The sequence below is a fragment of the Nonomuraea monospora genome (assembly GCF_039531895.1).
In the GTDB taxonomy this organism is placed as follows: Bacteria; Actinomycetota; Actinomycetes; order Streptosporangiales; family Streptosporangiaceae; genus Nonomuraea; species Nonomuraea monospora.
This window is the reverse complement of the sequence record NZ_BAAAQX010000021.1, coordinates 1-113,284: the sequence shown is the minus strand read 5'-3', so window position 1 is coordinate 113,284 and position 113,284 is coordinate 1. Positions and strand designations below refer to the sequence as shown.

Annotated in this window: 102 protein-coding genes and 1 riboswitch; of the genes, 58 read left to right on the top strand and 44 right to left on the bottom strand. The window is 72.6% G+C overall.

Translation table 11 applies throughout. The features are described from left to right. Window positions 1-38 precede the first annotated feature (38 nt). The 4 genes from mctP to ABD331_RS34605 all read right to left on the bottom strand — a co-directional run bounded on the left by mctP (window position 39) and on the right by ABD331_RS34605 (window position 3,260). Window positions 39-1,646, bottom strand: a complete 1,608-nt coding sequence (mctP, locus tag ABD331_RS34620) for a monocarboxylate uptake permease MctP (protein WP_344484281.1) — start codon at window positions 1,644-1,646, stop codon at window positions 39-41. Then, a complete protein-coding gene (locus ABD331_RS34615; RefSeq protein ID WP_344484278.1) occupies window positions 1,643-1,852 on the bottom strand; it encodes a DUF3311 domain-containing protein in 210 nt (69 codons plus the stop codon). The genes mctP and ABD331_RS34615 overlap by 4 nt, the downstream gene beginning before the upstream one ends. Window positions 1,853-2,082: 230 nt before the next feature. Continuing rightward, window positions 2,083-2,712 carry a carboxymuconolactone decarboxylase family protein gene (locus ABD331_RS34610; protein ID WP_344484275.1) on the bottom strand — a complete coding sequence of 210 codons (630 nt, stop codon included), beginning with the start codon at window positions 2,710-2,712 and terminating at the stop codon, window positions 2,083-2,085. Next, window positions 2,712-3,260 (bottom strand): VOC family protein, encoded by a 549-nt coding sequence (locus ABD331_RS34605; protein WP_148432134.1) that lies wholly within the window; start codon window positions 3,258-3,260, stop codon window positions 2,712-2,714. Before ABD331_RS34605 ends, ABD331_RS34610 begins: the two co-directional genes overlap by 1 nt. Before the next feature lie 78 nt (window positions 3,261-3,338). On the opposite strand from ABD331_RS34605, the gene ABD331_RS34600 reads away from it, so the two are divergent. After that, on the top strand, window positions 3,339-4,229 hold the full coding sequence (locus ABD331_RS34600) for an SDR family oxidoreductase (protein ID WP_344484271.1): 891 nt from the start codon (window positions 3,339-3,341) through the stop codon (window positions 4,227-4,229). Here the strand turns inward: ABD331_RS34600 and ABD331_RS34595 are convergent, their stop codons facing one another. From ABD331_RS34595 to ABD331_RS34570, 6 genes are all read right to left on the bottom strand, one after another. Next, entirely contained in the window at window positions 4,230-5,174 is a 945-nt protein-coding gene (locus tag ABD331_RS34595) for a helix-turn-helix transcriptional regulator (RefSeq protein ID WP_344484268.1), read from the bottom strand. Then, window positions 5,156-6,736 carry a CocE/NonD family hydrolase gene (locus tag ABD331_RS34590; protein WP_344484265.1) on the bottom strand — a complete coding sequence of 527 codons (1,581 nt, stop codon included), beginning with the start codon at window positions 6,734-6,736 and terminating at the stop codon, window positions 5,156-5,158. The genes ABD331_RS34595 and ABD331_RS34590 overlap by 19 nt, the downstream gene beginning before the upstream one ends. 59 nt (window positions 6,737-6,795) lie before the next feature. Further along, window positions 6,796-7,659, bottom strand: a complete 864-nt coding sequence (locus ABD331_RS34585; RefSeq protein WP_344484262.1) for a DUF4394 domain-containing protein — start codon at window positions 7,657-7,659, stop codon at window positions 6,796-6,798. A 102-nt stretch (window positions 7,660-7,761) separates the two neighbouring features. Further along, window positions 7,762-11,253 (bottom strand): S8 family serine peptidase, encoded by a 3,492-nt coding sequence (locus tag ABD331_RS34580; RefSeq protein WP_344484259.1) that lies wholly within the window; start codon window positions 11,251-11,253, stop codon window positions 7,762-7,764. Between the two features lie 96 nt (window positions 11,254-11,349). Beyond that, window positions 11,350-11,982 carry a TetR/AcrR family transcriptional regulator gene (locus ABD331_RS34575; RefSeq protein ID WP_344484256.1) on the bottom strand — a complete coding sequence of 211 codons (633 nt, stop codon included), beginning with the start codon at window positions 11,980-11,982 and terminating at the stop codon, window positions 11,350-11,352. Next, complete coding sequence (locus ABD331_RS34570) at window positions 11,979-13,169, bottom strand: cytochrome P450 (protein ID WP_344484253.1); 1,191 nt, start codon at window positions 13,167-13,169, stop codon at window positions 11,979-11,981. Before ABD331_RS34570 ends, ABD331_RS34575 begins: the two co-directional genes overlap by 4 nt. Before the next feature lie 259 nt (window positions 13,170-13,428). Here ABD331_RS34570 and ABD331_RS34565 point away from each other — a divergent pair, with 259 nt between their 5' ends. From ABD331_RS34565 to thyX, 4 genes are all read left to right on the top strand, one after another. Beyond that, complete coding sequence (locus tag ABD331_RS34565; protein ID WP_344484250.1) at window positions 13,429-15,555, top strand: anthranilate synthase component I; 2,127 nt, start codon at window positions 13,429-13,431, stop codon at window positions 15,553-15,555. 45 nt (window positions 15,556-15,600) lie between these two features. After that, window positions 15,601-17,160, top strand: coding sequence for an amidohydrolase (locus tag ABD331_RS34560; RefSeq protein WP_344484246.1), 1,560 nt, complete (start codon window positions 15,601-15,603; stop codon window positions 17,158-17,160). 116 nt (window positions 17,161-17,276) lie between these two features. Beyond that, window positions 17,277-19,955 (top strand): M4 family metallopeptidase, encoded by a 2,679-nt coding sequence (locus ABD331_RS34555; RefSeq protein ID WP_344484244.1) that lies wholly within the window; start codon window positions 17,277-17,279, stop codon window positions 19,953-19,955. Window positions 19,956-20,105: 150 nt separating this feature from the next. Further along, window positions 20,106-20,888: an FAD-dependent thymidylate synthase gene (thyX, locus tag ABD331_RS34550; RefSeq protein WP_344484241.1), complete on the top strand. Its 783-nt coding sequence runs from the start codon at window positions 20,106-20,108 to the stop codon at window positions 20,886-20,888. A 162-nt stretch (window positions 20,889-21,050) separates the two neighbouring features. Here thyX and ABD331_RS34545 read toward each other — a convergent pair whose 3' ends face one another. Continuing rightward, on the bottom strand, window positions 21,051-21,362 hold the full coding sequence (locus tag ABD331_RS34545) for a ubiquitin family protein (RefSeq protein WP_344484239.1): 312 nt from the start codon (window positions 21,360-21,362) through the stop codon (window positions 21,051-21,053). 3 nt (window positions 21,363-21,365) lie between these two features. Continuing rightward, window positions 21,366-22,445 (bottom strand): WD40/YVTN/BNR-like repeat-containing protein, encoded by a 1,080-nt coding sequence (locus ABD331_RS34540; protein WP_344484237.1) that lies wholly within the window; start codon window positions 22,443-22,445, stop codon window positions 21,366-21,368. A 254-nt stretch (window positions 22,446-22,699) separates the two neighbouring features. Between ABD331_RS34540 and ABD331_RS34535 the strand changes: the two genes are divergently transcribed. Further along, window positions 22,700-23,497, top strand: coding sequence for a helix-turn-helix domain-containing protein (locus ABD331_RS34535; protein ID WP_344484234.1), 798 nt, complete (start codon window positions 22,700-22,702; stop codon window positions 23,495-23,497). A 354-nt stretch (window positions 23,498-23,851) separates the two neighbouring features. Here ABD331_RS34535 and ABD331_RS34530 read toward each other — a convergent pair whose 3' ends face one another. Both ABD331_RS34530 and ABD331_RS34525 read right to left on the bottom strand, forming a co-directional pair. Continuing rightward, complete coding sequence (locus ABD331_RS34530) at window positions 23,852-25,258, bottom strand: sialidase family protein (protein ID WP_344484231.1); 1,407 nt, start codon at window positions 25,256-25,258, stop codon at window positions 23,852-23,854. Between the two features lie 132 nt (window positions 25,259-25,390). After that, window positions 25,391-26,509 (bottom strand): globin domain-containing protein, encoded by a 1,119-nt coding sequence (locus ABD331_RS34525; protein WP_344484228.1) that lies wholly within the window; start codon window positions 26,507-26,509, stop codon window positions 25,391-25,393. Between the two features lie 431 nt (window positions 26,510-26,940). Here ABD331_RS34525 and ABD331_RS34520 point away from each other — a divergent pair, with 431 nt between their 5' ends. From ABD331_RS34520 to ABD331_RS34510, 3 genes are read left to right on the top strand one after another with little or no spacing between them, the layout of a single operon-like run. After that, window positions 26,941-27,627, top strand: coding sequence for a gamma-glutamyl-gamma-aminobutyrate hydrolase family protein (locus ABD331_RS34520; protein WP_344484225.1), 687 nt, complete (start codon window positions 26,941-26,943; stop codon window positions 27,625-27,627). Between the two features lie 9 nt (window positions 27,628-27,636). After that, window positions 27,637-28,551: an alpha/beta hydrolase gene (locus tag ABD331_RS34515; RefSeq protein ID WP_344484222.1), complete on the top strand. Its 915-nt coding sequence runs from the start codon at window positions 27,637-27,639 to the stop codon at window positions 28,549-28,551. Next, the gene (locus tag ABD331_RS34510) at window positions 28,551-29,333 is read left to right on the top strand and encodes an enoyl-CoA hydratase/isomerase family protein (protein ID WP_344484219.1); all 783 of its coding nucleotides are present in this window, start codon (window positions 28,551-28,553) and stop codon (window positions 29,331-29,333) included. The genes ABD331_RS34515 and ABD331_RS34510 overlap by 1 nt, the downstream gene beginning before the upstream one ends. Before the next feature lie 268 nt (window positions 29,334-29,601). On the opposite strand, the gene ABD331_RS34505 is transcribed toward ABD331_RS34510, so the two are convergent. After that, on the bottom strand, window positions 29,602-30,189 hold the full coding sequence (locus ABD331_RS34505) for a class I SAM-dependent methyltransferase (protein ID WP_344484216.1): 588 nt from the start codon (window positions 30,187-30,189) through the stop codon (window positions 29,602-29,604). 129 nt (window positions 30,190-30,318) lie between these two features. Between ABD331_RS34505 and ABD331_RS34500 the strand changes: the two genes are divergently transcribed. From ABD331_RS34500 to ABD331_RS34440, 13 genes are all read left to right on the top strand, one after another. Next, complete coding sequence (locus ABD331_RS34500) at window positions 30,319-31,929, top strand: sensor histidine kinase (RefSeq protein ID WP_344484213.1); 1,611 nt, start codon at window positions 30,319-30,321, stop codon at window positions 31,927-31,929. Further along, window positions 31,926-32,603: a response regulator gene (locus ABD331_RS34495; protein WP_148432152.1), complete on the top strand. Its 678-nt coding sequence runs from the start codon at window positions 31,926-31,928 to the stop codon at window positions 32,601-32,603. The genes ABD331_RS34500 and ABD331_RS34495 overlap by 4 nt, the downstream gene beginning before the upstream one ends. 141 nt (window positions 32,604-32,744) lie before the next feature. Continuing rightward, the gene (locus tag ABD331_RS34490; protein ID WP_344484210.1) at window positions 32,745-33,158 is read left to right on the top strand and encodes a hypothetical protein; all 414 of its coding nucleotides are present in this window, start codon (window positions 32,745-32,747) and stop codon (window positions 33,156-33,158) included. Window positions 33,159-33,168: 10 nt separating this feature from the next. Continuing rightward, window positions 33,169-33,756: a phosphoribosylanthranilate isomerase gene (locus ABD331_RS34485; protein WP_344484207.1), complete on the top strand. Its 588-nt coding sequence runs from the start codon at window positions 33,169-33,171 to the stop codon at window positions 33,754-33,756. Next, window positions 33,749-34,870, top strand: a complete 1,122-nt coding sequence (locus ABD331_RS34480; protein ID WP_344484204.1) for a GNAT family N-acetyltransferase — start codon at window positions 33,749-33,751, stop codon at window positions 34,868-34,870. Before ABD331_RS34485 ends, ABD331_RS34480 begins: the two co-directional genes overlap by 8 nt. 466 nt (window positions 34,871-35,336) lie before the next feature. Continuing rightward, window positions 35,337-35,918 (top strand): cardiolipin synthase ClsA, encoded by a 582-nt coding sequence (gene clsA, locus ABD331_RS34475; protein ID WP_148432155.1) that lies wholly within the window; start codon window positions 35,337-35,339, stop codon window positions 35,916-35,918. A gap of 4 nt (window positions 35,919-35,922) precedes the next feature. Further along, on the top strand, window positions 35,923-38,439 hold the full coding sequence (locus tag ABD331_RS34470; protein ID WP_344484201.1) for a sugar phosphate nucleotidyltransferase: 2,517 nt from the start codon (window positions 35,923-35,925) through the stop codon (window positions 38,437-38,439). A gap of 267 nt (window positions 38,440-38,706) precedes the next feature. After that, complete coding sequence (locus ABD331_RS34465) at window positions 38,707-39,219, top strand: FHA domain-containing protein (RefSeq protein WP_148432157.1); 513 nt, start codon at window positions 38,707-38,709, stop codon at window positions 39,217-39,219. A 52-nt stretch (window positions 39,220-39,271) separates the two neighbouring features. Continuing rightward, window positions 39,272-39,925 (top strand): transcriptional regulator FtsR, encoded by a 654-nt coding sequence (gene ftsR, locus ABD331_RS34460; RefSeq protein WP_222871055.1) that lies wholly within the window; start codon window positions 39,272-39,274, stop codon window positions 39,923-39,925. 132 nt (window positions 39,926-40,057) lie between these two features. Continuing rightward, the gene (locus ABD331_RS34455) at window positions 40,058-40,528 is read left to right on the top strand and encodes a bifunctional nuclease family protein (RefSeq protein ID WP_090771501.1); all 471 of its coding nucleotides are present in this window, start codon (window positions 40,058-40,060) and stop codon (window positions 40,526-40,528) included. A 147-nt stretch (window positions 40,529-40,675) separates the two neighbouring features. Then, a complete protein-coding gene (locus ABD331_RS34450) occupies window positions 40,676-41,296 on the top strand; it encodes a MerR family transcriptional regulator (RefSeq protein ID WP_148432158.1) in 621 nt (206 codons plus the stop codon). 112 nt (window positions 41,297-41,408) lie between these two features. After that, window positions 41,409-41,505: riboswitch (glycine riboswitch) on the top strand. A gap of 182 nt (window positions 41,506-41,687) precedes the next feature. Then, window positions 41,688-44,516, top strand: coding sequence for an aminomethyl-transferring glycine dehydrogenase (gene gcvP, locus ABD331_RS34445; RefSeq protein WP_344484180.1), 2,829 nt, complete (start codon window positions 41,688-41,690; stop codon window positions 44,514-44,516). Window positions 44,517-44,755: 239 nt separating this feature from the next. Then, entirely contained in the window at window positions 44,756-45,565 is an 810-nt protein-coding gene (locus ABD331_RS34440) for a tetratricopeptide repeat protein (protein ID WP_344484177.1), read from the top strand. Window positions 45,566-45,592: 27 nt separating this feature from the next. On the opposite strand, the gene ABD331_RS34435 is transcribed toward ABD331_RS34440, so the two are convergent. Next, entirely contained in the window at window positions 45,593-45,934 is a 342-nt protein-coding gene (locus tag ABD331_RS34435; RefSeq protein ID WP_344484174.1) for a hypothetical protein, read from the bottom strand. A gap of 81 nt (window positions 45,935-46,015) precedes the next feature. Between ABD331_RS34435 and ABD331_RS34430 the strand changes: the two genes are divergently transcribed. After that, window positions 46,016-46,606: an alpha/beta hydrolase family protein gene (locus tag ABD331_RS34430; protein WP_344484172.1), complete on the top strand. Its 591-nt coding sequence runs from the start codon at window positions 46,016-46,018 to the stop codon at window positions 46,604-46,606. A gap of 311 nt (window positions 46,607-46,917) precedes the next feature. Here ABD331_RS34430 and ABD331_RS34425 read toward each other — a convergent pair whose 3' ends face one another. Further along, window positions 46,918-47,109 (bottom strand): DUF5999 family protein, encoded by a 192-nt coding sequence (locus tag ABD331_RS34425; RefSeq protein WP_090931239.1) that lies wholly within the window; start codon window positions 47,107-47,109, stop codon window positions 46,918-46,920. Between the two features lie 201 nt (window positions 47,110-47,310). Further along, window positions 47,311-47,871 carry a TetR/AcrR family transcriptional regulator C-terminal domain-containing protein gene (locus tag ABD331_RS34420; RefSeq protein ID WP_344484162.1) on the bottom strand — a complete coding sequence of 187 codons (561 nt, stop codon included), beginning with the start codon at window positions 47,869-47,871 and terminating at the stop codon, window positions 47,311-47,313. 137 nt (window positions 47,872-48,008) lie between these two features. On the opposite strand from ABD331_RS34420, the gene ABD331_RS34415 reads away from it, so the two are divergent. Further along, window positions 48,009-48,386 carry a hypothetical protein gene (locus ABD331_RS34415; RefSeq protein WP_344484159.1) on the top strand — a complete coding sequence of 126 codons (378 nt, stop codon included), beginning with the start codon at window positions 48,009-48,011 and terminating at the stop codon, window positions 48,384-48,386. A 78-nt stretch (window positions 48,387-48,464) separates the two neighbouring features. Here the strand turns inward: ABD331_RS34415 and ABD331_RS34410 are convergent, their stop codons facing one another. The 3 genes from ABD331_RS34410 to ABD331_RS34400 all read right to left on the bottom strand — a co-directional run bounded on the left by ABD331_RS34410 (window position 48,465) and on the right by ABD331_RS34400 (window position 51,549). Continuing rightward, window positions 48,465-49,826, bottom strand: coding sequence for an RNA polymerase sigma factor (locus tag ABD331_RS34410; RefSeq protein ID WP_344484156.1), 1,362 nt, complete (start codon window positions 49,824-49,826; stop codon window positions 48,465-48,467). A gap of 177 nt (window positions 49,827-50,003) precedes the next feature. After that, on the bottom strand, window positions 50,004-50,357 hold the full coding sequence (locus tag ABD331_RS34405; RefSeq protein WP_344484153.1) for a hypothetical protein: 354 nt from the start codon (window positions 50,355-50,357) through the stop codon (window positions 50,004-50,006). Window positions 50,358-50,400: 43 nt separating this feature from the next. Beyond that, window positions 50,401-51,549 (bottom strand): AMP-binding protein, encoded by a 1,149-nt coding sequence (locus tag ABD331_RS34400; protein ID WP_344484150.1) that lies wholly within the window; start codon window positions 51,547-51,549, stop codon window positions 50,401-50,403. A 91-nt stretch (window positions 51,550-51,640) separates the two neighbouring features. On the opposite strand from ABD331_RS34400, the gene ABD331_RS34395 reads away from it, so the two are divergent. Together ABD331_RS34395 and menD are read left to right on the top strand one after the other, a co-directional pair. Further along, window positions 51,641-52,534, top strand: coding sequence for an o-succinylbenzoate synthase (locus tag ABD331_RS34395; RefSeq protein ID WP_425566103.1), 894 nt, complete (start codon window positions 51,641-51,643; stop codon window positions 52,532-52,534). Beyond that, the gene (gene menD, locus ABD331_RS34390) at window positions 52,531-54,192 is read left to right on the top strand and encodes a 2-succinyl-5-enolpyruvyl-6-hydroxy-3-cyclohexene-1-carboxylic-acid synthase (RefSeq protein ID WP_344484147.1); all 1,662 of its coding nucleotides are present in this window, start codon (window positions 52,531-52,533) and stop codon (window positions 54,190-54,192) included. The genes ABD331_RS34395 and menD overlap by 4 nt, the downstream gene beginning before the upstream one ends. A gap of 261 nt (window positions 54,193-54,453) precedes the next feature. Here the strand turns inward: menD and ABD331_RS34385 are convergent, their stop codons facing one another. Together ABD331_RS34385 and ABD331_RS34380 are read right to left on the bottom strand one after the other, a co-directional pair. Continuing rightward, the gene (locus ABD331_RS34385) at window positions 54,454-55,350 is read right to left on the bottom strand and encodes a 5'-3' exonuclease (RefSeq protein WP_344484557.1); all 897 of its coding nucleotides are present in this window, start codon (window positions 55,348-55,350) and stop codon (window positions 54,454-54,456) included. 48 nt (window positions 55,351-55,398) lie between these two features. Then, window positions 55,399-56,604 (bottom strand): PP2C family protein-serine/threonine phosphatase, encoded by a 1,206-nt coding sequence (locus tag ABD331_RS34380; protein ID WP_344484144.1) that lies wholly within the window; start codon window positions 56,602-56,604, stop codon window positions 55,399-55,401. 156 nt (window positions 56,605-56,760) lie between these two features. On the opposite strand from ABD331_RS34380, the gene ABD331_RS34375 reads away from it, so the two are divergent. The 6 genes from ABD331_RS34375 to ABD331_RS34350 all read left to right on the top strand — a co-directional run bounded on the left by ABD331_RS34375 (window position 56,761) and on the right by ABD331_RS34350 (window position 64,321). Further along, window positions 56,761-57,870, top strand: coding sequence for a M24 family metallopeptidase (locus tag ABD331_RS34375; protein ID WP_344484141.1), 1,110 nt, complete (start codon window positions 56,761-56,763; stop codon window positions 57,868-57,870). A 61-nt stretch (window positions 57,871-57,931) separates the two neighbouring features. Beyond that, complete coding sequence (locus ABD331_RS34370; protein WP_344484139.1) at window positions 57,932-58,693, top strand: protein phosphatase 2C domain-containing protein; 762 nt, start codon at window positions 57,932-57,934, stop codon at window positions 58,691-58,693. A 140-nt stretch (window positions 58,694-58,833) separates the two neighbouring features. After that, window positions 58,834-61,968: a helix-turn-helix transcriptional regulator gene (locus ABD331_RS34365; protein ID WP_344484136.1), complete on the top strand. Its 3,135-nt coding sequence runs from the start codon at window positions 58,834-58,836 to the stop codon at window positions 61,966-61,968. 122 nt (window positions 61,969-62,090) lie between these two features. Then, a complete protein-coding gene (locus ABD331_RS34360; protein ID WP_344484133.1) occupies window positions 62,091-62,957 on the top strand; it encodes a terpene synthase family protein in 867 nt (288 codons plus the stop codon). Between the two features lie 258 nt (window positions 62,958-63,215). Further along, window positions 63,216-63,809 carry a GTP-binding protein gene (locus tag ABD331_RS34355; protein ID WP_344484130.1) on the top strand — a complete coding sequence of 198 codons (594 nt, stop codon included), beginning with the start codon at window positions 63,216-63,218 and terminating at the stop codon, window positions 63,807-63,809. A 23-nt stretch (window positions 63,810-63,832) separates the two neighbouring features. Then, window positions 63,833-64,321, top strand: a complete 489-nt coding sequence (locus tag ABD331_RS34350; RefSeq protein WP_344484127.1) for an Lrp/AsnC family transcriptional regulator — start codon at window positions 63,833-63,835, stop codon at window positions 64,319-64,321. An 18-nt stretch (window positions 64,322-64,339) separates the two neighbouring features. Here the strand turns inward: ABD331_RS34350 and ABD331_RS34345 are convergent, their stop codons facing one another. The 3 genes from ABD331_RS34345 to ABD331_RS34335 are packed head-to-tail and all read right to left on the bottom strand — an operon-like array spanning window position 64,340 to window position 67,786. Beyond that, the gene (locus ABD331_RS34345) at window positions 64,340-65,314 is read right to left on the bottom strand and encodes an N-acetylglucosamine kinase (protein ID WP_344484124.1); all 975 of its coding nucleotides are present in this window, start codon (window positions 65,312-65,314) and stop codon (window positions 64,340-64,342) included. Continuing rightward, window positions 65,314-66,573: a 6-phospho-beta-glucosidase gene (locus ABD331_RS34340; protein WP_344484121.1), complete on the bottom strand. Its 1,260-nt coding sequence runs from the start codon at window positions 66,571-66,573 to the stop codon at window positions 65,314-65,316. The genes ABD331_RS34345 and ABD331_RS34340 overlap by 1 nt, the downstream gene beginning before the upstream one ends. 16 nt (window positions 66,574-66,589) lie before the next feature. Beyond that, window positions 66,590-67,786, bottom strand: a complete 1,197-nt coding sequence (locus ABD331_RS34335) for an ROK family transcriptional regulator (protein ID WP_344484118.1) — start codon at window positions 67,784-67,786, stop codon at window positions 66,590-66,592. 308 nt (window positions 67,787-68,094) lie between these two features. Between ABD331_RS34335 and ABD331_RS34330 the strand changes: the two genes are divergently transcribed. The 7 genes from ABD331_RS34330 (at window position 68,095) to ABD331_RS34300 (ending at window position 77,097) form a co-directional block, all read left to right on the top strand. After that, a complete protein-coding gene (locus ABD331_RS34330; protein ID WP_344484116.1) occupies window positions 68,095-70,287 on the top strand; it encodes a HelD family protein in 2,193 nt (730 codons plus the stop codon). A 692-nt stretch (window positions 70,288-70,979) separates the two neighbouring features. Beyond that, window positions 70,980-72,611, top strand: a complete 1,632-nt coding sequence (gene lnt, locus ABD331_RS34325) for an apolipoprotein N-acyltransferase (protein ID WP_344484113.1) — start codon at window positions 70,980-70,982, stop codon at window positions 72,609-72,611. A gap of 22 nt (window positions 72,612-72,633) precedes the next feature. After that, window positions 72,634-73,383, top strand: coding sequence for a polyprenol monophosphomannose synthase (locus ABD331_RS34320; RefSeq protein WP_344484110.1), 750 nt, complete (start codon window positions 72,634-72,636; stop codon window positions 73,381-73,383). A 103-nt stretch (window positions 73,384-73,486) separates the two neighbouring features. Then, window positions 73,487-73,987, top strand: a complete 501-nt coding sequence (locus ABD331_RS34315) for an FxsA family protein (RefSeq protein ID WP_344484107.1) — start codon at window positions 73,487-73,489, stop codon at window positions 73,985-73,987. 67 nt (window positions 73,988-74,054) lie between these two features. Then, entirely contained in the window at window positions 74,055-74,522 is a 468-nt protein-coding gene (locus ABD331_RS34310; protein ID WP_344484569.1) for a molybdopterin-dependent oxidoreductase, read from the top strand. After that, window positions 74,495-76,618, top strand: coding sequence for a molybdopterin oxidoreductase family protein (locus ABD331_RS34305; RefSeq protein ID WP_344484554.1), 2,124 nt, complete (start codon window positions 74,495-74,497; stop codon window positions 76,616-76,618). The genes ABD331_RS34310 and ABD331_RS34305 overlap by 28 nt, the downstream gene beginning before the upstream one ends. After that, a complete protein-coding gene (locus tag ABD331_RS34300) occupies window positions 76,615-77,097 on the top strand; it encodes a hypothetical protein (protein ID WP_344484104.1) in 483 nt (160 codons plus the stop codon). The genes ABD331_RS34305 and ABD331_RS34300 overlap by 4 nt, the downstream gene beginning before the upstream one ends. Before the next feature lie 69 nt (window positions 77,098-77,166). Here ABD331_RS34300 and ABD331_RS34295 read toward each other — a convergent pair whose 3' ends face one another. The 5 genes from ABD331_RS34295 to ABD331_RS34275 form a co-directional block, all read right to left on the bottom strand. Next, on the bottom strand, window positions 77,167-77,511 hold the full coding sequence (locus ABD331_RS34295) for an RNA polymerase-binding protein RbpA (RefSeq protein WP_043625492.1): 345 nt from the start codon (window positions 77,509-77,511) through the stop codon (window positions 77,167-77,169). A 243-nt stretch (window positions 77,512-77,754) separates the two neighbouring features. Beyond that, on the bottom strand, window positions 77,755-78,147 hold the full coding sequence (locus ABD331_RS34290) for a VOC family protein (protein WP_344484084.1): 393 nt from the start codon (window positions 78,145-78,147) through the stop codon (window positions 77,755-77,757). Further along, a complete protein-coding gene (locus ABD331_RS34285; protein ID WP_344484081.1) occupies window positions 78,144-79,088 on the bottom strand; it encodes an arsenate reductase/protein-tyrosine-phosphatase family protein in 945 nt (314 codons plus the stop codon). Before ABD331_RS34285 ends, ABD331_RS34290 begins: the two co-directional genes overlap by 4 nt. 34 nt (window positions 79,089-79,122) lie before the next feature. Further along, on the bottom strand, window positions 79,123-79,785 hold the full coding sequence (locus ABD331_RS34280) for a response regulator (RefSeq protein WP_344484078.1): 663 nt from the start codon (window positions 79,783-79,785) through the stop codon (window positions 79,123-79,125). Window positions 79,786-79,879: 94 nt separating this feature from the next. Further along, window positions 79,880-81,007 carry a sensor histidine kinase gene (locus tag ABD331_RS34275; RefSeq protein WP_344484075.1) on the bottom strand — a complete coding sequence of 376 codons (1,128 nt, stop codon included), beginning with the start codon at window positions 81,005-81,007 and terminating at the stop codon, window positions 79,880-79,882. A gap of 217 nt (window positions 81,008-81,224) precedes the next feature. Here ABD331_RS34275 and ABD331_RS34270 point away from each other — a divergent pair, with 217 nt between their 5' ends. Further along, window positions 81,225-81,608 (top strand): DUF6223 family protein, encoded by a 384-nt coding sequence (locus tag ABD331_RS34270; RefSeq protein WP_344484072.1) that lies wholly within the window; start codon window positions 81,225-81,227, stop codon window positions 81,606-81,608. 185 nt (window positions 81,609-81,793) lie between these two features. Here ABD331_RS34270 and ABD331_RS34265 read toward each other — a convergent pair whose 3' ends face one another. After that, complete coding sequence (locus ABD331_RS34265; RefSeq protein WP_344484069.1) at window positions 81,794-82,864, bottom strand: LacI family DNA-binding transcriptional regulator; 1,071 nt, start codon at window positions 82,862-82,864, stop codon at window positions 81,794-81,796. Window positions 82,865-82,903: 39 nt separating this feature from the next. After that, the gene (locus ABD331_RS34260; protein WP_344484066.1) at window positions 82,904-84,247 is read right to left on the bottom strand and encodes a DUF1996 domain-containing protein; all 1,344 of its coding nucleotides are present in this window, start codon (window positions 84,245-84,247) and stop codon (window positions 82,904-82,906) included. Window positions 84,248-84,466: 219 nt separating this feature from the next. Between ABD331_RS34260 and ABD331_RS34255 the strand changes: the two genes are divergently transcribed. From ABD331_RS34255 to ABD331_RS34225, 7 genes are all read left to right on the top strand, one after another. After that, entirely contained in the window at window positions 84,467-85,072 is a 606-nt protein-coding gene (locus tag ABD331_RS34255; protein ID WP_344484063.1) for a discoidin domain-containing protein, read from the top strand. Then, complete coding sequence (locus ABD331_RS34250; protein ID WP_344484551.1) at window positions 85,069-87,405, top strand: discoidin domain-containing protein; 2,337 nt, start codon at window positions 85,069-85,071, stop codon at window positions 87,403-87,405. The genes ABD331_RS34255 and ABD331_RS34250 overlap by 4 nt, the downstream gene beginning before the upstream one ends. A gap of 27 nt (window positions 87,406-87,432) precedes the next feature. After that, window positions 87,433-89,163 carry an ATP-binding cassette domain-containing protein gene (locus tag ABD331_RS34245; RefSeq protein ID WP_344484060.1) on the top strand — a complete coding sequence of 577 codons (1,731 nt, stop codon included), beginning with the start codon at window positions 87,433-87,435 and terminating at the stop codon, window positions 89,161-89,163. Between the two features lie 34 nt (window positions 89,164-89,197). Continuing rightward, window positions 89,198-90,955: an ABC transporter ATP-binding protein gene (locus ABD331_RS34240; protein ID WP_344484057.1), complete on the top strand. Its 1,758-nt coding sequence runs from the start codon at window positions 89,198-89,200 to the stop codon at window positions 90,953-90,955. 138 nt (window positions 90,956-91,093) lie between these two features. Further along, window positions 91,094-91,624 (top strand): hypothetical protein, encoded by a 531-nt coding sequence (locus ABD331_RS34235; RefSeq protein WP_344484054.1) that lies wholly within the window; start codon window positions 91,094-91,096, stop codon window positions 91,622-91,624. A 2-nt stretch (window positions 91,625-91,626) separates the two neighbouring features. Next, window positions 91,627-92,043 (top strand): hypothetical protein, encoded by a 417-nt coding sequence (locus ABD331_RS34230; protein WP_344484051.1) that lies wholly within the window; start codon window positions 91,627-91,629, stop codon window positions 92,041-92,043. Between the two features lie 113 nt (window positions 92,044-92,156). Then, on the top strand, window positions 92,157-93,425 hold the full coding sequence (locus ABD331_RS34225) for a serine hydrolase domain-containing protein (protein WP_344484049.1): 1,269 nt from the start codon (window positions 92,157-92,159) through the stop codon (window positions 93,423-93,425). Here the strand turns inward: ABD331_RS34225 and ABD331_RS34220 are convergent, their stop codons facing one another. Then, a complete protein-coding gene (locus ABD331_RS34220; protein ID WP_344484047.1) occupies window positions 93,426-93,803 on the bottom strand; it encodes a winged helix-turn-helix transcriptional regulator in 378 nt (125 codons plus the stop codon). A gap of 117 nt (window positions 93,804-93,920) precedes the next feature. On the opposite strand from ABD331_RS34220, the gene ABD331_RS34215 reads away from it, so the two are divergent. Next, a complete protein-coding gene (locus ABD331_RS34215; RefSeq protein ID WP_344484045.1) occupies window positions 93,921-94,883 on the top strand; it encodes an NADP-dependent oxidoreductase in 963 nt (320 codons plus the stop codon). Window positions 94,884-95,013: 130 nt separating this feature from the next. Here the strand turns inward: ABD331_RS34215 and ABD331_RS34210 are convergent, their stop codons facing one another. The 8 genes from ABD331_RS34210 to ABD331_RS34175 form a co-directional block, all read right to left on the bottom strand. Then, window positions 95,014-95,661, bottom strand: coding sequence for a hypothetical protein (locus ABD331_RS34210; RefSeq protein WP_344484044.1), 648 nt, complete (start codon window positions 95,659-95,661; stop codon window positions 95,014-95,016). A 100-nt stretch (window positions 95,662-95,761) separates the two neighbouring features. Continuing rightward, complete coding sequence (locus ABD331_RS34205; RefSeq protein ID WP_344484042.1) at window positions 95,762-97,195, bottom strand: MFS transporter; 1,434 nt, start codon at window positions 97,193-97,195, stop codon at window positions 95,762-95,764. Window positions 97,196-97,231: 36 nt separating this feature from the next. Further along, window positions 97,232-98,032, bottom strand: a complete 801-nt coding sequence (locus ABD331_RS34200) for a glycerophosphodiester phosphodiesterase family protein (protein ID WP_425566100.1) — start codon at window positions 98,030-98,032, stop codon at window positions 97,232-97,234. 36 nt (window positions 98,033-98,068) lie between these two features. After that, a complete protein-coding gene (locus tag ABD331_RS34195) occupies window positions 98,069-98,608 on the bottom strand; it encodes a TrmH family RNA methyltransferase (RefSeq protein ID WP_148432201.1) in 540 nt (179 codons plus the stop codon). Continuing rightward, window positions 98,605-99,195, bottom strand: a complete 591-nt coding sequence (locus ABD331_RS34190) for a class I SAM-dependent methyltransferase (RefSeq protein ID WP_344484033.1) — start codon at window positions 99,193-99,195, stop codon at window positions 98,605-98,607. Before ABD331_RS34190 ends, ABD331_RS34195 begins: the two co-directional genes overlap by 4 nt. A gap of 11 nt (window positions 99,196-99,206) precedes the next feature. After that, window positions 99,207-100,154, bottom strand: a complete 948-nt coding sequence (locus ABD331_RS34185; RefSeq protein ID WP_344484031.1) for a VWA domain-containing protein — start codon at window positions 100,152-100,154, stop codon at window positions 99,207-99,209. After that, the gene (locus ABD331_RS34180; protein WP_344484029.1) at window positions 100,151-101,092 is read right to left on the bottom strand and encodes a DUF58 domain-containing protein; all 942 of its coding nucleotides are present in this window, start codon (window positions 101,090-101,092) and stop codon (window positions 100,151-100,153) included. Before ABD331_RS34180 ends, ABD331_RS34185 begins: the two co-directional genes overlap by 4 nt. Beyond that, window positions 101,089-102,090 (bottom strand): AAA family ATPase, encoded by a 1,002-nt coding sequence (locus ABD331_RS34175; RefSeq protein WP_344484027.1) that lies wholly within the window; start codon window positions 102,088-102,090, stop codon window positions 101,089-101,091. Before ABD331_RS34175 ends, ABD331_RS34180 begins: the two co-directional genes overlap by 4 nt. 55 nt (window positions 102,091-102,145) lie before the next feature. Here ABD331_RS34175 and ABD331_RS34170 point away from each other — a divergent pair, with 55 nt between their 5' ends. The 10 genes from ABD331_RS34170 to ABD331_RS34125 all read left to right on the top strand — a co-directional run bounded on the left by ABD331_RS34170 (window position 102,146) and on the right by ABD331_RS34125 (window position 111,161). Further along, window positions 102,146-102,919 carry a hypothetical protein gene (locus tag ABD331_RS34170; protein WP_344484025.1) on the top strand — a complete coding sequence of 258 codons (774 nt, stop codon included), beginning with the start codon at window positions 102,146-102,148 and terminating at the stop codon, window positions 102,917-102,919. A gap of 50 nt (window positions 102,920-102,969) precedes the next feature. Next, window positions 102,970-103,833, top strand: a complete 864-nt coding sequence (locus tag ABD331_RS34165; protein ID WP_344484022.1) for a DUF2268 domain-containing putative Zn-dependent protease — start codon at window positions 102,970-102,972, stop codon at window positions 103,831-103,833. A 129-nt stretch (window positions 103,834-103,962) separates the two neighbouring features. Next, window positions 103,963-104,952: an Lrp/AsnC family transcriptional regulator gene (locus ABD331_RS34160; RefSeq protein WP_344484019.1), complete on the top strand. Its 990-nt coding sequence runs from the start codon at window positions 103,963-103,965 to the stop codon at window positions 104,950-104,952. 14 nt (window positions 104,953-104,966) lie between these two features. Continuing rightward, a complete protein-coding gene (locus ABD331_RS34155) occupies window positions 104,967-105,860 on the top strand; it encodes a polysaccharide deacetylase family protein (protein WP_344484016.1) in 894 nt (297 codons plus the stop codon). Then, the gene (locus tag ABD331_RS34150) at window positions 105,857-107,146 is read left to right on the top strand and encodes an MFS transporter (RefSeq protein ID WP_344484013.1); all 1,290 of its coding nucleotides are present in this window, start codon (window positions 105,857-105,859) and stop codon (window positions 107,144-107,146) included. Before ABD331_RS34155 ends, ABD331_RS34150 begins: the two co-directional genes overlap by 4 nt. After that, a complete protein-coding gene (locus ABD331_RS34145) occupies window positions 107,143-107,889 on the top strand; it encodes an SDR family NAD(P)-dependent oxidoreductase (protein WP_344484010.1) in 747 nt (248 codons plus the stop codon). The genes ABD331_RS34150 and ABD331_RS34145 overlap by 4 nt, the downstream gene beginning before the upstream one ends. A 67-nt stretch (window positions 107,890-107,956) precedes the next feature. After that, the gene (locus ABD331_RS34140) at window positions 107,957-108,955 is read left to right on the top strand and encodes a ketopantoate reductase family protein (protein WP_344484007.1); all 999 of its coding nucleotides are present in this window, start codon (window positions 107,957-107,959) and stop codon (window positions 108,953-108,955) included. 83 nt (window positions 108,956-109,038) lie between these two features. Further along, window positions 109,039-110,046 (top strand): helix-turn-helix transcriptional regulator, encoded by a 1,008-nt coding sequence (locus ABD331_RS34135; protein WP_344484004.1) that lies wholly within the window; start codon window positions 109,039-109,041, stop codon window positions 110,044-110,046. Between the two features lie 164 nt (window positions 110,047-110,210). Continuing rightward, complete coding sequence (locus tag ABD331_RS34130) at window positions 110,211-110,579, top strand: STAS domain-containing protein (RefSeq protein ID WP_344483998.1); 369 nt, start codon at window positions 110,211-110,213, stop codon at window positions 110,577-110,579. 75 nt (window positions 110,580-110,654) lie between these two features. After that, complete coding sequence (locus ABD331_RS34125; RefSeq protein ID WP_344483995.1) at window positions 110,655-111,161, top strand: hypothetical protein; 507 nt, start codon at window positions 110,655-110,657, stop codon at window positions 111,159-111,161. Here ABD331_RS34125 and ABD331_RS34120 read toward each other — a convergent pair. Beyond that, window positions 111,139-112,557: an MFS transporter gene (locus ABD331_RS34120; protein ID WP_344483992.1), complete on the bottom strand. Its 1,419-nt coding sequence runs from the start codon at window positions 112,555-112,557 to the stop codon at window positions 111,139-111,141. The two genes, ABD331_RS34125 and ABD331_RS34120, sit on opposite strands and share 23 nt — an antisense overlap. A gap of 88 nt (window positions 112,558-112,645) precedes the next feature. Then, entirely contained in the window at window positions 112,646-113,092 is a 447-nt protein-coding gene (locus ABD331_RS34115; RefSeq protein ID WP_344483989.1) for an Rrf2 family transcriptional regulator, read from the bottom strand. Window positions 113,093-113,284: the final 192 nt, after the last annotated feature.

The following is a 113,284-nucleotide window of genomic DNA, read 5'->3' as shown; positions in this document are numbered from 1 at the left end:
CCCGACCCCGGCAGGGGACGGGCCGCGCGGGCCAGAGGTCAGTGCGACCCGGTGAGGTCCAGGTCCTTGACCTTGGGGTCGCCCTCGTCGGCGAAGTAGTCGTCCTGGGCGGTGGCGTCCTCGCCGTCCGCCACCTTGGCGGCCTTAAAGATCACCGTGCCGACGACGGCCACGATCAGGTTGACGGCCAGCGCCAGGAACCCGGCGTAGATCGTCATCTTGGTGTCGAAGCCGAAGTTCGACAGCGCGAACGCCGAGCCGCCGAAGTGCTGCTTGCCGCTGGCCGGGTTCGGGATGAGGTAGAGCATCCACATGCCGGCCGCCAGGCCGAGCGCCCAGCCCGCGATCAGGCCGCCCTTGTGGAACCAGCGCGTGTACAGGCCCAGCGCCACCGACGGCAGCGTCTGCAGGATGATCACGCCGCCGATGAGCTGCAGGTCGATCGAGAACTGCGGGTCGAGCAGCAGGATGCACGCCACCGCGCCCACCTTGACCAGCAGCGAGACGATCTTGGAGACGCCGGCCTCCTGGGCGTCGGTGGCGTGCTTGTTGATGTACTCGCGGTAGATGTTGCGGGTGAACAGGTTCGCCGCGGCGATCGACATGATCGCCGCCGGGACGAGCGCGCCGATGCCGACGGCCGCGTACGCCACACCGGTGAACCAGTCCGGGAACATCTTGTCGAACAGCAGCGGCACGACCGTGTTGTTGTCGACCTTGCCGTCCGTCACGATCGGCTTCACGCCCGCGGAGATGGCCATGAAGCCCAGGAGCGCGATCAGGCCCAGCACCAGGCTGTAGGCGGGCAGCGCCGACATGTTCCGCTTGATCACGTTGCGGTTCTTGGAGGCCAGCACGCCGGTGAGGCTGTGCGGGTACAGGAACAGCGCCAGCGCCGAGCCGAAGGCCAGCGTCACGTACTGGAGCTGGTTGTTGGCGTTGAGGAGGATGCCGTCGCCGGCGTTGGGGGTGGCCGCGAACTTGTCCTGGGCCGCCTGGAAGATCGAGTCCCAGCCGCCCAGCTTGGCCGGGATGTAGATGACCGCCGCCAGGATCACGATGTAGATCAGCGTGTCCTTGACGAACGCGATCAGCGCGGGCGCGCGCAGGCCGGACTGGTAGGTGTAGGCCGCCAGGATCGCGAAGGCGATGATGATCGGCAGGTGCCCGGTGATGCCCATCGCCTTGAGCACGGCCTCGATGCCGATGAGCTGCAGCGCGATGTACGGCATCGTGGCGACCAGACCGGTGATCGCGATGACCAGGGCCAGCGTCGGCGACCCGAACCGGGCCCTGACGAAGTCGGCCGGCGTGACGAACCCGTGCACGTGCGACACCGACCACATGCGGGCCAGCACCAGGAACACCAGCGGATACACCACGACGGTGTACGGCAGCGCGTAGAAACCGAGCGCGCCGGAGCTGAACACCAGCGCGGGCACCGCGACGAAGGTGTAGGCGGTGTAGAGGTCGCCGCCGACCAGGAACCAGGTGATCCAGGAGCCGAAGCTGCGCCCTCCCAGCCCCCACTCGTTGAGGCTGGCCAGGTCGTCGGGCCGCCGCCAGCGCGCGGCGACGAAGCCCATGCCGCTGACGATCGCGAAGAGCAGGATGAAGACGACCAGCTCGGTCGTGTGCCCGCTCACTTCGTCATCCTGTAGACGACGGTGGTGCACACGACGCCGACCGCCACGAAGGCGATCTGCAGCCAGTAGAAGAGCGGGAAGCCCAGCAGGCGCGGCTCGTCGGCGTTGAACAGGAACGTCAGCAACGGCAGCACGATAGGCACGACGAGCAGCCAGTTCCAGGGGCTGCGGTCGGTGCGTGGCTGCCCGGGTTCCCCGGTAGTCATCGTCCCTCCGATGAACGGATCAGGACCCGGCTGTTGACCGGGTCCTGACGTGTGTGTCAATGGAGGGAGGTTAGCTTTTCGGGGATATTAAACCCAATGTCCGCCGTGTTACGGTTTGGCCTAAATGTCGAGATGAAATCTCGGCATGTGAGACGGCCTGCCGGGGCGGTCCACGGAAACCCTAACGACGGGCGCGCGGTGAGCGGGATCGCCGATCGGCGAGCGGTCACTTACTCGCGTTGAGCGGTCAGGTCCTCGGCGATGTCCCGGGCGCCGTACCCGTCGGGCGCCGCCACCTCCACGATCGCCTCCGGCCGGTCGTCGAACTCCAGCCGCAGCGCCCGCACCATGGTGGCGTGCATCTCGTACAGGCACGTCACGTACGTCAGCTCCAGGATCTGCTCGTCCGGCAGATGCCGCTTGAGCACGGCGAACACCTCGTCGTGCACCCGGCCGCCGTCCAGCACCAGCGCGTCGGCGTAGGCCAGCACGGCCCGCTCCAGCTCGTCGAACAGGTCGCTGACCGCCCAGTGCGCGACCGCCCGCACCTTCTCCTCCGGCACGCCGAGCGCCCGCAGCTGCTTGCAGTGCTGGGAGTAGACGAACTGGCTCTGCCGCGCCCACCCGGCCCTGACCTGGCCCAGCTCGCGCAGCACCGGGTCCAGCGCGGTGCCCCGGTACAGCTCGAAGCCCTTGACGCAGTGCCGGAAGATCTTCGGGTCGAGCGCGAACACCTCCCACCAGTCGCCGGGCGAGCCGGTGGCTGTGCCCGAGCCGCCGGGCAGGATCAGGCGGTCGTGGAAGAACTGGACGACGGGGTCGGTCATCTCCTCGCGCGGCACCCGCCGCAGGCGCGGCATCAGAGCGTCCGGTCCGCCGCGGTGCGGGGCTCGTGCCGTACGTCGCCTGGCTGGCCCACCTGCCGGGTCCAGGCGGCGAACTCGACCAGGACCCCGTCGGGGTCCTTGAAGTAGATCGACCTGACGAACACGCCCTCGTGCATCTCCGGCGCCACGCCGAACTCGCTGTCGTCGTGGTTGAGCAGCACGCCCACGTCGATGCCCTTGGCGACCAGCCGGTCGCGGTACTCCTCGATCCGCTCGGGCGGCACGTCGAAGGCGATGTGGTTCATCGAGCCGACGGCCGACAGCAGCTCGCCGCGGTCGGGCAGGTTCTTCGGCGCCGAGACGCCCGGCACGCCGTCGGGCGCGTCGGGGAACCAGAAGAAGGCCAGCGCGTTGCCGCCGCCGCAGTCGAAGAAGAAGTGCTGCCCCCAGCCCATCGGCAGCTCGATGGTCTTGATCAGCGGCATGCCCAGCACGCCGGAGTAGAAGTCGACGGTCTGCTTCATGTCCGAGCAGACCAGCGCGACGTGATTGACCCCGCGGAGCTCGAATTCGCTGTTCATGGTAACTCCCTACTTATCACAGGGCTTTGCCGAAAAACATGACATGAGGTGTCGGCTTTTCCGGACACGATGAGCCACATGATCGTCGTAGTTGCGGGCGCGACCCGCGGAACGGGACGGGGCATCGCGGTGGCGCTGGGCGCGGCCGGAGCCACCGTCTACTGCACAGGCCGCAGCACCCGGGAGGGGCGCTCGGAGCTGAACAGGCCGGAGACCATCGAGGAGACGGCCGAGCTGGTCACCGCGGCCGGCGGCACCGGCATCCCGGTGCGCGCCGACTTCCTGGAGCAGGACCAGGTCGCCGCGCTGGCCGCGCGCGTCCGCGCCGAGCAGGGGCGGCTGGACGTGCTGATCAACGACGTGTGGGGCGGCGACCACCTCTGGGAGTGGGACACGCCGGTCTGGAAGCACGACCAGGACAAGGGCCTGCGGCTGCTCAGACTGGCCATCGACACCCACCTCATCAGCAGCCGCCACCTGCTGCCCCTGATGGTCGAGAACGAGGGCGGCCTGGTTGTCGAGGTCACCGACGGCACCTGGGAGTTCAACCAGACCCGCTACCGGGAGAACGTCTACTACGACCTGGCCAAGGTGTCGGTCAACCGGCTCGGCTTCGCCTGGTCGAACGAGCTGCGCCCGTACGGCGGCACCGGGCTGGCCGTGACGCCCGGCTTCCTGCGCTCGGAGGCCATGCTGGAGAACTTCGGCGTCACCGAGGACGACTGGCGCCAAGCCGAGGCGGACCCGGCCTGGATGGTCTCCGAGACCCCCGCCTACCTCGGCAGGGGCGTGGCCGCCCTGGCCCGGGACCCCGACCGGCGGCGCTGGTCCGGCAGGTCGGTGACCAGCGAGGAGCTGGCGGCGGCCTACGACGTGACCGACGTGGACGGCAGCCGCCCCCGCGTGTGGAGCTACATCACCGAGGTGCTGGAGAAGAAGGGCGAGACCGGCTGGCAGGCCTACCGCTAGCTAGCTCTCGTACAGCCGCGCCGTGCGGGCGGCGGCCTCGGCGACCATCGCCCGCAGCTCCGGCGGGTCCAGCACCTCCGCCTCCGGCCCGAACCGCAGCACCTGCGAGAACGCCACCGGCACCGACTCCACCGGCAGCCGCACCGTCCCGTCCGGCTGGAGCGAGGCCAGCGCCTCCTCCAGCCCGGCCGCGTCGGCGACGTGCCGCAACATGCGCCGCCCCCGCTCGCTCAGCCGCAGCGTCACCACCTCCCGCAGCAGCGACCGGGCGAACTGCGCGGCCTGCCCGGCCCAGAACGCCGCCAGGTCGAAGCCGGGATCCCGGTCGAACTGCTCCTCCAGCACCGAGATCTCACCGAACCGGTGCACCCGGAAGATCAGGAACCGGGTCCGGTGCCGCGCCGCGAGGTACCAGACGCCCGCCTTGAGCACGAGCCCGTACGGCTCCAGCACGCGCGGGGTGTCCTTGTAGACGGCCGAGACGCGCCGGTCCCGCCACACGGCCCTGGCCAGCGGCGCCAGCGCGGCCGGCGGCGGTTCGTCGCCCGCCCACCAGCCGGGCGCGTCGAGGTGGAAGCGCTGCGCGGCGGCGGCGGGGGCGTCGCGCAGCGCGGGGGACAGCGCGGCGGCGGCCTTCAGCCGGGCCGTGGCCGCCACGTCCTGCAACCCCATCTCGCGCAGCGCCGCCGGCACCCCCGACAGGAACAGCGCCTCGGCCTCGGCCCGATCCAGCCCGGTCAGCCGGGTGCGGTAGCCGTCGAGCAGCCGGTAGCCGCCGCCCCGCCCCCGGTCGGCGTAGACGGGCACGCCGGCCTCCGCCAGTGCCAGCACGTCGCGGTGCACCGTGCGCTCGGACACCTCCAGCTCCCTGGCCAGCTCGGCCGCCGTCATCCCGCCCCGGCCCTGCAGCAGCAGGACCAGCGACATCAGGCGTGCGGCGCGCACAGCGGCAGCACCACGGCGGAGGGGCGGTCGGGGGAGTGGAAGACCTCGACGTCGGCGGGCACCATCGTGCCGGCCGCGCCGAGCAGGTCGCCGGTGCCGTGGTTGCGGGCGATCGTCGGGTACGCCCCCGCCGCCACGTGCACCCTGATCCGGTGGCCGCGCCGGAACCGGTGGGCCATCGGCCACAGCTCGACGTGCACCGGACGCACCTCACCCACCCCGCCCCCGAGTCGGCGCACGCCTTCGCACACGTTCATCGAGCGCCCGTCCGGATGCACGTCGCACACCCGCACCACCACGTCGGTGGACGGGGTGCTGGAACGCACGAACAGCTCAGCGTGCACCGGGCCGATCATCTCCACGTCCGTCTCCAGCGCCGCCGAGCTGTAGACCAGCACGTCGCGGCGCTGCTCCAGCCGCCGCTGGTCGCGCGGCCGGGAGTCGCCCAGCAGGACGGGCCCGCCGATCGACGGCGTCGGATGGGCCGGGTGGTAGCGGAAGCGGTCGGGCTCCGCCTCCAGCGGCCCCTCGACGCCGAGCCCGGCCCCGCGCTGCAGGTGCCAGCGCTGCTCCCGCATGCCGGGCACCGGCCAGTCGGGCTCGTCGCGCCACTCCTCGGCGCCCGTCACGTAGATGCGCACCGGGTCGGGCCGCAGCAGGGAGCGGTCGCCGAGCAGGTGCGCGCGGAACCAGGCCGACGCCTCGGCCATCGTGGGCCGGCCGTGCCTGGCGTCGATGTGGTACCAGGGCCCGATCGTCAGGTACGGCCGCCGGCCCGCCGCCCGCAGCGCCGCGTAGTCCTTGAGCTGCCACGGCAGGAACACGTCGTACCAGCCGCCCAGCATGGTGACCGCCGCGTCCACCTCGCCCACCTTGGCGGAGAAGTCGCGCTTGGCCCAGTAGGGGACGGCCGGGTCGGCGTGGTGCGCGAGCAGGTCCTGGAAGAACGGCAGCGGATGCCCCGCCGAGGCCAGGTCCAGCTCCGCCATGGGACGGCCCGACAGGACCGCCCTGCGGGTGAGCCGGGGCGCGGTCAGCACCGAGGTGCTGCCGCCGAAGCGGCGGGACATGCCGTCGGTGAGCGTCGTCCAGCTCAGCGCCGACTCCAGCGCGAACGCGCCGCCCACGTACGCCGCGTCCCTGAACTGGGAGGCGGTGATCTGCAGGGCCATGGCCTTGAGCTCCGATCCGGCGTAGGGCGCGACGGCCCACTGGGTGTAGCCGAGATAGGAGGGGCCGAACATCGCGAACGAGCCACCGTACCAGGGCTGCTCGCGCAGCCAGGAAACGGTGGCCAGGCCGTCCTCGTGCTCGTCGCCGAGCGGGTCGAGCAGGCCGCCCGAGCCGAACCCGCCCCGGCAGCTCTGGATGACGACGTGGAAGCCCTGCCGGGCGAAGCCGCGGCCGTAGTACCAGCCGAACAGGCCGCGCCGGCCGTAGGGGGAGCGCATCAGGATGACGGGGGCCCGCTCCCCTCCCGCGGGGGCGTAGTGGTCGGCCACCAGTGTCACGCCGTCGGGCATCGGCACCGGTAGATCACGCTGGAGCCGTACGCGTCTCATATACCAACCAGTAACATAGCCGCCCCGGTGTGCGGTAGCCCGGGGCGATGGTTGCGCAATCAGCCGAGCTGGACCGCGATGTCGCTGACCTGACGGCCGGCCGGGAACGTTCCAACCACGGTCGCGGCGCCGGTCAGCACGTTCACGGCGTAGAAGCGGTAGGCGCCGTCCACCTTGAGCGTGGCGTAGCCGGAGTTCGCCACCGTCACGCCCTTCTTGAGCTGGCTGTAGACGTCGAAGCCGGCATCAGCCGCGGCGTCCACACCCAGCTTGCCCGTGGGCGCCAGGCTGCCCGCGTTGGCGGGCGACTGCGCCGAGACCTGGTCGGCCGTCGTGTCCACGTCGAACAGCGTGGTCGCGGTGGAGGCGTCGAGGTCGTTGTTGGTGTAACCGGCCCCGGTCACGCCCAGCGCGGTCGCGCCGGCGGTCGCGGGCGGCACGGGCGGGTTGGTGAGCGTGCCGTCGCTGGCGGTCTGGCCCGCGGCGGGCGCGCCGTTCGGGTCGTCCAGGTTGTGCCGCAGGTTCTGGCCGGTGTCGCTGATGACGCGCAGCCGGTTGGCGGCGGGGTTGAAGTCGACGCCGAAGTTCTGGCCGTTCAGCGCCACGCTGAGCTGCGACACCTTGGTGGCCTTGGCCTTGCCGTCCACGGTGTAGACGCCGCCCTTGTCGCCCACCGCGTACAGCTTGCCGTTCTGCACCCGGTAGTCGATGCCGACGACCTTCATGTCGCCCTTGAGTCCACTGATCTTGCCCACCCGGTTCACGCTCTTCGGGTTGCCCGCGTCGAAGGTGACCAGCTCGCCCATGGTGGTCAGGCCGGTGACCCGGGGGCCGTCGTCGCGGGTGTGCGCCTGCGCGGGCGAGGCCGCCAGTACCGCGCCCGCGCCGAGCACCGTAACGGCGAGCGCCAGTTGCTTACGCATGGGATCTCTCCTTTGAAGGGTGTTGCTTGCCTCCTTCTTCGCTCGAGTGGCGCTCCTGGATGTCGCGGGCCCACCTCTCAGGGGTGGGCCCGCGACAGGTTCCTACGGGGTCGCCTTGTCAGGGCGCTCCGAGATGCGCAGCCCGTTCACGATCGTCGCGCCCTGCCGGGTCGCGAAGCGCACGTTGAGCTGCCCGTCGGTCACCTTCACCGTGTACTGCCTGCTCACCGCCGTGTACGTGCCCGACTCCAGGGCCAGGTCGAGCGCCGGGATCGCGAGCTGGCCCTCGACCAGGACGTCGAACACGCGCTGGCCCATCCGCATGTTCCTGATCTCGGCGAAGTCCAGCTCCACCGTGTACGTCCCGGCGGGGACGTTGTCGAACCGGTACTCCAGCATCGACTCCCTGGCCGTCCTGAACAGCGCCTGGTCCGTCGTCCCGGCTATGGTCCTGGACGTGCTCTGCGTCCTGTTCTGGTTGGTCAGGTAGCCGTAGCCGCCGGTGGCGTACTTCTTGTCGGGCGTCCAGGTGTCGCCGGCGGCGTCCACGTAGTTGCGCGTGGCGCCGGTGTCGATGGCCACCTGGTGCCTGGGCACCACGACCGTCACCTTGACCTCGATGGTGGGCTGCCTGCCGCTGGCCGACTTGACCAGCAGCCTGCCCTCCTTGAACGTGCCGGGCGCCACCCCGGCGCTGGAGACCGCCACCTGGAGGGTGACCGCCTGCCCCTTGGCCAGCTCGCCCGCCGCCGGCGTCACCGTGAACCACGGCTCGCCCGTCACCGTGTACGGCGTCGGCGACCCCAGGTTCGTCAGCTCCACCGTCCGCGTCCGGCTCGACTCGGCCGGCATCACCACGGTCAGCTCCGCCACCGACGCGCTCACCCGGCCCGTGACCAGCGCCGTGTCGATGCGCGTCACCGTCGTCGCCGCCACCGTGACCGGCTGGGTGAACGTGCCGTAGTGCTCCTTGGACACCACGACCTCGTAGTCGCCGGCCAGCACCTGCCCGTAGAACGAGCCGTCCGCGCCGGTCGTGAACGTGGCCACGTCGCCCACCTCCACCGTCGCCCCGGCGATCGGGTCGCCGTCGTTGGCGTCGGTGACCTTGCCGGTGACCAGGCCGTGCCTGCTGGCCGTGAACGTCAGGCCCTGCCCGGTCGCCACCACCGGCTCCTCGTAGGAGTACAGCAGCGCGTCGTTGCCGGCCGCGTTCTCGATGCCGATCGTGGCGCTGGTGCCCCGGTCGCGCTCGCTCTCGATGTCCTTGTACCGGAAGGCGATCGAGCCGTCCTCGCCCAGCAGCGCCGCGAACGACACCCGCTGCGCGCCCTCGTTGTAGAAGGTGACGTTGCGCCACTCCACCACGAACGTCCGGTGCGGCGCCGTGCCCGACACCGCCGTGTAGATCCCGCCCTGGGCGTCCACGATGAGGTCGTCCCAGTAGGGGTAGACGGCGTTGTTGGGCGTCCCCGACGTCGGCAGGCGGCCGTTGCTGCCGGTCGTGACCCGGTCGGCGGCGAACGTGACGAACCCGTTCGTGCCGATCCACGCCTTGCTGTAACCCGTGCCGTAGAACGGGACCGGGAACGGCAACGTCACCTGCTGCGCCTCGTCGTCGCCCGTCAGCGCCAGCTTCTCGGCGCCCGCCGCGTACGGCTGCGCGCCGCTGCGGCAGGTGTAGCCGAAGTTGTCGCCGCGCAGCGGCAGCTCGACGTCCTTCGTCAGGTCACCGGCCACCGTCACCGCCGCCGTCGCGGCGCTGGAGCAGCGGGAGGACGGGGTGACGCGCAGCTCGTACGTGCCGTGCGGCAGCGTCATCGAGTAACGGCCCGAGGCGTCGGTCACCGCGCTCACCGGCGTGCCGGCGGCCGTCACCGTCGCGGCAGGCTCCGGCGTGCCGGCCGTGGTGACCGTGCCCGACACGACGCCCGTCGGCAGCGAGGTGAGCGGCACGTCCGCCGTCGCGGCCTGCTCGGCGGTGATCGTGACGGTGGTGGTGGCGGTGGCGTAGCCGAACTTCTCGGCGCTCAGCTCGTACGAGCCGGCCAGCAGGCGCGGGATGGCGTAGGCGCCGTCGGCGCCGGTGACGATGGTGCGCGTCATCGGGCCGGTCACCGTCACGGTCACGCCTGACAGCGGCTGGCCGCCCTCCGTCACCGTGCCGGACAGGTCGCCCAGGCCCTCGTCGGGCGCGGCCAGCACGGCGGCGTAGGTGTCCAGCCTGCCCTCGCCCCAGATGTTGTTGTCGGCAGCGGTGCCGCCGCAGGAGGTGTCGGCGACGTCCACGGCGGTGCCGTCCAGCAGCGGCCGGGTGGCGGCCACGTTCCCCTGCAGACCGGGCGAGCCCGACCAGATGAGCGCCACCGTGGCCGCCACGTGCGGGGAGGCCATCGACGTGCCGGTGAAGCTGTCGTAGCCGCCCGGGATCGAGGAGCGCACGTTCACGCCGGGGGCGGCGATGTTCGGCTTGATCTCGCCGTTCTCGCCCTCGCCCTTGCTGGAGCGCGCGTAGAGCGCGTTGTTGACGTCGAAGGCGCCCGCGCTGTACGCGCTCTGGTACTGGCCGGGCGAGCCGCTGCTGTCGCAGGCCGGGCCCTCGTTGCCGTTGGAGAAGGCGGGGAAGATGCCCGCCGCCAGCCACGAGTCCACGACCTCCTTGTAGAACGGGTCGAAGCCGGCGCCGCCCCAGGAGTTGTTGACGATGTCCGGCGCCAGGTCGGGCCGCGGGTTCTGGCCGTTGAGGTCGGTGGGCCGCACGACCCACTCGCCCGCCGCCAGCAGGGACGCGTCGGTGCAGGTGTTGACCTCGCAGCCCTTGACGGCGATCCACTTGGCGCCGGGCGCGACGCCCAGGCCGTTCGCGCCGACCATGGTGCCCATCACGTGCGTGCCGTGGTCGTTGTTGTCGCAGGGCGCCGCCGTCGGGCAGACGCCCGCCGGGTCGAACCAGTTGTAGTCGTGGGTGTAGGTGCCGTCCGGGTTCCTGCCCCGATAGCTCGCGGCCAGGTCGGGGTGGTCGAACTGCACGCCGGAGTCGATGTTGGCGACCACGATGCCCTCACCGCGGTTGCCCAGCTCGTCCCACACGCGCGGGGCGTTGACCCGGTCGATGTTCCACTCCACCGCGTTCACCCTGGCCTGGGCGCTTCCGGCGACCGGCTTGGGCAGGGTGAGCGTGCGCACCGGGTCGATGCGCTCGACGTCGGGCAGGCTCGCGATCTCGGCGGCGAGCTTCTCGCCGGCGGTCACCCTGACCGCGTTGACGATCCAGAACGGGGTGTAGTCGGCGTGGTGGGTGTCGAGCAGCTTGCGCAGGTCCTGCTGGGACGACTGCGCCTGCTCGGTCTTGGCCTCGAAGACCGCTTCGGCCTTCGCCTCCTTCGTCAGGGCCCGGCGGGCGCCGCTCAGGTCGGCGGCGCCCTTCATCCGCACCCAGAAGGTGGCCTTGTCGTCCTGGGCCAATCGCGCCTGGACTGTTGCGTCGATCTTGCCGGGATCCGGCGCCGCCTGCGCCGCCGCCTGCGGGACCAGCAGGCCGGCGACGGTGGCGATCCCTAAGAGGACCGCGCGTAAGCGGGGGGTGTGGGGCACTGGCTCTCCTTCACGACATGGGGAGAGGTGATCTTTACGCCTCTGTCGAGAAGGGTGAAGAGATCTTGTTCGGAAAGCAAGAGGTGTCGTGAAAAGTTACTTTGCCGAGTGAAATGTAATGTGGTCAGCCCGATAACCGATCTGCCGGATGACGTCGATGAAGTGCGCCTTTATCGCCTCGGCGTCCTCCCTGTCGGCCTCCAGCCCCACCTCGTACAGCACGGCGCCGGTCAGGATCCGCTCCACCACCTCCACGTCCACCTCCTGGGGAAGCAGCCCCGCCGCGCGCGCCCGGCCGAGCGTCTCCCGCACCATGGCCGCCCGCCGCCCGCCGTTGACCGTCCGGTACGCGCCCACCAGCTCGGGGTAGTCGTCCGCGCTGCCGTACAGGCGGCGCAGCAGGCGGCGGTGGCGCGGCACCGCCAGGTACGCCGCCCAGTCGCCGAGCATGTGCTCCACGTCGCGCCAGCCGGTGAAGGCCGGGTCCTGGTCGTGGTTGGCCCACTGCAGGGTGCGCACGAGCAGCGCGGTCTTGTCGGCGAAGCGGCGGTAGACCGTCGCCCGCGTCACGCCTGCCCGCCTGGCCACCTGCTCGATGCTGAGCTGCGCCGCGCCCTGCTCGATGAGCAGGTCCAGGGCGGCCGACAGGATGGCGAGATCGGCCTCCTGACTGCGCGGCCGACCCGGCGGGCGCTCGGCGGGCGGGTTTCCAGGGTGGTCCGTCGTCACCGGGCGTCCCACGTGACGGGCAGGCTGTGCACGCCGTAGATCAGCATGTCCGTACGGAGCGGCACCTCGCCGGGCTCGACCGCCAGCCGCAGCGACGGGAACCGGCCGAACAGCGCCGGATACCCCGCCCGCATCTCCACCCGCGCGAGCTGCTGCCCCAGGCACTGGTGCACGCCGTGGCCGAAGCTCACGTGCCCGCCGCTCGCCCTGAGCAGATCCAGCCGGTCGGGGTCGGCGAAGCGGCCGGGGTCGCGGTTGGCCGCCGAGATCGAGACGGTGACCGACTCCCCGGCCCGCACCAGCTCGCCGCCCAGCTCGACGTCCTCCAGCGCCGTCCGCACCAGGAAGGGCACCACGCTGAGGTAGCGCAGCAGCTCCTCCACCACCTGCTCCACCTTGTCCGGCTGCCCGCGCAGCACGGCGAGCTGGTCGGGGTGCCGCAGCAGCGCGAACGTGCCCAGGGAGAGCATGTTGGCGGTGGTGTCCAGGCCCGCGCCGAGCAGCATGAAGCCGATGTTGGCCAGCTCCTCGTCGTCGAGGTCGCTCTTGGTGAGCCCGCTGAGCATGTCGTCGGTCGGCGCGCCCCGCTTGGCCTGGACGAGCTCCTTCATGTGGGCCTGCATCGCCAGGTAGGCCGCGATCTTCTCCTCGCGCGGCACGTCCGTGCGCATGAGCGTGGTGCCCTGCGCCATGAACCGCTCGCGGTCCTGCTCGGGGACGCCGAGCAGCTCGCAGATCACCACGGCCGGGATCGGCGCGGTGAAGGCCGTCACCAGGTCGGCCGGCGGGCCCTGCCGCTCCATCGCGTCGAGGTGGAGGCGGGTGACCTCCTCGATCCGCTCGCCGAGCTGCCGCATCCTGCGCACGGTGAACTCGCCGGTGAGCAGGTGCCGGTAGCGGGTGTGCACGGGCGGGTCGGTCGAGATGAACATGCCGGGGGGAGCGGGCTGCCCGGCCTGCCCGCCGGAGTCGGTGGGCAGGTGCCGCAGCTCGGAGCGGGCGCTGAAGCGCCGGTCGGCCAGCACCTCGCGGACCAGCGCGTGGCTGGTGACCAGCCAGCCGAGGTGGCCGTCGGGGTAGGCCAGGCGGGTGACGGGCCGGGTCTCGCGCAGCCCGGCCAGCTCCACGGGCGGGTCGAACGGGGTGGGCCGCCCTGAGGGCAGCACGATCGCCTCTGTCTGTGTCATGGGGGGCTCCTCTCGCCTCGATTGAATACAGTACAGCTCTGTATTGAAACTCCCGCAAGGGGGTGGGCGGGTCGCGTTGCGCGATCATGGTCCGCCGGTTACTCTGGACGGCATGCGAACTCACGCTCAGCTCCAGTGGTGGCGCCGCTCCTAGGCGGCGCGTGTTTCGCATTCCTTCAACGGACGGCCGCCCCGGATAGGCGGCCATTCTCATGTCCGCCCCGGGGCTCGATCATTTGATGTGGCAAAGGGGCAGCAAGTGGAGACGAGCGGATATACCACCGCCGGGGGCATCGGTGTCGAGCGCGAGACACGCGAGGTGGACGAGGCCGCCCTCGAAGAGATCGTGACAGCCCTGTCGGAGCGGCGCGGCGGCGCCTTCTCCTCCGGCATGGACTACCCGGGCCGCTACAGCCGATGGGCGTTCGGCTACGTCGACCCGTGCCTGGAGCTGGTCGCCAAGGGCCGGACCATCTCGGCGACCGCGCTCAACGAGCGGGGCAGGGTCGTGCTGCCCGCCGTCACCTCCTGCCTGCTGGCCGCGGGCAAGCCGGTCACCGAGCCCACCGCAGACCGCGTCGAGGTGTACGTCGCCGAGTCCGAGGACCTGCTGCCGGAGGAGATGCGCAGCCGCAGGCCCACCGTGTTCACCGCGATCCGCGAGGTCATCGCCGCCTTCCAGGGCGACGACCCGCACCTCGGGCTCTACGGCGCGTTCGGCTACGACCTGGCCTTCCAGTTCGAGCCCATCAGGCAGGAGCTCGTCCGCCCCGACGACCAGCGCGACCTCGTCCTGCACCTGCCCGACCGGCTGGTCGTCATCGACCGGCAGCGGGAGACCAGCTTCGAGTACCGCTACGAGTTCACCGTCGACGGCGCCACCACCCGCGGCCTGGAGCGCACCGGCGCCTCGGCCCCGCCCGTCACCCCGGCCGAGCTGCCGCAGAACCCGGAGAAGGGCGAGTACGCCAAGGTCGTGGCTGCCGCCAAGGAGAAGTTCAAGCGCGGCGACCTGTTCGAGGTCGTGCCGGGCCAGGTCTTCCACGCCACCTGCGCCGACCCGTCCGCCTTCTACCGCGGCCTGCGCCACAGCAACCCCGCCCCGTACGAGTTCATCATCAGCCTCGGCGAGGGCGAGCACCTGGTCGGCGCCTCACCCGAGATGTACGTCCGCGTCACCGGCGACCGCGTCGAGACCTGCCCCATCTCGGGCACGATCGCCCGCGGCAGCAACCCCGTCGAGGACGCCGAGGCCATCCGCACCCTCCTGTCCAGCGTGAAGGAGGAGTCGGAGCTGACGATGTGCACCGACGTCGACCGCAACGACAAGTCGCGCATCTGCGTCCCCGGCACCGTCAAGGTCATCGGCCGCCGCCAGATCGAGCTGTACTCCCGCCTGATCCACACCGTCGACCACATCGAGGGCCGGCTGCGCCCCGAGTTCGACGCCCTCGACGCCTTCCTCACCCACATGTGGGCCGTCACGGTGACCGGCGCGCCCAAGACGTGGGCCATGCAGTTCATCGAGGACCACGAGGCCACCACCCGCCGCTGGTACGGCGGCGCCATCGGCTTCATCGGCTTCGACGGCTCCATGAACACCGGCCTGACGCTGCGCACCGCGCAGGTCAAGAACGGCGTGGCGACCGTCAGGGCCGGGGCCACGCTGCTGTTCGACAGCGACCCCGAGGCCGAGGAGCGGGAGACCGAGCTGAAGGCCAGCGCCCTGCTCGGCGCCCTGGCCGCGGTCAACCAGCCCGAGACGCGGCCGGGGGTCGTGGTCAGGGAGCAGCCGGGCGCCGGCCTGAAGGTGCTGCTCGTCGACCACGAGGACTCCTTCGTCAACACCCTGGCCGACTACTTCCGCCAGGAGGGCGCCGACGTCGTGACGCTGCGCCACGGCTTCCCGATCGCCATGCTCGACGAGATCGCGCCCGACCTGGTCGTGCTCTCGCCCGGCCCCGGCTGGCCGTCCGACTTCGGCATCTCCGCCCTGCTCGACCAGGTCTACGCCCGCGACCTGCCCGTCTTCGGCGTCTGCCTCGGCCTGCAGGCCATGGTGGAGCACGCGGGCGGCACCCTGGAGCTGCTCGACTACCCCGAGCACGGCAAGCGCGGCCAGGTCGGCAGGCTCGGCGACAGCGCGCTGCTGGAGGGGCTGCCCGAGGAGTTCACCGCGGCCCGCTACCACTCGCTGCACGCCAAGCGGCCCGGCGTGGTCGGCTTCACCCCGACCGCGCTGACGCCCGACGGCAACGTCATGGCGATCGAGGACCCGTCGCGGCGGCGCTTCGCCGTGCAGTTCCACCCCGAGTCGATCCTGACCCAGGAGGGCGGCGCGGGCGCGAAGATCATCGCTAACGTGCTGCGTCTGTCCCGCAGGTAGGTAAAACCCGGGCGGGAGCGTGCGGGGCTCCCCTAGAGTTCCCGCATGCTCCCCGTAGACCTGCCCGGCACGGTGCGTGACGCGCTGCTCGCCCCGCTCGTCGACCACCACTGCCACGGGGTGCGCCGCGACGACCTGAGCAGAGCGCAGTTCGAGCTGCTCAGCGGCGAGGGCGGCAGCCCGGCCCCGCCCGGCACCACCCACTTCGACACGCCGTTCGGCGCGGCGGTGCGCCGCTGGTGCGCGCCGCTGCTCGACCTGGAGCCGCACGCGCCGCCCGCCGTCTACCTGGCCCGCCGCACCGAGCTGGGGGCGGGCGAGGTGAACCGGCGGCTGCTGACGGGCGCCGGGGTGGTGGCGTTCCTGGTGGACGCCACCCCAGACACCCACCCCGACACCCACCCCGACAACCACACCGCCACCTACGGCACCGCCCACACCGCCACTTATGGCACCACGCACACCACCGCCCAAACCGCCACCTATGGCACCACCCACACCGACGGCCGCCTCGCCCCCTTTGGCGGCGCTCACGCTGACGGCCACATCGCCCCCTTTGGCGGCGCTCACGCTGACGGCCACATCGCCCCTCATGGCCCCGCCCACGCCACCGCCTCTGGCGCCGGCCACGCCGACCTCTTCGGCGACGCCCATGCCGCCATCCGCGCCGCCCGCCACGCCGACCCCGATGCCGACCACGCCGACCCTCACGCCGCTCCCCGTACCGACCCCCGTGCCGACTCCCGCACCGACCCCCGGGCCGACCCGCGTGCTGACTCCCGTGCCGGTTTCGCCGCCGACCTCGACGTGCTGACCGCCGCCGAGATGGGCCGCCACGGCGGCGCCGCCGCCGACGAGCTGGTCCGGATCGAGCACATCGAGCAGGACGTCGCCGCCACCGCGGAGCTCGCCGTGGACTACCTCGACAACTTGGCCGACGAGCTGGCCGCCAGGGCCGCCAGGGCGGTCGGGCTGAAGACCGTCATCGGCGCCCGCTGCGGCCTCGACTTCGACCCGGCCAGGCCCTCCAGGGGAGCGGTGATCGCGGCGGCCAACCGGCGCCTGTCCGACCCCAAGGGCGTGCTCACCGACCACGTCCTGCTGCGCTACCTGCTGTGGAGCGCCATCGACGTGGCCAGGGAGCGCGGGCTGCCCGTGCAGTTTCACACCGGGTTCGGCGGCAGGACCGGCGAGCCGCACCGCGCCGACCCGGCACGGCTGAGCGCGTTCGCCGCGGCCCTACAGCCGCTCGGCGTGCCGGTGATCCTGCTGCACTGCTACCCGTACCACCGCCAGGCCGCCCACCTGGCCGGGGTCTTCCCGCACGTGTACGTGGACGTCGGCCTGGCCCCGCCACACGGCACCGCCGCCGCTGCCCGGGTCATGGACGAGCTGCTGGAGCTGGCGCCGTTCCACAAGCAGCTCTTCAGCTCCGGCTGCCGCGGGCTGGCCGAGACCGGTTACCTGGGCGCGCTGACCTACCGGCGGGCCCTGGCCGCCGCGCTGGGGGCGCGGATCGAGGCGGGGGAGTGGAGCGCGTCCGACGCGGCCCGCGTCGCGCACATGATCGGGTCGGGAAACGCGCGGCGCATCTACCGATTGTGACGGCCGGGAAATCCATCATTCCCTTTTCAATTGATCGAATTGTGATTTGTCTCCCTGTCAATATCCCGGTGATGATCGGGGGCGCCAGAAAACCTTCGCACACACCTGGAGGTGTCGTGTCCTGGCGTCCCATCACTCTTGCCGCCGCGTTATGCGCGGCTTTGTTCTTCCCCGGTGTGGCAGCGGCGGAAGACCCACCACCCGAGGTGGAGAACCGGGCGGGCACCCGGGCGCCCGCCGAGGTGAGCGGCCTGTCCGAGCCCGCCCAGGCGGGCGACCCCGTCGCGGCGGCCAGGGCGCACCTGGCCGACCCGCGCTACCACCTCGACCCCGCCGAGCTGACCCCGCTGCGTACCGTCGTGGACGGCCGGGACGAGACCGTCAGGTTCGCCCAGCGCCACCGCGGCCTGCCCGTCTTCGGCGCGCACTACCTCGTGCACTTCCGCACGGACGGCGGGCAGCGTGAGGTGGTCGGCGCGGGTGGCCGCTTCCTCACCGAGCTGAACGTCGACCCGGCCCCGTCCGTCACCGCGGACACCGCCGCCAGGATCGCCCGCGGCCTGATGGCACGCTCCCACAGCGCGCCCCAGGGCCCGGCTCAGGGCCGCTCTCAAGGCCCGGCTCAGGACCCGGCTCAGGGCGTGACCGCCAAGACCGGCGAGCTGCTCGTGGTGCCGCGCGGCGCGGGCGTGCTCGCCTGGCACGTCGTGCTCAGCGGGCGCGCCGCCGGACGTCCCCTGCTGCTCGACGCGTACGTGGACGCCCGCTCCGGCCGTCCCCTGTTCACCGTGGACCGGCTCCGGTACGAGGGCCCGGTGCAGGGCAGCGGCCAGACCGCCCACGGCCGGACCGTCACGCTCAACGCCTACCAGCGCGCCGACGGCGCCTACGAGTTGCGCGACCGCGGGCGCGCGATGTGGAACGGCACCACCGGCGAGATCCTCACCTACGACGCCCGCGGCGGCGACGTCTTCGACTACCTCGGGTCGGGCATCCCGCCCGGCACCGAGCCGGCCCGCTCGGCGACGCCCGTGTTCGGCCCCGAGCACACCGAGAGCGGTGCCGTGGACGCCCACTGGGGCGCCGGCCAGGTCTACGAGTTCTACCGGGGCCTCGGCCGCGACGGGCTCGACGGCCAGGGCGGCACCATGCACTCCGTCGTCAACGTCACCCTCGACGGCGAGCCGTTCGCCAACGCCTTCTGGGACGGCACCAAGATGGTCTACGGCGGAGGCGGCCCCGACTACCACTCCTTCGCCGCCAGCCTCGACGTGGTCGGCCACGAGATGACCCACGGCGTCATCCAGCACAGCGCCAGCCTGGTCTACCTCGGCCAGTCGGGCGCGATCAACGAGGGCCTGGCCGACTACTTCGGCAACGCCGTCCAGGTCGACACGCTCGGCATCCCGATGAGCGACCCGAACGCGAGCCTGCTGGGCGAGGACCTGTGCAAGACCCTGCCGCCCGCCGAATGCGCCGCCCGCGACCTCGGCGACGGCCGCGTGGCCGGCGAGGACTACCTCGGCGCGACCATCTCCTTCGACAACGGCGGCGTGCACCTCAACTCCACGATCTTCTCCGGCGCCCTGTGGGACGTCAGGGAGCAGCTCGGCGGCCGGAAGGCCGACAAGCTCGCCTACAAGGCGCTGACGGAGTACATGACGCCGCTCGACGATTTCACGGACGGCCGCCGCGCCGTCGAGTCGGCCGCCCGCGCCCTCGGCTGGTCCGCCCGCGACCGGCTGACGGTCACGCTGGCGTTCGAGCGGCACGGCATCAGGCCCGGCTGGGAGCGGACCATCCGCATCGACAGCCGCGTGCTGATCGACGGCATCACCGACTTCAACGCCATCCCCGACGTGGCCGCGGACCGCTACGTGGTCTCCAACTCCTCGCCCGACGGCGCGGCCCCGTCCTGGATCCTCACCGGACGCCTGCGCGGCGGCAAGCCCGTGACGCTGTCGGAGGGCGACCGGTGGAACTACTATCCGGCGACCGACGGCAGGCAGGCCGTCTGGGCGTCGTACGACACCGCGCTCACCAGCTTCCAGATCCACGCCCGCCCGCTCGACGCGAGCACCCCGCCGCGCCTGGTGTATCAGGCGCCCGACCTGGTCACCGAGCTGGACGTCGCCGGCGACGTCATCGCCTGGCAGATCTTCGAGCAGGCGAGCGGCGAGACGGAGATCTGGATCAAACGTGGCGACGCCGCGCCGGTCAAGGTCACCGCGGCGGCCAGCGTCAACGGGTACCAGCCGTCGCTCAACGGTGGCAAGCTCGCCTACCTGCGCGTCTGGGTGGACGGCGGCACCTTCCACAGCACGCCCGCCGTCTACGACGTGGCGACCGGCACCGAGGTCGTCGTCCCCGAGGTGCCCGGCACCGGCGGCCTGCCCTCGGACAGCGCCATGCCGATCATGCTCAGCCGGTACGTCGCCTGGGGCGTCGACACCGACGCCGACGGCCGCTACGGCATCATGCGCGCCGCCGCCGACGGAACCGGGACGACCGCCGTCGTGCCCGACGGCCCCGCCGCGCCGTCGCCCATCTGGTTCCATGCCAACGACACCCGGGTCGCCATCGGGGCGTGGCCGGAGGGCGACACCCTGGAGAACGCCACCCTGCCCAAGATCTACCAGGTGCCGCTCACCGGCGGGCCGCTGCGGCGCTACTCCTGCAACAGAGGAGTGCAGGACTACTTCTCCCTCGGCGAGGGCGGCGCGATCGCCTGGATCGACGGGACCGCGGGCGACACCGATCTGGTGACCCGCGACAGGCCCGCAGTCCGCTGCTGACACGAGGTATGCGACCAGGCATACCAGGTCGCTGACCTGGTGAGGCGCCCGCCGTACCAAGGTGAGGGGGCGGCGGGCGCCGACTCGCGCGCGGAGCCGCGACCTGGTTTGCTTGGGCCGTCACACTGCCGATCCGAGCGGGGGCTCCCCATGCGCACAGTCGAACCCGAGGTCTACATCGTCGCCCGTCCGTCACTGGACTACGACGAGCTGGGCCGCTACCTGCGCGAGGTCGGCGGCGAGAGCTGGCTGGAGCGGCTCGACCGCGGCGACCTCGACGCCCAGAACCTCGCCGAGTTCGCCGGCCGGCTCTGCTACCGCTCCTTCGAGCCCGGCCTCAACCCCAACGTGGTCAAGATCAGGGACAACCAGGACGACTATCTGCGCAACATCCTGGCCAGCGCCCACGGGTCCGTCCTGGAGCACGTCAGCTTCAGCTTCGTGCTGCACAACGTCAGCCGCGTGCTCACGCACGAGCTGGTCAGGCACCGTCCCGGCGTGGCCATCTCGCAGGAGTCGCTGCGCTTCGTCCGGCTCGACGAGCTGCCGTTCTGGTTCCCCGAGTGGGCGCAGGCCGACGAGGAGCTGATGAAGCGCGCCACCGGCGTGCTGGAGCAGCTCGAGCAGTTCCAGCTCTGGATGGCCGGGCACTTCGGGCTCGACGAGGAGGGCGTGCCCTTCTCCGAGAAGAAGCACCGGACCTCGTTCATGCGCAGGTTCGCCCCCGAGGGCCTGGCGACCGGGCTGGTGTGGACGGCCAACGTGCGCACGCTGCGGCACACCATCGAGGCCCGCACCGCCGCCGGCGCGGAGGAGGAGATCCGCCTGCTGTTCCAGCGCATCGGCGAGCTGATGCGCCAGGAGGCCCCCGCCCTCTTCGGCGACTACGTCGTCGAGGACGGGGCCTGGATCCCGGGCTGGCGCAAGGTCTGAGACCCGGCGGCCACCAGCCGGGCGCGGCGGACGCCGGGCGTCCGAGTGCTCAGCCTGAGGCAGGTGCCGGGCGGCTGAGCGGTCAGCCTGAGGCGGGTGCCGGGCGGCTGAGCGAGCAGGCGAGCGCGGCGGTGCCGGGCGCCCGGGAGATCAGCTGGGCGATCAGCCGAGCGCGGGGAGCACGTAGACCTCGGCGCCCGGCGGCAGCGCGCAGTCGAGGCCGCCGAGCCCCTGGGCGTTCTCCCCGCACACGATCATGCTGATGTGCCTGCGGATGCGCCCGTACTCGTCGCGCAGCCGCTCCTCCAGCATCGGATGCGTACGCCGCAGCATGTCGAGGGCCGAGCCCAGGGTGGGCGGCGAGTCGCGATCGGCGCCGACGGCGAAGACCTTGACCTCCGTACGCCCGCTCACCCACCTCCGCAGCGAGCTGGGCAGCACGAACACCACCATCGTCACCGGTTTCGACACCATGCGTCAGAGCACCGCCGCCCGCACCGTCAGCACGTCGGGCAGATGCGTCGCGATCGGCGCCCAGGTCTCGCCGTCGTCGAGCGAGCCGTAGACCTCGCCGTCGCGCGTGCCGAAGAACACCCCCGCCTCCGACGCCGTCATCGCGTCACGCAGCACGGTCGCGTGCACCGGCCCCTCGGGCAGCCCCTTCGAGAACACCTGCCACGTCCGGCCGCCGTCGTCGCTGCGGTGCGGCTGGTAGCGGTGCTCGACCGGGGTGCGGTCGATGTCGGCGGTCAGCGGCAGCACGTAGACCGTGTCGGGCCGCGTCGGGTGCACCACGATCGGGAACCCGAAGTCGGACGGCAGCGGCGAGCCGATGTCGTGCCAGCTCCCGCCGAAGTCGTCGCTGCGGTAGACGCCGAAGTGGTGCTGCAGGTAGAGCCGCTCGGGCCGGGACGGGTGCATGGACACCTTGTGCACGCACTGCCCGTACTCCGGGTACTGCTGCCCCTCCGGCATGAACGGGGCGCGGATGTTCTTGTTGGAGGCCTCCCACGACTGCCCGCCGTCGGTGGAGCGGTAGAAGCCCGCGGCCGACACCGCGACCGCCATGACCTCGGGGTCGGTGGGGTGGTTGACGATCGTGTGCAGGCACAGGCCGCCGCCGCCCGGCTGCCAGTGCTCGCGGTGCGGGTGCTCCCAGAGCCCCTCGACCAGCCGGTAGGTGACCCCGCGGTCCTCCGAGCGGAACAGCGCGGCGGGCTCGACGCCCGCCCACACCACGTCGGGCTCCGACGGCGAGGGCGCGAGCTGCCAGACCCTGGTCAGTGTCGCCCCGGTCTGCTCGGGGAAGGCGATCGGCGGCTGCTCGGCCTCCTGCCAGCTCGCGCCGAGGTCGTCGGAGTACATGACGGACGGGCCGAAGTGGCCGTACTCGATGCCGGCGAGCAGCCGGGGAGTGGTGCCGCGGGTGTCGATCGCGACCGAGGGGATCGCGACCGTGGAGAACTGGATCGGCTCGACCCTGAAGGGGCCGCCGCCGATCGAACGGGCGAGGAACAGGCCCTTGCGGGTGCCGATCGCGACCACTGCGTCACTCATCGAATCTCCTCAAGCGTGGAAACCTTGTCCTGCTGGGCGTGGGGAAGCGTGGGGACGGTGCGGGGGAGATCCCCTTCCTCTCTGGCGCGGGAGCCGCCGTGGCGGCGCTCCCGTGCGGGCTTGCGGCCATCGTGCCACGCGCGACCGACAGTTACCGAGCACTGGGAGATTCCCCGCGCAAGCCGGGCGCTGACGGCCGGGCATTACCTGAGGGGTAATCGAGGGCCTTCCCTGCGGCGGCTACGGTGTCCGGCATGGGAGCTGTGGCCGTACATGAGGATTCTTTCGGGGCGTTGCTGCGGTCGTGGCGGCAGCGGAGGCGCACGAGCCAGCTCGACCTGGCCATCGAGGCCGACGTGTCGGCCCGGCACATCAGTTTTCTGGAGACGGGCCGCGCCCGCCCGAGCCGCGAGATGGTGATGAGACTGGCCGAGGAGCTGGAGGTGCCGCTGCGGCACCGCAACAGGTTGCTGGTGGCGGCCGGGTTCGCGCCCGTCTACCCCGAGCGGGAGGTGCGCGCGCCCGAGATGGAGGTGGTCCGGCAGGCGCTGGACAAGATCCTGGCCGGGCACGAGCCGTACCCGGCGGTGGTGGTGGACGCGACGTGGAACCTGGTGGCGGCGAACGCGGCGGCCGGGATGTTCATGGAGGGGGTGCCCGACGAGCTGCTGCGCGAGCCGATCAACGTGATGCGCCTGTCGCTCCACCCGCAGGCGATGGGCGGGCGGCTGCTCAACCTGGCCGAGGTGCGCGCCCACCTGCTGCACCAGCTCCGGCGGCAGGCCGAGATGTCCGGGAACGGGCAGCTCGCCGAACTGCACGACGAGCTGGCGGCCTACACCTACCCCGGGGTGGACCTCAACGTGGCGCACGTGCCGGGGCCCGCCGACATCCTGGTGCCGCTGCGGATCGCGGCGGGGGATCGGGTTCTGTCCATGTTCACCACGATCGCCACGTTCGGGACGCCTTTGGATGTGACGGTGTCGGAGCTGGCCATCGAGACGTTCTGGCCGACCGACGAGGAGACCGCCGCTGCCTTCCGCAACCCCTGACCCGCCCGGCCCGTCCCTCCAGCAGGCCACCTCTTGAAGGCCGCGCCCGAGCAGCCGGGCCCCTGACGGGCGCCCGCTGTCCGGCGGGACGCTGACGGGCGCTCTGCAAGGGACGCGCCCTGCAAGGGACGGGACGTCGGCGGGCCCCGCTGAGGGACGCGGGACCCTGACGGGCGTCCGCCGAGGGATACTGGCGGGCGCTCTGCGAGGGGACGGACGCCTCGGGCGCCCTACGGAAGGGACGGGACGCTGGCGGGCGGGGACGACGGCGGGCGTCCACTGAGGGGTGGGACGCTGGCGGGCGTCCGCTGAGGGACGCGGGACACGGCGGGTGTCCGGTGGGGGACGGGGGCGTCAGCGGGCGGTCGGGGAGGTGACGGCGGGGGGTTCGCCGCTGGCGACGGCCGCCTCGATCGCGATCGTGGGCGGCTCCCCGCCCGTGATCGGTAACCCTCCGGCGACGGTGTGGGTCCGTACGTCGAACGCCCCGCCGACCGGCGTCCCCGCCACCGCGAACGCCGGGAAGGCCGCGCCCCCCGGCACCACGGAGGTGGAGATGTAGTCGCCCACCGTCCGCCCCTGCGTGCTGTTGGCCAGCCAGTCCAGCGCCATGCCGGCGTGCAGCTCGACCGGCGCCGACCAGCTCGCCCCGCCGTTGGTGGAGGAGGTGTAGGCGACCGTCAGCCGGCAGGCGGCGGGCGCGCAGGCGGCGTCGGGGTAGCGGTAGTAGGCCAGCGCGAGCCGGGCGCCCTTGCCGGAGCTGCCGCGGTCCACGCCGAGCCCGGGGATGAAGTGGTCGCCGCCGTCCTCGGTGACGCGCAGCACCTCGCCCCACGTGGCGCCGGAGGCCGAGCTGCTCAGCACGATGTCGTTGCCCGCGCACTCCACCTGGAAGCGGCAGTCCTGCCAGACGACGTACACGGTGCCGGCGGCGTCCACCTCCGCCGACGGGAGCGGCGCGGCCCGCAGCCCGCCCGCCACCGTGTGCCGCTGCACCTGCGAGACGAGCACGCTCTGACTCCAGGTGGCGCCGCCGTCGCGGGAGCGGAAGGAGCGGATCTGGCCGTCGTCGCTCAGGTACGGCACCACCACGGCGCCGTTCGGCCGCACCACCGGCTGCCCGCCCAGGCCGGCGGCGGCGGTGGCGGTCACGGCCCAGGTCTGGCCGCCGTCCGCCGAGCGGGCCACCTTGATCGCGTTGCCGGCGGCGTGGTCGTCGAACACTGCGTAACAGGTGCCGCGGAACGCGCTGTCGGCGGCGTTGTCGCACACGGCCCAGCTCTTGTCCAGGTCGCCGCCGGTGGCGGTGGTGGCGGGCGCGCTCCAGGTCAGGCCGCCGTCGGTGGAGCGGCTGGTCAGCACCGCCGCGCCGGTCACACCGCCGGCGTCGGCGAGCGCGAGTGAGGTGATGAGCCAGGTGCCGTGCTCGGCGTCGTAGGTCACCGACGGGTCGCTGACCCGCGCGTACGGGCCGCCGCCCGCCGTGGTGATCCCGGGCAGCGTGCCCTTCGCCCAGGTGGCGCCGTTGTCGGCGGACGTGGCGAACGTGATGCCGGCGGCCCCGCCGTCGTGGAAGCGGCCCGCCTGCTGCGCCGCCACGATCGTCGAACCCCAGTGGTAGGTGTCGGGCCCGGCCGAGGTGCCGTGCTGGCCGGGGGCGCCGGCGTAGGCGTCGGACGCGAGCTCCGTCAGCGGCACGGCCTGCCCGTCGATGTGGTCGGCGAGTGCGGGGGAGGGGGATAACAGCAGGATCGCGGTCATGACGGTGACGAGTCCGCCGATTGCTCGGCGCCGGGTGGGCGATGGCACGGTTCACCTCACAGGGCGTGTCAACATCCACTTGGCACCGTCCCGCGCCCGCTGTCAACCTCCCGTCCAGATCTTCCCGCCGGGTCAGCGTTCGCCCTGGGCGATGTCCCGGTGGATCCGCGCCAGCGGCACGCCGTCGATCTGCAGGCAGCGCACCGTCTCGTTGACCATGGAGACCGGGCCGCACACGTACACGTCGTGCTCGGCCCAGGAGTGGAAGCGTCGCGTCACCTGGGGCAGGCTGCCGCGCATGCCGTCGTAGGAGGGCTGGCCGGAGACCACCGGCAGCACCCGCAGCCAGGGGTAGGCGGACTCCATCCTGATCAGGTCGGGCAGGTCGTACAGCTCCTCGGCGGTGCGGGCGCCGTACAGGAGGTGGATGTTGGGGCGGCGGCCTGAGGCGATGACCGACTCGATGATCGCCTTCAGCGGCGCCAGGCCGGTGCCGCCCGCCACGCACAGCATGTCGCGCACGCTGCGCTCGCGCGGCGCCATCGTCCCCATGGGCGGGCCCAGCATGAGCGTGTCGCCGACGCGGGTGTGCCTGATCAGCGTGGTCGAGACCCAGCCGCCGGGCACCGAGCGCACGTGCAGCCTGAGCGTGTTGTCGGGGCGCGGCGCGTTCGCGATGGAGAACGTCCGCCACACGCGCGGCCAGCGCGGCGTCTGCACGTTGACGTACTGGCCGGGGGTGAACGGCAGGCGCTGCGTGGGCCGCAGCGTGAGGACCGCGATGTCCTGGTGGCGCCGCTCGTGGTCGATGACCTCGGCCAGCCACCAGGCGGGGGAGACCCCGGCGTCGGACTCGGCCGACTCGATCATGAGGTTGGCCGCCGCCGTGTACGCCGACACCCACGCCGCCTCGATCTCGTGGTTCCAGACGTCGGCCGCGAACCGGCGGATCGTGGCCAGCAGGGCGTTGCCCACGGCCGTGTAGTGCTCCGCGACCACGCCGTACTTGCGGTGGTCCCGGCCGAGCTGCCCGAGGAAGGCGGCCAGGCTGTCGGGGCTGTCCAGGCTCCACACGATCCGGGTGAGCGCCCCGAACAGCCGGTCCCGCTGGACGTCCATGGCGGGCGGGAACATGCCCCTTAAGTGTGGACTCTCGGCGAACAAGCGACCGTAGAAGTAGGCCGTGGCCTTGTCCGCCACGGGTTCGACGACGGAGAAACTCTCTTTGACCAGTCGTGGATTCAACGACATATGTTCCAGCCCCACCTTTTGACCGGAATCACACTCCGGTCTCGACCTGCACCTCCCTGACAGTCCGGGTCGTGAGCGCGGGGCCCTCCCCGGCCATTCCCATGCGCTCGAAATTGAGTCTTACACCACTGATGACGCGTCACAACCGATTCCCACCAATTTCGCGCGGTTTCGCGTCGGAAATACGAAGATAAATGTTTCTCGCATTTATTGGGGAGCGTCGGGTGGGCCTACGAGGGCGTGACCTGGTGGGAACTTCGCCTTCCTGGACGGAACGGGCGAATCACGGAAAGCCCGTGCCCAGGGAGGCAAGGGATCTTTGGGAGAGGTGACATATCGGAAAGGGAGTACGCCATGATGGGGCATGGGGCCGTCCCCGTGAGGCCGAAGCCGACGGCCGCCCGACTCCACCATGCCCCCATGGAGATCGCATGTCCCGACCGCTGATCGGTATCACCGCCTACTTCGAAGCAGCCCGCTGGGGCGACTGGGTGCGGGAGGCCGTGCTCTCGCCGCCCTCCTACGCCAAGGCGGTCGGGCGGGCAGGGGGCGCGCCCGTGGTGCTGCCGCCCCTGGCTCCCAGCGCCGTGGACGACTACGTGAGCGGGCTGAAGGGCGTCGTCCTGGCCGGTGGCGTCGAGATGGCGGCCGACACCTACAACGGCGAGCAGGACGAGCGCGTCCACGAGCCGCAGGCGCAGCGCGACCGGTTCGAGCTGGCCCTGGCCAGGGCCGCCGTGCGCGCCGACATCCCGATCCTGGCCGTCGCCAGGGGCATGCACGTGCTGAACGTCGCCCAGGGCGGCACGCTCATCCCGTGGCTGCCCGACGTGCTCGACAGCGACCGGCACGCCGAGCCGGACGGCGGCCACACGATCCAGGTCAGCGTCTCCAGCAAGCTCGGCAAGGCCGTCGGCGACCGGGTCGAGACCAGCGCGCCGCACCACCAGTCCGTACGCCGCCTCGGCTCGGGCCTGCTGGCCGTGGCCTGGGCCGAAGACCAGATCGTGGAGGGCATCGAGCTGCAGGGACACCGGTTCGGCGTCGGCGTCCAGTGGCACCCGGAAAGAGGCGGCGACAACCGCCTCTTCGATGCGTTCATCGAGGCGGCCCGCTAGGCTGCGATCATGCCGCTGCACCCCCAGGCGCGGGAGTACCTCGCCCGGTACCCATCGGATCTCGACGCCGACCCGGCCGCGCTCGACCTGGCCGCGATCCAGGAAATGCGCGCGCAGGACACGTTCGCGGCCCATCGAGGGCCGCTGACGAAGCTGCCGTTCGTGCGCGACGAGGAGGCGGAGGGCGTCCCCATCCGCATCTACCGCGCCGACCCGGGAGACGGCCCGCTGCCGGTCGTGGTCTACTTCCACGGCGGCGGCTGGGTGTTCGGCAGCGTCAGACGCAACGACCCGACCGCCCGCGACCTGGCCATCCGCACGGGCGCCGTGGTCGTCTCCGTCGACTACCGGCTGGCGCCGGAAAGCCCCTTCCCCGCCGCCGCCGACGACGCCTGGACGGTCGTCCGCGACATCTTCGCCAGGCCCGCCTTCTACCAGAGCAACGGCAGCGTCGCCGTGAGCGGCGACAGCGCGGGCGGCAACCTGGCCGCCGTCGCCGCCTGGCAGGCCCGCGACGCCGGCCTGCGGCTGGCGCACCAGGTGCTCGTCTACCCGGTGCTCGACGTGGCGATGGACACCCCCAGCTACGCCGAGTTCGCCAAGGGCTTCGGTCTGGACGCCGAGGAAATGGCCTGGTTCGCCCGCCAGTACGCGCCGGAGGCCGATCCGGCCGACCCGCGGCTGTCGCCGCTGCGCCTGCCCGACCTGTCCGGCCTGGCCTCCGCCACGATCGTGACCGCCGGCTGCGACGTCCTCAGGGACGAGGGCGAACGCTACGCCGCCCTGCTGGCCGAGGCGGGCGTGCCGGTCGACCTGCGCAGGTTCGAGGGCGCGGTGCACTCGTTCTACGTCCTGCCCGGCCTGTTCGACCAGGCGATCGAGGCCAGAGAGTACGTCGCGGACCGGCTGCGGGAGCACCTGTGATGGACGCCTACACCAAGCTCAAGCTCGACACCCCGGCCGAGGGCGTGCTGCGGATCACGATCAGCGAGCCGTCCCGCCTAAACGCGGTGGACGCCACCGCCCACCGCGAGCTGGGCGAGATCTGGCGCGACGCCGACCGCGACGACAGCGTGCGCGCCATCGTGGTCAGGGGCGAGGGCCGGGCCTTCTCCGCGGGCGGCGACCTGTCCATGATCGAGGAGATGATGCGCGACCACGCCACCCGGCTGCGCGTCTTCGCCGAGGCCCGCGACATCGTCTACAACGTGCTCAACTGCTCCAAGCCGGTCGTCTCCGCCATCCAGGGGCCGGCCGTCGGCGCGGGGCTGGCCGTCGCGCTGCTGGCCGACATCTCCGTGGCGGGCCGCACCGCGCGCATCATCGACGGCCACACCAGGCTCGGCGTCGCCGCAGGCGACCACGCCGCGATCATCTGGCCGCTGCTGTGCGGCATGGCCAAGGCCAAGTACCACCTGCTGCTCTGCGAGCCCGTCACCGGCGAGGACGCCGAGCGCATGGGCCTCGTCAGCCACTGCGTGGACGACGACCAGGTGCACGACAAGGCCATGGAGATCGCCGTCAGGCTCGCGGCCGGCGCGCAGGAGGCGATCAGGCTCACCAAGTACTCGCTCAACAACTGGCTGCGCCTGGCAGGCCCGTCCTTCGACGCCTCGCTCGCCATGGAGTTCCTCGGATTCACCGGCCCCGACGCAGGTGAGGGCGTGCGCGCGCTGCGCGAGAAGCGGCCGCCCGCCTTCGGCTGACCCCCGATCCGCGCAGGAGACGAATGCTTCCCCAGGCCTCGGGTAGGCGGCTTGCACGGAGGACGACGACGGGGGGAGGAGGTCAACCGACGCGGCTGCCGGTCGCGGAAAGCCGCGGGGCGGTCCGAGTGCCCGCGCCGCGAGGGGGTTGAGCAACCAGCTCCCCGCTTACAGGCGTGGCCCGCCCGATTACGGCGCCAATCGGGCGGCCGGGCTCCCCGCCAGGGCCCCTGAACAGGGTCCTTCCCGGGGCCGGCGAGAAAGGTCCCTATCGGGGCCGGCGAGCGTGGAAGACGAAGGCGGGCGGAGTGTTCCGCCACACCGTACGCCCCGGCACCACTTCCTCGAACCGCTCCGCCAGCAGCGCGCGGAACCGCCGCGCGGAGCTGAGCGGAATGGCGTGGATGTAGGAGAACGTGGTGAACGCCGCCCCAGGGCTCATCGCCCCCGTAACGGCACCCAGCAGATCACGCTGCAACTGGCCGGGGAACGCCGCCCAGGGCAGCCCGCTCACCACCACGTCCGCCATCCGCAGCCCGCGATCGGCCAGCAGGTCACTCAGGCGCGTGGCGTCCTCATTGGCTACGTCCACCTTCGGGAACCGCTCGGCCAGCAGCCGGGCCATCGGCTCGTTCAGCTCCACCGCCAGATGGTGGCCCCGCCCGCTCAGCCGCTGCTGGATCTCCGCGGTGAACGGGCCCGTACCAGGCCCGAGCTCGACCACGATCGGCTCGCCCTTCTCCGGGACCGGCGCGCAGACGGCCGCGGCCAGATGCCGCGAGCTCGGCGCCAGCGCGCCGATGGCGGCCGGGTTGCGCAGGAACTGGCCGAGGAACAGTGCGGTGTCGTTGGGCATGACCTGAACCTAGGCCCGCGACCGCCCTTGATCGCTCCACCGTCCGGGCGGACCTCCGGCCACTTGGAGGAGGCGCGCTCCTCCGCCCGGAGGAACAACCGCACGCGGCGAGGCGGATACGGTGTGTCCATGCGTTGGCGTGGTGTGCCGCTCGATATCCTGGTCGCGGCCTCAGCAGTGGGCCTCGACCTGCTGACCACCGCCAAGGCGGGCGACACCGAGTTCATCCCCGCCGAGATGAACCTCCCGATGGCACTGCTGGTCGGCCTGCCCATGGGGCTGGTACGCCGCTGGCCCGTGATCGTCAGCCTCTACCTCGCGGTGGCCCTGTTCGTCACCGACCAGCTCGGCTCGTTCACCTCCAACACCGCCCAGATCCTCCTGTGCGTGGCGCTCGGCGTGGCCGGCTACACCTCCAGGGTGCGCGCCACCGCCGTGGCCGTGGCCGCGTCGATCTTCGCGACCGCGTTCAACATCGCCGACCCCGGCGCCGCGCTCACCGGCAACATGTGGATGTACTCCATCCTGCTGCCCGTCTTCCCCGCCGTGCTCGGCGCGTACCTGCGCAGCTCCGCCGAACGCCTGGAGGAGCGCGAGGTCACCCCCGACGCGCTGCTCGCCGCCGGCGGCGTGGCCATCACCGTGCTCAGCACCTGGACCACCTGGCACTCCGGCACCCAGCCCGTCTGGGTGGTCGGCCTGCTCGCCGTCGTGGGCGGCCTGTCGCTGGGCATCGCCAGGCGGCTGCCCGGCCTGGTCTTCCTGCTGCAGGGCGTGCTGCTCGTCTCCGCCGACACCTACCTGAACGCCGCCGTCAACACGTGCGTGATTCTCACCCTCATCGCCATTGGCGTGTTCTCCATGCGAGTGGTGTCCTGGGCGTGGACGGTGGCCGCGTACGTCACCGGCTGCCTGCTCACCGCCATCGCCGTCGTCGGCGACAACACCGAGATCACCGGGTTCCGGGTGGGGGTCCTCATGACGCTGGTCGCCACGCCCATCGCCATCGGCCGCTACCTGGGCGTGCGCAGGGCCGCCGCGGCCACCGAGAAGCTCGTCGCCGAGGAGGCCGCCCGCGCCGCCGTCGCCCAGGTGCGCGCCGACCAGCTCGCCGAACGCGAGCGCATCGCCCGCGACGTGCACGACATCGTCGCCCACCACGTCGGCGCCATGGTGCTGCGGGCCAGCGCCGCCCGCTACGCCGCCCCCGACGGGCCCGTCGCCGACGCGCTCAACGACATCAGGGAGACCGGCCACCAGGTGCTGCAGGACCTGCGCGACCTGCTCGACCTGCTGCGCGACCCCGACCGCCAGCCCGACCTGCTGGCCAACCCCGCCGACGTCGTCCGCGAGTCCGCCGAGCGGATGGCCGCCGCGGGCCTCGTCGTCGACCTCGACCTCGACCCGGCCACCGACCAGACGCCGCTGATCGCCCGCACCTCAGCGGCCCGCATCGTCCAGGAAGGACTCACCAACGTGCTCAAGCACGCAGGCCCCGGCACCCGGGTCCGCGTCTCCGTCACCCCGTCGGAGGAAGGGCTGGACGTCGAGATCCGCAACGGCCGCCCGCCCACCGCCATCGAGCGCCTGCCGTCCTCAGGGCGCGGCCTGGCGGGCATGCGCGAGCGGGTGCGCACCCTCGGCGGCACCCTCAGCGCCGGGCCCGACGGCGAGGGCGGCTGGCTGCTGGCCGCCCACCTGCCCGCCCACAGCCGCGTGTCCCCGGGGAGCGCGGCGTGATCCGCGTGCTGGTCGCCGACGACCAGGCGCTCGTCCGCGCGGGCGTGCGCATGCTGCTGCAGGCCACCGGCGACATGGAGGTCGTCGGCGAGGCCGAGGACGGCGCCGAGGCCGTCCGCCTGGCCGAACGCCACCTGCCCGACGTGATCCTGATGGACCTGCGCATGCCCAGGGTCGACGGCCTGGAAGCCATCAAACGCGTCCTCGCCGCCCGCCCCGGCACCCGCATCGTCGTGCTGACCACCTTCGCCGAGGACGGCAACGTCTACGCCGCCCTGCGCGCCGGCGCGGTCGGCTTCCTGGTCAAGGACGATGAGCCCGAGCGCATGGTGGACGCCGTCCGCAGGGCCGCCGCCGGCGAGCAGCTCCTCGCCCCCTCCGTGCTGCGCCGCGTCGTCGAACGCTTCCTGGCCGCCGAGGAGCAGGCCGCGCCCGCCGCCCCGCCCGGGCTGACCGAGCGGGAGTTGGAGGTGCTGGCGCTGGTCGGCACCGGCCTGTCCAACGCGGAGATCGCCGAGGAGCTGCACGTCGGCGTGACGACCGTCAAGACGCACATCGCCGCCGCGATGGACAAGCTGGGCCTGCGCAACCGCATCCAGGCCGCCGTCGTCGCCCACCGCACCGGCCTCGTCGACGCCTCCTTCCGCCCCGTACGGCAACCGCGCGGCGGCTGACCGTCCCGTACGCCAGCCACGTGGCGGCTGAGATCCGCTGCCTCCACCCCCGGACGTACCGGTGAGTCATCCGGCAGGGTGACGACCTCCGGCGCCGCCCCCCGACACCATGTGATCCTTCACCCAGCGAAAGGATCCTCCATGGCCATGCCGGAAACCGTCACCATGCCCCGGCCCGCGGGCCGGGTCTCCTCCGGCCTCCTCTACAGCCTGCGCGTCGCCGTCACCGCCCAGGCGGCGGCGCTGCTCGTCGCCGCCTCCTTCGCCGGCCAGGCGGTCGAGTCCGAGCCGATGATCGAGGCCCACGTTCTGGCCGGCATGGCCGTGCACCTCGTCGCCCTCGTCCAGATCGTGCTGGCCGTCCTGGTGTGGCGTCCTGGACGCGGCGCCGGCTGGCCCGCCCTGGCCAGCGTCGCGCTGTTCGTGGTCGGCGGGCTCCAGCACGTCACCTGGCTGTGGCTCGGCGCCCACCTGCCCGCCGGGGTGACCCTGTTCGGGCTGATCACCGCCGTACTGGTCTGGGCGTGGTCCCCGGCAGCGGCCCGCCGCCGCTAAGGTCGGAGATGTGTATGTGAAGATCTGCGGGCTGCGCGAGCCCGGGCACGTGGCCACCGCCGTCGAGGCGGGCGCCGACGCGATCGGGTTCGTCATGACCAGGAGCCCGCGCCGCGTCACGCCCGAGCGCGCCGCCGAGCTGGCCGCGCTCGTCCCGGAGCACGTCCTCACCGTCGGCGTCTTCCGCGGCGAGGACCCGGAGACGGTCCGCGCGGCGGCGCTCGCCTCCGGGGTGCGAGCCGTCCAGCTCCACGGCACCCACCCGCACGGCGACTTCACCGCGCTCAAGGACCTCGGCGTCACCCTCATCCGGGCCGTCGCCGCCCAGGCCGACCTGCGCTGCGGCGCATTCGACGAGGACCTGCTCCTGGTCGACGCCCCCCACGCCGGCTCCGGCCAGCCGTGGGACTGGGCTGCCGTGCGCGGCCGGGCCACCGGCCGGTGGCTGCTCGCCGGCGGCCTCGCCCCCGGCAACGTCCGCGAGGCCATCGAGGCCGCCGACCCGTGGGGGGTCGACGTGTCCAGCGGCCTGGAGAGCGCGCCGGGCGTCAAGGACCCGCGGCTGATCGAGGAGTTCCTCCGGAGCGTCCGTGGATGAGCTGGCCAGGTGGCCGGCGCTCGACCGCGGTGGCGCGGCGGCCGACCTGGCGCGCGCCCTCGCCTTCCTGCACGACTTCGCCCGCCGGCGGGCGCCGGTGGTGGTGCCGGTGCCGGGCGGGTTCGGGGTGCTGGACGATCGGTTTCCCGGCTCGTACGACGACAACAAGCTGATCGTCACAACGGACGGGAACGCCCTTGATGAGGGCACGGCCCTCGCTGAGGCGGCGGCCGGTGAGAGCCCAGGCAGGGCGGCAACCGGTGCAGGCCCGGCCGATGCAGGCCCAAACGGGGCGGCGGCCGGCGAGGGCTTGGACGAGGCGGCGGCCGGTGCAGGCCCAGGCCGGGCGACCCCAGGCGAAGGCTTGGGCGGGGCATTCAATGCAGGCCAGGGCGAGGCGGCCGTCGGCGAGAGCGTGGGCCGGGCGGCCGGTGCAGGTTCAGGCGGGGCGGTCGTAGGCGAGGGCTTGGGCGGGGTGGCCGGTGAGGGGCTGGCCGGGGCGATGACGGCGGGCGAGGAGTCGGCCTGGCGGCTGATGGCGGCTGCTGACGAGGTGCTGGCCGAGCGGCGGCACCGCCTCGTGTGCGTGGACGACGACCGGCTCGGCACGGCCTGCGCGCCCGCGTTCGCCGCCGCCGGTTACGAGCACGAGACGAACCTCGTGATGGTCTTCCGCGGCCAGATCCCGCACGACCCGCCACAGGCGGAGCGGCTCGATGCGGCGGAGCTGGAGCCGGTGCTGCGACGCGACTGGCGCCGCACGCTGCCGCAGGCCCCCGAAGAGGTCATCGACGGGCTCGCCCGGCGGGTGGAGGCCCGGCTGCGGGGCGCCGACACGGTGGGGTTCCGCGGCGTGCGCACCCCGTCCGGCGAGATCGCCGCCCGCGCCGACCTGTACGTGCACGGCGGGGTCGCCCAGATCGAGAGCGTCTTCACGGGCGAGGAGCACCGGGGCCAGGGGTACGCGCGTTCCCTGATGCGGTCGCTGCTGGCCGAGGCGCGGGACGCCGAGCTGATCTTCCTGCTGGCGGACGCCGACGACTGGCCGCGCCACTTCTACGAACGGCTGGGCTTCACCGAGGTGGGCCGCACCCACGCCTTCCTCCGCACCTGACCCCACCCGGCCGCGCCTGACTGCGGAGGCCCCGGAGGCAGGCGGCCCGGAGCCCCGCAGCCCGTGCTCCGCGACCCGTGCGCTGCCGCAGTCCGTCTGCGGGGGCAGGAGCGCGTGTTGCGGCGCAGGGACGGGGCGCGTGCTGCGGCGCAGCTTGCGGAGGCCACCGGGTGTACGGCCTGCGGGGCGGCGAGGCGCTCGGCCGGGGCGCACGGTTCGCGCGAAGGCGGCGAGGCCCCCGGCCTGCGGAGGCCGCAAGGCGCACGGTCTGCGGAGGCCGCAAGGCGCACGGTCTGCGGAGGCCGCAAGGCGCAGGGCCTGCGAGGCGCAAGGCGCAGGGCCGGGGCGCACGGTGCGTGGAGGCGGCGAGGCGTACGGCCTGCGTAAGACCTGGGGTGGGTGGCCTGCGGAAGCGGGGGTGGGAGGCGAGCGCTGCCGCGCAGTTCCACGCAGTAGGGTCTGCTGCGTGAGCGAAACTTCCGCCGAGGACCGGATCTGGACGGTTCCTAACCTGCTGAGCTTCCTGCGCCTCCTGGGCGTCCCCGTGTTCCTCTGGCTGGTTCTCGTGCCTCAGGCCGACGGCTGGGCCATCGGCGTCCTGGCGGTGGCGGGTTTCACGGACTGGCTCGACGGAAAGATCGCTCGGGCGTTCAACCAGACGAGCAAGCTGGGCCGGCTGATCGATCCGGCGGCGGACAAGCTCTACGTGTTCGCGACGATCTTCGCGTTGCTGGTGCGGGAGGTCATCCCGTGGTGGCTGGTGGTGGTCATCCTCGGGCGGGAACTCTTGGTCGCGAGTTTCTTCCCCGTACTTCGCAAATACGGGTATAAGGCACTTCAGGTGCATTTCCTGGGCAAGGCTGCCATGTTCAACCTCATGTACGCCTTCCCTCTCCTCTTCCTTGCCTCCCACACTGGGTGGTATGCCGAAATAGCCCGGATTGTCGGGTGGGCCTTCGCGCTCTGGGGAACGGGCCTGTACTGGTGGGCGGGGGTGCTGTATGTGGTACAGGTGCGCCAACTCGTAACCGCGGCCAAGAAGGGGTGATCGGGTGAAGGCGGTCGTCATGGCGGGCGGGGAGGGCACTCGGCTGCGTCCCATGACCGCCAACCAGCCCAAACCCCTGCTCCCCGTGGCCAACCGCCCGATCATGGAGCACGTGCTGCGCCTGCTCAAGCGGCACGGCGTCACCGAGACGGTGGTGACGCTGCAGTTCCTGGCCGCGCTGGTGCGCAACTACTTCGGCGACGGCGACGAGCTGGGCATGAGCCTCCAGTACGCCACCGAGGACGTCCCGCTCGGCACCGCAGGCAGCGTGAAGAACGCCGCCGACCGCCTCCGCGATGACCGATTTCTGGTGATCTCCGGAGATGCCCTGACGGATATCGATTTATCCGACATGATCCGTTTTCACCGGGAAAATGGGGCTCTCGTTACCATCGGCCTCAAACGGGTGCCGAACCCCCTCGAATTCGGGATCATCATCGTGGACGACGAGGGCCGCGTCCAGCGCTTCCTGGAGAAGCCCACCTGGGGCCAGGTCTTCTCCGACACCGTCAACACCGGCATCTACGTCATGGAACCCGAGGTACTCGACGCCGTCGCCACCGGCGAGCCCGTCGACTGGTCCTCGGACGTCTTCCCCGCCCTCCTGGAGCGCGGCGCCGCCATCTACGGCTACGTCGCCGACGGCTACTGGGAGGACGTCGGCACCCACGACAGCTACCTCAAGGCCCAGGCCGACGCCCTGTCCGGCAAGGTCGAGCTGGACATCGGCGGCTTCGAGCTGTCCCCGGGCGTCTGGGTGGCCGACTCGGCCTCGGTCGACCCCGACGCCGTGCTCAAGGGCCCGCTGCTCATCGGCGACTACGCCAAGGTCGAGGCGGGGGCCGAGCTGCGCGAGTACACCGTGCTCGGCAACAATGCGGTCGTCCGCGAGGGCGCGTTCCTGCACCGCGCGGTCGTCCACGACAACGTCTACCTCGGCCCCGGCGCCCACCTGCGCGGCTGCGTGATCGGCAAGAGCACCGACGTGATGGCGGGCGCCCGCATCGAGGAGAACGCCGTCATCGGCGACGAGTGCGTCATCGAGGCCGAGGCGTACGTCTCCAGCGGCGTGAAGGTCTACCCGTTCAAGACCATCGAGGCCGGCGCGGTCGTCAACACCAGCGTCATCTGGGAGTCGCGCGGCCAGCGCAACCTGTTCGGCCCGCGCGGCGTCAGCGGCCTGGTCAACGTCGAGATCACCGCCGAGCTGTGCGTGCGCCTGGCCAGCGCGTACGCCACCACCCTGCGCAAGGGCGAGTACGTGGTCACCTCCCGCGACTGCTCCCTGGCCGCCAGGGCGCTGAAGCGGGCCGTCATCGGCGCGCTCACCGCGGGCGCCATCAACGTCCTCGACCTGGAGGCCGCCCCGCTGCCTGTCACCCGCTTCCACACCGCGCGCGAGTCGGCCGCCGGCGGCATCGCGCTGCGCACCACCCCCGGCGACCCGCAGAGCGTCGACATCGTCATCATGGACGACCGCGGCGCCGACCTGCCGCCGGCCGCCCAGCGCAAGCTGGAGCGGGTCTTCTCCCGGCAGGAGTTCCGCCGCGCGTTCCCCGGCGAGATCGCCGAGCTGGCCTTCCCGGCCAGGGCGCTCGAGGACTACAGCCACGAGCTGCTGCGCAACGTCGGCGTCGGCGGCGTGCGGGACATGAAGGTGGTCGTGGACTGCGCGGGCGGCACCTCCTCGCTGGTGTTGCCCACGCTGCTCGGCCGGGTCGGGGTGGAGGTGCTCACCGTCAACGCCCGCCTCGACGACGTCTCGCCCACCGAGACGCTGGCGGAGCGCCGCCGCGACCTGCAACGCCTGTCGGAGCTGGTCAGCAGCTCGCGGGCGGCGTTCGGCGTGCGGTTCGACCCGGTCGGCGAGCGCATCGCCCTGGTGGACGAGAAGGGCCAGCTCATCAGCGAGGAACGGGCCCTGCTCGTCGTGCTCGACCTGGTCGCCGCCGAGCGCAGGGGCGGGCAGGTGGCGCTGCCGGTCACCACGACGCGCGTCGCCGAGCAGGTGTGCCGCTTCCACGGCGTGCAGGTGCAGTGGACCTCCACCGCGCTGGACGCCCTCACCTCGGCCGCGGCCGGCCCCGACATGATCTTCGCGGCGGACGGGCGCGGCGGCTTCGTGGTGCCGGAGTTCAGCCCCGCGATCGACGGGATGGCCGCGTTCATCCGCCTGCTCGGCCTGGTCGCCCGCACCCGCCTGTCGCTCAGCCAGATCGACGCCAGGATCCCCGAGGTCAAGCTGCTCAAGCGGACCGTGCCCACGCCGTGGGCGGCCAAGGGCGCCGTCATGCGCTCGGTCATCGAGGCTGCCGAGTCCGCGGTCCAGCAGGGGGAGCAGGGGCGTCGCATCGACACCACCGACGGTGTGCGGGTGGCTTACGACGACGGGAGCTGGGTGCTGGTGCTGCCCGCCGCCGCCGAGCCCGTCACCGACCTGTGGGCCGAGGCGGGCGACATGGACGGCGCCCAGGCGCTGATCGAACGCTGGGCCCGGATCGTGGAACAGGCCGCGGGGTGATAGCGTCACACGCTGTGATCGGAAAGGGTTTACCGGAGATGTGCCCAGGGAGTGCCGCAAGATCGTAATGTAGAAACGCGCGGCGGCATGGACCACGGGGCGGGGGCGGCGGTAACTTTGTCTGCGTCCAAACCAACGTGCAGCGCCCCGCCTTGACCTTTGCCGCTGATCAGCGTAAGTTGCGGCATTCGCAAACTTGAAAAAGCGAAGCGAGGCGCGCCCTGAGCACCGTCGCCGCGTCTTCGCGGTAGGAGGCCGAGCCGATCGATGCCGAGCGTCTACTGCACGCAGTGCGGGCACGCCAACCCCGAGGATGCCCGTTTCTGTTCCCGCTGTGGGTCACCGCTGACCAGACCCGAGGTCTCCGGGGATACCACATCGACGATCTCCGTCGCGGGAATCGAGGCGTACGAGGCTGAGACAGGCGACATGCTCCTGGCCGAGCGGGCGCTGGTCGAGCAGTTGCCGCCGGGAACGGCGTTGCTCACGGTGACCAGGGGTCCCAACCAGGGCAGCCGCTACCGGCTCGACAAGGACCTGACCACTACCGGCCGGCACCCCGAGAGCGACATCTTCCTCGACGACATCACGGTCTCCCGCCGGCACGTCGAGTTCTACCGCCTGCGCGGCGGCCAGTTCTCCGTGCGTGACGTGGGCAGCCTCAACGGCACCTACGTCAACAGGGAGCGCATCGAGGAGGTCCCCCTGCACTCCGGGGACGAGGTGCAGATCGGCAAGTTCCGCCTCCTGTTCCTGATGCGGGGCAACTCCGGCGTATGAGCGGGTGCGGTGAGCGACTCACGGTGACGGGCGGCCGTCCGCGGGAGGCGGTATGAGTTCACAGGCTGCGCGCTCGCACATGAGCATCGGGGAGGTGCTCGCCCTGCTGCAGGGCGAGTTCCCCGACGTGACGATCTCCAAGATCAGGTTCTTGGAGGGCGAGGGCCTGATCGAGCCCGAGCGCAGCCCGTCCGGCTACCGCAAGTTCACGCACCTGCACGTCGAGCAGCTCCGCTTCATCCTCACCGAGCAGCGTGACCACTACCTGCCGCTGCGGGTGATCAAGGACAGGATGGCCGAGAGCTTCGGCCGCCCGCGCGCCCTGCAGCAGACGCAGGAGATCAGGCTCAGCAGGGCCGAGCTGCTGGAGGCCGCCGCGATCGACGAGGAGACCCTCGCCGAGCTGGAGGACTACGGCCTGCTGGCGCCGGTGGCCAGGCGTTACGACGAGGAGGCGCTCAAGGTGGCCCGCACCGTGGGCGCCCTGGCCCGTTTCGGCCTGCACGCCCGCCATCTGCGGGCGGTAAAGGCGGCGGCCGAGCGGGAGGCCGGGCTCGTCGAGCAGACGGTCGCGCCCATACTCAAACGGCGCCGCCCGGGAGCCATCGGCGAGGCCGACGAGGTCGCCAGAGAGCTGTCCACTCTGCTGCTCGACCTGCACGCATCCCTTGTGCGCACGGGTGTCCGATCGGTCCTGGGACGTTGAGACCGTAGCGAGCTGGGAGGCGGAGGCACATTCCAGGCCCCCCGGGTGTTACGTTGAATTGCGAAGCCAAGTCAGCAGAAGCGATGATCGAAGAGCTGTGCCGGGTGACCGGTCAGGAATACGGAGCAGCCCGTGTTGCAGATGGAGGTCGTGGGCGTTCGAGTAGAAATGCCCACTAATCAGCCGATCGTCTTGCTCAAGGAGGCACACGGGGAGCGGTTCCTTCCTATATGGATTGGCATGACCGAGGCCACGGCCATCGCGCTGGCACAGGCGGAGGAGCCTCCGCCGCGGCCGCTCACCCATGATCTCTTCCGTGACGTGCTGAGCGCGCTGGGCGTCGGCCTGCGCGCCGTCAACATCGTCGCTCTGCGCGACGGCATCTTCTTCGCCGATCTGGTGTTCTCCAACGGCGTGGAGGTGAGCGCCCGTCCCTCCGACTCGATCGCGCTCGCCCTGCGCACCGGGGCCCGCATCTTCGCCAGTGAGGAGGTCGTCCAGGAGGCCGGAGTGATCATCCCGGACGACCAGGAGGACGAGGTGGAGAAGTTCAGGGAGTTCCTTGACACGATCACTCCCGAAGACTTCGGCAGGGCGGGGTAGGTATTTCAGTGCATTTACGCTTCACGACGCGCCGAGCCGGATCGTTGACTGAGCATGGTCACGGTCCTACGGTGCAAGTGAAACCCGTGGTCGCCCTTTATGAACCCCCAGATCAGGCCACGGGATGAGAGAAAGCCGGAGGTCCGCGTGGCGGTCAGCAGCGGCGAGGGAAAGACGGCCGGCCAGGAAGATCCGGTGCGGCGCGAGAGCGCGCGGCAGCGTGCCGGGGAGCAGGGTCTGCTCTTCGACGAGCAGCCGACGGCGCTGCCGGGCGACATCGGATACCGCGGGCCGACGGCCTGCGCCGCGGCCGGCATCACCTACAGGCAGCTCGACTACTGGGCGCGCACGGGCCTGGTTGAGCCCACGATAAGGGCGGCGCACGGGTCGGGCTCCCAGCGGCTCTACAGCTTCCGCGACATCCTGGTGCTCAAGGTCGTCAAGCGGCTCCTCGACACCGGGGTGTCGCTGCAGCAGATCCGTACGGCGGTGCAGCACCTGCGTGACCGCGGGGTCGCCGACCTCGCGCAGATCACGCTGATGAGCGACGGCGTGAGCGTGTACGAGTGCACCTCCGCCGACGAGGTGATCGATCTGCTCCAAGGCGGCCAGGGCGTGTTCGGCATCGCGCTCGGCCGGGTCTGGCGGGAAGTCGAGGGGTCGCTCGCGGAGCTGCCGGGGGAACGCGCGGCGGTCGAGGACACCGTCCCGGCCGACCATCCCGCTGACGAGCTGGCCCGCAGGCGCCGCGCGCGCCGCACCGGCTGACCTTCCCCGAGCTGTACTTCGTCCGTGCGCTCCTGCGGTGCGCCGGTGGCCGGAAGCGGTCCGGTGAGCCGTCATCCGGGCCCGGCGTAGTAATCTAGGACAGCAAGGCTGACGACCCCGTGCGGGAGAGTCCCCGGGCACTGGTTCCGGGGCGCCGAAGGAGCAACCCTCCCCGGAATCTCTCAGGCATCCAGTACCGCTCGGGTGAGGCAACTCTGGAAAGCAGGCGCACCCGCCAGGCGCGCCTCACCGACGGTGCAAGCCCCACCGGGGGTGAAGCTCTCAGGTCGTGGCGCCGCCGCACATCGCGGGGCCGCGCTGACAGAGGGGGAGATCCGGCACTCGTCCGCGCCCTGGCGCCGGTCTCCATACGCCTCGGGAGGCACACCCCATGACCGATCTGTCAGCTCCGCCGTTCTCGTCCAGGCACATCGGCCCCTCTGAGCCCGACCAGCAGCGCATGCTCGAGGCCGTGGGCTTCGAATCCGTCGCGGACCTGGTGGCGGTGGCCGTCCCCGAGGCGATCAGGGCCAAGGACAAGCTCAAGCTGCCCGCCGCGATCGGCGAGGCCGAGGCCATCGCCGAGCTGCGCGCCCTGGCCGGGCGCAACCGCGTGCTCACCTCCATGATCGGCCTCGGCTACTACGACACCGTCACGCCCGGCGTCATCCGCCGCAACCTGCTGGAGAACCCGGGCTGGTACACCGCCTACACGCCGTACCAGCCGGAGATCTCGCAGGGCCGCCTGGAGGCGCTGCTGAACTTCCAGACGGTCGTCTCCGACCTCACCGGCCTGGCCGTCTCCGGCGCGTCGCTGCTGGACGAGGGCACCGCCGCGGCCGAGGCCATGACGCTGGCCCGCAGGGCGGGCAAGTCGAAGAGCGACGTGTTCGTGGTGGACGCCGACGCGCTGCCGCAGACCAAGGCGGTGCTGGCCACCAGGGCCGAGCCGCTCGGCATCACGCTCGTGGAGCACGACCTGGAGGGCGAGCTGCCCGAGTGCTTCGGCCTGCTCGTGCAGTACCCCGGCGCGTCCGGCCGGCTGCGTGACTTCCGCGCCGTGGCCGCCGCCGCGCACGAGGCCGGCGCGCTCGTCGTGGCCGCCGCCGACCTGCTCGCCCTGACGCTGGTCGCCGCGCCCGGCGAGCTGGGCGCCGACATCGCCATCGGCTCCTCGCAGCGCTTCGGGGTGCCGTTCGGGTTCGGCGGGCCGCACGCCGCCTACATGTCCGTACGCGAGGGCCTGCAGCGGCAGCTTCCCGGCCGCCTCGTCGGCGTGTCCGTGGACGCCGACGGCGACCCCGCCTACCGCCTGGCCCTGCAGACCCGCGAGCAGCACATCCGCCGCGAGAAGGCCACCAGCAACATCTGCACCGCCCAGGTGCTGCTCGCCGTCATCGCGAGCATGTACGCCGTCTACCACGGCCCCGAGGGCCTGCGCGGCATCGCGCACCGCGTGCACCGCCACGCCACCGCCCTGGCCGAGGGGCTGCGCGGCGGCGGCGTGGAGGTCGTGCACGGCGAGTTCTTCGACACCGTGCTGGCCCGCGTGCCCGGCAGGGCCGCCGCCGTCGTGGCCGCCGCCGCCGAGCGGGGCGTCAACCTCTGGCGGGTGGACGACGACCACGTCTCCGTCGCCTGCGACGAGAAGACCGGCGCCGCCGAGCTGGCCGGGGTGTGGGCGGCGTTCGGCGTCAGCGCCGGCCTCGCCCCCGAGGACGCCCCCGACGCGCTGCCCGACGGCCTGCTGCGCGAGAGCCCGTACCTGACCCACCCGGTCTTCCACAGCCACCGCTCCGAGACCGCGATGCTCCGCTACCTGCGCAGGCTGCAGGACAAGGACATCGCGCTGGACCGCTCGATGATCCCGCTCGGCTCCTGCACGATGAAGCTGAACGCGACCACCGAGATGGAGCCCATCACCTGGCCCGAGTTCGCCGCCGTGCACCCGTACGCGCCCGACGACCAGGCCGAGGGCTACCGCGAGCTGATCGGCACGCTGGAGGGCTGGCTGGCCGAGGTGACCGGCTACGACGCCGTCTCCATCCAGCCGAACGCCGGCTCCCAGGGCGAGTTCGCCGGGCTGCTGGCCATCCGCGCCTACCACCGCGCCAACGGGCAGGGCGAGCGCGACGTGTGCCTCATCCCGTCCTCCGCGCACGGCACGAACGCCGCCAGCGCCGTCATGGCCGGCATGCGCGTCGTGGTCGTGGCCTGCGACGACGACGGCAACGTGGACCTGGCCGACCTCGACGCCAAGATCGAGAAGCACCGTGACGCGCTGTCGGCGATCATGGTGACGTACCCGTCCACGCACGGCGTGTACGAGGAGACGATCACCGAGGTGTGCGCCAAGGTGCACGACGCCGGCGGCCAGGTGTACGTCGACGGCGCCAACCTCAACGCGCTGGTCGGGCTGGCCAAGCCGGGAGAGTTCGGCGCCGACGTCTCGCACCTCAACCTGCACAAGACGTTCTGCATCCCGCACGGCGGCGGCGGCCCCGGCGTCGGCCCGGTCGCCGTCCGCGCCCACCTGGCCGCCTACCTGCCCGGTCACCCGCTGCACAACGGCACCCCCGTCGGCCCCGTCTCCGCGGCCCCCTACGGCTCGGCGGGCATCCTGCCGATCTCGTGGGCGTACGTCAGGATGATGGGCGCGGAGGGCCTCACCGCCGCCACCGAGCAGGCCATCCTGTCGGCCAACTACCTGGCCAGGCGGCTCGCCCCGCACTACCCGGTGCTCTACACGGGCCGCGGCGGCCTGGTGGCGCACGAGTGCATCGTCGACCTGCGGCAGATCACCAAGGAGACCGGCGTCACCGTGGACGACGTGGCCAAGCGCCTCATCGACTACGGCTTCCACGCGCCGACCATGTCGTTCCCCGTGGCCGGCACCCTGATGATCGAGCCGACCGAGAGCGAGGACCTGAACGAGCTCGACCGGTTCGTCGACGCCATGGTCGCCATCCGCGGCGAGATCGCCAAGGTGGCCTCCGGCGAGTACGACAAGACAGACAACCCGCTGCGCAACGCGCCGCACACGGCCGAGTCCGTCAGCGCCGACGAGTGGCCGCACCCGTACGCGCGCTCCGAGGCCGCCTACCCGCTGCCGTCGCTGCGGGAGAACAAGTACTGGGTGCCGGTGCGCCGCATCGACCAGGCCTACGGCGACCGCAACCTGGTGTGCTCCTGCCCGCCCCTTGAGGCGTACGAGGACTGATCCCCCGACCGGCCTCCTGAGGGCTCGCCCTTGAGGCGCGGCCCGACACGCGCGGGGCGCGGACTGCGCGCCCCGCTTCGCCGGGCTTGTCCGGGAACGCGTTCGAGCAGGTCCCGGACCGCGCACCGCGCCTTTCCTGGGCGGGATCCCGGGTGCCGCCAGTCCTTCGGCGTCAAGTGAGCAGACATGATCGCCGTTAGTCGTTAGGCTCGGTGCGACCGTCGCCACAAGGAGCTCTCTTGACGTCCTCAGATCTGGAGACCCCGCCCCTCGACACCGCCCGCAGGCTGGCCGAACGCGGCGACCTCGCCGCCGCCGCCCGCATCCTGGGCGAGCTGGCCGCCGACCCCGAGGGGCCCGACAGGGCGCAGGCCGCGGTGGGCCTGGCCGTGGTGCTCGAACAGCGCGGCGACGCCGAGGGCGCCAGGGCCGCCGCCAGGACGGCGCTGGCCACCGGCCACCCCGAGTACGCCGCCCAGGCCGCCTGCCACCTCGCCCAGGGCTTCGAACGCGAGGGCCGCGACGAGCAGGCCAGAGCCGCCTGGCAGGCCGTGCTGGGGGTCGGCACCGCCGCGTACGTGCCGCTGGCCCACCTCGCGCTGGGCCGTCTGGCCGTCAGGGGCGAGCAGCTCGACGAGGCGGAGAAGGAGTTCCGCGCCGCCATCGACACCGGCGCGGAGAACGGCGAGGAACGCCTCGGCGCGCACGCCGCGGCTGAGCTGGCCGAGCTGATGCTGGAGCACGGCGAGCCGGGAGCGGCGGCCGAGGTGCTGCTGGACGCGCTGGACTTCGCCCCCGGCGACGAGGTGCCGGGGCTGCGGGTGCAGCTCGGCATCGCGCATCTGGAGCTGGCCTGCGCCGAGTTCGCCGAGAGCGTCGAGGGCGGGGCCGACTCCCAGACGGGGGCGCTGGCCATCGAGCTGCTCGCCCGCACGCTGCCGCTGCGCGGGCGCGCCGAGGACGCCGACCGGGTGTGGTCGTACGGGCTGGAGCACGAGGACGAGACGCTGGCCGCCGAGGTGCGGCTGCGCTACCACCGCGACGCCTGAGCCTCCGCTTGCTTGCCGCGTCCGGGATCAGGACCTGCGCATGATCGCCACGGCGGCGGCCACGTTGATCACCACGATCGCCAGCCACGCCACCAGCAGCCCTTCACTCCCGGCGCTGGCCGCGATGGCCGTCAGCGGCACGCCGATGCCCAGCGAGCCCAGCACGATCGGCACCATGGGCGCGCTCGGGTGGCGGCGCTTGGCCCGCACCGGGCCGGCGTGATCCAGCTCGGCCCGGACGCGCGCGGCGATCGTGACGTCGAGACGCTCCACGAACGAGTCGATCAGCGCGGTTTCGTACTCCGGGCCCAGATCGCGGCGCGCGTCGAGCGTGGCCTGCAGATCATCCCGGAGGCGTTTGTCTGGCATGAGGAAATCATCCCCGCCGCACGGCACGCCGTCATCCGCCCTGAGGGCTAACGGCCACTCCTCCCCAGGTACGGTGCTGCCATGCAGGTGACGACGCCGCGAGGGCCGGCGCTGGTGGAGATCGACGAGGCCGCGGACCCGCGGCTGCTGCTGGTGCTGACCCACGGCTCGGCCGGGGGAGTGGACGCTCCCGACCTGCTGGCCGTGCGCGACGCCGCCCTCGTGGCCGGGGCCAGCGTGGCCAGGGTGACGCAGGCGTTCAGGCTGGCGGGGGCGCGGGCGCCCGGCTCGCCGGTCAAGCAGGACGAGGCCTGGGAGATCGTCCTGCGCGAGCTGCGCGCCGATCGGCCCGGGTTGCCGCTGGTGCAGGGCGGGCGGAGCAACGGGGCGCGGGTGGCGTGCCGCACGGCCAAGGCGGTCGGCGCGGCGGCCGTGGTGGCGCTGGCCTTTCCGCTGCACCCGCCGGGGCGGCCCGAGCGGTCGCGGGCGGAGGAGCTGCGCGGTGCCGGGGTGGACGTGCTGGTGGTGAACGGGGATCGTGATCCGTTCGGGATCCCGGACGCGGCGGACGCGGCGCGGCTGGTGGTGTTGCCGGGGGAGAATCACGATCTCAAGCGCGAACCTGCCAAGGTGGGCGGGATCGTCGCCGAATGGATCATGCGTTACGCGTAGCCGTCGCCACCGGTCCGGCGGCTTCCGCTACGGAGAGCGGCCGGCCGCGAGGGCGGGGCGTCCAAGGCGGGCGCCGGCGGCGAGGGCTGCACGCCCGGTGCGTGCCGGGGCTTCTCGCGGGATGCGGGGCGGGAGATTCCGCCCTCCGCGTGGCGAGGTGACGCTGTGTGGCTTCTCGCCCTCCGCCTGACGAGGGCTGCTCGCGCGGTACGCGGCGAGAGCGCGGGTGGTGAGGCCGGGGCGAGAGCGCTGTGTACAGGGCCGGGCGGAAGGCGCGCGGCCGGGCCGGGCGAGGGTGCTCGCCCTGTCGGTCAGGCGGCCCCGACCACGGGCCGGTGCGGAGCGATGACGGTGCCGCTGGGCAGCAGCTCACCGGTGTCCTCGAACAGGACGACTCCGTTGCAGAGCAAACTCCACCCCTGCTCGGGGTGGCAGGCGAGGGTGCGTGCCGCCTCGCGGTCTGGCGCCTCGGCATCCGGACAGGCCGGGTCGTGCGGGCACATCGGCGTGCCTCCGATATCTCGTGGGATGCTCCCGTTGTGGAGGGGCGGGAGCCTGCTCGGGTAGTTGTGCTGGCAAGTGTGTTACGTACGTCACTCGTTCCGACATAGCCCTTTCGGACTGTTACAGGAGGATCCCCGGATCGTGTGACCTTCGACACAGCGTGCCTTATGCAGGATAACGGTCCAAGCGCGACACGCGCATCACGTTTGCAATCCCTTGAGAAGAGCGTCGAGTCCGCGCTCGAAGTCCACATCGGCTCTTTCGTCCCGCCTGACCCATTCATCGACCTCCGGGTCGGCCCAGCCCGACTGCTGGACCTCGACCGCGACGCTGCCGAACACGAAGGCCCGCAACGCCCGTACGGCCTCAGGGGCGTCCCCCAGGCCCCCGTCGGAGAGCTGCTCGACCTGCTCCCTGATGGCGAGGGCCGTGGCGCCCTTGGGCGGTTTGGTGAGCGCCAGCGCCAGCACGCCGGGATGGTCGCGCAGCAGCTCCCTGCTGGCCCTGCACCACGCCTTGGCCGTCTCCTGCCAGGAGGGGCCCTGCTCGACGTGCACGGCCGTGACGTGCTCGGCCAGGGCGTCCATCAGCGCCTCCTTGCCGCGCGGCAGGTGGTGGTAGATGGCCATCGCCTCCACCTGGAGGGCGTCGCCCAGCCTGCGCATGGTGAGCCGGCGCAGGCCCTGGCTGTCGGCGATGTGGAGCGCGGCCTCGATGATGCGCTCGCGGGACAGGGGCACGGGCGGTCGCTTGGCGGGCATGGTGATCATCTTACTATGTAAAGGCGCTCGCTCCGGGGCGATTTCCGCCCGTGTCGCGGGACGGCGTACGCTAGGCGGTTGAACCAGTACCGACAGCGTTTGAAAGGGCCGGGTCGATGGCGTTTTTCCGTCCGCGGGTGAGCCGGGAGGCAGAGGTCCGCTACCACGCGGACCAGGAGATCTCCAAGAGCTTCCCCGACCTCCTCGAGAAGGCCAGGCAGGCCGAGCAGATCGTGCGTGACCTGCGGGCCGGCGCGGCCGACGAGCTGGAGCTGCTGGCCGCGGGGCGGGCGTTCGACCACGCCCTGACGGAGGCGCTCAGGGCCGCCGAGGCGGGGCAGCGGGCCACGTTCGGCGTGAAGGCCTACGACGACCGGATCGCGCGGCGCAAGGCCAAGGCGACGCCCGCCGGGGCCATGTGGACGTCCGAGGTGGAGCGGCTGCGCACGCTGCGCGAGGACAACCGGATGTGGGGGATCCCCCGGATTCCGCGTCCGCTGCCCGCCACCGCCTGAGCGGCTGGTCAGGAGCGGAAGCACCGGCGGCCACCCCGTACGGAAGAACCCCGGCATCCTCATGCCGGGGTTCTCGTGTCAGCTCGCCCAGTCGAGCAGCGGCCGGGTGTTGCTCGGGTGCCGCAGCTTGGACAGCGACTCCTTCTCGAGCTGCCGGATCCGCTCCCGGGTCAGCCCCAGGTGCTTGCCGATCTCGTCCAGCGTGTGCGGCTTGCCGTCGACCAGCCCGAACCGCAGCGCCATGATCTTCGACTCGCGCGGCGACAGGTTGTCGAGCACGCCACGGAGCTGGTCGCCCAGGAGCTGGCGGTCGACGATCTCGGACGCCTCGGGGGAGTCGACGTCCTCGATGAGGTCGCCGATCGTGGTCTCCCCGTCCTCGCCGATGGTCGCGTTCAGCGAGATCGGCTGGCGGCTGGTGCGCAGCAGCTCCTCGATCTGGTCCGGCGTCTTGTCCAGCTCGACGGCCAGTTCCTCGGGCGTGGGCTCGCGGCCCAGCCGCTGGTGCATGTCGCGCTCGACCCGTGACAGCTTGGAGAGCATCTCCAGCACGTGCACGGGCAGCCGGATCGTGCGGGCCGAGTCGGCGAAGCCGCGCTGTATGGCCTGCCGGATCCACCACATGGCGTAGGTGGAGAACTTGAAGCCCTTGGTGTAGTCGAACTTCTCCACGGCCCTGATGAGGCCCAGGTTGCCCTCCTGGACGACGTCCAGCAGCGACATCCCGCGGTCGGTGTACTTCTTGGCGACCGAGACCACGAGCCGCAGGTTGGCCTCCAGCATGTGGTCCTTGGCCTGCCGGCCGTCCTCGACCACCAGGTGCAGGTCCTCCTGCGCGGCGGGCGACAGGTCGGGGTGGGTCTCCAGCTTGTACTCGGCGTACAGGCCGGCCTCGATCCGCCTGGCCAGCTCGACCTCCTGGGCGGCGGTGAGCAGGGTGCGGCGGCCGATGGACTTGAGGTAGGTGTGCACCGAGTCGCCCATGACGGACTGCGTGTCGTCCAGGTCGAGCGGCTCGCTCTCGAGCTCGGCGTCCTCGCTCATGACGAGGTCGTCGGGCACGTCCTCCTCGTGTTCCGGCTTGGTCTCGGACGGCGTCACGGCCTTGCCGGCGGCGGTCGTCCGGGCGGTCGCGGAAGTTTTTGCCTCGGCGGGCTTGCGGCCGGTAGTCTTTGCCCGCGAGGTCGTCTTCTTGGCGGTGGGCGACTTTCTCTGGGTCTTCTTCGAGGCGGTGGTGCCGAGAGACGGCTCACCTTCGGCGGCCAGGCTCACGCCGGCCTCTGACAGCTCGCGCAGTATCGTGCGGCCTTCAGAGGGGCTGATGCCGGCCTCGGCGAACGCGTCACGCAGCTCGGCCAGAGAAAGGTGACCCTGGTCTCGCCCTCGTTCAATCAGTTGGTCGAGAGTTGCGGGTGGGGTCGCCACGGCGGTTCTGGGCATGAGGACACCTCCTCCGTACGGAGTGGAAGCGATCAGGCAGGTTGTGGTGGGGCGGTTTCGCGTCCGCACGGCGCACCAGTATCAATAACGCCAATCGCCGTCATTTGTTCCCGTACGCCCCTGCGGGAGGAAAAAGGGGCGGATCGCCCCATATGCGAAACCGCCCCAGGGCTCGGTCTATTCCGGCTGCCCGTCCGTCTGCCCGGCGTCTCCGGGGCGGACCTCGACGTCACCGGTGCCGACCTCGAACTGGCCGGGCGTCACCTCGGGCATCGGCATGGGCTCGGCGCCCTCCATGCGCTCGTCCGTCCAGTACTCGATGACCTCGCGGGGGTCGGGGTTGACCTCGGTGGACACCACGATGTCAGGGGTCGGCTCACCGGACGGCGGCGCCTTCTCCACCACGGCCCGGGTCTCCCTCGCGACCTGGTTGAGCTTGCCCGCCGAGGCGGCCGCCGCGACTGAGGCGCCCCCGACGACGATGACGCCGACGACGACCGCGGATGCCCACATCTTGCGGGTCTGGTCCATGAAGGCTCCCTCCTTCTCCCCAATTTGACGCAGCCGCAACTCGTCAGGTTCCTGTCCTCAGCCGCATCAGATCGGTCTTGCCGTTCGGGAGCAGCGGCAGCCGGGAGACGAACCGCAGCTCGCGCGGGGCGGCATGAGGGGGAAGCCTATCGCGGCAATACGCCCTCAATTGCGAAAGCGTGAGGGGTGTGTCGGGGTTGGCGGGGACGACGATGGCGGTGACCAGCTCGCCCCATTCGGGATCCGGCGTGCCGATCACCGCCGCGTCGGCGATCTCCGGGTGGGCGCACAACACGTCCGTCACGGCGCCGGCCACGACCTTCTCGCCGCCCGTGTTGATCACGTCGTCGGCCCTGCCCAGCACGCGCAGCCGCCCTTCGCGCAGCTCGCCCAGGTCGGAGGTGACGAACCAGCCGCCGTCGAACGGGCCGGCGGGCACGCCGAAGCGGTAACCGGAGAACAGCACCGGGCCCGCGATCCTGATCAGGCCGTCCTCGCCGATCTTGACGTCCACGTCCTGCAGCGGCCTGCCGTCGTAGACGCAGCCGCCGCTCGTCTCGCTCGACCCGTACGTCGTCACGATCCGCGCGCCCCGCGCCCTGGCGCGTTCCAGCAGGCCGGGACGGGCCGCGGCGCCGCCCAGCACGATCGTCCTGAACACCGACAGGTCCGCCCCCGCCTCGACCAGCCGGTGAAGCTGCGTGGGCACGAGCGAGACGTGATCGGCGCCCGAACGCAGCACCGCCCCGGGGTCGAACGCGGCGTGGATGATCGGCTCGCTGCCCGACAGCAGCGCGCGTACCAGGACCTGGAGGCCGGACACGTGCGAGACGGGCAGGCAGCACAGCCAGCGCTCACCCTCCGCCGCCTCCACCCGGCGCAGCGAGGCCGCCGCCGAGGCGCGCAGGGCGGCGGCGGACAGCATCACCCCCTTGGGGGCGCCGGTGCTGCCGCTGGTGGCGATCACCACCGCCACCTCGCCGGGGACGCCCTCGCCGCCGTCGCGCGGGACGCCGTCGAGACGCGTGGGACGCAGGGCGGCCAGCGCGGGCTCCGCGTGGCCGGGGGACAGCGGGAGGACGGCGGGCCCGTCGCCGGACAGGGCGTCGCGCACCGCCGTGAACAGGGCAGGTCCCGGAGGCTGCACAATGGCATGCAGCGGACGGTCCGGATGCGACGGGTTCCTCCACATGCTCGTAAGGTTAATGGCGACAGGTCGGACAGCGGCGCAGGGGAGGGTCGTGACGCGTTCTCCCAGGGCTCCCGTGGTCTTCAGGATCCCCATGCGCACGCGTTTCCGCGGACAGACCGTCAGGGAAGGGGTGCTGCTGCACGGCCCGGCGGGGTGGGGCGAGTTCTCGCCGTTCCCCGAGTACGGCCCGCGCGAGAGCGCCCGCTGGCTGGCCTGCGCCCGCGAGGCGGCGTTCGAGGGCTGGCCTGAGCCGGTGCGCGACAGCGTCCCCGTCAACGCCACCGTGCCGGCCGTCGACCCCGAGCAGGCCCACGACCTCGTGCGCCGCTCCGGCTGCGGCACGGCCAAGGTCAAGGTGGCCGAGCCGGGGCAGACCTTCGACGAGGACCTCGCCAGGGTGGAGGCCGTCCGCGACGCGCTCGGCCCCTCCGGGCGGCTGCGCGTCGACGCCAACGGCGCCTGGCAGGTCGATGAGGCCGTACGCCGGCTCAAGCGCCTCGACCGCTACGACCTGGAGTACGCCGAGCAGCCCTGCGCCACCCTCGACGAGCTCGCCGCGGTGCGGCGGGCCTGCGACGTGCCGATCGCCGCCGACGAGTCCATCCGCAGGGCCGAAGACCCGCTGCGGGTCCGGGCGGCCGAGGCCGCCGACATCGCCGTGGTCAAGGTCCAGCCGCTCGGCGGGGTGCGCGCGGCGCTGCGCGTGGTCGAGGCGTGCGGGCTGCCCGCCGTCGTGTCCAGCGCCGTGGAGACGTCCGTGGGGCTGGCCGCCGGGTTAGCGCTGGCCGCGGCGCTGCCCGCGCTGCCCTACGCGTGCGGGCTCGGCACGGTGTCGCTGCTGTCGGGCGACGTCGTCGCCGACCCGCTGGCGCCCGTGGACGGCCGCCTGGCCGTCCGGCGGCCCGGAGTTGATGTCCATCAGTTGTCGGCTTACGAGATCGAATCTCCCCAGTGGCTTCGCCGGATGCAGGAGGCGTCACGTTGAACCCCGCTACCGCGCTGGCCACCGTACTGGTCGACGAGCTGGTGCGCTGCGGCCTGACCGACGTGGTGCTCGCCCCCGGCTCCCGCTCCGCCCCGCTCGCGCTCGCCCTGCACGCCGAGTCCCGGGTGCGGCTGCACGTGCGCGTGGACGAGCGCTCCGCGTCGTTCCTCGCGCTCGGCCTGGCCAAGCGCTCAGAACGGCCCGTCGCGCTGATCTGCTCCTCCGGCACCGCCACCGCGAACTTCCACCCGGCCGTCATCGAGGCGAGCGAGTCCGGCGTACCGCTGCTCGTGCTCACCGCCGACCGCCCGCCCGAGCTGCGCGGCACCGGCGCCAACCAGACGATCGACCAGATCAAGCTGTACGGCGCCGCCACCCGCTGGTTCGCCGAGGTCGGCGTGCCCGAGGAGCGGCCCGGCCAGGTGGCCTACTGGCGCTCCCTGGCCTGCCGCGCCTACCAGCGCGCCTCCGGCGCCGGCAACCCCGGCCCCGTGCACCTCAACCTCGCCTTCAGGGAGCCGCTCATCCCCGACGGCGACACCTCCTGGTGCGAGCCGCTCGACCTCGGCGCGGGCGGCCCCTGGGTGCGCGCCCGCGTCGCACCCCCGCCGATCGCCCTGCACATCCCGCCCACCAGGCGCGGCGTGCTCGTCGTCGGCGACGGCGCCGCCAACGTCCGCCGCTACGTGGCCGCCGCCGGCATGGCCGGCTGGCCCGTCCTGTCCGAGCCGAACGGCGGCGCCCGCTACGGCGACCACGCCATCTCCACCTACCACTACCTGCTGGGCACCCCCGAGTTCGCCGACGCCCACCGGCCCGACGTGGTCGTCACCCTGGGCCGCCCCGGGCTGTCCAGGCCGCTGCTGTCGTGGCTGCGGCGGGCCGGCGAGCACATCGTCGTCGCCCCCGACCTCGACCGCTGGCCCGACCCCACCCGCTCCGCCACCCAGGTCGCGCAGGCCGTCGAGATCCCCGTCGCCTCCGGCGACGACTCCTGGCTGCACGCCTGGCGCCAGGCCGACCTGGCCGCGCGCGCCGCCATGGACGAGGTCCTCGACCTGTCCGGCACGAGCGAGCCGCGCCTGGCCAGAGACCTCGTGGACGCCCTGCCCAACGGGGCCCTGCTGTTCTGCGGCTCCTCCATGCCCATCCGCGACCTCGACCAGGCCATGCGGCCCCGCCGCGGCATCCGGCTGATGGCCAACCGGGGGGCGTCCGGGATCGACGGGCTCGTGTCCACGGCCATGGGGGCGGCGCTGGCGCACAACGGGCCGTCGTACGCGCTGCTGGGGGACCTTTCCTTCCTGCACGATCAGAACGGGCTCATCCTGGGGCCGCGCGAACCCCGGCCCGACCTCTGCCTCGTGGTCGTCAACAACGACGGGGGCGGGATCTTCTCCTTGCTGCCGCAGGCCGCGGTGCGGGATCCGTTCGAGCGGGTGTTCGGGACGCCGCACGGGGTGGACCTGGGGTACGTGGCTGCTGCTACGGGGACGCCTTACACCCTGGTGGGGGATGTCGGGGAGTTGCCCAAGGCGTTGCGGGGGGAGGGGCCGCGGGTGGTCGAGGTGCGTACGGATCGGGAGGAGAACGTGCTGGTGCATGGGCGGGTGCGGGATGCGGCTCAGGAGGCTGTGCGGGCCTACCTCGCTGGCTGACCCCTGGCCGTTCACGGGCGGCTGGGCGCCTTCCGGCCCGTCCCCCGGCTGAGCGCCGTTCAGGGCGCCGGGCCCCGCCGCCCCACACCTCGCCGACGCGGCGCCAGAGGGCGGGGCGCCCGTGCGGGGCCGTACCCGCGTCGGGTTGCGCCCGCACCCGCGCCCACGCCGGCCGCGCTCGCGCCGGGCGTCGGCCGTGTGGGGCCGCGCTCGTGCCGGGTGGTGTGCGGGCGGGGCGCGGCGGTACCGGGCTTCAGGGCTTCAGCGGCCCAGCGCGTCCAGGAGACGGTTGAGGGGGCTGTCGAGGCCGTAGCGGTCGGCGAGCCGGACGAGCGTTTCCGGGTCGCGGGGCTTGGCGGGCAGGGTGAGGTCGGTGGCGGGCAGGGGCGCGTCCGGGGCGACCTTGACCACGGCCGGTGCGGCGCGGAGGTAGTCGCGGGCGGCGGCGAGCCGGTTGCGGCTGCCGGCCGGGAAGCCGTCCGTGACGCCCGCGTCGAGGGCCTCCAGCAGGGCGGAGAGGGAGCCGAAGCGAGTGATCAGGGCGGCGGCGGTCTTCTCGCCGACGCCCGGCACGCCCGGCAGCCCGTCGCTGGGGTCGCCGCGCAGGGTGGCGAAGTCGGCGTAGGAGCGGCCGGGGACGCCGTACTTGGCGGTGACGAACGCCTCGTCCACGATCTGCAGGTTGCGGATGCCGCGCACGGTGTAGAGGACGCGCACCGGACGGGAGTCGTCGACGAGCTGGAAGAGGTCGCGGTCGCCGGTGACGATGTCCACGGCGCCGTCGCCGGCCTGGTGGGTGAGGGTGCCGATCACGTCGTCGGCCTCGTAGCCGGGCGACTCCAGGCGGGCGATGCCGAGGGCGTCGAGGACGTCCTGGATGACCGCGATCTGCGGGACGAGCGCCTCCGGCACCTCCTCCGTGTTGCCGTGGGCGACCCGGTGCGCCTTGTACGTCGGGATCGCCGCCACCCGGAAGGCGGGCCGCCAGTCGGCGTCCATGGTGGCCGCGAGCGCCGTGGGGGAGTGCTGGCGCACGAGGGTGGCGATCATGTCGATGAGCCCGCGCACCGCGTTGACCGGCGAGCCGTCGGGAGCCTTGATCGACTCCGGGATGCCGTAGAAGGCGCGGAAGTAGAGAGAAGGGGTGTCCAGAAGCATCAGCACCCGTCCATGGTGGCACTTCGCGCAGGTCCGCGCGGGTCCTGTTCACTCGGCTCCCAGCACGCCCACGGCCAGCAGGCAGGCGTCGTCCTCCGGGTTGGGGCCGCCGATGTCGGCGAGCAGGCGGTCGAGGCTCTCCTCCAGGTCCTGGCAGTCGACCTTGCGGGCCGCCGTCATGGCCAGGTCGAGGCCGACGTCGATGTCGCGGGTGCGCCGCTCGACCAGCCCGTCGGTGAACATCAGCAGCAGGTCTCCCGGGTGCAGGCGGGTGGTGGCCAGCTCGTACGGGCTGCCGGACGCGGCCCCCAGCAGCACGCCCCTGGGCTGCGGGAGCTGGCTGGCCACGCCGTCGCGCACCAGGATGGGCGCCAGGTTGCCCGCCTGGCCCCAGGCGAACACCCGGGTCTGCGGGTCGAAGTGCCCGATGATCGCGGTGGCGGTGGTGTCCTTGAGCTGGTGCAGGACGAGCTGGTTCAGCCAGTCGAGCAGCCGGTTGGCCGCCTGCCCCGTCATGGCGAGGCCGACGAGGGCGTGGCGGAGCTGGGCCATGCGGGAGATGGCGGGCAGGCCGTGGCCGGAGACGTCCCCGATGGCCAGGAGCTGGCGGCCGTCGGGGGCGGGTGCGGCCTCGAACCAGTCGCCGCCCAGGTTCGCGGTCTTCTCGGCCGGTACGTACCGGACCGCGATGCGGGTCTGCGGCAGGTCGAGGCAGCCGTCCGGCTCGGGCAGGATCGCCTCGCGCAGGGCGAGCATGACGTGGCGGTCCTCGGCGGCCCGCTCGCGGGCCTCCAGGAGCTGGCGGCGCGACTCCGAGACCATGCGCTCGGCGCGGCGGCGTCCGGTGATGTCCTGGATGACGCCGTGCATGCCGATGGTGCCGCCCGGCCCCGCCAGGGGCTCCAGGACGACGCGCAGGTCGCGCAGGTCGCTGGAGCCGACCCCGCGCCGGATGCGGAACTCGGCCTGCACCGGCTCGTCGCTCTGCACGACCGACCACAGCAGCCGGTCGAGCGTGGCCACGTCGCCGGGCTCGACGTGCTCGGCCAGGTCGGGCAGGGCGATGGGGCCCTCGGCGGGGTCGCGGCCGAAGATCACATAGACCTGCTCCGACCAGATCGTCTCGCCGGTGTGCAGGTGCCATTCGGCCCAGCCCATGTTGCCGAGCCGCTGGGCGTGCGCCAGCCGTACGGCGAGCATCTCGGCGTCGTTCTGGTGACCGAGCAGCTCGGCCGCGCCTATGACGTCGACCATGTGTCTCACTCTCGACGCGGGGTGGAATCCGACAATTGACCCCACACTACGTGATCGATCGTGAACGGTGTGTAGTGGAGGCTTGGTGCGTGACGAGACCTTTCCGTGGATTTTAGGAGGGTATTTTGGCCTGGCGGCCGGGAGTAGATTGAGCCTGTGACGTCCTCAGACCTGTATCCCGTGTCCCGTCTCGCCGCCGTTCAGGAGGCCACCGCCAAGGCGGGCCTCGACGCGTTGCTGCTCACCCCCGGCCCCGATCTGCGCTACGTCAGCGGCTACGACGCCAAGCCGCTGGAGCGGCTGACGTGCCTGGTGGTGCCCGCGTCCGGGGAGGCGTACATGATGGTGCCCCGCCTGGAGCTGCCCGCCGCGCAGGCGTCGCCCGCCTCCCGGCTGGGGCTGGAGTTCGTGGCCTGGGACGAGACCGACGACCCGTACGCCATCGCGGCGGCGCGGCTCGGCCGGGCGGCCAAGGTCGGGCTCGCCGACCGGATGTGGGCCATGTCCTCGCTGCGCTTCCGCGAGGCGCTGCCCGAGACTGAGCAGGTGCTGGCCGGCAGCGTCCTGAGGGAGCTGCGGATGCGCAAGTCGCCCGCCGAGACGGCGGCGCTGCGCGAGGCGGGCCAGGCCATCGACTCCGTGCACCGGCAGGTGCCCGGGCTGCTGCGGGCCGGACGCACCGAGCGCGAGGTGGCCAAGGACATCGCCGAGGCGATCCTGGCCTCAGGGCACGCCACCGTCGACTTCGTCATCGTCGCCTCAGGGCCCAACGGCGCCAGCCCCCACCACGACGTGTCCGACCGGGTCATCCAGGCCGGCGAGCCGGTCGTGGTCGACATCGGCGGGCAACTGCACAACGGCTACTGCTCCGACTCCACGCGCACGTACAGCGTGGGGGAGCCGCCGGCCGAGTTCGCCGCGTACTACGAGGTGCTGCGGCGGGCGCAGGACGCGGCCTGCGCGGCGGTCCGGCCCGGGGTGTCGTGCGAGTCGATCGACGCCGCCGCCCGCGAGATCATCGCCGAGGCCGGCTACGGCGAGTACTTCGTGCACCGCACCGGGCACGGCATCGGCATCGAGACGCACGAGGAGCCGTACATCGTGTCCGGCAACGGCGAGCCGCTGGAGCCCGGGTTCGCGTTCTCCGTCGAGCCGGGGATCTACCTGCCGGGCCGGCACGGCGCCAGGATCGAGGACATCGTGGTGTGCGCGGAGAGCGGTGGGGAGCGGATGAACAACACGCCGCGCGAGCTGGTGATCGTCTAGCTGACGGGGTGAGCGGGCGCGCTGCCGTGATGGGGTGAGCGGCTGTGACACAGTCGCTGTCATGTTCGCGGAGATCACGTACGCCACCCGCCCCGGCTCGGCGCGGCCGAACGAGGACCTGGTGGTCGCCGGGCCGTCCTGGATCGTCGTCCTGGACGGCGCCACGGCCGCGCCCGAAGTGGACAGCGGGTGTGCGCACGACGTCGCCTGGCTGGTGGGGCGGCTCGGAGGGGCGCTGGCCGTCCGGCTGGCGTGCGGTGACGGGGAGCCGCTGGCCGGGGTGCTGGAGTCGGCTATCGAGGAGACCCGGGCGGCGCACTCCGGCGGCTGTGACCTGGACAATCCGGACTCGCCGTCGGCGACGGTGGCCATGGTGCGGGCCGGGGAGCGGCGGGTCGAGTACCTGGTGCTGGGCGACTCCACGGTGGTGCTGTCGGAGGTGGGCGGGCAGGCCAGGGCGGTCAGTGACGACCGGCTGGAGCGGCTGCCGGGCGGGCGGCCGTACAGCCTGGAGCTGATACGGCGGATGCGCAACGCGGCCGGCGGGTTCTGGGTGGCGGGCGCCCGGCCCGAGGCGGCCCGGCAGAGCGTGACCGGCGAGGCGGACGCCGGTGAGGTGCGCGGGGTCGGGGTGTTCACCGACGGGGTGGCGCGGCTGTGCGACTGGTACGGGTGGAGCTGGGAGTCGGTGCTCGACGTGCTGGCGCGGCGCGGGCCTGGGGCGGTCATCGGGGCCGTGCGGGAGCTGGAGGTGGCACGCGGGGCGGTGCGGGGGAAACGGCATGACGACGCGACGGCCGCGTGGGGGCTGCTCGGGCACTGAAGCTCGGGCCGGCGGCAGCGGCGGGCCGCGCTTCGGCCGGGGCGGCGGGCCGCGCTTCGGCGGGGCGGTGGGCCGGGCTGAGGTGTATCAGGGGCTGTCTGCGCTGCTCTGGGATGAAGAGGGCGGCGGAGGGAGTGCGCATGTTCGTCGGCAGAACAGCGGAGCTCGCCTCACTGCGCGCGGAACTGCGCGCGGCAGGCGGCGGATCCGCCAGGAGGGCGGTGGTCGAGGGGCCCGAGGGCATCGGCAAGACCGCGCTCATCCACCACGCGCTCGACGGGGAGGCGGGCGTGCGGGTGCTGACCGTCAGCGGCGAGGAGAGCGAGCGGGAGCTCCGGCTCGGCGTCGTACGGCAGCTCATGGACGAGGCGGCCCTGCTGAACCACGGGACGGGCCCAGGACCGGGCGAGGCGGCCTCAGGACCGGGCGGGGTGACCGGTGCGGCGGAGGGCTGTGCGGGCTGGGCGAGGCTGGGTGCGGCGGACCCGTGTGCGGTGGATCCGAGTGTGGTGGACCCGTGTGCGGCGGGGCAGGTGGTTTGTGAGCTTGTCGCCCGGTTGTCCGCGCTGGGGACGCTCGCGGTGGTCGTCGATGACGTGCAGTGGGTGGACCGGGCCTCGTTGCGGGCGCTGAGTTACGTGCTGCGGCGTGTGCGGGCGGGGCGGGTGCTGCTTCTGGTCGCCTGCCGGGATCTGGCCGATCCCTGGCTGCCGGACGGCCTGCGGCGGCTGCTCGCCGGTGACGGCACGCTGGTCGTCACGCTCGGGGGGCTGAGCGCGTCCGAGCTGGCCGAGCTGGCTGCCGACCCCGCGCTCGCGGCCGGGCGGCGGGAAGGCGGCATGTACGCGTCGCCTGCGGACGCGGCGAAGGAGGCACTGGCGGCGCTGCGCACGGACGCGCTGTGTGCGGACGCGCGGTCGGATGCGGGGCGGCTGGACATGCGGGGGCTGGACGTGCGGGGGCTGGACGTTTCGGCGGGTGAGCGCCGCCCTGACGTTCCGGTGAGCGAGCGCCGCCTGGGCGTTTCGGCGGACGAGCGACGGCCGGGCGTTCCGGCGGACGAGCGCCGCCTGGACGCTTCGGTGGACGAGCGGCGGCCGGGCGTGACCGCGGCGGCGCGGCGGTTGCGCGAGCACACGCTGGGCAACCCGCTGCACGCCCGAGCCCTCCTGACCATCCTGCCTCCCGCGGCCATGGCCGACCCGTGCACGCGCCTGCCGGCCCCGGAAACGTACAGGCGCCCGTTCGCGGCCCGCCTGCACGCGTGCGCCCCCGCCACCCGCCGGCTCGTCGCGGCCTGCGCCGTTCTGGGCGGGCGCTGCCCGCTGCATGTGGCGGCGGCGGTGGCCACCGGGATCGACGAGCCGCTGAACACCCTGGAGGAGGCCGTCACGGCAGGTCTGCTGCGCGAGCTGCCCGGCCGCCTGATCGACTTCCCCGAACCGCTGGCCAGGGCCGCCGCCTACGACGGGATAGGCGCGGGCGCGCGGGCGCGGCTGCACCTGGCCGCCGCCAGGCTGGCCGACGACGACGGGGCGGCGCTGCGGCACCGGGCCGCCGCGGCCGACGGGCCGGACGAGGCGCTGGCCGAGGAGCTGGCGAGGTTCGCGGCGAAGGCGGCGCAGCACGGCCTGTGGCAGGAGGCCGCCGCCCACCTGGACCTGGCCGCCGGTCTCACGGAGTCGCCGGCGCGCCGCGACGAGCTGCGCACGGCCGTTCTGGAACACGTCCTCATCGGGGGCGACGTGATCCGTGCGGCTGAGCTCGCCGCCGTGCGCAACGCCGACCCGCGACCGGTGCGCCGGTACGTGCTGGGACGGCTCGCGCTGGCCGCCGGACGCTTCGACGAGGCGTCCGAGCTGCTGGCGGAGGCGTGGCGGCACACAGAGCCCGGGTTCGCCGCGGACGTGGCGGAGCAGCTGTCCTGGCTGCGGCTGGTCACGGGGAACCGCGCCGAGGCGGCGAACTGGGCACGCCTGTCGATCGAGCAGCCCATCGCGGGGCCGGTCGCCAGGCCGCACGACGTGCCGGCGCTGGGCGGGGCACCCAGCGCCGGCGCGCCATCCGGCAGCCTCGCCGAAGCCGTGGCGCACCTGGCCCTCGACGAGGCGGGCCAGGCGTGCGCCGTGCTGAAGCGGGCCGTGACCGCCGCGGGCGCGGCGGGGCTGCCGCACCACCGGCTGCTGGCCACCGCGCTGCTGGCCGTCGCGGAGCACGGGCTGGCCCGGTGGGACGAGGCCGTGGCGCACGCCGAGGCCGCTCTCGCGGAGGCGTCCGCGCTGGGGCAGCGCTGGTTGCTGCCGTGGCTGGACGCCGCCTGCGTGGCGCCGCTCGCCGCCAAGGGGGAGCACGATCGGGCCCTCGCGCACGCCGTGGCGGCTGGGACGGCTGCGCGCAGGATGCGGCATGTGGCGGGGGAGCGGCAGGCGGAGCTGGCCATGGCGCTGCTCGGGGCGGCAGACCTTCCGGCCGATGCGTGTGGGGGCGGCCTCGGGTTCGTGCCCGATCCGCGGCCCGCGCGCATCGAGGCGCTGGTGGCCGACGGGCGGCTGGAGGAGGCGGAGCGCGCGCTGGACGCTTATGACCGGGATGGGCGGACCGGCGGGCGGCTGGAGGAGGCGGAGCGGGGGCTGGACGCGTACGACCGGGAAGGGCGGACCGGCGGGCGGCTGGAGGAGGCGGAGCGGGGGCTGGACGCGTACGACCGGGAAGGGCGGACCGGTGGGCGGCGCAGGCAGGCCGAGCGGGTCAGGCTCGCGGGGCTGCTGCTGGCCGCGAGGAACGTTCCAACGCAGGCGGAGGAGGCGTTCGGGCGCGCGCTGGACCTGGCCCGGACGGGCGTGTACGAGCCTCCATCGGGCGGGTGCCTGCTGGAGGAGGCGCGAGCGCTGCTGGACCTGGGCAGGCTGCTGCGCCGTACGGGCAGGCGGAAGGCGGCGGCCGAGCGGCTGGGCGCCGCACGCGCGATCTTCGACCGGTTGGGCGCCCGCCCGCTGGTGGAGCGCTGCGCCCAGGAGCTGGAGGCGTGCGGCCTGGAGCCACCGGCCACCGTCAGGCTGGGCCTGACCCCTCAGGAGCTGAGCACGGCGACCCTGGTGGCGGGCGGCCTGACGAACCGCCAGATCGCCAGAGAACTACTCATCAGCGTAAAAACCGTCGAATACCACATCGGCAAGATCTACACGAAGCTCGGCATCGGCTCCCGGGTGGCGCTGGCCGCCAAGCTGGCGGCGTACGGTCCTGAGGTATCGTTCCCGGCCAGCGAAGCAGGCTGATCAGCCACTCAGCTGATACCTTGATCGGCACTTCATGATCATGAAACAATTACCCCACAGCTGTATATCCGGGTATGGGGGGACGTCGCCTATGGTCCGCGAGCCGATCGAGCGGCCCTAGGATGCCCGACGACGAGCTGGACACGGCGTTCGAGCTCGGCAGGACGTGCGCGCTGGCCGCCGAGTGCGGCAGGGACCTGCGGCGGTGTGCCCAGATGTACGCGGATCTGTTCCCCGACGCGGCCTTCAGTGCCGACTTCTTCAGCTCGCTGACCCTGGCGACGGCCTTCAGCGCCCCGTGGGCGGGCGCCGACCGGCTGAAGGCCGCGAACAGGGCCGCCCTGTGGGTGACGGCCGTGGAGCGGCTCGTCGACCGCGCCGCGACCACCCGCGAGCAGGTCAACCGCCTGACGAGGGAGTGCCTGTCGGTGGCCGAGGGGGCGGTGCCGCGTTCGGCGATCACCCGGTTCCTCGCCGACCTGCGCGACGAGCTGGCGACCGTCGCGGACTTCGAGGAGCTGCGGGGCGTCTGGCGCGACCAGCTCGACCGGACGCTGGCGGGCATGGCCAGGGCCTGGGTGTGGCGTGACACGCACACGGTGCCCACGCTGCCCCGCTACGTGGACAACGCCGACAGCCGCGGCTCCTGCTTCGTCGACCTGTCGCACTGGATCTACACCGCCGACGACTGGTCCAGGGCGCACCTGGAGGAGCTGCGGGTGGTCAGCCGGCAGGTGCAGCGGTACCTGCACCTGCTCGGCGACGTCGCCTCCTACCGCAGGGACCTGAGCTGGGGCGACCTCAACGTGCTCGCGCTGGGCGTGGACGGCGCCGAGGTGGCGGCGGCGATCGCGGATCTGGCGAGGGACGCCGAGAGCCTGATCGGGCCGGTCTGCCGCCACAGCCCGCGCACGGCCTCCTACCTGCGAAGACGACTGGGTTTCCAGGCGGGTGTCACCGGTATTTCGGACTATCAGCAGGCCACGTAAAGTCACCGTCTGAATGCATGACAGACAAACTTGACTCTTGCCCTGTTAGATCCGCGAAAAACGTGGCGTGAGGCGACAAACCGTGACATTTTGTTTCTTGTAAAAGATTGCGGCTTGAGTGGAAAATGTGGCGTTGCTAGGGTGTCTCGATGCCAGGCATGTGGAACGGCCCCCTCAGGCGAAACCTTGACAGGTACCACTGACCGGCACCTCAGGGGCGGGGTCGCGCATGCGCGGGAAATGTACGGGCGGTGCTGGATGGAATTCGGTCGCTCAGACCGTTGGCGGCTGCCGACAGCGATCAAGATCTTGGTCGCCGGCGGGTTCGGCGCGGGCAAGACCACGATGGTCGGCGCCGTGTCCGAGACCAGGCCTCTTCGCACCGAGGAGGCGCTCACCCAGGTGGGCACCCACATCGACGACCTGTCAGGTGTCGAGCGCAAGCTCACCACCACCGTGGCCATGGACTTCGGCCGCATCACGATCGCCAACGACTACATGCTCTACCTGTTCGGCACCCCCGGCCAGGAGCGCTTCTTCTTCGTGTGGGACGAGCTGGCCATGGGCGCGCTGGGCGCCGTCGTGCTGGCCGACACCCGGCGGCTGGACGACTGCTTCCCGTCCGTCGACTACTTCGAGAAGCGCGAGCAGCCGTTCGTCGTGGCGCTGAACTGCTTCGACGGCGTCTCGCCGTTCACGGTCGGCGAGGTGCGCTCGGCGATCGGCCTGGAGCCGGACATCCCGATCGTGCGTTGCGACGCCCGGCGCCGCGACTCCGGCAGGGAGGTGCTCATCACCCTGGTCGAGCACGCGATGCGCAGAGGCGCCACCCCGGTCGGGACCATGTCGTGACCATGACCGGCTACCTTTGACCGATGGAGGAGATCGACCGCCGGATCGTCACGCTGCTGGCCCGCGACGGCCGCATGAGCTTCACCGACCTGGCCAGGGAGACCGGGCTCTCCGTCTCGGCGGTGCACCAGCGCGTACGCCGCCTGGAGAAACGGGGAGTGGTGCGCGGCTACGCCGCGATCATCGACCATGACGCGGTGGGGCTGCCGCTGACCGCGTTCGTGTCGATCAAGCCGATCGACCCGGCCGCGCCCGACGACGCACCCGAGCGGCTGGCCCATCTGGCCGCCATCGAGGCGTGTCACAGCGTGGCGGGCGACGAAAGTTACATCCTCAAGGTGCGGGTGGCCTCGCCGGCCGCGCTGGAGGATCTGCTCCAGCAGATCAGGGCGTCGGCGAACGTCTCCACGCGCACGACGGTCGTGCTGAGCACCCCGTACGAGCACCGCGCCCCCGACGTGGAGCCCGAGGCGGTCGGCGAGGCCGCCACCGGCCCTGACGGCGCCGCCTAGCCACCAGGCCGGACAAGCTCACCCGGTTGCGTCCCCGCGGTAGCGGGAGCGCAGCCGGGCCAGCGCGGCCTCCCCGGCGCCGAGGTGCTCCAGGCCCAGCAGCGCCGCGCCCGCGATCGGCGGCAGGTCCGCCACCACGAGCCGCGCCAGCGGCGCCCGCCGCCCGCACAGCTCCTCCACCAGCCTCGTCATCAGCGGATCCCCGGACGTCAGCAGCCCGCCGCCCAGCACCACCTCCGCCGGCGTCCCCAGCAGGCCGAGCCGGCGCAGGCACACCTCCGCCAGCACCGCCACCTCCTCCGCCTGCCGCTCCACCAGCGCCCCGGCCACCGCGTCGCCGTCGCGGGCCGCCGCCAGCACGCCGGGCGACAGCTCGTGCAGGCGTCCCTCGCCGATCCGGCCGAGGTGCAGGCCCAGCACGACCTCCTCGACCGTCGCCGCGCCGAAGTGGGCGGCCACCAGCCCGGCCAGCGCGGTCGGCGCGCCCCGGCCGTCCTCGGCGCGCACCGCGTGCCACAGCGCCTCCTCGCCCAGCCCCTCGCCGCCGCCCCAGTCGCCGCTGAGCCGCCCGAGCGCGGGGAAGCGGGCCACCGCGCCGGTGGGGGAGACGCCGACCGCGTTGATGCCCGCACCGCACACCACGGCCACCCCCCACGGCGCCGACGCGCCCGCCCGCAGCACCGCGAACGTGTCGTTGCGCACCACCACGTCGGCGCCCAGCCCACGGGCGGCGAACTCGCCGGCCAGCGCCTCCTCCTCCACGGGCAGGTCGGCGCCCGCCAGGCAGGCCGACACGTGGTCGAACCCGCCGCGCGGCACCCAGACGGGCAGCGTCGCCAGCGCCGCCGCCACCACGTCCAGGGCCGCCGCGACGCCGTCCCGCTGCGGCACGAACGCCCCCGACCGGCCGGTGCCCAGCACCTCGCCGCGCTCGGACACGACGGCCACGTCGGTCTTGCTGTTGCCGCCGTCCACGGCCAGCATCAGGCGCATCAGCCCGCCGCCCACGGCAGGTGCGCCCGCCCGGCCTCCAGCAGCAGGCCCGTCAGCTCCTCGGCCGGCTCGTCCTGGCCGATCAGCGGGTGGGCGAGCAGCGCGTCCCGCACCCGGTCCGCGCCGCCGTGCAGGGCCGCCTCCAGGGCGAGCGTCTCGTACGCCGACACGTGCGCGATCAGCCCCGCGTACAGGGGCTCCACGGGCGGCACCGGCAGCGGCGCCGCCCCGGACGCGGTGATCGAGGCCGGCACCTCGATCACCGCCTCGTCCGGCAGGAACGGCAGTGTGCCCGCGTTGCGCACGTTCACCACCTGGGCGTCGCCCCTGTCGCCGAGCAGCGAGGCGATCAGCGCCACGGCCGCCTCCGAGTAGAACGCGCCGCCCCGCTGCGCCAGCAGATCGGGCTTGGTCACCACGGACGGGTCCGCGTACAGCTCCAGCAGCCGCTCCTCCATCCGCGCCACCTCGGCCGCCCGCGTCGGCTTCGAGCGCTGCTCGCGCACCACCGCGTCGTGGGCGTAGAAGTAGCGCAGGTAGTAGGAGGGGACGGCGCCGAGCCGCCGCAGCAGCTCCGGCCGCAGGCCCAGCGTCTCGGCCAGCTCCCGGCCGTGCTCGCGCAGGAGGGCGGGCAGCACGTCGGCGCCGTCGAGGGTGACCGAGCGCTCCCACGTCAGGTGGTTGAGCCCGACGTGGCCGAGCGAGACGCGGGCGGGATCGACGCCGAGCCAGGCGGCGAAGCGGCGCTGGAGGCCGATGGCCACGTTGCACAGGCCGATGGCGCGGTGCCCGGCGTCCAGCAGCGCCCTGGTGACGATGCCGACCGGGTTGGTGAAGTCGACGATCCAGGCGCGCGGCGCGACCTCGCGTACGACAGAGGCCAGCTCCAGCACGACAGGGACCGTGCGCAGCGCCTTGGCCAGCCCGCCCGCGCCCGTCGTCTCCTGGCCCACGCAGCCGCACCGCAGCGGCAGCGTCTCGTCCACCTCGCGCGCCGCCTGCCCGCCCACCCTGAGCTGGAACAGCACCGCGCCGGCCCCCGCCGCGCCCTCCGCGAGCGAGGAGGTGGCCAGCACCCGCGCCGGATGCCCGGCGTGCGCCAGCATCCGCCGCGACACGCCCGCCACCAGCTCCAGCCGCGCCGCGTCCGGGTCGATCAGCGCCAGCTCCGTCACCGGCAGCTCATCGCGCAGCCGCGCGATCCCGTCCACCAGCTCGGGCGTGTACGTCGAGCCGCCCCCGACCACCGCCAGTCTCACCTGCGCCTCCAGCCGATCACGAGGGGATGCTCGAACCGAACACCTCGTCGCGCACGGCGGCGAGGGCGAGGTCGAGGGCGCCGGCCAGCACCGGGTTGCCCTCGACAGCGGACAGCCTGACGGGCGGCCGTGGGATGGTCAGCGCGTGCAGCTCGTGCTCGACCAGCTCGCGCAGCAGCTCCCCGCCCGGCAGCACGGCGCCGCCCGTCAGCACGATCAGCGCCGGGTCCACGACCGCGGTGATGGCGGCCAGGCCGACGGCCAGGCGGGCGGCGACGTCGCGCAGCCCCGCCCTGGCGTCCTCGGCCCTCTGGCCGGTGCCGGACGCCGCGCGCACCGCGTTGGCGACGGCGTGGCGGAAGCCGGCGCCGCGCACGCCGTACGAGCGCAGCAGCTTCAGCACCGCCTGCCCACCGGTCAGCGCCTGGTAGCCGTGGTCGGCGTAGCGGCCCGACTCGCGGGCCGTGGGCGCGCCCGGCGCGGGCATGTAGCCGACCTCGCCCGCGCCGCCCGTGGCGCCCCTGCGCACCCGGCCGTCCAGGACGATGGCCGAGCCGATGCCCGCGTCGGCCCACAGCAGCACGAAGTCGCGGTGGCCGCGCGCCACGCCGTGCGCCTGCTCGGCGACCGCGACCAGGTTGACGTTGTTCTCCACGTCCACGGGGACGCCGAGCCCGGCGCTGAGCGCGGGCACCAGGTCGGGGATGTGCCAGCCGGGCACGTCCTTGGCGGCGGCGTACCCGAGCCTGCCCGTCGCGGGGTCGATCGCGGCCTGCACGCCGATGACGACGCGGCGCAGCTCGCCGGGCGGCCCCACGCCGAGCAGGGCGGCGCGCAGCCGGTCCACCAGCTCGTCGTGGGGACGGCGCGGGGTGGGCAGCGTGTGCTCGCCCACGACCGTGCCGGTGATGTCGGCCACCCTGGCCTCGATGCGGTGCGGGGTGACGTCGAGCGCGCCGACGTAGGCCGCGTCCGGGTTGATCCGGTAGACCTCGGCGGTGCGCCCCGGCAGGCCCTCCCTGATGCCGTCCAGCACCACCAGGCCGGCCTCCTGGAGGCGGGACAGGAGCTGGGAGGCGGTGGGCTTGGACAGCCCCGTGAGCGTGCCGATCTGGGGGCGGGTGAGCGGACCCCGTTCGAGGAGGACGCGCAGCGCGGCGCGATCATTGATGGCGCGTAGCAGACTGGGTGTCCCCGGAACCGGAGCGCTCACCGCGGCCTTCCCCCATCTGTTAGTAAAGTTTCCTAACCTATATGACGGCAAAAAGGTTGCGGTCAAGGGGTGAAATCAAGACGTGACCCGGTAGGGGAAAGGGAAAGTGATGGGAGTGCCTCTACAGGCATGCTAATGTCGTCGTTTGTCGTAACAACAAGCAGAATGGCCCGGAGTGTCCCATTAACCACATTAATGGTCAGGCGGCAACTCGTCAAACGGAGCTCGCCAAGGAGCAGGCGTACGTCACCCGCCTGTACGACCGCCTCGACACGCTGCGCGAGCGCACCCAGCAGCAACTCAAGGAGGTGCTGGCCTCGGGCGCCGTCGGCACGATGCAGAACAGGTCCGAGCGCGACACCTTCGCCGAGATGTACGCCACCCGCCTCGCCCGGCTCTGGGCCGTCGAGCGCGGCCTGGTTTTCGGACGGCTCGATCACCTCGACGAGGGCCGGCTGTACATCGGCAAGCTGGGCATGACCGACGACGAGCAGCTCCGCCTGCTCATCGACTGGCGGGCGCCCGTCGCGCAGCCGTTCTACCGCGCCACCCCGGCCGCCCCGATGGGCGTCACCAGGCGCCGCCACCTGCAGACCAAGGGCCGCACCGTGGCCGGCGTGGACGACGACCTGCTCGACCTCGACTCGCTGACCGACGACGACCGCGCCACCCTCAACGGCGAGGCCGCCCTGCTGGCCGCGCTCGACGAGCGGCGCACGGGCCGCATGCGCGACATCGTCGCCACCATCCAGTCCGAGCAGGACCGCGTCATCCGCAGCGACCTCAACGGCGTGCTCGTCGTGCAGGGCGGGCCCGGCACCGGCAAGACCGTCGTCGCCCTGCACCGCGCCGCGTACCTGCTCTACACCCACCGCGAACGGCTGGAGCGCCGCGGCGTGCTCATCCTCGGGCCGAACCTCACGTTCCTGCGCTACATCGAGCAGGTGCTGCCCTCGCTCGGCGAGACCGACGTGCTGCTGTCCACCGTCGGCGAGCTGTACCCCGGCGTGACCGCCGCCGCCCGCGACAAGCCCGAGGTGGCCGCGCTCAAGGGCGACCTGCGGATGGCCGAGGTGATCGCCAAGGCCGTGCGCGACCGGCAGCGCGTCCCGCGCCAGCCCGTCGAGCTGACCATCGGCCGCATCACGCTCACCATCGACCGGAACATGCTGGAGGCCGCGAAGAACAAGGCCACCCGCTCGCGCCGCCCGCACAACCAGGCGCGCGCCGTGTTCGTCCGGTCGCTGCTCACCGCCCTGGCCAGGCAGCAGGCCCGCAAGATCGGCAAGGGGCTCATCGACGAGGACGACCTGGCCGACCTGCGCGAGGAGCTGCGCACCGAGCCGGTCGTCAAGTCCGCGCTCAACCGGCTGTGGCCGTACCTGACGCCGCAGCGGCTGCTGCTCGGCCTCTACGGCTCGCCCGAACGCCTCGGCTACGCCGCCTCCGCCCTCAGCCCGCAGGAGCGGGCGCTGCTGCGCCGCTCCGGCGGCGAGTGGACCGAGTCCGACGTGCCGCTGCTCGACGAGGCCGCCGAGCTGCTCGGCGACATCGACGAGCAGGTGCTGCGCGCCAGCGCCATGCAGGCCGAGGAGGAGCTGGCCGCCGCCAGGCAGGCCGAGGAGAGCCAGCGCGAGTCCGAGCTGGCCTACGCCCGCGAGGTGCTGGAGCTGACGGGGCTGTCCGACGTCATGGAGGCCGAACGGCTCGCCGAGCGGCAGCGCGGCGACGGCCCCTACCTCACCACCGCCGAACGCGCCGCCGCCGACCGCACCTGGGCCTACGGGCACGTGATCGTGGACGAGGCGCAGGAGCTGTCGCCGATGGCCTGGCGGGCCGTCATGCGGCGATGCCCCACCCGGTCCATGACGATCGTCGGCGACATCGCCCAGACCGGCTCGGCTGCCGGGGCCCGCTCGTGGCAGGAGGTGCTCGACCCGTACGTGGCCGGGCGCTGGCGCCAGGAGCGGCTCACCGTCAACTACCGCACCCCGGTGGAGCTGATGGCGGTCGCCGCCCGGGTCCTGGCCACCATCGACCCCGGCCTGGAGGCGCCCGCCTCCGTCCGCGAGGCCGGCGCGCGCCCGTGGGCGGCGCCGCTGTCGGCCCTGCCCGAGCTGGCCAAGGAGGAGGCGGGCGAAGGCGGCAAGGTCGCCGTCGTGGTGCCCGACTCGCTGCTGTCCGAGCTCGGTACGCGGCTCACCGCGAACGTCCCCGGCACCGTCGTCGTCGCGCCCGGCGCCGGCCGCGCCCGCGGGGCGGAGGCACTGGACGCGCCCGTCGCGGTCATGGGCGTGACCGACGCCAAGGGCCTCGAGTTCGACTCCGTCATCGTCGCCGAGCCTGACCTCATCGCCGCTCAGTCGCCACGAGGGCCCAGCGACCTGTATGTTGCTCTCACGCGTGCGACGCAGCGGCTCGGGGTCGTCCACGAGCGGCCGCTCTCGCAGGCGTTGCGGGGCTTGCCGAGCCGTGCTCCGGCGCCCGCAAATGGGCTTTGACCGGCTTTGCGACCACCGGCCGTACATGTCCCACCTGCGGAAACTTGATGTTCCCGCTGATCGGGACACGGTTGACATCTGAGGTGGAGTCGGTAGTTTGCTGCGCAGTCCAGCACGGGACTTGGCCGGTTGGCCGTCTCTGACATCGTCGGATCCTGCGTCCGTGACGGAGCGTGACTTCGTCCACACAGCCAGGTGCAGGGCCGTCGGTCCGTCGAGTCGGGGCACCCCAACCGGGCGGGGGGTTGGACCCGGGACGGGTCCGGGAGCCCAGTAGACAACGGAATTCCGAGCTCGCCGCCGACGAGACGGGTCCGGTCCGAAGGGTTTTCCGGGCCCTCTTCCCGCTCCCGTGCCATCGGACCGCCATCGCGCCGGGTGGTCCCGTTCAGCCGCGGGATCACCCTGCCGCCCCGCAAATTCGGGGCGGTGTTTCGATCTTCCCCGCGCCTCGCCGGTCCGAGCGCGGTCCGGGGGCGGTAGCGTTTTCGCCAGCAAGCCGTTTGTGAGGTGGCGAGGAGTACCCCGGAGTGGTTCAGGACAGAACGGGCCTACCGGCGGCCGGGGGCGATCCCGGGCGCGCGGATGCGCCGGCGTCGCCTGGTGACGGTGCGCCGCTCGCGCCTGAGGCCGCGACTGGCGCCACGGACGAGGGCGAGCGCGAGGCTGCCGCCGTGACGGAGCCTGCCGCCGTGACAGAGCCCGAGCCTGGGGCCGCGTCTGCCGCCGTGAGCGAGCCTGGGCCCGAAGCCGGGCAGGTGGCCGGGCGAGGTGCGGCGGTCGCCGGGCCGGAGCCCCGGTGGAGGCTGCTGGGCAGGGTCGGGGCGGCCGTCGTCGGCGGGGTGGCGCTGTTCGCCGCGTTCCCGCCCCTGAGCTGGTGGCTGTGCGCCCCCCTGGGCATCGCCCTGATCGTGGTCTCGATCCACGGCGTCAGGCCGAGGAGGGCCGCCTGGATCGGCTACCTGGCCGCCGTGGCGTTCCTGCTGCCGGCGCTGGCCTGGGTGCGCAGCATCGGCGACGACGTCTGGTTCATGCTGGTCGGCGTCGAGAGCCTGTTCTACGCCGCGCTGGCCGCCCTGGCCGCGCTGGTGTTCAGGCTGCCCGCCTGGCCGCTGTGGTTCGGCGGGTTGTGGGTGCTCATGGAGTGGGCCCGCAGCCTGGTGCCGATCGGCGGGTTCCCGTGGGCGCGGGCCGCCTTCAGCCAGGGTGAGTCGCTGTTCACCCCGTACGCCGCGCTGGGCGGCGTCCCGCTGGTGTCGTTCGCCGTCGCCCTGTGCGCCGCGCTGCTGGCCCAAGCGGCCCTCGGCAGACGCAAGGGAACAGCAAGCACCGGGCCCGGCCGTGACGTGCTCGTACGGCACGCCGCCCCCCTGGCCCTGGCTCTGGTCGTGCCGCTGCTGGGCCTGGCCGTGCCCAGGCCGGGCGACGAGGGCCGTACCGTCAACGTCGGCATCGTCCAGGGCAACGTCCCCGGCGAGGGCATGTACGCCCTCGGCGACGAGCCCGCAGTCGTGCTCCGCAACCACGCCAACGAGACCAAGCGCCTGGCCCAGGCCGTACGCGACGGCAAGCTCCCCAAGCCCGACCTGGTCGTCCTGCCGGAGAACTCCACCGACATCGACCCCTACCGCGACGAGTACGCCCGCCAGATCATCCAGGACTCCGTGCGGGACGTCGGCGTGCCCACCCTGGTGGGAGCCGTGGTGGCGATCGGCGACGAGCACCGCGCCACCCGCAGCCTCGTCTGGGACCCGGTGACAGGGCCCGGCGCCTACTACGACAAGCAGCGGCTGGTGCCGTTCGGGGAGTACACCCCGTTCGAGGACCTGGTGCTGGCGCTGTGGGAGCGGGCCAGCCTGGTCGGCAGGCAGTCGGTGCCCGGCGACGAGCCGGGCGACCTGAAGCTGGGGCCGGTCACGATCGGCGCGGTCAACTGCTACGAGGTCGCCTACGACGATACGGTGCGCGAGACGGTGCGCGCCGGTGGCACCCCGATCGTCGTGCAGACCAACAACGCCTCCTACGCCCTGTCCAACCTGCCGCCGCAGCAGCTCGCCATGTCCCAGTTGCGGGCCGTCGAGCACAACAGAGCCGTTGTGACCGCCGCGACCACCGGGATCTCGGCATATGTCACACCTGACGGTAAGGTCTCCTGGCAGACCCGCGAGCGTGTCGCCGACATGAACGTGGTCGCGGTGCCCGTCCGCACGAAGGAAACGCTTGCCACCAAGGTGGGCGCGCTTCCCGAATGGGCATTGATGTTGATGGGAGCCGCGGCGGCCGCAGTCGCCGCGTGGCGTGGCAGGCGGCGAGGCGATCGATGAGCGATCGGATGAGGAACGACGGATGATGGAGACTCTCGGCAGGGTGCTCGTCGTCGTACCGACCTACAACGAGCGCGACAACCTGCCGGCGATCGTCGAGCGGTTGCGAACCTCCGTCCCTGACGCCCACGTCCTGGTGGCCGACGACAACAGCCCCGACGGCACCGGGGAGGTCGCCGACGGTCTCGCCGCCGACGACGACCACGTGCACGTCCTGCACAGGCCTGGAAAGCAGGGGCTCGGCGCGGCCTACATCGCCGGGTTCCGCTGGGGCCTGGAGGAGGGGTACGACGTCCTGGTCGAGATGGACGCCGACGGCTCCCACCAGCCCGAGGAGCTGCCGAAGCTGCTGGCGGCGCTGGCCGACGGCGCCGACCTGGCCATCGGCTCGCGCTACGTGCAGGGCGGCAAGGTCGTCAACTGGCCGCAGCGGCGCGAGCTGCTGTCGAAGGGCGCCAACATCTACACCCGCGTCATGCTCGGCCTCCCGGTCCGCGACGCGACCGCCGGTTTCCGCGCCTACCGGGCCGCCACGCTGGAGAAGGTCGGCCTGTCCGGGGTGGAGTCGCAGGGCTACTGCTTCCAGGTCGATCTGACGCTGCGCACGTCCAGGCACGGGCTGCGGGTGGTGGAGGTGCCGATCACGTTCGTGGAGCGTACGGTCGGCAAGAGCAAGATGAGCGGCAAGGTCATGTCCGAGGCGCTGTGGCGGATCGGCATGTGGGGCGTGACCGGGCTGCCCAAGCGGCTCAAGGGCCCCGCCCGCGACTAGGGGGCTCCTCCGGGACATCCCTGATTCGGCGCCCGTCATGGAACGCCCGGCGGCCCCCCAGCGTTGTTCCTGCTGTAACGCGCGTGTGCGAATCGAGGAAACGATGCGGCTCCTGCTCTTCCTGGCCTTCCTGGTCGTGCCCGTCCTGGAGATCTGGCTGCTCATCCAGGTCGGGTCGGTGATCGGCGGGCCCGCGACCGTCGCCCTGCTCATCGCCGACAGCCTCCTGGGCGCCTGGCTGGTGCGCCGTGAGGGCCGCCGCGCCTGGAAGGCGCTGCGGACGGCGCTGGAGTCGGGCCGCATGCCCGACAAGGAGCTGGCCGACGGCGGCATCATCCTGGTGGGCGGCACGCTGCTGCTGACGCCCGGCTTTTTCACGGACGTGTTCGGCTTCCTGTGCCTGATCCCGTTCACCCGGCCGATGATGCGGCGGCTGGGCTCGTGGTTCTTCGAGCGCCGGATCAAGAAGCTGGCCGCCTCCTCGCCGTACGCGAACCTGTTCCCGCCGTCCTCCGGCTTCCCCGGCGCCGGGACGGGCGCGCCGCAGGGTGGCGGCGGCCGGGTGGTGCACGGCGAGGTCATCCGCGAGGACCGCGACTCCTGAGCCGGCCACGTATGGGCCCGGTGTTCACGGGCATGCGTCTCCCATCCGACTACCCCGGGGAGGACGCATGCCGTACGCGGACAGGATCGCCGAGCCGTGGGGGGAGCGCACACCGTACGGACCGGGCGAACCCTGGCCCGTACGCGTGGACGCCTTCCTGGAGCCCGGCCTGAGCGAGCGGGACGTGGACCGCTGGGTGCAGAGCGCGAGCCTGCTGCACAGCAACGGCGACGGCATGGACATCGCGGTCAAGGACGGCCGCATCGCCGGGGTGCGGGGCCGCGCGGACGACCGCGTGAACCACGGCCGGCTGGGCCCCAAGGACCTGTACGGCTGGCAGGCCGCCAACGCGCCCGACCGGCTGCGCCGCCCCCTCGTCCGCGAGCACGGCCGCCTGGTGGAGGCGAGCTGGGACACCGCGATGCGGCGCGTCACCGGCGCCGCCCGGCGGCTGCTGGACGAGCAGGGCCCAGCGCGCTCGGCTTCTACACCACCGGCCAGCTCTTCCTGGAGGAGTACTACACCCTCGCCCTGATCGCGCACGGCGGCCTCGGCACCAACCACGTGGACGGCAACACCCGCCTGTGCACGGCGACGGCCGCCGCGGCGCTGAAGGAGTCGTTCGGCTGCGACGGGCAGCCCGGCTCCTACACCGACGTGGACCACGCCGACGTCATCGCCCTGTACGGCCACAACGTGGCCGAGACGCAGACCGTGTTGTGGAGCCGGATCCTCGACCGGCTCGCCGGACCGAACCCGCCCGCGCTGATCTGCGTGGACCCCCGCGAGACCGAGGTGGCCCGCGCCGCCGCCGTCCACCTGGCCAACCGGCCGGGCACCAACCTGGCCCTGATGAACGGCCTGCTCCACGAGATCATCGAGAACGGCTGGATCGACGAGCGCTACCTCGGCGAGCACACCGTCGGCTTCGAGGAGCTGCGCAAGCGGGTGCACGACTTCCCCGCCGAGGAGGCCGCCAGGATCTGCGACGTGCCCGTGGCGGACCTGCGCGAGGCCGCCCGCCTCATCGGCACCGCCGGGCGGCTGCTGTCCACCGTGCTGCAGGGCTTCTACCAGTCGCACCAGGCCACCGCCGCCGCCGTCCAGGTCAACAACGTGCACCTGGTACGCGGCATGCTCGGCCGCCCCGGCTGCGGCGTCCTGCAGATGAACGGCCAGCCCACCGCGCAGAACACCCGCGAGTGCGGCGCCGACGGCGACCTGCCCGGCTTCCGCAACTGGTCGAACGACGCGCACGTACGCGACCTGGCCCGGGTGTGGAACGTCGAGCCCCTCGACATCCCGCACTACTCGCCGCCCACGCACGCGATGCAGATGTTCCGCTACGCCGAGGAGGGGTCGATCCGGTTCCTGTACGTGATCGGCACCAACCCCGCCGTGTCGCTGCCCGAGCTGTCCCGCGTCAGGTCGATCCTGGCGCGGGAGGGCCTGTTCCTCGTCGTTCAGGACGTCTTCCTCAGCGAGACCGCCCAGCTCGCCGACGTGGTGCTCCCGGCGGCCACGTGGGGCGAGAAGACCGGCACGTTCACCAACGCCGACCGCACCGTCCACCTGTCGGACAAGGCGGTGGAGCCGCCCGGCGAGGCCCGCCCGGACCTCGACATCTTCCTCGACTTCGCGCGCCGCATGGAGCTGACCGACCAGGACGGGGCGCCGCTGGTGAAGTGGAGCGACGCGGAGGGCGCGTTCGAGGGCTGGAAGGAGTGCTCGCGCGGCCGGCCGTGCGACTACACCGGCCTGTCGTACGAGCGGCTGCGCGGCTCCGGCGGCATCCAGTGGCCCTGCGACGACGCCCGTCCCGGCGGCACCGAGCGGCTCTACGCGGACGGCCGCTTCCTCAGCGCGCCCGACCTGTGCGAGGACTACGGGCGCGACCTGGTCACCGGGGCGCCGCTGTCGCAGACCGAGTACCGGGCGCTCAACCCGGACGGCAAGGCCGTCATCAAGGCCGCCGAGTACGTCCCGCCGCACGAGGAGCCCGGCGGTGAGTTCCCCTTCTGGCTCATCACCGGCCGGACCGTCTACCACTTCCACACCAGGACGAAGACCGCCCGGGCGCCCCAGCTCCAGGAGGCGGCGCCCGAGGTGTGGGCCGAGATGTCGCCGGGGGACTCGGGGGCGCTCGGGCTCGCGGAGGGGGATCTGGTGGAGATCGCGACCCCTCGGGGGCGGGTGCGGGCCCGGGTGCGGGTGACCGGCATGCGGGACGGGGTGGTCTTCCTGCCGTTCCACTACGGCTACTGGGACGCGTCCGGCGGGCGTGAGCCTGGTGACGGGGCTGCCACGGCGGCGAACGAGCTGACGATCACGGACTGGGATCCGGCGTCCAAGCAGCCGATCTTCAAGACGGCGGCGGCGCGGGTCACCCTGGTGGAGCGCGGTGACCGGCCGTCCGCCGCCCCGACGACCGCCGCCGCCCGGCCGGTCGCGCAGGGAGTGCCGGCCACGACGGGCGGTACGGCGGCCCGCTCCACCACGTCACTCGGCTCCGCGTCCAGCCCCGCGTCCGGTCGCGCGTCCGGCTCTGCGTCCGGCCTCGCGTCTGGCTCCGCGTCCGGTCCTGCGTCCGGTCCTGCGTCCGGTCCTGCGGTCGGAGGGGGCGTGCGATGAAGTTCGATCTGGTCCTGCGGGAGCTGCACCGGTCGGAGGGCGAGCTGGCCGAGGTCCTGCTGCGTCTGTCCGACCGGCACAAGGCCGACCACGAGACCTACCACGTCGCCCGTGACCTGGCCGGCTGGTGCCACGACCATCTGCGCGACCTGGCGGAAGCGGCCCGCGACCACGGCCTCGACCTCGACCCGGAGCCGCCCGCCGACCCCGGCGCGGTGGAGGAGGACCTGGAGCGGGCGGGCGCCTGGCTCGGCCCCGACCCGGGCCCTGGGCTGGTGCTGCTGGCCGACCTCCGGCACCTCTACCGGGTCGCGTCGGGCGTCTCCCTCGACTGGGAGCTGCTCGCCCAGGCGGCCCAGGGCGCCAGGCGGGCCGACCTGCTGGAGCTCGCCGAACGCTGCCACCCGCAGACGCTGCGGCAGCTCCGCTGGGCCAACGCCCGGCTGAAGGAGTCGGCCACCCAGCCGCTGGTCAGCTAGCGTCCAGAAAACGTCCGCACAATGAAGAACCCCCGGGCCATGGCCCGGGGGTCTCACCGTGAGAGGAGGCTAAGCGCTCTTACGACGCTGGGCCCGCAAAACCGCGAGCCGCTCGTTGAGCACCTCCTCAAGGTCTTCGATGGACCGCCGCTCCAGAAGCATGTCCCAATGTGTCCGTGGGGGCTTGGTCTTCTTGGACTCCGGCTGCTCGCCGTCCACCCGCACTGCGGTCGCGCCGCACATGCGGCACTCCCAAGTCGCGGGGATCTCAGCCTCGGCAGCAAGCGGAACCTCGAAGCGATGGCCCTTAGGACAGGTGTAGGACACCTCCTGGCGCGGGGCCAGATCCGTGTTACGGTCGTTCTCGTAGCTGGTTGCCCCGAGCCGGGTGCCACGAAGCGCGCGCTCGCCCATGATTAAATGCCTCCTACAGGGCCCCCTTGCGTGGGGGGTCTGTCTCCCACGGTGTCTAACGCTTGGTACCGTGATGGGATTCCCACCCTCGGGGTGATCCAATCGCGCTTGAGGCCTCAGTTCTTCACATGATCGGCGATCAGGCCCCCGTACTGCGACGATGCGCGGTTTTGGGCACGGGCGCGTATGTGGTGGGCCAAATTTCCTTTCACGCCGTCTCTCAGGGCGGGCCCACGGCGACTCTCAGGCCGTGACGGGGACGCGGGCGGGCTGGAACAGCTCGACGAGGTTGCCCGCCGGGTCCGTGAGCAGGATCTGACGGCCGCCCGGCCCCGAGATCGCGTCGCCGAGGAAGGACAGCCCGGCGCCGCGCAGGCGGTCGATCTCGGCGTCCAGGTCGTCCACGATGAGGTGGATGCGGTTGCGGCCCGCGCTGGTCCCGGCGGGCGTCGCGCGGGCGCCGGAGCTGGTGGGGCCCGACAGGAGCAGGCGCAGCGGCCCGCGTACGACGTCGGCGAAGGCGGGCGCGGCGTCCATACGTACGGTGAAGCCCAGGTGGGTGGTGTAGAAGGCGACGGCGGCGGCCACGTCGTCGACGAGGTAACGCACGCCTGCGTACTGGTCGGATGCGGTCATGGCGGGGCCTCCTGTGAGGTCAGGACGGGCAGCAGGTAGTGGATGCGGCTGTCGATCTCCTCAGCGGTGCGGACCAGGCCGGCGGCGTCCGCCGAAGCCGGGTCGGGGATGCTCCAGTGGAGCCGGAGGGGGCGGCCGGGGAAGTCGGGGAAGACCTCGCGGACCTTGTCGCACAGGCTGATCACGTAGTCGAAGCGGTGGCCGGACACGGTGTCGAGGTGTCTGGGGCGCCGGTCGCGCACGTCGAGGCCGAAGTGCTCGCGCAGGACGGTCACGGCGCCGGGGTGCAGCCGGTCGCGGGGATGGCTGCCCGCGCTGGCCGTCTCGACGTGGCCGCCGGCGCGGTGGCGCAGCAGGGCCTCGGCGATGGGGGAGCGGGCGCTGTTCCCCGTACAGGCGAACAGGACGCGCGCCCGGCGCGCGGGCGCCTGGGGAAGCGCGGGCCGCCCGGGCGCGGGGTGCGGGGACGCGAGCTGCCCGGGCGCGACCTGTGGGGACGCGAGCTGCCCGGGCGCGGGCTGCGAGGACACGGGCTGCGACCACACGGGCTGCCCGGGCGCGGGCTCTGGGGACGCAAGGTGCGAGGACGCCGGGTGGGGAGACGTGGAGAGCGGGATCGCCTGGGGTGGGGGAGTGGGTGAGGTGAGGCGCAGGGCGGGGTGCAGGGCGGCGCCGGTGGTGGCCAGGGCGTGCGCGCAGCGTTCCAGGTCGAGGTGGTAGTAGGTGTCGCGGGCGTCGAACGTGCTGCGCCTGGACGTGACCAGCCCGCCGTCGCGCAGCAGCCGCAGGTGGTAGGAGACGAGGTTCTGCGGCTCGCCGGCCAGCTCCACCAGCTCGCGGACGCGGTAGTCGCTCATGGCCAGCTCGCTCAGCAGCCGCCACCGCAGCGGGTGGGCGGCCAGCCGGAGGAACGCCGGGGTGGTCGCGAGCGAACTCACCATGCCCCGATAATACATCAAACCCATTTGATGTATCTCAGGAGCCTCCCGGGGCCACCAGCCCCGATTCGTAGGCCGCGATGACGAGCTGGGCGCGGTCCCGGGCGTGCAGCTTGGTCATCGCCCGGTTGACGTGGGTCTTCGCGGTCAGCGGGCTGATCACCATGTGGTCGGCGATCTCGTCGTTGGACAGGCCGCGAGCGACCAGCGCCACCGCCTCGCGCTCCCGGTTGGTCAGCTCCTCCAAGCCCCTGCCGGTGCCGGTGCCCGGCGGCTGGGAGACGTACCTGTCGATGAGCTTGCGGGTGATGGACGGGGCGAGCAGCGCGTCGCCGCGGGCGGCCACCCGGACGGCGTGCAGCAGGTCCTCGGGGACGATGTCCTTGACCAGGAACCCGGCCGCGCCGGCCCGCAGCGCCTCGAAGACGTACTCGTCGAAGCCGTAGTTGGTCAGGATGACGACGCGCACGCCGGACAGGGCCGGGTCGGCGGCGATGCGGCGGGTGGCCTCGATGCCGTCCACCACCGGCATCTGGACGTCGATCAGCGCGATGTCGGGCAGGTGCAGCCTGGCCAGGGCCAGCCCCTCCAGGCCGTCGCCCGCCTCGGCCACCACCTCGATGTCGTCCTCCAGGTCGAGCAGCGCACGGAACCCGCTACGCAGCAGCGGCTGGTCGTCCACCAGCAGGACACGGATCACGACTGGCCGTCCACTCGCAGGGCGCGGCTCATGACTTGGTCGTCCACTCGCAGGGCGCGGCCTATGACTTGGTCGTCCACCGGCAGGGCGCGGTTCATGACGCACCGCCGACCGGCAGTTCGGCCTGGACGGTGAAGCCGCCCTCGTCGCGCGGCTCCGCGCGTAGCCGGCCGCCGAGGGCGGTGACCCGTTCGCGCATCCCGGTCAGCCCGACGCCCGGCACCGGGGCGGCGTCCGGGCTCGCCTTGCCGTCGTCGTCCACACGAATGGCCAGGACGCCCGGACGGCAGTCGATCCGCACCGACACGGACGCGGCGGCGGCGTGCCTGGCGACGTTCGTGAGCGACTCCTGGACGATCCGGTACACGGTCCTGCTCACCGCGGCGGGCACCGAGTCCCGCTGCCCCTCGATGGTCAGCGTCGCGTCCAGGCCGGTCGCGCGGGCGCGTTCCACCAGCTCGGCCACGTGGTCGAGGCCGCGCGGCGGGCTCGTGTCGTCCTCGCGCAGCGCCTCCAGGGTCGCGCGCAGCTCCCGCGTCGCCTCGCGCCCTGCCTGCTGGATGGCCAGCAGCGCCTCAGGGACCTGCTCGCCGCGCCTGCGCGCCACGTGCACGGCCACCTCGGCCTGCACCTTGATGATCGAGATCTGGTGGGTGAGCGAGTCGTGCAGCTCGCGCGCGATGCGCAGCCGCTCCTCGTCGGCGCGGCGCCGCGCGGTCTCCTCGCGCGTGCGCTCGGCCTCCTCCGCCCGCCGCTCGGCCTGCCGCAGCGCCTCGCCCGCCGCGCCGGCCGCCACCAGCCAGGCCAGCTCCAGCGCGCCCCTGGCCTGGGCGAACGCCTCTCCCGTGTCGTGCAGGCCCGACGCCATGGCCGCCAGGGGCAGCGCGGCCAGCACGGCCACGCTCGCCACCACGGTGGCCACGCGATGTCCTGCCCGTACGGCGGCGTAGACGGCGAACAGGTACGCGACCGCGGGCACGTCGAACCCCGCCGCCTGGTAACCGACCGCGCACAGCCCCGTGACGGCCAGCACGACGATCGGGAGCCGCCGCCGGGCGGCGAGCGCCAGCCCGCCGGCCGCCAGCAGCACGGGGCCGAGCAGGCCGGAGCCCGTCGTGGCGGCCCCTTCTGACAGGCCGGTGACCAGCAGCGCCGCCGCCACGCAGACGGCGATCGCCCAGTCGATGACATCGGCCCGCGCCAGGGACCGTCCCGCACTCATGCGCGCACCCTAGCCGGATGCGGAGGTTGGCGACTCCTGCGGGGGGACGATCGGCCCGCTACCGCGGGCGCGGTATTCGGGCTGTTCCTGCGGCGGGCGTGGTAGCGGGCTGCCGCGTGTGCGGCAGGGCGAAATGTCGGCCTGTGCTGGACGACGTGCGGGCGGGGTGGCGGACATCATCGGGGTCACGTCCAGTCGGAGAACAAGGGAGCAGCGCATGTCGGTCCTGTTCGTGCTCGATGCGGCGGTCGCCGGTGTCCACGCCCCTGCGGGTGCCTACGACCTCACCTCCGGGCGGCTGTGGTCCCTGGTGGCGGCGCTGGTCGGGGTGGCCGGCGTGGTGGCCGGCGCGCTGGCCCTGGTTCGCGCCTCGCGTCGTCCCTGGCGGACGGGCGCGGTCGCGGCGCTGGTGGCGGGGCTGGCCGGTGCGGTGGGCGGTGGCCTGGTGGTGGTCGCGGCCGAGGGCGGGCCCGGCACCGGTTACGGCATCGTCGGGGGGTACATCGCGCTGGTGGTGGGGGTGGCCGCGATGGCGCTCGGCTGGCTCGCCCTCGCCCGTCTCCGCCGCGTCGGCGCGGGGGAGACGGCCGCCCGCAGGTGATCGGGCGGCCGACGCGACGCATCGCGGGCCACGCGGCCGTCGCGGAGCGCGAGGGGGCCGGGCGGCGGTTACGAGGAGTCGCGGAGCGCGAGGGGGCCGGGCGGCGGTCACGAGGAGTCGCGGAGCGCGAGGGGGCCGGGCGGCGGTTACGAGGAGTCGCGGAGCGCGAGGGGGCCGGGCGGCGGTCACGAGGAGTCGCGGATCACCAGGGTGGGGTCGAAGATGATCGAGGTGGGCCGGTGGCCGGGCTGCTCGATGTGCTCCAGCAGCAGCCGGGCCATCTCGGCCGCCATGTCCTCCACGGGATGCCGCACGGTCGTGAGCGGCGGCCGGCACGCGGTGGCCGCGCTGCTGTCGTCGAAGCCCACCACGGCCACGTCCCCGGGCACCGCGCGGCCGTGGTGCCGCAGCACGAGCAGGGCGCCCTGCGCCATCAGGTCGTTGGCCACGAAGACGCCGTCGAGGCCGGGGTGCTCGGCGAGCAGGCGTTCCATGGCCTGCTCACCGCTGTGGTAGGTGAAGCCGCCCTCGGCGCACGGCACGAACGGGTGGCCGTGCGCGGCCATGGCGTCGCGGAAGCCGGCCAGGCGGGCCTGGCTGGCGGGCACGTCCAGGGGGCCGGAGATCGTCACGACGTGCTTGCTGCCACGGGCGACGAGGTGGTCGGCGGCGAGCTTGGCGCCGGCCCGGTGGTCGACGTCCACGTAGCTGATGGGCACGGGGTCGGCGGGCCTGGCGAAGAGCACGGCGGGGAGTTTCGCCTCGGCGAGGAGCCGGGGCAGCGGGTCCTCGGCGTGGGTGGAGACCAGGACGGCCCCGTCGGCGTCGCCCTGCCGCAGCGCGGTGAGCACCTGGGCGCGGGTCTCCGGGGTCTCGGCGAACATGAGGACGGGGTGGAGGCCGCGCGGGCGCAGGAAGCCGACGATGCCGCCGACGACCCGGCCGAAGAACGGATCGGTGAACACCTGGACGGGAAAGAAACCGCTCCCGCCGCCTCCCCCTAAGGCCCCGGCGCCCTCGTCGCCCGCGCCGGAGACGACCAGGGCGACGCTGCCGGTGCGGCGGGTGACGAGCGAGCGGGCGGCGCGGTTGGGCACGTACCCGGTGGCGGTGATGGCCTGCCGGACCGCCTCCTGGATGGCGGAGTCGACGTTGCGGACGCCGTTGACGACCCGGGAGACGGTGGCCCTGGACACCCCCGCCGCCCTGGCGACGTCCTCCAGGGTGGGGGACGGCGGCGGGGGATCTTGCCTCATGGCGTCTTTATAGCACACCGGCTGGAGAGCGCTCTCCGATCAGGGACGGGGAAGCTGGAAGTCCGGTGTGAGCGCGGCGCCGCGATGCGGTTTGTACAGGTCGTAGCCGCGCGGATCGCACTGGAGCCCGCCGTTGATGCAGTGGGTCACCAGCGCGTCCAGGACGGCGGGGTCGTCCCAGGCGTTGAAGAAGTCGTAGTGCCAGGAGTAGCCCCGGCCGCTGGACAGCCGCGCCTGTGACAGGTCGCCGTCCGCCGGGAAGGCGATCTTGAACTCCAGCATCGGCACCGCCACCGGGTGACTCGCCGGGCAGTAGCCGCCATTCGGGTAGGACATGTGGCTCTTGTGGTCGGCGCTGTCGAGGCGCACGCCGTCCCAGCAGCTCGGCGCCTGATAGCGGACGTTGACCTGGGAGCCCGCCACGCACGAGGCCGGGATGTCCCAGCTCCTGGACAGATCGCCGCACTCGAAGCCCTCGACGGCGCCGGGGGAGTCGCGGAACTGCTCCAGCGTCGCGTTCGGGCTGCCCACGACGAAGCGCAGGCCCTGCGGGAACGGCTGCACCCGCCAGTACTCCAGGATGCCCGACTTGTAGTAGACGACCTGGTTGCCGGTCGGCTCGACGAGCCGGTCACCCTTGTAGAAGCTCGGGAACCAGTAGGCGGACCTGTCGTGCGGGTTGGTGCACGAGGTGCCGCCGGCCAGGAGCGAGGCGGTGGTGCTGTGCGCGTTCGTGGTCCGGTTGCCGATGAAGGTGTGCAGGTGGGAGGCGCCAGGCAGGCCCGGGTAGACGATCGGGTCATCGGGCCGGTTCGCCGTCACCGAGCAGTTGGCCTGGAACTCGTGGTGCGTCACCTCGTCGGTGAAGGTCGGCCGGGGGCGCGGGGTGGTGGTGGAGCCGCCGGTGCCGTAGACCTGGAACTCCCACAGCGAGTAGCCGTAGCCGGTGGCGCGGGCGGTGCCGTACATGCGGACGTAGCGGCCGGTGCCGCGCACGTCGAGGCTCTGGACGCCGCCGGCGCCGGTGGTGGTGGAGTAGACGTCGGTCCAGGTGGCCGCGTCGGCCGAGGTCTGGATCTTGAACGCTCTGCCGTACGCGGCCTCCCATTCGAGCACGACGCGGGAGATGGTCGCGGAGGCGCCGAGGTCGACCTGCAGCCACTGCGGGTCGGCGGCGGCGCTGGACCAGCGGGTGGTGCGGGTGCCGTCGAAGGCGGCGCCCGCGCTGTGGCCGCCGCCCTCGGTGGACGAGGCCGTCGCGGGCCGGCCCTCGGAGATCAGCGCGTCGGCGGCGAACGCGGGTGAGACGGCGGCGACGCAGGCCGCCAGTACGGCGGCCAGCGCGATGACGACCGGCCACAGGGGTCTTCTGGACGGGTGCATGAGGGACCTCTCCTTCGCGGGGGGACAGTCGGAGAGCGCTCTCCGAGGTTGACCCGTCCGCCGAGCGCCTGTCAAGAGCACGGGGCGATTCTGTTTCGCGCGCATGAGCACCGCGTTTCGGGCCGGTGAGGAGATGGGTCTTGACGCGGCCAGGCGACCGGAGGACTCTCAGGTGTCGGAGAGCGCTCTCCCTGTTCGTTCCGGTATCTAGGAGAGGTCGTGCATCCAACTCGCAGCTCAGGCAGGCTCAGGCGAAGCGCGGTCGCGGTCGCCGTCGCGCTGGCGGGCCTGGTCCTGTCCGGTCTGACGCCCGCCGCCCCCGCCCGGGCGGCGGACGTCCTGCTCTCGCAGGGCAGGCCCGCGACGGCCTCCTCGTCCGAGGGGGCCGCGTGGAGCGCCGCCGCGGCCGTGGACGGCGACCGCACCGGCACCCGCTGGTCCAGCTCGTTCAGCGACCCCCAATGGCTCCAGGTCGACCTCGGCGCCCCCGCCGCCGTCACCCGCGTCGTGCTCGACTGGGAGGCCGCGTACGCCAGATCCTTCAGGATCCAGACCTCCAACGACGCGGCCACCTGGACCGACGCCTACGCCACCACCACCGGCACCGGCGGCACCCAGACCGTCGACCTCACCGCGACCGCCCGGTACGTCCGCATGTACGGCACCGCCCGCGCCACCGGCTACGGCTACTCCCTGTGGGAGCGTCCGACGACTTCACCGGCCCGGCAGGCGCCTCCCCGTCGTCCGCGAACTGGATCCCGCGCACCGGCACCTCCTACCCCGGCGGCCCGGCGAACTGGGGCACCGGCGAGGTCGAGACCATGACCGCGGCCACCGCGAACCTCTCCCTGGACGGCGAGGGCCACCTCACCATCAAGGCGATCAAGGACGGCGCGGGCAACTGGACGTCCGCCCGCGTCGAGACCCAGCGCGCCGACTTCGAGCCGAGACCCGGCGAGTTGCTGCGCTTCAGCGCCAGGCTCAAGCAGCCCGGCGTTGCCAACCCCCTCGGCTATTGGCCGGGCTTCCGCGCCACCGGCGCCGCCTACCGCGGCGACCACACCAACTGGCCGGGCGTCGGCGAGAGCGACATCATGACCGCCGTCAACGGCCGCGACCAGTACTCCGCCACCCTGCACTGCGGCACCGCCCCCGGCGGCGTGTGCAACGAGTACGACGGGCGAAGCAGCGGCCTGGCCACCTGCGCCGGCTGCCAGAGCGGCTACCACGAGTACACCCAGATCATCGACCGCACCAGGACCGACGAGGAGATCCGCTTCTACCTCGACGGCAGGCAGACCTGGGTGGTGCGCGAGAGCCAGGTCGGCGTCGCCGCCTGGCAGGCCGCCGTGCACCACGGCTTCTACCTCCGCCTCGACCTGGCCATCGGCGGCTCCCTGCCGAACGCCGTCGCCGGGCTCACCACCCCCGTCGCCGGCACCACGTCGGGCGGCGCGCTGAGTGTGGACTGGGTCAGGGTCTCCCGGCAGGCGGGCGCCGTCCCGGCCGCCATGACCGACCCGCCCGTCCCGGCCGGGCCGAGCGTCGTGCGGGTGGCGGGCACGCAGGGCAACTGGCGGCTGGCGGTCAACGGCGCGCCGTTCGAGGTCAAGGGTCTGACGTACGGGCCGCCGCAGGCCGCGGCCGACGGGTACCTGCGCGACCTGGCGGCCATGGGCGTCAACACCATCCGGATCTGGGGCGTGGACGACACCCACACGCCGGCGCTGCTCGACACCGCCGCCAGGCACGGGATCAAGGTCATCGTGGGCCACTGGCTCAACCAGGGCGCCGACTACGTGAACGACAGCGCGTACAAGACCAGCGTGAAGAACGAGATCGTGGCCCGCGTGAATGCGCTGAAGAACCGGCAGGGCGTGCTCATGTGGGATATCGGCAATGAGGTCATCCTCACCATGCAGGACCACGGGCTGCCCGCCGAGGTGGTGGAGCAGCGGCGGGTGGCGTACGCCAAGTTCGTCGACGAGGTGGCGCGGGCGGTGCACGCCGCCGACCCGAACCACCCGGTCACCTCCACCGACGCCTACACGCACGCCTGGACCTACTACCAGGCCCACGCCCCCGCGCTCGACCTGCTCGCCGTCAACTCCTACGGCGCCATCGACACCGTCAGGAACGACTGGGTCAACGGCGGGTACACCAAGCCGTACATCGTCACCGAGGCTGGCCCCGACGGCGAGTGGGAGGTGCCGGACGACGTCAACGGCGTCCCCGACGAGCCGGGCGACCTGGCCAAACGGGACATGTACACGGCGAGCTGGAACGCCGTGCACGGCCACACGGGCGTCGCGCTCGGCGCCACCGAGTTCCACTACGGCCTGGAGAACGACTTCGGCGGCGTCTGGCTCAACACCACGCCGGGAGGCTGGCGCAGGCACGGCTACCACGCGCTCAGGAAGGCCTACACCGGGCAGGACTCCCCGAACACGCCCCCGGAGATCACCTCCATGACGGTGGCGTCGCGCACCGCCGTCCCGGCGGGCTTGGCGTTCGACGTCGCGGTGGCCGCCACCGACCGCGACGGCGACCTGATCCGGTACAACGTCATGCAGGGCGACAAGCACATCACCGGCAACCGCGGCCTGTCGCACGCCACGTTCACCCAGACCGGGCCCGGCACGTTCGCGGTGACGGCGCCGCAGGGCCTCGGCGTGTGGAAGGTGTACGTCTACGCCTACGACGGCCACGGCAACGTCGGCATCGAGCAGCGCTCGTTCCGCGTGGTGCCGCCGGTCGTGGCGGGCGCCAACGTGGCGCGCGGCAAACCGGCCACCGCCTCCACCTCGCAGGCGACCGGCGACGGCGGCCCGTTCACGCCCGACCGGGCCACCGACGGCAGCTTCACCACCCGGTGGGCCAGCGAGTGGGCCGACCCGCAGTGGCTTCGGGTGGACCTCGGGCAGCCGACCGCGATCAAGCACGTCCAGCTCGGCTGGGAGTCGGCGTACGCCAGGGCGTACCAGGTGCAGACCTCGCTCAACGGCACGGACTGGACCACCGTCCACGCCACCACCAGCGGCGACGGCGGCTTCGACGAGATCGACCTGAACACCTCCGCCCGCCATGTCCGGCTGAACCTCACCCAGCGCGGCACCGCCTACGGCTACTCGCTCTGGGAGTTCGGCGTCTACAGCTGATCGATCTTGACCGGTAAAGTCCTTGGAATGCGCTTACCCACCCGAGGCGGCTTTCTCGCTCTGGCCGGCTGGGGGCACCTGGCGGCCCTGACCGTGCTCGAACTGTTCCTCCTGGTCGAGCCCACCGCGGTGGCCCTCGTCACCGGCGAGCTGGTGGGCCGGCTGGCCCAGGGAGTGGCCAGGAAGGACGCCGCGCTGGGCGGCATCGGCACGATGCTCGCGCTGCTCGGCGGCCTGCTGGTCACCGGCAACGTGCTGCGCTCGGCGTCCCGCCCGCTGGCCGAGCGGGCGGGACGCCGGATCGACGCGGCGGTCCGCGAGGAGCTGACCGCCCGCGTGCTCGCCCTGCCCACCCTCGACCGGGTCGAGGACGCCGCGCTCCAGACCGAGCTGACCACCCTGCGCTCACCGCTGCTGACCTGGACCGACGAGGGCGTCGGCGCGGCGGCCGTGGGCCGGTTCAGGGCAAGGCTGACCATGGCGGGCCTGGTCACGGCGATGCTGGTGCTCTCCTCCGTGGTGTGGTGGTGGGGCCCGGCGACCGCCGCGGTGGCGCTGCTGCTGAGCCGCTACCGGGTGCGCATGTGGCGCACGTTCTTCCACGTAGTGAGCGGCACCATGCCGGCCGCCCTGCGCGGCCGGGTGTGGTCGGAGATGCAGTCCGACAGCCGGGACGCCAAGGAGGTGCGGATCTTCGGGCTGAACGGCTGGCTGGAGCGGCACGCCGAGGAGAACATCGCCGACGCCGCCCGCCGGGTCGTCGAGGCGCGGGTGGCGCTGCTGCGGCGCGAGCTGTCGGTCTTCCTCGGCTGGGCGGCGACCGCGTCCGTCGTCTACGTGGCGGTGGCCGTCTCCGGCGAGGTGTCGGTCGGCCGCGTCGCCGCGACGATCGGCGCGGTCTCCGCCATGTTCGTCATCTCCATGTCCGACCGGACCGAGGACCTGGCCGAGGTGGCGGCGCCCGCCGTGGAGGCGATCACCCGCGTCCGCGCGCTCGCCCCCGGCCTGCGACCGCCGCCCCGCCCTGACGGCGGCGGCGGCGGCGAGATCACGCTGCGGGACGTGCACTTCGGGTACGGGGACGTACCCGTGCTGAACGGCGTCACCCTGACCCTGCGGCCCGGCGAGGTGATCGCGGTCGTGGGCGTGAACGGCGCGGGCAAGACCACCCTGGCCAAGCTCCTCACCGGCCAGTACGCGCCACGCGCTGGCACCGTGGCCACCGAACCCACGACGTACGCGGTCTACCAGGACTTCAACCGGTACGAGCTGAGCGCCTGCGACAACGTCAGGATCGCCGCGCCCCAGGCGACCCGCGAGCAGGTCGAGGCGGCGGCCCGCGCCGTGGACGCGACCGGGCTGATCGACCGGCTCCCCCGAGGGTGGGAGACGGTGCTCTCGCCCAAGTACGACGGCGGTGGCGACCTGTCCGGCGGCCAGTGGCAGAAGATCGCGCTGGCCAGGGCGGCGCTGGCGGCGGCGTGCGGGGCGCGGCTGCTCGTCCTGGACGAACCGACCGCCAACCTGGACATCGAGGCCGAGCTGGAGGCCTTCGACCGGATCCGCGAGGTGCGCGGCGAGGCGGCCGTCGTGCTGATCTCCCACCGCTTCTCCACCGTGCGCAAGGCGGACCGGATCGTCGTGCTGTCCGGCGGGCGGATCACCGAGGAGGGCACGCACGGCGAGCTGCTCGCCGCCGGAGGGGAGTACGCGCGGATGTTCGACCTGCAAGCCCGGCAGTTCAAGGAGAGCGCATGAGGCCGCTTCAGACCCGGCAGCCCGAGGAGAGCGCATGAAGTTCCGTGAGATCCGGACGCTGCTGGGCGAGTGTCTGCGCCACCAGCCGGGCCGCACCTGGCTGCTGCTCGTGCTGACCCCGCTGGGCGCGATCACGCCCGCCCTGACCGCGCTCGGCCTGCAGTGGATCGTGGACGGCGTGCTCACCGGCGACCGGCGGCAGGTCGTCGCCGGGGCGGTGTGCGCGGCGACGGCGGGCGCGTTCGTGCTGGCGGGCAGCCGCGTCGTCCAGGTGCAGACCGGGCTGGTGGGCAGCGAGGTCGGCACGGTGCTGGACCGGCGGATCATGCGATGGTGCGCGACCATCCCGACCACCGCGCACCTGGAGGACACCGAGTCGCTGCGCCGCATCGAGCAGATCCGCGGGCTCGGCCCGCGTACCGTCACCTTCGGGCTGAGCGGGCTGAGCGTGGCGCAGAGCGGACTGTGGCTGGTCATCACCACGGTGCTGCTGGCCGGGGTGCATCCGGTGCTGCTCGCGCTGCCGCTGTTCGCGGTGCCGTCCATCCTGCTCACCCGTACGACGTCGCGCAGGACAGAGGCGGCCAGAGCGGAGACCGCCGAGCGCAACCGGGCGGAACAGCACCTCTTCGCGCTGGTCACCGAGGCGAACTCGGCCAAGGAGCTGAGACTCGGCGCGTCCGGCGCGCACGCCGCGGGCCTCGCGCGCCGCCTGCGCGAGGAGCGCGCCGCGATCATGTGGCGGGCCACGCTCGCCGTGGGCGGCCTCACCCTGGCCGGCTCGCTCGTCTTCGTGGCCGCCTTCCTCGGCGCGCTGTTCCTGACCGCCCGCCTCGCGCTGTCCGGCACGGTCAGCCCCGGCGCGCTGCTGCTGGTGGCCACGCTCGGCGGCCAGATCAGGGGCCAGCTCGAACTGCTCACCGAGGCGCTCACTCGCACCGGCCGCGGCCTGACCATGACCGGCCACTACCTGTGGCTGCGCGGCCTGTACGAGGCGAGCGGCAGCGGCGTCCGTACCCCGCCCGACCGGCTCCGCGACGGCATCACCCTGACCGGCGTCGACTTCTCCTACGGCGGGCCGCCCGTGCTGCGCGGCATCGACCTGCACCTGCCGGCCGGGGCCACGGTGGCGCTGGTCGGCGACCACGGCAGCGGCAAGACCACGCTGGTCAAGCTGCTGTGCGGGTTCCACCGGCCGACCGGCGGCACCCTCACGGTGGACGGGACGCCGCTCGCCGATCTCGGCCCCGAGGCCTGGCGGGAGCGCGTGACCTCGGCGTTCCAGGACTTCAGCCGCTTCCCGTTCCTGGCCCGCGAGGCCGTCGGCGTGGGCGACCTGCCCAGGATCGGCGAGATCGGGCGGGCCGCCGAGAAGGGCGGCGCCGCCCAGGTCTTCGCCCGCCTGCCCGAGGGCGGCGAGACCCGCCTCGGCAAGGCGCTCGGCGACGGCGTCGAGCTGTCCGGCGGCCAGTGGCAGAAGATCGCCCTGTCGCGGGCGTTCATGCGCCCCGCGCCGCTGCTCGCCGTCCTCGACGAGCCGACCGCCGCGCTGGACGCCGCCAGCGAGTACGAGGTCTACCAGCGGTACGCCGAGGCGGCCCGCGAGTGGCAGCGGGCGACCGGCGGGATCACGCTGCTCGTCTCGCACCGCTTCGCCACCATCAGGATGGCCGACCTGATCGTCGTGCTCGACGGCGGCCGGATCATCGAGTGCGGCACGCACGCCGACCTCGTCGCCCTCGACGGCCGCTACGCCCACCTGTACGACCTTCAGGCGTCCGCCTACCGGTGAGCGCCCAGAGGCGGCTCCTGATCGTTCAGTCGTTTGCAAGCGGATTCCCAGTGAAGATCGAGATCCTCTTGCCCGCGATCTGCACCGGAGTCACGATGGCCCCAAGTGTCCATCGCGCAGGGGAACACGAGGTGAGAAATGGCGACGACCACGACGGCCATCAGCGTCGAGACGCTCAACGGCCGCCACCACAAGACCGCGCTCACGGTCTTCATGATCATTGTGGTGGCTCATTGGGCGGAGCACCTGGTCCAGGCAGTACAGGTCTACGCGTGGGGCTGGCCGCTGGCCGAGGCCCGGGGGGTGCTCGGCCTGCCCTTCCCGTGGCTGGTGACCTCCGAATGGATGCACTACGGCTACGCGCTGCTCATGCTCGTCGGCCTCATCCTCCTGCGCAAGGGGTTCACCGGCAGCGCGCGCACGTGGTGGAACATCTCCCTCGGCATCCAGATCTGGCACCACCTGGAGCACCTGCTGCTGCTCCTGCAGAAGCTCAGCGGCCTCTACCTGATGGGCCGCCCGGTCCCGACGAGCATCCTCCAGCTCCTCTGGCCCCGGATGGAGCTGCACCTGTTCTACAACGCCGTCGTCTTCGCGCCGATGGTGGTGGCCATGGTGCTGCACCGCCGCGCGCGGGCCGGGGCCACCTGCACCTGCGCCGCCCCTTGAACGTGCGGGTCAAGCGGCGCCTCAGCGCCTTCACCGTGGCGCTGGCCGGGCTGGGGCTGCTGCTGCTCTTCTGGTCCGTGCCCGAGCTCGGGCCCACCATCAAGGCCGCCCGCGCCGACGGGGTGAGCGGCGTGTTCACCGCCCGGGAGCTGCGCTGCATCCAGCATCCCGGGCACGAGTCCTGCGTCTGGGCGGGGGACTTCGCCTCCGGCGACGGGCGGGTCGTGCGGCACGACGTCGAGCTGTACGGCAGCGAGCGCGGCAGCACCGCGGCGGGACGTACCGTCGCGGCGGTGGACACGGGGCGGGCCAGCCGTGTGTACGGGCCGGACGGCTCGGGGGAGTGGCTGTTCACCACGCTGCTGGCGGTGGCCGGGGTGGTCATGGTGGGGGTGGCGGCCAGGCGCGCGTGGCGCTGACGGGGCGCGGGGGCGTGCTCGTCACCGGTACGGGGAGAGCATGACTCCTGTCATGTGAACCCCGTGACACCGGCGACTGACCCTCGCGAGCCCGTCACCTCATGCTGGGCGCCATGACCCAACGCCTCTTGCGCACGTTCGCCTCGCGGCTGGGAGCCGCGACCCTCGCCGCGTCGCTGCTCGCGGCCCAACCCGCCGCCGCGGCAGGACCCGCCGCCGCGGCGCAGGCGGGCGGCCTCGACGAGGAGCGCCTGCGCCGCACCCTCGACGCCCTGCACGCGGCAGGCATGTACGGCGCCTACTCGCACGTCGTGGACGGCAGGCAGACCTGGAAGGGCGCCGCCGGCGTCGCCGACATCGAGACCCGCCGCCCCGTACGCCCCGACATGGTGCACAGGATCGGCAGCATCACCAAGACGTTCACCGCCGTGGCGGTCATGCAGCAGGTCGGCAAGGGCACGATCGAGCTCGACGCGCCCATCGGCCGCTACTTACCTGACCTGGCGCCGGGCGAGCGCGGGCAGCGGATCACCGTGCGCATGCTGCTCAACCACACCAGCCACATCCGCGACCACACCGGGCTGATCTTCCCGACGGTCGAGAGCCTGGACACCAACCGCTTCCGCACGTTCCCGGCCCGGGAGCTGGCGCGGCTCGGCCTGGAGGCTCCCGCCACCGGCGAGCCGGGCGAGCTGCCGGGAATGTACTCCAACACGAACTACGTCATCGCCGGGCTGCTGCTGGAGAAGGTGACGGGCATCGGCGCCGAGCGCTACATCACCGACCACGTGATCCGCGCGGCGGGGCTACGGCACACGTCCTTCCCGCGCACCCCGCACGTCCCCGGCCCGCACTCCAAGGCGTACGAGGCGCTGTACGGCTACTTCGACCCGCCCAGGGACTACAGCGTCTACAACATGTCCTGGGCGGGCACGGCGGGCGCGATGACCTCCACGATGGAGGATCTCAACCGTTTCTTCCGAACCCTGACGAACGGACGGCTGCTCGACGCCGCTCTGCTGGCCGAGATGCGCACGACGGTGCCGGTACGGTCGCTCTCCGGCCCGGTGATCGACTACGGGCTCGGGATCTACCCCCTCGACCTGCCGTGCGGCCGGTTCTGGGGACACGACGGGAGCATCCCGGGCATGCAGACCCTGTCGTTCCTCGACGCGTCCGGCGCCCGGCAGTTCGCCATGGGGCTCAACCTGCGCAACTACCAGCAGGTGGACGAGAACGGCCAGCCGGTGCCGCACGCCATCGACTACGCGTTCGGCGCCCACATCCTGGCGATGGCCTGCGGGACGGACTCCGCCGCTGCGGGCAGGGCGGCGCAGCCGTACACGCTGCCTCTGATGGACGCGGGGGCGCTCACGCCCTGATCAACGCGCGCCCGCGCGGGCGTCGTGGATCTCGTCGAGGTGGGACTCCACCCAGGAACGCAGCGCGCCGAGCGGGCCGGCCACACCCCGGCCCAGCTCGGTCAGCGCGTACTCGACGTGCAGCGGGACGGCCGGATAGATGGTGCGGTCGACGAACCCGTGCTCCTCCAGGCGGCGCAGCGTCTGGGTGAGCACCTTCGGGCTGACGCCCTCCAGGCGCCGCTGCAGCGCGCCGAAGCGCTGCGGCCCCTCCTCCAGCGCGCCGACGGCCAGGGCCGACCACTTGTTGGCCAGCAGATCCAGCACCTCTCTGCACGGGCACTGCGCGGCGTAGACGTCGTGCCGGTCGTGCAGGCCGGATCGGCAGGTCAGCGCCATGGCCTGAACCTTTCCTCAGGGGGTCATCACTTCCCAAAAGATAGCAGTCTCCCTTGCGGGTTACTACCGGCCATTGGGTAGCTTCGGCTGCGCCAACCACGAGCAAGGAGCCGTTCCATGTCATCCACCATGCGCGCCGTCGTCCAGGACTCCCTCGGCGGCCCGGAGGTGTTGCGCCTCGCCGAGGTGCCCAGGCCCGTCCCGCTGCCCACCGAGGTCCTGGTCCGGGTGCACGCCGCCGGCGTGAACCCGGTGGACTGGAAGACCCGCGCCGGCTCCGGCATGGCGCACGTGCTCGGCGAGCCGCCGTTCATCCTGGGCTGGGACGTCTCCGGCGTCGTCGAGGAGACCGGGTTCGGCGTGACGGTCCTGCGGCCGGGCGACGAGGTGTTCGGCATGCCGTGGTTCCCGCGCCAGGCGGGCGCGTACGCGCAGTACGTCACCGCGCCCGCCCGCCAGTTCGCCCGCAAGCCCCGCAGCGCCGGCCACGAGGCCGCCGCCGGAACACCCCTCGCGGCCCTCACCGCCTGGCAGGCCCTGTTCGACACCGCGAACCTCGGGAGCGGGCAGCGGGTGCTGATCCACGCGGCGGCGGGCGGCGTCGGCCACCTGGCGGTGCAGCTCGCCCGGCACGCGGGCGCGCACGTCATCGGCACCGCCTCGGCCGCCAAGCACGACTGGCTGCGCTCGCTGGGCGCCGACGAGGTGATCGACTACACCACCACGCGGTTCGAGGACGCGGTGCGGGACGTGGACGTGGTGCTCGACCTCGTCGGCGACGGGCACGACCGGACGAGCACCCGGTCGCTCGACGTGCTGCGGCCTGGCGGGCTGCTGGTGGCGGTGCCGTCCGGTGTGGCGCCCGAGCTGGCCGGGCGGGCGGAGGAGCGGGGGATGCGGGCCACCGGGATCCTGGTCGAGCCCGACGGCGCGGCGCTGGCCCGGATCGGCGAGCTGATCGACAAGGGTGAGATGGACGTGGAGGTCGAAGAGGTCTTCCCCCTCGCGGACGCCGCGGAGGCGCACCGGCGCGGCGAGCAGGGGCGCAACCGCGGCAAGATCGTGCTGGCGGTCGCCTGACTCAGGAGCCGCCTGGCTCGGGCGGCGCCTGGCTCGGGCGGCGCCTGGCTCGGGCGGCAAGCGGCTCGGGCGGTAAGCGGCACGGGTGGCAAGCGGCACGGGTGGCAAGCGGCGTCCGGTGGTGACGGGCTCAGGCGGCGTTGCCGACGCCGACCGGCGGTCGCGGCGCGACGACCGCGAGCCGGGCGGCGTGACGCCACAGCGCGACCGCCACCCACAGCCCACCCGCCATGACCAGCACCCCGTGCGCGACCCGCACCGGGTACGGCCCGAAGAACTGCGGGATGAACAGCACGAACCCCAGCGCCAGCACCACCCCGCTCCACCGCGGCAACACCCCGGACCGCCACACGGCCACGGCCGCCATGACGGTGCCGACGGCCAGCAGGAGAAGCCCGCCGGCGAACATGCCGACCGGCACGGCCCCGAAGCGGAACTGCTCGGCCAGCTCCATCAACGCGGGCGTCCCGTCGCGCAGGGAGCGCTGGGCGATCACATGAAGGCCGAAGTCCTCGGCCCCGTAGTACGGCAGGGTCAGGCCCGCGCCGATCCAGGTCACCAGGGCGGCGCGCAGCGACAGCCGGTCGCCGAGCGCCTGGTGCAGGCCGAGGACGGCCACGCCGAGCAGGATGAAGCCGGCCATCGCGGCGGCGTGCCCGGCGACCCAGGCGGTGGAGGCCATGGCCGCCGCGTCGTCGCCGGCGGGCCGCAGCGCGATGTAGAGCAGGAAGAGGACGCCGCCGGCGGCGAAGGCCGCGGAGGTGAGCCGAGGGGACATCGGTGCTCCTTCAATAGGGCATTGCTCCGTTATGTGAGCAATGCTCTCGCCAAGGGCGCGCTGATGTCAAGAGCGGTGCTCTCTCATGTGATGGGCGTTCTCAGATGCGGGCGGGGACCTCGTTGCCGGCGTCGCGGATGGCCTTGGGCAGGTTCGTCATGGCCAGCAGGATGAACCCGATCACGAAGAAGACGATCATCGACAGGATCGCGATGCGGTAGCTGTTCGTGAACTGCAGCGCCAGCGTGATCGTCAGCGAGCCGATGAACGCCGAGCCCTTGTCGCTGATCTGCAGCAGGCTGAAGTACTCGGCCTCCCGCCCCTTCGGGATCACCTGCGAGAACAGCGAGCGCGACAGCGCCTGCGTGCCGCCCAGCACGATGGCGATCGCGAACGCCATCAGGTAGAACTGCAGCGCCTGCCCCTCGGCCACGAACATGGCCATCGCCACGATCCCCGTCCACACCACCAGGCTGGCCAGCACCGTGCGCTTGGTGCCGAAACTGCGCGCCAGCCGGCCGAGCAGCAGCGCGCCGAAGAACGCCACGAACTGCACCATCAGGATCGCGGTGATCTGCACCTCCTGCGGCAGCTTGAGCGCCTCGGAGGCGAACGCCGCGCTGTTGCCGATGACCGTCTGCACGCCGTCGTTGTAGACCAGGTAGGCGACCAGGAACAGCAGCGTCAGCGGGTAGCGGCGCAGCTCGGACAGGGTGCGGCCGAGCTGGCGGAAGCTGCCGCCGACCGAGCGCAGCGCGGTGGTCTCGTGCGCGGGCACGGGACGGTTGCGCAGCCGCAGCAGCGGGACGATCGTGAACGTGGCCCACCACAGGCCGGCCGACATCATGCAGATGCGCACCGCCATGCCCTGGGTGAGGCCGAGGCTCTCGTACTGGAGGTAGAGCACCAGGTTGAGCGCCAGCAGCAGGCCGCCGCCCAGGTAGCCGATGGCCCAGCCGCGCGAGGAGACCCCGTCGCGCTCCTCGGGCGTGGAGATCTGCGGCAGGAACGAGTCGTAGACCACGATCGAGGCGCCGTAGAACAGGTTGGCCAGGATGAACAGCGCGCCGCCCAGCAGGTAGCGGTCGCCCTCGACGAAGAACAGGCCCATCGCGGACAGCGCCCCCGCGTAGGCGAAGACGCCGAGCATCTCCTTCTTGCGGCCGGTGTGGTCGGCCAGCGCGCCCACGATGGGCAGGACGACGATCTGCAGGAACACCGCGACCGTGGTGATCAGGCCGAAGTAGGCGGCGGGCCTGATGTCGGCGCCGAGCACGTCCACGTAGCCGAGCCCCGGGCCGGCGGCGGCGAGCTGGTCGAAGGTGTCGACGCACCGGCCGGGCTCCACCGACGGGAAGTCCTTGGCGCAGGCCGCCGACTTGGCGACCGGGATGAGGTACGGGCCGAGGAAGACCGAGATGACCACCGTGTAGAAGGCGGAGTTGGCCCAGTCGTAGAAGTACCAGCCGCGCTGCTCGCGCCGGCGCGCGCCGGGGGAGTCGTCGAGGGCCGCGGGGGGTGCGGGTACGGGCATGGTGACGGATCGCTCCTTGGCGGCGAAGGGAGGGGGTCAGGCGGCGAGGCGGCCGGGGTGCCACAGCCCCCGGCGCTCCAGGACGTCACGCAGGCCGGTGACGTTGTCGGTCATGATGCCGTCGACGCCCAGGTCGAGCAGGTGCTCCATGCGGTCGGGGTCGTTGATCGTCCACACGTGCACCTGCATGCCGATGGCGTGCGCGGTGCGTACCAGGCGGCGGGTGGTGACCCGCAGGCCGCGGAAGCCCACCGGCACCTGCGCGCACGGCACCCCGGCGCGCGAGAGCCGGGCCAGCAGGCGGCCGTAGCCGGAGGTGGTCGCGGCGGCCCGCAGGGCGGCGACGCCGCGCGGCCCGAGCGCCGAGCACACCTGCCTGCCGAGCGCCGCCCTGGCCAGCACCAGCCGCTCGTCGGAGAACGAGGTCAGGCAGACGCGGTCGTAGGCGTTGGTGCGCCTGATCGCCTCGGCCAGCGGGGCGATGGCGGCCGCCTCCTTGACGTCGATGTTGAAGCGGATCTCCGGCCAGGTGCCGAGCAGGTCCTCCATCAGGGGGATCTCGTGGACCCCGCCGATGCGGGCCCGCTTGACCGCCCGGTAGGGCAGCTCGGAGATGCGGCCACGCCGGTCGGTCACGCGGTCGAGCGTGTGGTCGTGGAAGGCCAGCAGCACCCCGTCGGCGGTGGCGTGCGCGTCGGTCTCCAGATAGGTGTAGCCGAGCGCGACCGCCCGTTCGAACGCGGCGGCGGAGTTCTCCGCGCCTTCCGCCGCGCCTCCGCGGTGGGCGAAGGCCAGCGGGCCTGGATGGTCGAGGAAGGCGAATCGACGGCTCAGCACGTCCTGAAGTATGCCCTTCCCGGGTGAACGGTTCGGTTACGAATCGGGGAGATTCTGCCACTCCTGGCGGCGCGCCTCGGACAGCGCGATGGCCGCCGCCACCGCCACGTTGAACGAGCCGACCCGCCCGACCTGCGGGATGTAGCAGGCCCCGTCGACGGCGTCGAGCAGGGCCGGGGAGCAGCCGTGGTCCTCGCTGCCGACGACCAGGCACACGTCGCGGCCCAGAGCGGCCCTGTGCAGGGGGGTGGCCTCGGCGGTCAGCTCGATCGCCAGCACCGCGTAGCCCGCCTCCCTGGCCGCCTTGACCGCCTCGACGGCGGGCACGGCCTCGTGCCAGGTGACCAGGCGCTCGGTGCCGAGCGCGGTCTTGCCCGCCTTGGGGTTGGTGGGCGGGGTGGCGTTGCCGGCCAGCCAGATCTCGTCCACGCCGAACGCGGCCGCGCTGCGGAAGATCGAGCCGATGTTGAACGGGCCGGTGACCGACTCGATGATCAGGCCGAGACGGTTCTGGGTGTTCCTGCGCCAGGTGCGGTTGAGCCGCTTGACGTCGGTGGGGCGCAGTTGCCTTCTCACGGGGTCACCTTCAGTACGCGGTAGGCGGCCCGGCTGGCCTCGCGGGAGGCCTGCCAGCCCTGCTCGCCGAGCCAGCGCTGCAGGGAGTCGGAGCCGAGGTGTTTCTGGACGACCAGGTAGGCCACGCCGTCGGGCGTCAGCCGGGTGAGCCACCTGGTGAGCATGTCGTGCAGGGCCTGCTTCCCAATCCGGATCGCAGGATTAGACCAGATGGCCCGAAATTTCACTTCATCTGGCACTTCATCGATATGTACTGACCTTACTTTGTCAAGGGCGGCAGATCGGGCATTCCGCTCCGTGAGCTCCAGGCTGCGCCGGTTCACGTCCACGGCCCACACCGTCGCGCCCGGCGCCCGCTTCGCCATGGTCAGCGCGATCGGCCCGTACCCGCAGCCCAGGTCGAGCAGGTCGCCCTCCTGCGGCGGCGCGGGGACGCTCTCCAGCAGCACGCGCGTGCCGACGTCCACCCGCTCGGGGGAGAACACGCCGCTGTCGGTCTCCAGCCGCAGATGCAGATCGGGCAGGACGAGATCGACGGTGCCCGGCCTGCTCGCGGTGCCCGGCCGCTCGGAGAAGTAGTGCGCCACGTCGCCAAACGTTACGGGATCCGCGAGCCGAACAGGACCGCGGCGCCCGCCACCAGCAGCCCCGCCAGGATGGCCGCCACGATGAACCACTGGGTGATCTCCTGGCTGACCAGCTTGTAGCCGAGCGAGGTGCCGATCTGCTCGTAGACCTCGCGCAGCTCGCTGCCGGACTCGGCGGTGTAGGCGCGCCCGCTGGTGCCGTCGGACAGCGACTGCAGGGTCTGCTTGTTGACGGGCACGTTCACGGGCCGCCCGTCGATGTTGACCGTGCCCTCCTGGGTGCCGTACGCGATCGTGGAGACCGGGACGCGAGCCTGCTGGGCGGCCTCGATGGCCTCGTTGACCGAACGGCCCGAGGTGTTGTCGCCGTCGGAGAGCAGCACGATCGCGGCCGGCGGCGGGTCGGTGGCGGCCTGCTGGTCGAAGGAGCGCACCGACTCCAGCGCGTTGAAGACGGCCTCGCCGATGGCGGTGCCGGGGCGGGTGGTGAGGTTGCCGATGGCGGTGACGACGGCCTGGTGGTCGGTGGTGGGGGAGATGACGACGTTGGCCGAGCGGGCGAAGGAGACGACGCCGACGTTGAAGCGGTCGGGCAGCTCCCTGGCGAACGCCTGGGCGGCGGCCTTGGCGGCGTTGATGCGGTTGGGCTGCACGTCGTCGGCGTCCATGGACAGGGAGACGTCCAGGGCGATCATGATGGTGGCCCTGTCGCGGGGCACGCGCACCTGGTCGGCGGGCTTGGCGGCGCCGATGACCAGCAACGACATCATGACGAGGAAGAGCGCGGGCGCCACGTGGCGGCGCCAGCCGGGGCCCGCGGGGGCGACGAGGTCGAGCAGGGCCAGGTTGGTGAAGCGCACGGTGTAGCGGCGGCGGGCGAACATCGCCACGATGTAGCCGGCCACGAGCAGCAGCACCAGCACGAACAGCCACAACCAGCCGGGGGCGAGAAACGTCATGCGGTGGGCCTCCGGTGGGCGAGGTGGCTCGTGCGGCGCTGGCGCAGCACGAACTGCGCGACGTCGAAGACCCAGTCGCGGTCGGTGCGCAGGACCAGGTGGGCGATTCCGGCGCGGCGCAGCGCCAGGCGGGTGCCCTCACGTTGCAGGGCGGCCGCCTCCGCGTACGCGCGCCGGATCTTGGGCGAAAGGTGCACTTCGCGTACGTTCCCGGTCTCGGGGTCGGCGAACGCGACGCGGCCGACGTCGGGCAGTTCGAGCTCGCGGGGATCGATGACCTCGACGGCCAGCACCTGGTGGCGGGCCGCCAGCCGCCTGATGGGGCGCTCCCACGGGCGTTCGGCGTCGGGGTCGAGGTCGGGGTGGGCGTCGAGGAAGTCGGAGACGATCAGCCGCATGCCGCGCCGCCTGCGGGTGGCCGACAGGATCTCGATGCCTTCCGCGAGGTCGGGCGGGTCGGGCACGACGCTGCCGCGCGGGGCGTCCATGAGGGAGTGCAGCAGCCCGTACAGGGCGGGGCGGCCGGTGCGGGCGGGCATGCGGTGCACGAACTCGTCGTGGATGACCAGCGCGCCGAACCGGTCGCCCATCCGGCTGGACAGGAACCCGATGGCGCCGACGGCGGCCACGGCCAGGTCGCGCTTGTCGGTGTCGGCGGTGCCGAAGTCCATGCTGGGCGACAGGTCGGCCAGCGCCCAGGTCTCCAGCTCGCGGTCGGCGATGAGGTCGCGGACGTGCGGGACGGTCGTGCGGGCGGTGACGTTCCAGTCCATGCGCCGCACGTCGTCCTCGCCCGGCACGTAGACGCGGCTGTCGCCGGCCTCGCTGCCGGTGCCGGGCAGCAGGCCCTGGTGGGCGCCGTGCAGCAGGCCGTCGAGGCGGCGGGTGACGGTCAGCTCCAGCCGGCGCAGGGCCTGCTCCGCTGTGGTGGGGCTCAACGGTTCTGGTTCCAGACGACGAGGGGCGGGGGGACGGCTTGCAGGATCTGCTTGACGACGCTCTCCGGGTCTACCCCGTCGGCCAGGGCGTCGAAGGTGAGCATCAGGCGGTGGGACATGACGTCCACGGCGACGTCGCGCACGTCGTCCGGCAGCAGGTAGTCGCGGCCGCGCAGCAGGGCCAGCGCCCGGCCGGCGGAGACGAGACCGAGGGTGGCGCGCGGGCTGACGCCGATCTCGATGGTCTCGGCCAGGTCGGCCAGGCCGTACTCGGCGGGCGCGCGGGTGGACATGACCAGCCGGACGACGTAGTCGGCGACGAGCTGGTGCACCGAGACCTGCTCGGCGGCCTCCTGGAGGGCGAGCAGCTTGTCGGGGTCGAGCACCCGCTCGGGGACGGGCGGCCTGACGCTCATGCGGTGCAGGATCTCCAGCTCCTCGTGGGCGCTGGGGTGGGGCACGCGCACCCGGAACAGGAACCGGTCGCGCTGCACCTCGGGCAGCGGGTAGACGCCTTCGGACTCGATGGGGTTCTGGGTGGCCAGCACGATGAACGGCCTGGGCAGGGGGTGGGTGACGCCGGCGAGGGTGACCTGGCGCTCGGCCATCACCTCCAGCAGCGCCGACTGGACCTTGGCGGGCGCGCGGTTGATCTCGTCGGCCAGCAGGAAGTTGACGAAGACGGGGCCGAGCTCGACGTCGAACTTCTCGTTGGACGGGTGGTAGACGCGGGTGCCGACGATGTCGCTCGGCACGAGGTCGGGGGTGAACTGGATGCGGGCGAACGTGCCGCCCACGACGGTGGCCAGGGTGGAGGCGGCCAGGGTTTTGGCGACGCCTGGGACGCCCTCGAGCAGGCAGTGCCCGCGTGCCAGCAGGGCCACCAGCAGCCTTTCGACCATGTGGTCCTGCCCGACGATGACACGCCGGACCTCGTCGAGACTCTGACGCAGCAGTGCCGCGTCGGTTCCGCCCGGCAATTCTTCGGCGACGCTCATGACGCCATTCCACCAAACGCGCCGCAAACGTGCACGACGCCACGTCTGTGCTTTCATGGCAAACGTGGCAAGTCCCCTGCAGTACGGTGATCCTCCCCGGCTGGGGCCCTACGTGGTGCAGGCACGTCTGCACACGGCGCCGGCCGGGCTCGTGTACCTCGGCCAGGCGCCCGACGGGCGTGCCGTGTCGCTGGCGGTGCTCACCCGGGGCGCGGCCTTCGACGCCGCGGCGCGCGAGCGGTTCGTCACCGCCGTGCGCGAGGCGGGCGGCAGGGAACGGTCCGGGATGCGCGGGTGGCTGGGGCGTTCCGGCAGGTCGCGCGGGGTCGTGCTGGACGGCGCGCCCGAGGTGCTGGCCTTCGACGGCGGGCGGGCGCCGTGGGTGGCGGTGCCGTACGCGCCGGGGCGGCAGGGGGCCGAGAGGTTCCTGGAGCCCGTCATGGTGGGCGGGACGTTCATCGGGGAGGCGCACGGGCCGGACTTCGTGCCGTACTGGCTGACCGATCGCGCGCCGGCGCTGGCGGGGCCGACCCGGCGGCGGCTGCCGCTGACCGAGACCCGCAAGCGGGTGCTGTTCGCCGCGCTGGCCCTGGTGCTGCTGCTCGTGCTGGTGACGGCGATCCTGCTGTTGCTGCTGCTCGGGCGGCAGGACACCGAGCAGCAGCCGCGGCAGTTGCCGCCGACGGTGTTCGTGCCGACGCCGCCGCCGACTCCGGAGACGCCGGTGCCGCAGCCTTCCCCGTCGCAGTCGCCGTCGCCGTCGGAGAGCGGGCAGAGCACGCCGGGGCGGTCGCCCGGGGAGGACCCGGGGGACGAGTCGCCCTTGTGAGCCGTTAATCGCTTGAGCCTCACGTAACGTGAGGCTTTAGCTTCCCCGGCATGGAAATCATCGTTCACGACACCCTCGCCGCGATGGCCGGCCTGCTGGAGCGGCCCCTGGACGAGCGGCCCGGCGCGCTGCGCGAGATGCTGACGCCGATGCGCTCGTCGATCCCGGTTCCCGGCGACATCGTCGGCCTGCACCACGACAGCGGCGGCTTCCGCGTGGACGCAGAGGACCCGCGCTACCTGCCCGCCGTCCGGCGGATGATCGAGCAGGACGTGCTCGGCCAGGTGCGGCGCGAGCTGGCCAGGGCGGCGGCTGCGCTGAGCGGCGCGAAGCAGCCCGACCTGGTGAAAATCATGTTCGTGATGGGCCACCCCGACGACGATCACCTGATGCAGACCGCCGGCGGCTACTACGGCATGGGCGGCGGCTCCGAGTGGCTGTACCTGCTGGCCTGGCCGTCGGAGGAGGTGATCGGGCGGATCGGGCACCTGGCCGTGCACGAGTTCCACCACAAGGTCCGCTTCACCAACGTGGAGTGGAACCCGGTGACCGTGACCGTGGGCGAGCACGTGATCGCCGAGGGGCTGGCGGAGGCGTTCGTACGGGAGCTGTCCGGGCCTGAGGCGATGGGGCCGTGGTCGCGGATGGTGACAGGGGAGGCCTACGAGCGGGCCTACGAGCTGACCGCTGCGGACTTCTGGCTGGAGGGGATGCAGCACACGTCCGCGTACGTGCTGGGCGACGGCCCGGTGCGGAAGTTCGGGCAGGAGCCGCGCGGCATCCCCGACATGGCGGGATACGCGGTGGGGCTGAACCTGGTCGATCGGGCCCTGGCCGCCACCGGGCTGACCGCCGCGGAGGCGACCCTGCTGCCCGCCGCCGAGCTGCTGCGGCGCGCGGACATCCGCCCCTGACCAGGACATCGAGCGGGATCGCATCCTCACGGCCGAGCAGGCGCGGACCTCCGCTTTTTGGGCAAAAATTGCGGATTACGTTCAAAGATGCCTTGCTTTCGGGGGATTCCGTCAGTAAGCATGGAACGCATGCAAGAACCCGACGAGCTGGACCGGGCGATCGTCGCGGCGCTGCAGCTCAACGGCCGCGCCCCGTGGAGCCTGATCGCCCGCCTGGTCGGCGCGAGCGAGTCCACCGTGGTCCGCCGCGCCGCCCTGCTCGGCGAGAGCGGCCGGCTGCGCGTGATCGGCGTGGTGGACGTGCTGCGCTGCGGCCTCGGCGTGCCGGTGCTCAGCCGGTTCCGGTGCCGCCCCGGCACCACGTACGAGGTGGCCGCGAGCCTGGCGGAACGGCCGCAGGCCAGGTTCGTCTCCGTCGTGTCGGGCAGCGCCGACTGCGTGGCCGAGTTCGTGGTGCCCACGCACGCCGAGATCGGCCGGTTGATGGTGGCCGACGTGCCCGGCGGCGACCGGGTCACCGAGAGCGAGACGCACGCGGTCATCCGCACGTTCGTCTCCAACCACGACTGGAACCCCGGCGTGCTCGGCGAGCGGGCCACCGCCGAGCTGCGCGACGCGGCCGAGCCGCCGTTCGAGGACCGGTTCCCCCAGGGCGCCCCCGAGCGGCTGGACGAGCTGGAGCACGCCGTCGTGCGGGCGCTCGGCGAGGACGGGCGCATGCCGTACAAGGCCCTGGCCAAGGTCGTGGGCAGCAGCGAGTCGACCGCCAAGCGGCGCGTGGAGTCGCTGGTGCGGCGCGGCTGCCTGCGCTTCCGCACGCTGGCCGAGCCCGAGGTGCTCGGCTTCGCCGTGGAGTTCATGCTCTGGCTGGAGGTCGAGCCCGGCCTGCTGGAACGCGCCGGGCAGCAGCTCGCCGGCCACCCCGCGACCCGCTACCTGTCGGCCACCACCGGCCGCTTCAACCTGGCGGGGCAGGTGGCGCTGCGCCACTACGGCGACCTGTTCCGCTACCTGACCGACGACGTCGGCTCCCTGCCCGGGGTGCGTGCCGCCGACGTCACCCTCCAGCTCACCACGCTCAAACGCGCCTGGGTGCCCACCCCCGCCGCACGACCGTAAGGAACCCCCTCCCCATGACAGAACAGCAGCAGCCCTGGCAGTGGGACGAGCAGACCTGGCGGGGCCACGTCGCCCGCGTGCGCGCGGGCCGTCCCCTGCGCCCCGCCTCCTGGCCGGGCGGCGCCCGCGTCGCCGTCGCGCTGTCCTTCGACTCCGACCATGAGACGATCCCGCTGCGCGACGGCGAGACCAGGCCGGGCAAGCTGGCCCAGGGCGAGTACGGCTCCCGCGTCGGCGTGCCCCGCGTGCTGCGCCTGCTGGAGCGGCACCGCATCCCCGCCTCGTTCTTCATGCCGGCGGTCTCGGCGCTGCTGCACCCCGGCGAGGTGCGCGACTACGTGGCCGCCGGGCACGAGGTCGCCATGCACGGCTGGATCCACGAGCGCAACATGCTGCTCGACCCGGCCGACGAGCGGGAGCTGGCCCTGCGCGCCGCCGACACGCTGGAGAAGCTGTCCGGCACCCGCCCCGTCGGCATCCGCACGCCGTCGTGGGACTTCTCCGACCACACCCTGGCCATCACCATGGAGCTGGGCCTGCGCTACGACTCCTCGCTGATGGCCGACGACGAGCCGTACGAGCTGCTGGCCGGCGGCGAGCCCACCGGCATCGTGGAGATCCCGGTCGAGTGGATCAGGGACGACGCGCCGTACCTGATGATGGAGCGCTACGGCGCGCTGCGGCCGTACACGCCGCCGCGGCAGGCGGCGGCGATCTGGCGCGACGAGTTCGACGGCGCGCTGGCGGAGGGCGGGCTGTTCCAGCTCACCCTGCACCCGCACATCATCGGCCACCGCTCCCGGATGGCCGCGCTGAGCGAACTGCTGGAGCACATCACCGCGCACGACGGCGTCTGGTACGCCACGCACGCCCAGATCGCCGGGTACGTCCTGGAGCACGCCGCATGACCGCCACCGCCACCCCCGCCACCCGCCTGACCCCGCAGCAGCGCAAGGCCATCGTGGCCGGCGCCATCGGCAACACCGTCGAATGGGTGGACTGGGCGATCTACACCACGTTCGCCGCGGTGTTCTCCAAGCAGTTCTTCCCCTCCGGCGACGAGACGGTGAGCCTGCTGTCCACGCTGGCCGTCTTCGCCGTCGGCTTCCTCATGCGGCCCATCGGCGGCGCCATCCTGGGCGCGTACGGCGACCGGCACGGCCGCAAGAAGGGCATGACGCTGACCATCTCGCTGATGGCGGCGGCCGCGTTCGTGATCGCCATCTGCCCCGGCTACGAGAGCATCGGCATCGCCGCGCCGATCGTGCTGGTGCTGGCCCGGCTGGTGCAGGGCTTCTCGGCGGGCGGCGAGTTCGGCACCTCCTCGGCCTTCCTGGTCGAGTCCGCCGCGCCGGGGCGGCGCGCGTTCGCCGGGTCCTGGCAGCAGGTGTCGGTCGGCGGTGGCGTGCTGATCGCCTCAGGCCTGGGCACCGTCCTCACCTCCACGCTGGACGAGGCCGCGCTGCAGAGCTGGGGCTGGCGCGTCGCGTTCGTCCTCGGCGGCCTGCTCGGGCTGGTCGGCCTGTGGCTGCGGGTCTCGGTGCCGGAGACCGAGGCGTTCGCCAAGGCCGCCTCCAGCGGCAGGACCCGCGCCAACCCGCTCGTCGTGATGGTCAGGGACCATCCCAGGGCGGCGCTGCGGGTGGCCGGTGTGACGATCGCCGGGACGCTGCTGTACTACGTCTGGGTCAGCTACATGCCGACGTACGCGCACGTCGACACCGGCATCCCGCTGAACCAGGCGCTGCTGGCCAACACCATCGCGGTGCTGGTGTTCCTGATCCTGCTGCCGTTCGGCGGGCTGCTGTCGGACCTGGTCGGGCGCAAGCCCACGATGCTCGGCTTCGCCCTCGGGTTCCTGGTGCTGGCCTGGCCCGCGTTCCGGTTCCTCGACGGCGGGTTCGGGTCGCTGCTGGTCATCGAGCTCGTCGGGATGGTGTTCCTCGTCGGCTACTCGGCCAACTGCGCGGCGATCATGGCCGAGCAGTTCCCCGCCGAGGTGCGCACGACCGGGATCGGGCTGCCGTACGCGCTGGCCGTGGCGATCTTCGGGGGCACCGCGCCGTACGTCACCACGTGGCTCAGCTCCAGCGGCCATCGCGACCTGGTGTGGATGTACGTGGCCGCCGCCGCGCTCATCGGCGTGATCGTCTACGCCACCATGCCCGAGACCAAGGGGAAGGAGCTGACATGACCCGCCACGTCCTGGTGACTGGTGCGGCGAGCGGTATCGGCGCGGGCGTGTGCGAGCTGTACGCCGCCGAGGGCACCGCCGTCACCGCCGTGGACCGGCGGGCGGCAGGGCCGCGCTCGATCGTGGCCGACCTGGCCGACGCCGAGGCCGCCGAACGGGTGGTCGAGCGGGCCTGGCAGGCGTACGGGCCGGTGGACGTCGTGGTGAACGCGGCCGGCATCTACCCGGCCACGCCGTTCCTGGAGATGACCGCCGCCCAGTGGGACCGGGTGCAGCACGTCAACGTCCGCGCCCCCATGCTGATCACCGCCACGTTCGGCCGGGCCTGCGCCGCGGCGGGCCGTACCGGGGCGGTGGTGAACATCGCCTCGGGCGCCGCGCTGCGCGCCCGACCTGGCGCGGCGCACTACTGCACGTCGAAGGCGGCGCTGGAGATGCTCACCAAGGCCGCCGCGATCGAGCTGGGCCCGATCGGGGTACGCGTCAACGCCGTCAGCCCCGGCTTCGTCACCGTCGACAGCGCCGCCAACCCGGTCACCGAGGAGTACGCCGCCGCCGTCTCGGCCAACGCCCTCGGCCGCCGCGGCGTGCCCGGCGACGTGGCGCGGGCCGTGCGCTGGCTGGCGGGCGAGGAGGCGGGCTGGGTGACGGGCACGGTGCTGCGGGTGGACGGCGGGGCGTCGGCGGGCTCCACCGCCCTGCCCCTGCACTGGAACGGAACGAGCGAGGTACAACGCGCATGAACTTCAACGCAACGGGCGGGGTGCGACGGGGCATGAACGGGAACGGAACGGGCGGGGTGCGACGACCATGAACGACTATGCCATCGTCGGCGGCGGCGCCATCGGCGGCACGATCGCCTTCCACCTGGCCGAGGCCGGGCACGAGGTGCTGCTCGTGGACGCCGACCCCGCGCACGTGGCGGCGGTCCGCGCAGGCGGCCTCGTCCTGCGCGGCGCGGACGGCGACCGCCGCGTCCGGGTGAGCGCCGCCACCCCCGAGGAGGCGGCCGGGCCGCTGCGCCACGTGCTGCTGTGCGTCAAGGCGCAGGCCACCGCCGGCGCGGCCGGCTGGATCGCGCCCAGGCTCGCCCCCGACGGGTATGTCGTCTCGGTGCAGAACGGCCTGAACGAGCAGCTCATCGCCTCGTACGTGGGCGACGCGCGGACCGTCGGCGCGTTCGTCAACATCTTCGCCGACGTGGTCGAACCCGGCGTGATCAAGGACGGCGGGCCGGGCGCGTTCGTGATCGGCGAGCTGGACGGCGGCTCCAGCCCGCGCGTGGACCGGCTCGTCGCCGACCTGGCCGGGCTCGGCGCCAAGGCCACCGGGAACGTCGGCGGCCACCTGTGGGCCAAGCTCGGGTTCGGCGCCATGCTGAGCGTGACCGCGCTGGCCGACGCGCCCATGGCCGACCTGATCGACCGGCACAGGCCGCTCATGCACGCGCTGGTGGCCGAGGTGTTCGCGGTGGCGGGCACGCTGGGGCTGCGGCTGGAGCCGTTCGACGCGTTCGACGCGCGGGCGTACCTGCCGGGGGCGCCCGAGCAGGCGAGGGAGGCGGCGACCGACCGGCTGACGGCGTGGCTGCGTACCCAGCCGAAGGACCGCAGCGGCATCTGGCGCGACATCGCCGTCCGGCGCCGGCCGATCGAGGTGCACGACCACTACCGGCCGGTGCTCGCGCAGGCGCGGGCGGCGGGGGTGGCCACGCCGCTGCTGAGCGGCATGCTGGCGCGGCTGGCCGAGGTGGAGACGGGCCGCTCGCCGATGAGCGAGCGGCATCTCACTGAGCTGTTCGCGTCCTGAGGGCGCCCCCGCCGGGGCTACGATCACGCTATGGCCGGTCGTTCAGCCGCCCTCGCGAGGGCCACCCGCGGGCGGGGCGTGCCATGGAGGCGCTGACGTTCGACAGCCGCGACCTCGGGCAGACCGAGGCGTTCCTCAGCAAGGCCTACGCCAGGATGCGTCTCGGCTCCGACGCGGAGCGCCCGCGCACCACGATCTCCCGCAAGGTCCTCGGGCCGGTCAGCGTCGACCGGGTGCGGCTGGACTGCACCATGGACTACGAGGTGCATCCGCTCGGCAAGCTGTGCCTGTGCCTGGTGGAGTCGGGAACCATCGCCCAGCAGGTCGCGGGCCAGGAGCGGGAGGTGTTCGGGCCGGGCGACGCGGTGTACTTCGCGCCGCCCGACCGGCCCTACTCCGGCCAGGTCCGCCACGCGGCCTACACCGTCGTCCTGCTCGGCGACGCGCTGCTGCAGGAGGTGGCCGGCGCTGACGAGGGACGCGCGCCGGGGCCGGTGCGGCTGCTGGGGCACCGGCCCGTCTCCGCCCTCGCGGCCCGCCACCTCCAGCGGACGATCGCCTACCTGCGCGACGACGTCCTGGCCGACCCCGACCTCGCGGGGGAGCCGCTCGTCGTCTCCACGGCCGGGCAGCTCCTGGCCGCCAGCGTCCTGTCGGCCCTGCCCAGCAACGCCGCCGACGCGTCCGGCACCACCGGCGCCGACCGCCACGACGCCCACCCCCAGACGCTGCGCCGCGCCATCGCCTTCATCGACGAGCACGTCGGCACGCCCATCGGCATCGCCGACATCGCCGCCGCCTCCCGCGTCACCGCCCGCGCCCTGCAGTACGCCTTCCGCAAGCACCTGAACACCACCCCGCTGCGCTACCTGCGCCAGGCCCGCATGGCCCGCGCGCACGCCGAGCTGCGGTCCGGCGACCCGGCCGAGACCACGGTGGCCGCGATCGCGGCTCGCTGGGGCTTCTTCCACCCGGGCAAGTTCGCCTCGTCCTACCGGGCCGCCTACGGATGCGCGCCCAGTGACACGTTGCACGTTTACCCCGAGCCGATTTCGCTGATGGGACAGCAGAGGGCCGATCCCTTCGCCTAGTGTGCTGACCGGGCACGGTCACAGGGCGAAGAGTGAAGTCAGACAACGATCGACGCCGTGCCGGCACAGATCCCCGCGACGATGGAGCCCACGCTGGAACAGATGCACACGACCGCGTCCAGGCTCGTCCTACCGGCACCGCGACCGCAGGCCGCCAAGGCGTCATGTCGTCCCTGAAGCTGAGCTGCCGGGAGCTGCCCGGCGGAGTGCTGATCGCGGTGGCGGGCGAGCTCGACTCCACCAACGCCGACGACCTGGAGAGCTACGCCGAGCGGCGCCGCGTTCCAGGGCCTGGCATGGTGCTCGACCTGACCGGGCTGACCTTCATGGACAGCCGCGGCCTGCACGTCCTGTTACGGCTGAACGCCGCCGTCCGCGAGCAGGGCGGGCTGCTGCGCCTGGCGGGTGTGCAGGACGTGCCCGCGCGCGTCCTGCAGATCACCGGGGTGTGGCTGGCCCTGCACATCCACCCCGACGCCCGGCACGCCGCCACCGCGATGCGCGAGCACGAGGCGGCCGCCAGGCCGACCTGACCCGGATGTCACGGCGTGCCGCGCTGTCCTGTCCAATAGGTGTGACCCATCGGCGGCGGCAGCGAGGAGAACACCGTGGCGGCGCACGGCCTGATGTCCCTGCTGCACGTGGTGGCGGTGGCGGCCGGCTGCGGGCTGGCCCTCGCGCCCGCCCTGCTGCCCTCCGGGCGCGCCGCCGCTAAGTGGCCGTACGCCGCGATGGCGTTCGGCATGGCGGCCGGGCATCTGAACGGGCTCTTCCTCGTCGTCGCCGTGCTCGTGCTGCTGACCGCCGGCTGGCTCTGCGGCTCGCCCTCCCGCCGGGCCGAACTCGGCCACCACCTCCAGGACTTCGTCGTCATGTCCGTGCTGCTGGTGCTGGCGGCGCTCGGCGGGCCCGCGCTCGCCGGCGACCCGTCCGGGCACACGCACGGGGGAGGGGCGCTGGCGGCGGCGGCCCTGGTCATCGGGGTGGGCTGGACGTGCGCGCGGCTGGTGCGCGTGCTGGCCGGGCGGGGCGGCGATCGCGGGGCGTTCGAGCGGGACGCGTGCTCGGCGGGGATGGCGGCGAGCATGGCGTTCATGGCCGCGCTCGCTCTCTGAGCGGGGCGGGGGCCGTTCGTTCCGCCGGGCGCATGCGGGCCGCGACGAGCAACGCCACGACGGTCACCGCGGCCATGGTCAGGAAGACGTCCGAGTAGGCGGCGCCGTCCCGGCCCCCGTACAGCGGGTTGACGGCCTCGCCGCCGCTGGCCTGGCGCGCGGTCACCAGCACCCCGAACAGGGCGGGCCCGGTCCCTGCGCCGAGGAACTGGGCGCCCTGCAGGATCCCCAGCCCCGCGCCCACCTGCTCGGCGGGCAGCGCGCCCGCCGCGGCGCTGATCAGCGGCGTCAGCACGAAGATGAAGCCGACACAGAGCCCGAACACCCCCACCCCGGCCGGAACGACCGACGGGCCGCCCGTGAAGGCCGACAGGAACAGGGCGAACACCCCGACGACCCCCAGGCCGGCGAGCACCAGGGGCCGCGTGCCGACGCGGTCGGCCAGGCGGCCGATCAGCGGCGAGACGACGGCGACGGCGATCCCTGCCGGGATCATGACCAGTGCCCCCGCGCCGGGGGTGAGCCCGTTCACGTCCACCACCAGCAGCGGGACGAACACCAGCCCGCCCAGGTTCACCACCATGGCCAGGAACGCGACGACGACCGCGCCCCGGTAGACCCGGTTGCCGAACAGCGCCGGCGGCACGAACGGATGCGCGGCCCGCATCGTCCGCCACCCGAACAGCGCGAGGGCCACCACCGCCACCGTCAGGCTCACCCAGGACTCCGGCGCGGCGAGGCCCGCGACCTGCGCCTGCGTGATGCCGAACAGGACCGTCCCGGCCCCCACTCCAAGCGCGACGCCGCCGAGCAGGTCGAAACGCGCCTCCCCGGCCGGCGGCTCGCCCGGCAGCACCCGCAGCGCCGCAGGCAGCAGCGCCAGCGCGACCGCGAACATCAGCCAGAACAGCGCGGGCCAGCCGAGGAGCTGCCCGATCCCGCCGCCGACGGCCGGCCCGGCGGCGGTGCCCACGCCGGTGCTCGCGGACAGCACGCCGATGCCCGCCCCGCGCCGGTCCTCCGGCATCAGCCTGGTGACGGCGATGATCGACAGCACGGGGATCGCCGCGCCGCCCACCCCCATCACGATCCGCCCGGTCACCAGGACGGGCAGGTTCGGGGCGAGGGCGCAGATCAGGCTGCCGGCGGCGTACGTCGCCAGGGCGAAGGCGAACAGCCTACGCAGGCTCACCCGGTCGGAGACGCGGCCGTAGAAGGGGACGCCGACGGAGAACGCCAGCAGGAAGCCGGTGACCACCCACGCCAGCTCGGCCTCCGAGGCGCCGAACTCCGCTCCGATCGCGGGCACCACGAGGTTGACCATGTCGCTGGCGATGACCGTGGCCAGCATCGCCGGCATCAGCACGGCCAGCAGTGAACGGGACGTCGGTGTCATGCGGGGGCCTCCCGATTCTTACTGCCACCATCTTGGTTGCAGTTTGGGTACAAGAAAGGCGGAGGGGTCACCTCCGCCGTCTTCCTGGCTAGCGGTTCGTCAGCCCGAGCTCGCGCTCGATGTCCGTCACCCGCCCGAGCAGGTGGGCGATCGTGGTCGCGGCGAGCCGCTCCGCCATGGCCCGCTCGGCGTCCTGGAACTCCACCTCCAGCAGGGCCTGGATGTTGCGCCCCACCTCGCAGCTCGCGCTGGGCGGGTGCGGGTGGCGGGAGATGATCGGGCCGGGCTCCACGGCGGCGAACGCGTCGTACAGGGTGATCTCGCGGGGCGCGCGGGCCAGCGACCAGCCGCCGCCCCGGCCCTCCGTGGACCGCACCAGATCGGCGTCGCGCAGGCTGCCGAGGATGCGTCGGACGAGGACCGGGTTGCTCTCCAGACTGTCGGCGATCTCCGCCGAGGTCAGGGACGTTTCGTGGCGGCGGCCGAGCAGGGTCAGGGCGTGGATCGCGACCGCCGTCCTGCTGCTGAGACTCACTCCACCACCTCCCTCGCAGAACTGTAACGAGATTAGTTGCAGTTAGACCGCCGGTCAATCCTCCGCTAGGTGACTGGTGTTTTTTGATCTCTCTCGCGCTGGTCTGTCCTCTTGTGCCAGGGTGATCGGTGTTGGTCACCGGGCGTGGGGAGAGATCAAGCGATGGCAGTGGGCCAGACTCCGATGCAGCCG

What these genes read in the sequence shown, in the direction of transcription:
- ABD331_RS34615 (WP_344484278.1), bottom strand. Translation starts at nt 1,852, where the DNA reads ATGACTACCGGGGAACCCGGGCAGCCACGCACCGACCGCAGCCCCTGG.
- ABD331_RS34610 (WP_344484275.1), bottom strand. Translation starts at nt 2,712, where the DNA reads ATGCCGCGCCTGCGGCGGGTGCCGCGCGAGGAGATGACCGACCCCGTC.
- ABD331_RS34605 (WP_148432134.1), bottom strand. Translation starts at nt 3,260, where the DNA reads ATGAACAGCGAATTCGAGCTCCGCGGGGTCAATCACGTCGCGCTGGTC.
- ABD331_RS34600 (WP_344484271.1), top strand. Translation starts at nt 3,339, where the DNA reads ATGATCGTCGTAGTTGCGGGCGCGACCCGCGGAACGGGACGGGGCATC.
- ABD331_RS34590 (WP_344484265.1), bottom strand. Translation starts at nt 6,736, where the DNA reads ATGAGACGCGTACGGCTCCAGCGTGATCTACCGGTGCCGATGCCCGAC.
- ABD331_RS34585 (WP_344484262.1), bottom strand. Translation starts at nt 7,659, where the DNA reads ATGCGTAAGCAACTGGCGCTCGCCGTTACGGTGCTCGGCGCGGGCGCG.
- ABD331_RS34570 (WP_344484253.1), bottom strand. Translation starts at nt 13,169, where the DNA reads ATGACACAGACAGAGGCGATCGTGCTGCCCTCAGGGCGGCCCACCCCG.
- ABD331_RS34560 (WP_344484246.1), top strand. Translation starts at nt 15,601, where the DNA reads ATGCTCCCCGTAGACCTGCCCGGCACGGTGCGTGACGCGCTGCTCGCC.
- thyX (WP_344484241.1), top strand. Translation starts at nt 20,106, where the DNA reads ATGCGCACAGTCGAACCCGAGGTCTACATCGTCGCCCGTCCGTCACTG.
- ABD331_RS34545 (WP_344484239.1), bottom strand. Translation starts at nt 21,362, where the DNA reads ATGGTGTCGAAACCGGTGACGATGGTGGTGTTCGTGCTGCCCAGCTCG.
- ABD331_RS34540 (WP_344484237.1), bottom strand. Translation starts at nt 22,445, where the DNA reads ATGAGTGACGCAGTGGTCGCGATCGGCACCCGCAAGGGCCTGTTCCTC.
- ABD331_RS34535 (WP_344484234.1), top strand. Translation starts at nt 22,700, where the DNA reads ATGGGAGCTGTGGCCGTACATGAGGATTCTTTCGGGGCGTTGCTGCGG.
- ABD331_RS34530 (WP_344484231.1), bottom strand. Translation starts at nt 25,258, where the DNA reads ATGACCGCGATCCTGCTGTTATCCCCCTCCCCCGCACTCGCCGACCAC.
- ABD331_RS34525 (WP_344484228.1), bottom strand. Translation starts at nt 26,509, where the DNA reads ATGTCGTTGAATCCACGACTGGTCAAAGAGAGTTTCTCCGTCGTCGAA.
- ABD331_RS34520 (WP_344484225.1), top strand. Translation starts at nt 26,941, where the DNA reads ATGTCCCGACCGCTGATCGGTATCACCGCCTACTTCGAAGCAGCCCGC.
- ABD331_RS34515 (WP_344484222.1), top strand. Translation starts at nt 27,637, where the DNA reads ATGCCGCTGCACCCCCAGGCGCGGGAGTACCTCGCCCGGTACCCATCG.
- ABD331_RS34510 (WP_344484219.1), top strand. Translation starts at nt 28,551, where the DNA reads ATGGACGCCTACACCAAGCTCAAGCTCGACACCCCGGCCGAGGGCGTG.
- ABD331_RS34505 (WP_344484216.1), bottom strand. Translation starts at nt 30,189, where the DNA reads ATGCCCAACGACACCGCACTGTTCCTCGGCCAGTTCCTGCGCAACCCG.
- ABD331_RS34500 (WP_344484213.1), top strand. Translation starts at nt 30,319, where the DNA reads ATGCGTTGGCGTGGTGTGCCGCTCGATATCCTGGTCGCGGCCTCAGCA.
- ABD331_RS34490 (WP_344484210.1), top strand. Translation starts at nt 32,745, where the DNA reads ATGGCCATGCCGGAAACCGTCACCATGCCCCGGCCCGCGGGCCGGGTC.
- ABD331_RS34465 (WP_148432157.1), top strand. Translation starts at nt 38,707, where the DNA reads ATGCCGAGCGTCTACTGCACGCAGTGCGGGCACGCCAACCCCGAGGAT.
- ftsR (WP_222871055.1), top strand. Translation starts at nt 39,272, where the DNA reads ATGAGTTCACAGGCTGCGCGCTCGCACATGAGCATCGGGGAGGTGCTC.
- gcvP (WP_344484180.1), top strand. Translation starts at nt 41,688, where the DNA reads ATGACCGATCTGTCAGCTCCGCCGTTCTCGTCCAGGCACATCGGCCCC.
- ABD331_RS34435 (WP_344484174.1), bottom strand. Translation starts at nt 45,934, where the DNA reads ATGCCAGACAAACGCCTCCGGGATGATCTGCAGGCCACGCTCGACGCG.
- ABD331_RS34430 (WP_344484172.1), top strand. Translation starts at nt 46,016, where the DNA reads ATGCAGGTGACGACGCCGCGAGGGCCGGCGCTGGTGGAGATCGACGAG.
- ABD331_RS34425 (WP_090931239.1), bottom strand. Translation starts at nt 47,109, where the DNA reads ATGTGCCCGCACGACCCGGCCTGTCCGGATGCCGAGGCGCCAGACCGC.
- ABD331_RS34420 (WP_344484162.1), bottom strand. Translation starts at nt 47,871, where the DNA reads ATGCCCGCCAAGCGACCGCCCGTGCCCCTGTCCCGCGAGCGCATCATC.
- ABD331_RS34410 (WP_344484156.1), bottom strand. Translation starts at nt 49,826, where the DNA reads ATGCCCAGAACCGCCGTGGCGACCCCACCCGCAACTCTCGACCAACTG.
- ABD331_RS34405 (WP_344484153.1), bottom strand. Translation starts at nt 50,357, where the DNA reads ATGGACCAGACCCGCAAGATGTGGGCATCCGCGGTCGTCGTCGGCGTC.
- ABD331_RS34400 (WP_344484150.1), bottom strand. Translation starts at nt 51,549, where the DNA reads ATGTGGAGGAACCCGTCGCATCCGGACCGTCCGCTGCATGCCATTGTG.
- ABD331_RS34395 (WP_425566103.1), top strand. Translation starts at nt 51,641, where the DNA reads ATGCGCACGCGTTTCCGCGGACAGACCGTCAGGGAAGGGGTGCTGCTG.
- ABD331_RS34385 (WP_344484557.1), bottom strand. Translation starts at nt 55,350, where the DNA reads ATGCTTCTGGACACCCCTTCTCTCTACTTCCGCGCCTTCTACGGCATC.
- ABD331_RS34380 (WP_344484144.1), bottom strand. Translation starts at nt 56,604, where the DNA reads ATGGTCGACGTCATAGGCGCGGCCGAGCTGCTCGGTCACCAGAACGAC.
- ABD331_RS34370 (WP_344484139.1), top strand. Translation starts at nt 57,932, where the DNA reads ATGTTCGCGGAGATCACGTACGCCACCCGCCCCGGCTCGGCGCGGCCG.
- ABD331_RS34365 (WP_344484136.1), top strand. Translation starts at nt 58,834, where the DNA reads ATGTTCGTCGGCAGAACAGCGGAGCTCGCCTCACTGCGCGCGGAACTG.
- ABD331_RS34360 (WP_344484133.1), top strand. Translation starts at nt 62,091, where the DNA reads ATGCCCGACGACGAGCTGGACACGGCGTTCGAGCTCGGCAGGACGTGC.
- ABD331_RS34355 (WP_344484130.1), top strand. Translation starts at nt 63,216, where the DNA reads ATGGAATTCGGTCGCTCAGACCGTTGGCGGCTGCCGACAGCGATCAAG.
- ABD331_RS34350 (WP_344484127.1), top strand. Translation starts at nt 63,833, where the DNA reads ATGGAGGAGATCGACCGCCGGATCGTCACGCTGCTGGCCCGCGACGGC.
- ABD331_RS34345 (WP_344484124.1), bottom strand. Translation starts at nt 65,314, where the DNA reads ATGCGCCTGATGCTGGCCGTGGACGGCGGCAACAGCAAGACCGACGTG.
- ABD331_RS34320 (WP_344484110.1), top strand. Translation starts at nt 72,634, where the DNA reads ATGATGGAGACTCTCGGCAGGGTGCTCGTCGTCGTACCGACCTACAAC.
- ABD331_RS34315 (WP_344484107.1), top strand. Translation starts at nt 73,487, where the DNA reads ATGCGGCTCCTGCTCTTCCTGGCCTTCCTGGTCGTGCCCGTCCTGGAG.
- ABD331_RS34310 (WP_344484569.1), top strand. Translation starts at nt 74,055, where the DNA reads ATGCCGTACGCGGACAGGATCGCCGAGCCGTGGGGGGAGCGCACACCG.
- ABD331_RS34300 (WP_344484104.1), top strand. Translation starts at nt 76,615, where the DNA reads ATGAAGTTCGATCTGGTCCTGCGGGAGCTGCACCGGTCGGAGGGCGAG.
- ABD331_RS34295 (WP_043625492.1), bottom strand. Translation starts at nt 77,511, where the DNA reads ATGGGCGAGCGCGCGCTTCGTGGCACCCGGCTCGGGGCAACCAGCTAC.
- ABD331_RS34290 (WP_344484084.1), bottom strand. Translation starts at nt 78,147, where the DNA reads ATGACCGCATCCGACCAGTACGCAGGCGTGCGTTACCTCGTCGACGAC.
- ABD331_RS34285 (WP_344484081.1), bottom strand. Translation starts at nt 79,088, where the DNA reads ATGGTGAGTTCGCTCGCGACCACCCCGGCGTTCCTCCGGCTGGCCGCC.
- ABD331_RS34275 (WP_344484075.1), bottom strand. Translation starts at nt 81,007, where the DNA reads ATGAGTGCGGGACGGTCCCTGGCGCGGGCCGATGTCATCGACTGGGCG.
- ABD331_RS34270 (WP_344484072.1), top strand. Translation starts at nt 81,225, where the DNA reads ATGTCGGTCCTGTTCGTGCTCGATGCGGCGGTCGCCGGTGTCCACGCC.
- ABD331_RS34265 (WP_344484069.1), bottom strand. Translation starts at nt 82,864, where the DNA reads ATGAGGCAAGATCCCCCGCCGCCGTCCCCCACCCTGGAGGACGTCGCC.
- ABD331_RS34260 (WP_344484066.1), bottom strand. Translation starts at nt 84,247, where the DNA reads ATGCACCCGTCCAGAAGACCCCTGTGGCCGGTCGTCATCGCGCTGGCC.
- ABD331_RS34250 (WP_344484551.1), top strand. Translation starts at nt 85,069, where the DNA reads ATGACCGCGGCCACCGCGAACCTCTCCCTGGACGGCGAGGGCCACCTC.
- ABD331_RS34245 (WP_344484060.1), top strand. Translation starts at nt 87,433, where the DNA reads ATGCGCTTACCCACCCGAGGCGGCTTTCTCGCTCTGGCCGGCTGGGGG.
- ABD331_RS34240 (WP_344484057.1), top strand. Translation starts at nt 89,198, where the DNA reads ATGAAGTTCCGTGAGATCCGGACGCTGCTGGGCGAGTGTCTGCGCCAC.
- ABD331_RS34235 (WP_344484054.1), top strand. Translation starts at nt 91,094, where the DNA reads ATGGCGACGACCACGACGGCCATCAGCGTCGAGACGCTCAACGGCCGC.
- ABD331_RS34225 (WP_344484049.1), top strand. Translation starts at nt 92,157, where the DNA reads ATGACCCAACGCCTCTTGCGCACGTTCGCCTCGCGGCTGGGAGCCGCG.
- ABD331_RS34220 (WP_344484047.1), bottom strand. Translation starts at nt 93,803, where the DNA reads ATGGCGCTGACCTGCCGATCCGGCCTGCACGACCGGCACGACGTCTAC.
- ABD331_RS34215 (WP_344484045.1), top strand. Translation starts at nt 93,921, where the DNA reads ATGTCATCCACCATGCGCGCCGTCGTCCAGGACTCCCTCGGCGGCCCG.
- ABD331_RS34210 (WP_344484044.1), bottom strand. Translation starts at nt 95,661, where the DNA reads ATGTCCCCTCGGCTCACCTCCGCGGCCTTCGCCGCCGGCGGCGTCCTC.
- ABD331_RS34205 (WP_344484042.1), bottom strand. Translation starts at nt 97,195, where the DNA reads ATGCCCGTACCCGCACCCCCCGCGGCCCTCGACGACTCCCCCGGCGCG.
- ABD331_RS34185 (WP_344484031.1), bottom strand. Translation starts at nt 100,154, where the DNA reads ATGACGTTTCTCGCCCCCGGCTGGTTGTGGCTGTTCGTGCTGGTGCTG.
- ABD331_RS34175 (WP_344484027.1), bottom strand. Translation starts at nt 102,090, where the DNA reads ATGAGCGTCGCCGAAGAATTGCCGGGCGGAACCGACGCGGCACTGCTG.
- ABD331_RS34170 (WP_344484025.1), top strand. Translation starts at nt 102,146, where the DNA reads ATGGCAAACGTGGCAAGTCCCCTGCAGTACGGTGATCCTCCCCGGCTG.
- ABD331_RS34165 (WP_344484022.1), top strand. Translation starts at nt 102,970, where the DNA reads ATGGAAATCATCGTTCACGACACCCTCGCCGCGATGGCCGGCCTGCTG.
- ABD331_RS34160 (WP_344484019.1), top strand. Translation starts at nt 103,963, where the DNA reads ATGCAAGAACCCGACGAGCTGGACCGGGCGATCGTCGCGGCGCTGCAG.
- ABD331_RS34155 (WP_344484016.1), top strand. Translation starts at nt 104,967, where the DNA reads ATGACAGAACAGCAGCAGCCCTGGCAGTGGGACGAGCAGACCTGGCGG.
- ABD331_RS34150 (WP_344484013.1), top strand. Translation starts at nt 105,857, where the DNA reads ATGACCGCCACCGCCACCCCCGCCACCCGCCTGACCCCGCAGCAGCGC.
- ABD331_RS34145 (WP_344484010.1), top strand. Translation starts at nt 107,143, where the DNA reads ATGACCCGCCACGTCCTGGTGACTGGTGCGGCGAGCGGTATCGGCGCG.
- ABD331_RS34140 (WP_344484007.1), top strand. Translation starts at nt 107,957, where the DNA reads ATGAACGACTATGCCATCGTCGGCGGCGGCGCCATCGGCGGCACGATC.
- ABD331_RS34135 (WP_344484004.1), top strand. Translation starts at nt 109,039, where the DNA reads ATGGAGGCGCTGACGTTCGACAGCCGCGACCTCGGGCAGACCGAGGCG.
- ABD331_RS34130 (WP_344483998.1), top strand. Translation starts at nt 110,211, where the DNA reads ATGTCGTCCCTGAAGCTGAGCTGCCGGGAGCTGCCCGGCGGAGTGCTG.
- ABD331_RS34120 (WP_344483992.1), bottom strand. Translation starts at nt 112,557, where the DNA reads ATGACACCGACGTCCCGTTCACTGCTGGCCGTGCTGATGCCGGCGATG.